A 113,450-nucleotide genomic window follows, 5' to 3' on the forward strand; every position below is an offset into this window, starting at 1 on the left:
AACACCGCCGTGCCCGCCGCCAGCGCCGCGAAGCCCCTGTCCGACTCGTCCACCTCGGCCACGAAGGGACCGCTGCCGGTGCGGGCGTTGCTGCCGAACTCCGGCACGATCCCGCCCACGAACGCCGACGGGTCCAGGTCCGCCCCGGCCAGCGCCACGGCGATCATGCTGGTCGTGGTCGTCTTGCCGTGCGTGCCGATCACGCCGATGCTCGTCCCGGCCCGCAGCAGCGCGTCCAGCAGGGCCATGCGCGGCCGGATCTCCACGCCCGCCGCGCGCGCCGCCACCAGCTCCGGATGGTCCTTCGGAACCGCTTCCGACGCGACCAGCACGTCGATACGGCCGAAGGGCTCGTCGGTCACGTGCGCCGCCGAGTGCTCCGGCGCGACCGGAATGCCCTCCTGCGACAGGCGCGCCGTGAGGTCCGTGACGTGCTCGTCACAGCCGCTCACACGGTGCCCCTGCGCCGACAGCAGCCGCGCGAAGGCACTCATGCCAATGCCGCCCGCCCCCATCAGGTGATAGTGCAGGGCCTCGGGACGGGAAGAATCGATTGAGGACGCCGCGGCCACGCCGGGCGGGAAAACAGCTTCAGGAAGGTCAGTCATGATCGGGTGGGGGCCCATTAACGCAGGTGCCGTTCGATCAGGTCCGCAAAACGCCCCGCCGCACCCGTCTGGGCCCGCCCGAGCGCCGCCTCTGCCATCGAGGCGCGCGTCCCCGCTGCCGCACACTCTAACACCGCCCGCCCCAGCGCTTCCGAGGCGTTCTTCTGCTCCACCACGAGCCCCGCCCCCGCCGACTGCACCGCCTGCGCGTTATGGAACTGATGGTTCTCCGCCGACTCCGGCAGCGGCACCATGATCAGCGGCACCCCGTGATACGCCGCCTCCGCCAGCGTGCTCGTGCCCGCGCGCGTGACCGCGAGGTCCGCCACGGACCACGCTGCTACGGCGTCCACGAAGCCCGCCGCCTCGTACCACTCCAGGTCCTGCACGCCCGGCGCGACCTCCGAGAGCCAGCGCGGCCCGGTCGAGTGCAGCACCTGCACCCCACCCCCCGCGCCCCCCGCACCCGTGAAGTCCAGATCCACCAGCCCGCGCGACGGCGCGCTCCCCGGCGGCAGCAGCCCCTCCGGGCCGAACACGTGCCGCAGTACGTCCGGCACCGTCTGGTTCAGGAACAGCGACCCCTGCGACCCGCCCATCACGAAGATCGTCAGCGGCCCCTCCTGCAAGCCCAGGCGCGCCAGCGCCTCCGCGCGCGGCAGGCGCTCCTCACGCACCGGCATGCCCACCATCGTCGCCAGCGCCGGGTCCAGGCCGATCACGCGCTCGTACGCCGTGCCCACCGCCCGCGCCTTGCGGACCGCCAGCCGCTGCGTCAGGCCCAGCCGGGCATTCTGCTCGTGCAGCACCGTCGGCACACCCAGACTCTGTGCGGCCAGCACCCCCGGCAGGCTCGCGAAGCCGCCGTACCCCACCACCACGCCCGGCTTCAGGCGCCCCAGCAGCGAGCGGGCCTGCAGCACGCCCTGACCGGCCCGCAGCAGCTCCCGCGGGTCCGGGCGGCCCTGCCCGCTGCGCGCCAGTTTCCCGGCGTCCACGCCCTCGAACGGCAGGCCCTGCTCGCGCGCCACGCGCTCCTCCATGCCCCCACGCTGCCCCAGCAGCAGCACCTTATGCCCTCGGCGCGACAGCTCCCGCGCCGTCGCCACCGCCGGATAGATGTGCCCCCCCGTGCCCCCCGTCGCCATCACAACCAGACTCATCGCGGGCGAGTCTAGCCCGTCAGGGGTGTGGGTTGTAGGCAGTGGGAAGTGGTGAGTGGTGAGTGGGCAGTGGAACCCGAGCCGCTCAGTCGGGAGCGGTCATGGGGCAACGACAGGAAGGGGAGACGACCACACCGCGTCGCCTCCCCCCAGGACACGGGGCGGGTCATCCAGCCGACCCACTCCCCACTGCCCACTCCCTACTGCCCCAAGCTCAGTCGAACAGGTCACCCAGCGCGCGGCCCACGCCGCCGCTGCTGTGGCTGTCGCCGCCGACCATCCCGGCGTCGAACTCCTCGTACGGCTGCACGACCACGAAGCCGTCGCCCTGGAAGACCATCTGGTACGTCTCGCCGCCGCCGCGGCCGAACATGCTGCGCAGGCTGGGATCCATCCGCAGCTGCGGCTGCAGGTTCCCGCTCCAGGCGATCGTGGCGTTCGGATCGGTGAAGATCGGCTCGTTATGCGTCACGCGCAGCGTCAGCGGCTTGCCGTGGCTGAGGATCGCGACCATGCCGTGCCCGTGCACGCGCACGCTGAACAGCCCGCCGGCCGCCATGCCCGCGATGCGGCGCTGCATGGTGATGTCGTACTGCACGGTGTCCTCGAAGGCCAGCAGGTCGTTGCCGTTCACGTTCAGCGCGTCGCCCTGCAGGCGCAGGATCTGCACCTCCTTGCCCTGATCGGCGAGGTACGCCACGCCGCGCCCCTCGATCTTCGCCAGGGGGCTCATCTCCTGCGACACGGCGCGCTTCAGGGCCTTCATCAGGCCGCCTTCGAGCATGCCTTCACGCGTGAACGAGAGGTTGCCCTTGTAGGCGACCATGGCGCCCAGCTTGCTCCAGATGCGGCCGTTGACCTTGACCTCCAGCATCTTGCTGCTTTCCAGCTCGAACACCTCGCCGGGGTTGTCCCGCTCGGCGGTCTGCGCGATGAAGTCACGGAGGCTGTACGTGCCGTCACTGCCGGGATGCATGTTCGTCATGACACCACAGTACGACGGCCCACGCGCCCGGGTTCCCGGAGGCACCCGGATCAGAGGTAGCGCGCCGTGACCGACCGCTCCACGCCACGCAGTCCGGCGGGGGGGCCGCTGTACAGCACCTCGCCGCCCGCTCGTCCGCCCTCGGGGCCCAGGTCGATCAGCCAGTCCGCCTGCCGGATCACGTCCAGCTGATGCTCGATCAGGATGACGGTGTTCCCGCCGTCCACCAGCCGGTCGATGATGCCCAGCAGCAGCCCGATGTCGCTCAGGTGCAGGCCCGTGGTGGGTTCGTCCATGACGTACACGCTGCCCTTCTTGTGCAGTTCGGTGGCGAGCTTCAGTCGCTGCGCCTCGCCGCCCGACACGGTGCTCAGCGGCTGCCCCAGCGTCAGGTACCCCAGGCCCACGTCGTTCATGGCCTGCAGCACCGCGCGGACGGGTTTCTCGGTGAAGAACGCCAGCGCCGCCTCGGCGGTCATGTTCAGCACGTCGCTGATCGACTGCCCCCGCAACTGCCAGCGCAGCACGTCCGGGCGGAAGCGCTGGCCCTCGCAGACCTCGCATGTGGTCGAGAGGCCCTCCATGAACGCCAGGTCCGTGTACACGACGCCCAGCCCGGCGCAGTTCGGGCAGCTGCCCTCGGAGTTGAAGCTGAACAGCGCGGGGCTCTGACCGCTGGCCTTCGCGAACGCCTTGCGGATCGGGTCCATGATCCCGGTGTACGTGGCGGGCGCCGAGCGGCTGTTCGTGGTCACCCGCGACTGATCCACGACCACGGCGTCCGGGTGCAGCGGCAGGAACACGTCGTGAATCAGGGTGCTCTTGCCCGACCCGGCCACACCCGTCACGACCGTCAGGACGCCCGTGGGGATGTCCACGGTCACGTTCCTGAGGTTGTGCAGGCGCGCGCCCTCCACGTGCAGCCAGCCGACCGGGGCGCGCAACTGCTCCTTCAGCGGCAGGGGGCGACCGAGGTGCCGCCCGGTCAGGGTGCCCGCCTCCAGCAGGGCCGCGACCGGCCCCTGGAACACCACCTCGCCCCCCCGCGTGCCCGGCCCGGGGCCGATGTCCACCACGTGATCCGCCGCGAGAATCACGTCCGGGTCGTGCTCGACGACCAGCACGGTGTTGCCCTTGTCGCGCAGCGCGCCCAGCAGCCCGGTCAGGCGCGACACGTCGCGCGCGTGCAGGCCCACGCTGGGCTCGTCGAGGACGTACAGCATGTCGGTCAGGCTGTTGCCCAGGTGGCGCACCAGCTTCAGCCGCTGGCCCTCACCGCCCGACAGCGTGGCCGTCTCGCGGCTCAGGCTCAGGTACCCCAGCCCGATCTCCACGAGGTGCGACAGGCGCTGCGCGAGGTGCCCTGCCACGCGCGCCGCCGCCGGGTCGCTCAGGCCCCGCAGGAACGCCAGCAGCTCGGTCGCCTCCAGATCCGACAGGTCCGCGATGTTCCGCCCCTCGATCCGCGACGCCAGGGCCGCCGCGTTCAGGCGCGCGCCGCTGCACGCCGGGCAGGTGCCGCCGGTCACGAACTGCTCGAACACCGCGCGGCTGCGGTCGGACATGGCCGCCGCGTCCTTTTTCAGGTACATCCGCTCGAAGCGCTCCACCAGCCCCTCGTACGTCATGTTGATCTCGCCCAGCGACACCTTCAGGTCCCGCCCGTGCAGCAGCAGGTGCAGGTCGTGCTCGGAGTACTCCTGCACCGGGCGGTCCAGGTCGAACAGGCCACTCAGCGCGTATGTCTTCCACAGCCACTTGCCGGGTCTGAAATCCGGGTGCTGGATGGCGCCCTCGTTCAGGGAGAGGGTGCGGTCCAGGAGGCGGTCCAGGTCGAGCTGGGTGGTGCGGCCGATGCCCTCGCAGTCCGGGCACATGCCCTGCGGCGTGTTGAACGAGTACGCGAACGCCGGGCCCGCCGACGGCTGCCCCGCGCGGGAGAACAGCAGCCGCAGCGGCGCGGCGATGTCCGTGTACGTACCGACCGTGGAGCGCGCCCCGCCCCCCACCCGTTTCTGGTTGATGACGACCGGGGCGTTCAGGTTCGCCACGCCGTCCACGTCCGGCTGCCCGTAGTGCGGCAGGAAGCCCTGCACGAACGCGGTGAAGGTCTCGTTCAGCTGCCGCTGCGCCTCGGCGGCCAGCGTGTCGAACACCAGCGACGACTTGCCGGAGCCCGACACGCCGGTGAAGACCGTCAGTTTCTGCTTGGGAATGTCCAGCGAGACGTTCTTCAGGTTGTGTTCGCGCGCGCCGCGCACCTCGATGAAAGCCCGGTCGGTCATGGGTGTGCCTCCTTGATCTCCAGCGTCTCTGAGCAACATGTGAAAACCCCCCACGACAGAGCTTCATGGAAGCTTCACGCAGGGGGCCGTTCGAGACTGTGTTCAGTCGGTCAGCTCAGCAGCCCGCCGATGCGGCGCAGCACCTCCTCGATGTTCGCCATGCTCGTCGCGTAACTCAGGCGCACCTGCCCCGGCGCGGCGAAATCCGTGCCCGGCACGACCGCCACCCGCGCGTCGTCCAGGATGCGCCGCGCGGCCTCCAGCTCGTCGGGGTGGATGGGCGTCGTGTCGGCCATCACGTAGAACGCGCCCTGCGGCGTGGGCGTGCGCAGGCCCAGCGCGTTCAGGCCCGAGACGATCCGGTCGCGCCGCTCGCGGTACGCCGCGCGGGCCATGTCCACGAACGCCGCCGTGTGCGCCTGATCCGACAGGGCCGAAAGGGTTGCGTACTGCGACACGCTGCTCGCGTTGCTCGTGCTCTGCGACTGCAGCGCGTTCATCGCGGCGATCACGCCCTTCGGGCCGCCCGCGTACCCGATGCGCCACCCGGTCATCGCGTACGCCTTGCTGGCCCCGTTGATCGTCAGCGTGTGCTCGGGCGCGTACAGGCCAATACTGACCTGCTCGGCGTCGTACACTAGATGCTCGTACATCTCGTCCGTCACGATCACGAGGTTATGCTTCTGTGCCAACGCCGCCACCGCGCGCAGCACCTCCGGCGGGAACACCGCGCCCGTCGGGTTGCCGGGGCTGTTCAGCACGATCATCCGCGTCCTGGGCGTCACGCGCGCCTCCAGCTCGTCGGGATCGAGCAGGAACCCCGACTCCGGGGTGGTCGGCACCGCCACCGGCACCGCGCCCGTCAGGGCCACCATCTCCGGGTAACTCACCCAGTACGGCGCGGGGATCAGCACCTCGTCGCCCGGGTTCAGCAGTGCGAAGAACGCGTTGAACAGCGCCTGCTTCCCGCCACTCGTGACCGTCACCGCGTCCGGCGCGTACTCCAGGCCGTTCTCGCGGGCGAACTTCGCGCTGATCGCCTCCCTCAACTCCGGAATGCCGTTCACGGCCGTGTACTTCGTCTTGCCGCTCTCGATCGCGGCGATGGCCGCTGCCTTCACGTGATCCGGCGTGTCGAAATCCGGCTCGCCGACACTCATGCTGATCACGTCCACGCCCTGCCGCCGCAACTCCAGCGCGCGGCTCGTCACCGCGACCGTCGCGGAAGGCTTCAGGCTCAGGGCACGCTCGGACAGCAGAAAAGGGCCGCTCATGCCCCGCAGGGTACAGGCGGCCCGAATGGCGCGGGGCGAGAGGTTTAGAAGCGGTACGTCACGCCCAGATTCACGCCGGGTGCGAACACGCCCTGCCCGGGCACCACCAGGTACCGTGCCTTGACCTCCCCGAAGTAGCCCCAGTTGCCCTGTCCCAGCGGCCCCTGCACGCCCACCACGCCGCCCAGCAGCCACGCCGCGCCCAGGATGGTCCCCACGCTCGGGCCGCCGTACACGTTCAGGCCTGCGCGGTTGCCCCGGAACAGCAGGTCGGCGCCCACCACCGGGATCGGGCCGGTCACGTCCGGCAGCGGAATCAGGGTCGCACTGGCGGTTCCCCGCACGGAGAGCGTGCCGGACGGCAGCTGCGCCACGTCCGCACTCAGGCCGAGGCTCAGGGTCGGCAGGAGGTACACCTCCGTGCCCACCCCACCCCACACCTGCACGCCACCGGAAGGGGTCGGGGTGTCGGACTGGGCAGCGGCGGAACCGGCCAGGAGCAGCCCGGCGAAGATCAGGGTCAAGCGTTTCACCCCGCGAGTGTAGACACGACGCGCCGCGCCCGGTGCCTCACCTGACGCGCGCCGCCCCGTGCCCCCGGCGGGGGAGAGGCGGCGCACGTCAGGCGCTCACAGCGGTTTCCAGTTCCGTTGAGGGGCCAACACCACGCCCCAGGGCTGCACCTCCAACCGCTGTCCTTCTCCGGTGCTCGCTCTGCGGCGCAGCTCTTCGAGTCCGCTCGGTTCAGAGAGATTTGAGAAACCCCTTCAAGACCTCTGAACTCCGCTGTCAGTGCAGCAGGCCGATGCTGCGGGCGCGGCTGACGGCCTCGGTGCGGTCCCCGGCGTCCAGCTTCGCGTACAGCCGCGCGAGGTGATCCTTGACGGTGTCCGGGCTGACCCCCAGGTTCTTCGCGATCTCCTTGTTGCTGTACCCCTGCGCCAGCAGGGGCAGCACCTCGGACTCGCGGGGCGTCAGGCGCGGCACGTCCACGTGCGGCAGGCGGTCAATCTCGGGGTTCGCGACGATGTCCCGCAGCTGCCGCGCGAGGCTCTCCGGGTCGGTTTCCTTGCTCACGTACCCGCGCGCCCCGGCCGCCCGGGCCGCCTGCACGATCGCCGGCTCCGCGAAGGTGGTGATCAGGACGCTCACCACGCGGGGGTTGCTCTGCCGCAGGCGCTCGCACACCTCGATGCCGGTCATGCCGGGCATCTTCACGTCCAGCAGCGCCGCGTCGGGTTGCAGGGTCCGGCAGGCCTCCAGCGCGGCCAGACCGTCGCTGGCCTCGGCGACCACGTCGAACCCCTGGTGAATCAGGGCGTACTTCAGGCCCATGCGGAAGAGGGGGTGGTCGTCGGCGATGACTAATCTCATGGGTGAACCTCCGGGAGGGACAGGGTGAAGCGGGTCAGGGTGGGCACGGCGGAATCGGCAGGACGGTCAGGTTCAGGAGGAGGTTCGGGCGGCTGAGGATGAACGCGGTCGTAGTGCAGTTCCCCACCGTGCGCCTGCGCGATGCGCCGCACGATGAACAGCCCCAGGCCCGCCGTGCCGGACGTGTACTGCTGACCGGCAATGGTGGTGGGCTGGGCGTTGAACGGCTGGGCCAGCTCATCCAGCGGGGCGGGCAGGCCCGGGCCGTCGTCGGTGACGGTCAGGCCCGCCGGGGAGACCGCCAGCGTGACGCGGGTGCGGGCATACCGCAGGGCGTTCACGGTCAGGTTGGTGACCGCGCGGTCCAGCACGCCCGCGTCAACCGCCGCCACACCGTGACCCTCCACGCTCAGCTGAAGGCCCCGTTCCTGCACCTGGGTGGCCACGCGCGCCGCGACCTCGTCCAGCAGCGTGCGCAGATCGGCGGGCGCCAGGCGGACCTGCACGTGCTCCTGCTCGAAGCGGTGCGCGTCGGCCATCTGCTGCACCAGGGCCAGCAGCCGCGCCGTCTCCGCCTGGATCTGCTCGCCCATCATGCGGCGCTCGGCGTCCGGAACCGGCATGGTCGTGATGATCTTCGTGAGGTGACCGGTGGCGATCAGCGGGGTTTTCAGGTCGTGCACCAGGGTCGCCATGAACGCGTTGCGGCGCGCCTGCTCGGTACTCAGGCGGCCCAGCAGGTCCGTGAACGCCGAGCGCAGCGACAGGATCTCACTCGGGTCGTCCGGATGAGGCGCCTGCAGGTGACCGGTCCGGATCTCGGTGCGCAGCCGACTGACGGAGGTGAGCAGCGCGCCGCTCAGGATGAACCCCACCAGGGCGCAGGTCGCCCCGACCAGCACCATCCACGCGAGGATCGCGCCACTGGGCAGTTCCGGCTGGGCCATGAGGGTCATGACGACGTTCGGCAGGAACGCCAGCAGGAAGATCACCAGGGTGAACTGGGCGCGCAGGGTCGTGCGGACCCGGAGCCCCCCGCTGGGGCGGGCGACCGCGGGATGTGACCCTGTGCTCATGGAACTCAGCGTACGGGGGCTGCTCTGACAGAACCCTCACGTACCTGTCAATCCCCCCACCCCCATTGCATGGGGGAACGGGTGTCCCCCCCGGGTGGGGCCTGCAGCTCACGGACAGCGCCAGGTGCGGGGTGGGATGCCGGGTGCCGGGCTCCATGAGCACAGGCCCGGCGGGTTCAGCCGGGCCTGTCGGGTGCTTCTGCCTTACTCGTCGGTGCTGAGCACCGCCAGGAACGCCTCCTGCGGCACCTCGACCGTCCCGAACTGCTTCATGCGGGCGCGGCCCTTCTTCTGCTTCTCCAGCAGCTTCTTCTTACGGGAGATGTCGCCGCCGTAGCACTTGGCGAGCACGTCCTTGCGGAAGGCCTTCACGGTGGCGCGCGCGATGATCTTCCCGCCGATCACGGCCTGCACCGGTACGGGGAACATCTGCCGGGGGATCACGTCGGCCATCTTGTCCACGATCTTGCGGCCCAGCCCGTAGGTCTTGGTCTCGTGCACGATCACGGCGAGCGCGTCGATGATCTCGTTGTTCACCATGATGTCGACCTTGCGCAGGTCGCCGTCGCGGTACCCGAGCTGCTCGTAGTCCATGCTGGCGTAGCCGCGGCTGATGCTCTTGAGGCGGTCGTGGAAGTCGTACAGGATCTCCGCGAACGGCACCTCGTACAGCAGCTCCACGCGCTTCCCGACGTAGTTCATGGTGATCATCGAGCCGCGCCGCTCCTGCAGCAGCTGCATGACCGGCCCCACGTAGTCCTCGGGGAGCATGATGCTCAGCTTGATGTACGGTTCCTCCACGGTCGTGATGCGGTCCCGGGTGGGGAACTCGGCCGGGTTCTGCGTCTCGAACACCTCGCCGTTCGTGAGGGTCACGCGGTACACCACGGCGGGCGCCGTGGCGATCAGGTCTAGGTCGTACTCGCGTTCCAGGCGCTCCTGGATGATCTCGGCGTGCAGCAGGCCCAGGAAGCCGCAGCGGAACCCGAAGCCCAGCGCTTCACTGGTTTCCGGCTCGAAGGAGAACGCCGCGTCGTTCAGCTTCAGCTTCTCCAGCGCGTCACGCAGCTTGCGGTAATCCTCGGTGTCGGTGGGGTAGAGACCGGAGAACACCACGGGCTGCGCGGGCTTGAAGCCGGGGAACGGCTCGGTCGTCTGCCGCTCGCGCCCGGTCAGGGTGTCGCCCACCTGCGCGTCCTGGATGTCCTTGATCCCCGCCGCGACCCAGCCGACCGCGCCCGCCGGGAGGGACTGCCCCACGACCAGCCCGGGGCTGAACGTGCCGACCTTATCCACCTCGAAGTTCTTCCCGGCGTTCATCAGGCGGATCTGATCTTTCGGGTTCAGGGTGCCTTCCAGCACCCGCACGAACAGGATCACGCCCTGGTACGCGTCGAAGAACGAGTCGAAGATCAGCGCCTTCAGGGGCGCCTCGGGGTCGCCGCTGGGCGCGGGGATGCGCTCCACGATGGCTTCCAGGATCTCGGGAATGCCGATCCCGGCCTTGCCGGACGCGAACACGGCGTCCGACGCGGGAATCCCGATGACTTCCTCGAGTTCCTGCGCGGCGCCCTCCGGGTCGGCGGCCGGGAGGTCGATCTTGTTGATGACCGGCACGATCTCGAGGTTGCTGTCGATCGCGAGGTATGCGTTCACGATGGTCTGCGCCTCGACGCCCTGCGAGGCGTCCACGAGCAGCAGCACGCCCTCGCACGCCGCCAGGGACCGCGAGACCTCGTAGTTGAAGTCCACGTGGCCAGGCGTGTCGATCAGGTTGAAGGTGTACTCCTCCCCGTTCTCACGCGTGTAGGTGAGGCGCACCGGGGTGGACTTGATGGTGATGCCGCGTTCGCGTTCGAGTTCCAGCGTGTCGAGCGTCTGGTCGCGCTTGTCCCGTTCGGACATGGCGCCCAGCCGCTCCAGAATGCGGTCCGCGAGGGTGGATTTCCCGTGGTCCACATGGGCGATGATCGAGAAGTTCCTGACGTTCACACAGAGCAGTCTAGCGCGGCGCATGGTAACCATGCCGTGACCCGCGCCCCCACCCGGGCACATGCGGCAACCCGGCCCGCCCGGGCGGCGTATCAAGGGATCAGTATGTTTCCCCGCATCCGCGCCCTGCCCACCCGGCCCGCCGTTCCCGCCTGGAAGATCCTCCTGCCGGTCCTCGGCGCCGCCGCGCTCGGCTGGTGGGGGTACAGCTGGGTCACGCGGCCCGTGAACCCACCGCTGGACCCCGCCGCGCGCCAGGGCAGCGTCGCGGGCGACTGGGCGACCCTGAAGACGTTCGGGCCGCGCACGCCCGGCACGCCCGGACACGACCGCACGCTGGACTGGGCGCAGGCGCAGCTCAGCGCCCTCGGGTACCACGTGACCCGCGACGCTTTCCCGGTCGACGTCTGGACGGACGGCGGCGCGACCGTCACCGGACCCGGCGGACTGAACGTCACGGGCCGCGCCCTGTACGGCTCGCAGGGCTTCGACCAGCAGGGAACGCTGGTGCCGGTGCCCGGAAACGCCAGCGACGAGCAACTGGAGGCGATGAACCTCCAGATGAACCTGGCGGTCGCCCATTGCCCCGCGCGGCCCTGGGGGCAGTTCGCCACGGCCCTGATCGACCAGGGTGCGTTCGGCGTGGCGATCATCGACGACTGCCCGGTCACGCCCGCGCTGTCCCGCGCGCCCGCCACGCCCCTGCCGATGCTCGTGCTGGACCGGGAGGCCGGGGCTGCGCTGGAGGAGCGCCTGGGGCAGACCGTCACGTTCACCACCCGCACTGGGCAGCAGACCGTGCAGGCCGCGAACCTCGTCGCCCGGCGCGCCAACGGGCAGGCGCAGGTCATCTACGGCGCGCACCTGGACAGCGTCCCCGGCGCCAGCGGCGCGAACGACAACGCCAGCGGCGTCCTAGCCGTGCTGGACCTCGCGCGGCGCGCGGCGGGCACCCCGGAGGCCGAGCGGGCGTGGTTCGCGCTGTTCGACGCGGAGGAACTCGGCCTGATCGGCAGCCGGCAGTTCGTCCGCACGTACGCGTACCCCATGGAACAGACCCGCGCCATGATCAACCTCGACATGGTCGGCGTGAACGCCGAGCCGCTGGGCGTGGCCGCCACCGAGGACCTGCTGCCCCTGATCCGCGCCGCCCGCCCCGGCCTGCGCGAATTCGACGACGCGGCGCAGTCCACCCGGGAAACCTTCGGCCGCAGCCCCGCCACCACCGGCCTGAGCGACCACGCCGCGTTCAAGGCAGTCCGCATTCCCGCCGCGTTCCTGCACCGCGGGCTGGACGGGCACTACCACACACCCCAGGACACCACCCTGGACCCCGCCCTCGTGCAGGACGCCGCCGACAGCGCCTGGAAGATCGGGCAGGAGGTCCTCGCCGCGCCCTTCACGCCGCGCCCCGAGTGCGGCCTGACCGGACGCGACTGCCACTGACCACCCCCAGTGACCGCGCCGGACCCGCCATCTGGCCGACGCGCCGCCCCCGGTTCAGCCCCTAACGTGATCGGCATGACCCGGTCCCTCGGTTACTTCACGGACGTCGCCCTGAGGCGGCAGGAGGGCAGCGACGTGCAGGTCCGCGCCGACTGCACCGTCGTGCGCTCGCCCGCCAATCCCACCTTCTGGTGGGGCAATTTCCTGCTGATGCCTGCCCTGCCCGCCCCCGGCGACCTTGAGGCCTGGGAGGCCACCTTCCAGCGCGAGTTCCCAGGCGCCGCGCACCGCGTGTACGGGGTGGACGCGCCCGGACTCGCCCTGAGCGGCCCGCCCGCCGAGGAGTTCCGCGCCGCCGGGTACGACGTGCGGGCCGACACGGTCCTGACCGCCGCCCGCACCCACGAACCCCGCCGGATCAATCGGGACGCCCAGCTGCGCGTCCTGACCGGAGACACCGACTGGGCGGCGGCCCTGGCGATGCGTGAAGCGGTGAATGCCGCCGACCCCCACCCCCACGAGGCGCAGGGATACCGGGCGTTCGCCGCCCGGAAACTGGCCGCGTACCGCGCCGCGCAGGCCGCCGGGCACGGCGCGCTCCTGGGGGCCTTCGATGACCACGGGCGGATGCTCTCGGGCCTGGGGATCTTCGACGCGGGTGACGGCGTGGCCCGCTACCAGAACGTCGAGACGCACCCCGACGCCCGCTCACGCGGACTGGCGGGAACGCTGGTTCCCCACGCGGGCGAGTGGGCCCGCGAGCACCTGCACGCGCGCACGCTGGTCATCGTGGCCGACCCGGACTACCACGCTCAGCGCCTGTACGAGAGCGTGGGTTTCACCCCCACCGAGCTGCAGATCGCCCTGGAAAAACGCCCGCTGGAGTAACGCGGACTCCGAATGAACGGCCAACCTGACCACCGCTCCACGCCCGGAACCCGCCCCTCTCCCACGCGCATCCGCTCGGAGTGAATGGTCTGCACAAACCGTTCACTCCGAGTCGGGGGGGGGGTGTGCGCCGATCGGAGTTCTTCCCGAACGGGGTGACTACTCGACCCGTTCGCCGCGCTGCAACTTCACGGCCCGCACGAGGTTCTGGTACATCAGGGCACTCGTCAGCGGGCCCACGCCCCCGGGCACCGGCGTCTGCGCCCGCACGGGCAGGTTCGCCTCGGCGTCGCCCACCACGCCGCTGCCGTCCGGCGGCACGTTGATCCCGGCGTCCACCACCACGTGGTGCGGCTGCACGTGCGCGGGGCGCAGCAGCCCGGCGCGGCCCACGGCGATCACCACGGCGTCCTGCGCGGCCAGCACGCCCGGCAGGTCGCGGGTGTGCTCGTTGCACAGCGTGACGGTCACGCCGCGGTTGTTCAGCATGAAGGTCAGCGGGCGGCCCACCGTGCGGCCCGGGCCGATCACGGCGACGCGCGCGCCGCGCAGGTCGTCGCCCAGCGCCTCGCGCAGCAGGAAACGGATCGAGCGGGGCGTGGGGGGCAGCAGCGCCTCGCTCTCGCGCCCGGCGGCGATCAGCGCGAGGTTCGCGGGGCTCAGGCCCTCAATGTCCTTGCGGGCCGTCAGGTGCAGCAGCGCGGCGTCGGCGTCCAGCGGGGCGGCCAGCGGCAGTTCCAGCATGATGCCGTGCACGTCCGGGTCGCTGGACAGGGCGTGCAGCGTGGCGTGCAGCTTGTCCTGCGTGGTGGCGGCGCCCAGGTCGCGCACCGTGAAGCGCACGCCCAGCCGCTTGGCCTGCCGGGCCTTGCTGTCCACGTACACGCGGCTGGCCGGGTCGCCCGACGCCAGGACGCTCACGAGGTGCGGCTGGAAGTCCCAGCTGCTCAGGTCCGCGCGGACCTGCCGGGTGACCTGATCCGCGCGCGGTTTGCCCGGCAGCGCCAGGGGGGAGGGGAGAGAATCAGTCATGGTGAAGTCCAGATGGGGGCAAGAGGGCGGTGGGGCCGGAATGGGACCGCTTCCCGCAGCGGGAACGGCATCCGGCCCAGCATACCTGCCCGCCGCGTGGCGGGGGCATCTGGGGGTGTTCCTGATCCCCTGGGGGGGGGTACCGTGAAGTGCTTCACAGCGTCGGAAAAGTCACATGGCTATGGTCTAGCCTAATGCCATCTGACACCAGCCGACCCGCCCGCGCCCGCAGCGCCGAAGAGAAGAACCAACGCCGCGACGACATCCTGCGCGCCGCCGAGCGCCTGTGGACGACCACCACCTACGCCGAACTCAGCATGAACCAGGTCGCGCGCGAGGCCAAACTCGCCAAGGGCACCCTGTACCTGTACTTCGACACGAAAGAAGAACTGTTCCTGGCGCTGCTCAGCGAACACCTTCAGGGCTGGATCACGCGCACCAGCGACCTGCTGATCGACCGTCAGCCCCGCACGCCGCAGCAGGTCACCGAGGTCCTCATGGACTCCGCCGACGCGCTCGTCCCGCTGCGCCGCCTGCTGGTCCTGCTGGGCACCGTGCTGGAACGCAACGTCCGCCCCGAACTGGGCCTGGAATTCCGCCGTGAACTGGACAGCCAGCTGCACCGCCTCGTGCAGCACATGCCCTACAGCGCCCCCACCACCCTGCGCCTGCTGCGGCACCTGTACGCCCTGGCGATCGGCTGGCAGCAGTACCGCGAGTCCCTGCCCGGCCTGGATCCCAAGACCGGCCAGCCCCGCGCGGAGACGCCCGGCGAGTACCGCGCCGAGTTCGAACTCGCGCTGCGCGGCATCGTCGAGCAGCTCGCCGCGCAGGACGCCCGCGCCGCCGCTGTCTGACAGCAGCATTCAGGAGTCTTGAAGGTGACCCTCAATACTCCTGAACGAGCGGAGCGAGCACCTGACAACACCAGTGGTTGGAGGTGGAATTGAAGGGCGTGCTGTTGGCCCTTCAATGGAACTGGAGACCGCTGTGATCCCTGCTGATCTCGCCCCCCGGCCGCGTGCGCGGCCGGGGGGCTGCGCCGTTCACCAGCGGAACTTCCCGGCGGCCGCCACCCAGTTCAGTCTCAGCGCCCGCAGGGCTGACGTCAGGTGGACCCCGGTGCTCTCGCAGGCGCGGCGCGCGGCGTCGGGCACGACCGGCAGGACCGTCAGCGACGTGCCCTGCCGCGATGGGACGTACTGCACCCCCAGCGTCACGCCCCGCAGGCACGCGGGCGGCGGGCCCACCAGGAAGTCCGCGTCGCGGATCAGCTGGATGACCTCCGCCTCCGGCACGGCGCGCAGCACCTGCCCGTCCGTCCAGCCGAACGTGGACCGCTGCTGACACGCCCCGGCCCGGCACCACTCGCGGTTCAGCACCAGCAGCGCCCGTTTCCCCTGCACGTAGGTGGCCGCGCGCAGCGTGGTGAAGACCCGCCCCCCGTCCTCCTGACTGCCGCGCCAGTCCAGGAAATGATTCGACTCGTCCGTCACCTGCAGGTGGAACAGGTTCTGCGTGGCGGTCCAGTCCAGCCGCTCGCGCCGCGCGGTGGCCAGCAGCGACCCCTCGGTCGCCGGAGGCTGAAAGCTCGCCAGGAACAGCTGCACGGCCCGTACTGGACTCAGCGGCCCGGCCTGCGCTCCGGTACCGGTGGCCAGGATCAGCAGGGTGGCGGGCAGGGCGCGGCTCACGGCTCGTGGGGACACCCGTTCAGTCTGCCGTACGGACGCGCCGCGCGCGAGCCGTGACACCCGGCTGCACAGCCCGCGCCGCGCCCGGCGGGGCCGCCCGTATGCTGGGACGCGTGCGTGTCGTTCTGAAACTCGGTACCAGCGTTCTCACGGCAGGGACGGACCGCCTGCACCGCCCCCGCCTGGTGGACCTGATCCGCACCCTGGCCGCCGCCCGCGAGGCCGGGCACGAGGTCGTCCTGGTCACCAGCGGCGCGGTGCTAGCCGGGTGGGAGGCGCTGGGCTTCCCCCCACGCGACCGGACCCTGGCGGAAAAGCAGCTGCTGGCCGCCGTCGGTCAGGGCCGCCTGATGCACACCTACGCGCAGCTGGCCGACCTGTACGGCCTGCCCGTCGCGCAGGTGCTGCTGACCGCCGACGACTTCCGGGACCGCACGCGGTACCTGAACGCCCGCACCACCCTGGACACCTGCCTCGCGCGCGGCGTGATGCCGATCATCAACGAGAACGACGCCGTCGCGCTGGAACAGCTCAAGGTTGGGGACAACGACACCCTCTCGGCGTTCGTCGCGAACCTCGTCGAGGCGGACCTGCTGGTCATCCTGACCGACGCGCCCGGCCTGTACACCGCCGACCCGCGCCGCGACCCGACCGCCACCCTGATTCCCATTGTGGACCGCGTGACCCCCGAGGTCTGGGCGCGCGCCGGGGGCGCCGGATCACACCGGGGCACCGGCGGCATGCACACCAAGATCCAGGCGGCCGAGATCGCCACCCGCGCGGGCACCCCGGTCGTGATCGCTCCCGGCGACGCCCGCGACGCCCTGACCCGCCTGCTGACCGGCGAGAGCATCGGCACCCGCTTCCTGGCCGCCGGGTCCCGCCTGGAGGCCCGTAAACGCTGGATCCTCGCGGAAATCGCCGCCGGAAGCGTCACCCTGGACGCCGGAGCCGCCCGCGCGGTCGCCGAACGCGGTGCGAGCCTGCTGCCCGCCGGGATCACCGGCGTGCAGGGGCGCTTCGACCGCGGCCACACCATCCGCCTGCTGGCGCCGGACGGCACGGAACTCGCGCGGGGCCTGACCCGCTACGCGTCGGCGGACCTGCTGAAACTCGCCGGGCAGCACTCCAGCGCTGCCGAGGGTCTGCTGGGCTACACCTACGGCCCGGAAGCCGTGCACCGCGACGACCTCGTGCGGCTGTAGAGGCCCCTCTATACTGCCGGGCGTGCTGGCCCTGCTCGCCTCCCAGACCCAACTCACCGACCCTGCCGCGGACGCCCGGGGTGACGGGGGCTACATCCTGCCCACCCGCCCCGCCTTCACGACCGACATGCTGGACCTGCGCGCCCTGGACGCCCGCCCCACCCCGCAGGGCATGCAGTTCACCGTCACGTACGGCCAGATGGGCAACCCCTGGAACAGCCCCGCGGGCTTCAGCGCGGGCGTGACCGACATCTTCGTGAAGGGCGCGCTGGGCGGGCAGGCGAAACTGGGCGACCTGGGCCTGCGCACCAGCAGCGGCGGCTGGCAGTACCACCTGCGCGTCTCGCCCGGCGGCAGCACCCTGACCGAGGTGGACGCCCAGGGCCAGGAACGCCCCCTGGCCACCCCGACCGTGCAGGTGTCCGGCACCAGCCTGACCGTGCAGACCGCGCTGCCCGACGGTCGCTACGGGTACTGGGTGACGAACAGCGTCTACTCCCCCCTGACCCCGGACGGCGTGCTGCGCCCCGGCACCGCGCAGAACCCCACGGCCCTGCAGGCGGGTCGCGCTGACGCGCCCGTCCCGGTGGACGTCCTGGCCGCCCCGGGGGACACGCGGGCGTACACGCGCGGCACCCTTGCCCCGGTCGGCGAGACCCGCGACCTCGTGGGCATCGGGCTGCTCACGCTGGGCGGCGCGGGCCTGCTCGTCACGATCATCGCCACCGTGTTCGTCTGGAAGCGCCTGAACAGCGGCGCCGCGTGACCCGCCCTGCCCGGCCCACCGCGCTGCCCGCCCCGCTGCTGATCCTGATCGCTGCGGTCCTGTGGGGCCTGCTGGGCATCCTCGGCAAGCAGGCGCAGGCTGCCGGACTGGACCCGCTGGAGGTCGCCTTCTGGCGCGCCGCCCTGGCCGGGGCACTATACGCCGCGCACGCGGCCCTGACCCGCGCCCGCCTGCCACGCGGCCGGGACCTGCTGATCACGGCCGCGTTCGGCGTGGCGGGCGTCAGCATCTTCTACGGGTCGTACCAGCTGGCCGTCCGCGCGGGCGGCGCCAGCCTCGCCAGCGTGCTGCTGTACACCGCCCCGGCCTTCGTGGCCATGATGGGCTGGGCGTTCCTGCGCGAACGCCTGGGCAGCCGGGAACTGCTCGCGGTGGCGGGCACGCTGGGCGGCATCGCCCTGATCAGCCTGGGCGGCGGGCAGGGCGTGACCGTCACGCCCGCCGCGCTCGCCTGGGGCCTGACCGCCGGATTCACGTACAGCCTGTACTACCTGTACGGCAAGGCGTTCTTCACCCGCTACGACCCGCCCGCCCTGCTCGCCGTGGCGCTGCCGGTCGGGGCCGCCGTGCTGCTGCCCTTCGTGACCTTCACCGGGAAGACCCCCGGTGCGTGGGGCAGCCTGGGCGCCATCGCCGTGTTCAGCACGTACCTCGCGTACCTCGCGTACTCCTGGGGCCTGAAGCGCCTGCCCGCCACGCGCGCCAGCGTGATCGCCAGCCTGGAACCCGTGGTGGCCGCCACCCTGGCCGCGCTGCTGTTCGGCGAGCGGCTCTCCGCACTGGCACTGCTGGGCGCCGCCCTGGTGATCGGCGCGGCCCTGCTGCTCAGCATCGGCCCCAGCGACACCGAACGGCACCCCCCAACCGAATGACCAGGGAACCGAATGATCAGGCCAGGCGGATGATCAGGGCTGCCGGTCCAGCGTGAAGTCCCACTCGAACGACCGGCCCCACGGCAGGTCCGCGCTGCCCAGCGTGTACGTGTCGCCCACGCGCAGCGGGAAGAATGCCCCGGCCAGCCGCATCAGGGTCGCCTGCGCCTGCGGGGTGTTCAGTTGCGCCTCGGGGATCAGGGTGCGCAGCTGGGCGCGGACCTCGCTGCTGTAGATCACGTCGTTCGCGAACTCGCGGGCCAGCAGCGCGTCCTGCCGGACCGGATCGGCGCCGCGCGCCAGTTTCGCGTGCGCCAGCGCCGTCCCGAGGTTGTTCCCTGGCGTGCCCCACGCCGCCAGCGCCTGCAGGTTCGCGTGCTGCCGCAGGGTGCGCAGGTCCGCCCAGAAGCGCGGATTCCCGAGGTTCACCTGAGCCACGTCCGCCACGGCCACTTTCCCGGCGCGCAGCAGTGTGCTGACCCGCAGCGCCGCGCGGCGCGGGTCGCCGCCATTGAACACGAACAGCGTCAGGTCCGCCTTCCCGTCCACGACCTGAAAGCCGCTGCCCTGCGCGTGGTTCTCGGCACTCTGCGTCAGGGGAATCCCCTCGTACTTCATGACCTCCCGCGCGGCGGCCGGGTCGCTGTACTCCACCCGCACGGTGGCCGCCCCGGGCGCCAGGGCGCGGGCGGTCAGCATGGACAGCACCTCGTCCGCACCGGGGTACACCCGCACGTTCGCGGGGGCCTCTGCCGCCAGGGCCGCGCCCTCCTGCGGGGCGGGACTGCCGGGCAGCGCGTCGTCCCAGGTGACGTCCAGTTCCTTCAGGCGGCCCTCGCGTGCCCAGCCGATCACGGCGCGCACCACCTCCAGGTTCCGCGCGCGGTCGGTCGCGTCCGGTTCGCGCGGCAGTGTGATGAACGCGAACACCGGCTGCCCCGTCCGCTCGGTCCAGGTGCGCAGCGGTTCCAGTCGTGCCAGGGCCTCCTGGGCCGTCAGGGGGCTCGTGCGGGACTGCACCAGTCCCCCGTAAGCCAGGGCGTCCAGCGACACGATCAGCGGTCCCGTGCGCGGCTGGTCGGCCAGCCACGCGGTCAGCGCCGCCGGGTTCGCGCCGCGCATCGCCGTGCCCAGCAGCGCCGCCTCTGGCACGTGCAGGATGTCGCCGCGCAGGCCGCCGATCAGCGCGGGCAGTACCCGCGTCGCCGGGCGGGAATCCAGCGGCAGCAGCGTCTGGGCGCCCGCTGCGCCGAGCAGGAGGGGCATCAGGGCGGTCAGGGCAGAGGTGCGGCGCATCGTGCCCCCGACCCTACGGGCCGCGCGTGAGGAACCGCTGGGAGTTCCGTGGGAACACGGTCTGTACGCGGGCATGCCACCTGTCCCGCCCCCGCGCGGGTAGCCTGAACCTCATGAAAGCCAGTGACCTGTGGCGACTCGCGTGGCGCGGACTGACCCGCCGCCGGGTCCGCACCCTCCTGACCGCGCTGGGCATCACAGTGGCGGTCGCCAGCATGGTGATCTTCCTGTCCCTGGGCGAGGGCATCCGCAAGGTCTTCACCAGCGAACTCGGCGGCATCGGCCCGGACATCCAGGTGAGCCTCACGCCGCTGTCGCAGGGCATGGCGCTGCACCCCAACCTCCCGCAGAGCACCGTCACGCAGTTGCAGGCCCTGGCGCCCGAACTGGGCATCGAGACGGTCACGCCCGTCATCATGGCCGTGCGCGGCGGCCTGGACCCCACCCAGAGCGTCGTACTGTACGGCCTCCCGGCCAGCGGCGGGATCGGCGCGGTGTTCCCCAGCACCGCGCTGGCGCAGGGCCGCCTGCTGACAGCCGCGGACGAGCAGACCGGCGCGGCCGTCGTCGGTGCCAAGGCCGCGCAGAACCTCCGACTCAGCATCGGCAGCACCCTGAACCTCAACCGCCGCGCCAGCGTGAAGGTCGTCGGCGTCCTCGCCCCGCAGTCCGGACTGGTGGACAACTTCATCTTCATGCCGCTGACGCCCCTGCAGCGCAGCGAGGGCGCCGAGGACCGCGTGTCCCTCGTCGCCGTGAAACTCAAGGACCCCCGGCAGGCCCGCGCGGTCGCCACGGGCATCAGCGACCGCCTGAACCTGGAGGCCGCCACGCAGTCGGACTTCCTGAGCTTCATCGAGCGGGCCCTGCGTATCAGCGACGCCGTGCGGTTCGGCATCTCCCTGATCGCGCTGATCGTGGGCGGGCTGGCCGTCGCGAACACCGTCATGATGGGCGTCTATGAACGCACCCGCGAGTTCGGCACGCTGCGCGCCATCGGGGCGCGGCCCGCGTTCGTCCGCGCCCTGGTCCTGACCGAGTCGCTGCTGCTGTCGCTGGTGGGTGGTGTGGGCGGCGTCCTGCTGGGCCTCGTGGGCATCGTGGTCGTGAACCTGTACACGCAGCAGCTCGCCGGGATCGACGCGGCGGCCCTCACGCCCCGCCTGACGCTGCTTGCACTCGGCATCAGCTTCCTGCTGGGGCTGCTCTCTGGGCTGCTCCCGGCCCGCAACGCCAGCCGCCTGAGCATCACCGACGCCCTGGGGAGGGTCTGACATGACCGCCACCGAACCGACCGCCCGGACCACCACACCGGCCCTGACCCTCAGCGTCCACGACCTGTCGCGCGTGTACCCCAGCGGCGACGGGCAGGTGCAGGCCCTCGCGCCCTTCACGCACACGTTCCCGCCCGGCCTGACCGCCGTCGTCGGCCCCTCGGGCAGCGGCAAGAGCACCCTGCTGAACCTCCTGGCGGGCTTCGACACGCCCACCACCGGGCACGTGCAGGTGGGGGACACCAACCTCACCGCGCTCGACGAAACCCGCCGCGCCGACCTGCGACTGCGGCACTACGGGTTCGTGTTCCAGAACCACAACCTCGTCAGCATTCTCAGCGCGCAGGAGAACGTCGAGTTCCCCCTGACCCTCGCGGGCCTGCCCCCCCGCGAGCGGCAGGCGCGCGCCCGCGACCTGCTGGCCCTGGTGGGCCTGGACCGCCGCGCGGACCACCTGCCCAGTCAGCTGTCCGGCGGGGAAGCGCAGCGCGTCGCCATCGCCCGCGCGCTGGCCGGGAACCCCGGCGTGCTGCTGGCCGACGAACCCACCGGGAACCTCGACACCCGCACCGGCGAGCGCATCCTGGCGCTGCTGCGCGGCGCGGCCGACGCGGGCCGCACCGTCGTGCTGATCACCCACGACCGCGACATCGCCGCGCAGGCCGACCACCACCTCAGCGTCCGCGACGGGGTCGTCACGCCCGGCTGAACCCCCACAGGAACGCGGCCCGGACACTCGTGCCGGGCCGCGCCGCATTCACTGGTCAGGGGGCTGTGCCCACGCGCGTCTCGCCGTCCCGCAGCCACAACACGCGCCCCTGCGCATCCCGCAGGCGCACGACCACCTGCACCGTCTCGCCCGGCTGCGCGCCCGCACCCGCGCGGCCATACGCGCTGGCCACGCCGCCCGCCGACTGCAGCGGCGACTTCCACAGGTCCGTGCCGCTCACGACGAACACGCCGTCCAGCCGCAGGGCAGGCAGCGCGTCGCGGGAATTCAGGCGGACCTTCACCCCGAACCCGCCCGAGCCGCTGGCCGACGCGGAATCCAGCGTCACGACCTGCCCGCCCACGTTCAGCGCCGTCGGCGCGCCCAGCAGGTCCCCCACCGACGGCGGTACCCGTGGTGAGAACCCGCAGGCCGCCAGCAGCAGCGGCAGGCACAGCACGAAACGCTTCATGAGAACGAGTGTACCTGAGAACGTCCGGCAGAGGGTGAAGAGCTGACTCACCCAGCGTTCACCAGCTCAGATCCGGCGCTGTCACCACGCGGTCCCCCGGCTGATCCGAGAACAGCGTGTACGTGAGGGTGTACGTACCGGGGATGACGCGCGTCAGCACGATCGCGTCCCCATCCAGCCGTGGATTCAGGTTCGCGAGACTCGGCCCCTGCACCTGCAGCGGCCCCCGCACCGCCGGCTGAGCACCCGCCGCGGGCAGCGGGTCGATCAGGCGGACGTTCTCCAGCGTGCTGTCCACCGTGAACACCAGCGTCACCACGTACCCCTGCCCCTGCGCCGCAGCGTCCACACTCTTGTTCAGGCTGGCCCGCGCGCCGCCCTGCACGGTCCGCGTGACATTCGCGCCGCCCGGGTTCCGCACGCGAGCCTGCCCGGTCGTCCGCAGCCCGGCCGGGTCCAACACCGCCTCCGCCGTATCGCTGCGGCACACCCGGACCGGCACCTTCAGCCGCAGCGGCGCCCCCTGCCCGAACTCGCCGGTCACGTCCAGCGGGTAATCGGTGGACCAGCCGGCCGGCAGGTTCAGGTTCACCTTGCCCGTCAGGCGGTACGGGAACTCGGTCTTCGCCACGGCGGTCAGCTGCGTCACGTCACACAGGTTCAGCACGTCCGGCGACGTGATCAGCGTCAGGTCCACCAGCGGCCGGTACTCGATGGTCACGCGCTCCGTGCCGCTGTCCGTCACGCGGCCCGCCGCTGGCGGCGTGACCGAACTGCCCGGCACGGCGGTGGGCGTCACCGGGTACTCGCCTGGCGCGAGCGGGACCGTGGCGGGCGTCGCCAGGGTCTGCCCACCCACCTGGAACGGCACGCCCGTCAGCGGGATGCGCTGCCCGGCGAACACCGCCACCGCCTCGATCAGCAGCTGCCCCTGCGGCGGCCGCGCCACGAACCGGATCTTCGTGAAGCCCGGCTGGTAGCGGATCTCGGTCGAGGACACGATGTTCCCCGTTCCCTGAATCAAGGTGCCGCTGACCGGTAGGTACCCGGGCGGCAGGACCGGGCGCACCACCGCGTCCCCCACCAGCTGATACGACGCGCCGGGAATCGGGCGGCCCTGCGGGTCCACCACGTCCACCAGCAGCTGATTGGCGATCTTCACGCCACCCGGCACCTCGAACCCGCCCACGCTGCCCGTGATGGGCTGATCGCCCCGGCGGAACGAGAAGCGAATCGCGTTGCTGTACTGCTTCGTGGTGCCCAGCACCCGGATGTACAGCCGCCACTCGCCCACCAGATCCGGCGTGATCCGGAACGCGTCGGTGGCCGTCTTGCCGTTCTCGCTGGGCGTGAGGTTCACGCGCCTTCCGCCCGGCTGCTCGGCCCAGAGTTCCGCCTCCAGCGGGCCGTCCACGTCGTAGTTCAGCAGATTCAGCGTCTGACCCACCCAGTCCGCCGTGACATTCACCCGCGCGGCCAGCAGCGGCTCGGCGTCCGTGGAGCGGGCATTCACGCTGAAGTCACTCGTCTCCAGCCGGAACGGCTCGGCCACCCGCAGCGCGAACGAGTTCTTCCCGTTGCCCTTGCTCGTGACCTTCAGGGTGTACGTCCCGGCCCCCAGCCCGCCGCTGAACAGGCTCTCCCAGGTATGCTCGCGGTTCAGGCTGAAGCGCCGCTCCAGCACCGTGCCGCCCGCGCCGCTCAGGGTGAAGGTCGTCTCGAACGGCTCGTTCTTCGCGTACAGCTCATCCCCGAAGTACCCGTCAGCCCGGCGGCCATCCACGTAATCCGCCAGGTTGAACGTCGGCGAGTAGACCTCCAGCCCCAGCGGCTTCCCGGCGTCCTGCGCGGACACGCGGATCACGTACGTCTCCTGCGCCTGCGGCCACTTGTCCCCCACCGACACCAGCGGCAGGGTACCGCCCGCCTGCGCAGCGGCAGGCGCCGCAAGCCCCAGGAACGCGGTCAGGACAACAACATGAACAGGCACACCACGGCGATTGACAGGCATCACGCGGAGCATACACGCGCCCCGCCGCCCGTGGATGACGCCCTGCTGGACACACCCATCCGCACGCCCACGCGCGGGGAGTAGGATCGCCCGTGATGACGCTCGCCGCCCGCGCCCACGCCTGCCTCTCCGACGCTGCCCTGCACGGCAACCTCACCCAGCTGTCCCGCCGCGCCGGCGTGCCCCTGCTGTTGCCCGTGAAAGCCAACGCGTACGGGCACGGCCTGCGCCAGATCGTCACGCTGGCCGCCGCGCATCCCGACGTGTGGGGCTTCGCGGTCGCCACGCCCCGCGAAGCCGCGCAGGTGGCGGCCCTGATCCCCGGCCGTCCCGTGGTGCTCCTGACCCCACCCACACCCGCCGAGGTGCCCCTCCTGGCCGACCTGGGCGTGCGGCTCCCGGTCGCCTCGCTGCAGGAGGCCGACGCGCTCCCCGCCCACGCCCGCGCGCACCTGAAGGTCGACACCGGCATGAACCGCCTGGGCGCCCGCCCGGAAGACGCCGTGCAGGTGGGCACCCGACTCGCCGAGCGCGGCCTGCTGGAAGGAGCGTACACGCACTTCGCCACGGCCGACGAACCCGACCTGAGTTTCGCGCACGAGCAGCTGCGCCGCTTCCAGAGTGTGCTGGGCGCCCTGCCCGCCACGCCCCAACCCCTGCTCGCCCACGCCTCGAACGGCGGCGGCATCCTCTCCTTCGGCGCGCTGCCCGGCATGCGCCTCGCCCGGCCCGGCCTCGCCAGTTACGGCTTCGCGCCCCCGCACCTGCGCAGCACGCTTCCCCTGCGCCCGGTCATGACCCTCACGGCGCAGGTCACGCACCTGCACACCGCCCAAGCGGGCGAAACCGTGAGTTACAACGGTCTGTGGCGCGCCCCGAGCGACACGCGCGTCGCCACCGTCGGCATCGGCTACGCCGACGGCTACCCCCGGAACGCCACCGGCCGCGCCCACGTGCTCATTGGCGGCGAGCGACGCCCCGTGCTGGGCCGCATCTGCATGGACCAGCTCATGGTGGACGTCACCGGCCTGGATGTTCAGCTGGGCGACCCCGTCACCCTCTGGACCGACCACGACCTGACCGTCACCGACGTCGCCACCTGGGGCGACACCATCGAATACGAAGTGCTGACCGGCCTGGGCGAACGGGTGGAGAGGGTTGTGGGGAGCGGGGAGTAGGGAGTGGGCACAGCAGGGAGAGTGGGGCGCCGGATGAGTCCAGGCGCCCCACTCTTTTCCACTTCCCACCACCCACTCCCCACTTCCCTCAGAAGAAGCGGCTGACGTCCCGGACGACCACGAACGCCATGAGGAGCATCACGAACGCGAAGCCTGCGAAGTTGATCGCCTGCTCCTGCTGGAAGGTCAGCGGGCGGCCCCGCAGCGCCCCCACGAAGGCCAGGACGATGCGGCCGCCGTCCAGGCCGGGGATGGGGATCAGGTTGAAGAACGCCAGCGAGAGGTTCAGCAGGATGGCGACCTGCAGCAAGGCCCAGGGGCTGACGGCGGCGGCGCGGGAGACGATCTCGGCGGTGCCGATGGGGCCACTGACGTTCTCGTCGCGGCTGAGGTCCAGCGTAAAGAACCGCTGGAACAGGCCCGCGAAGGACTGGATGACCTGCGGGACGGCCTGCCCGGTCACCTGCCACGCGCGCACGAACGCCGCGCCGACGCTGACGGGTTGCACGTCCGGCGCGTAGCGGATGCCGAGCAGCTGCCGCTCGCCGTTCACGGTGGGCGTCCAGTCGAAGCGCACGTCGCGGGTCTGCCCGTCCCGCAGGACGGTGAAGGTGTGCGGCCCGGCCTTCGTCAGGACGTCGCGGACGCCCTCCCAGCCCGCGACCGTCTTGCCGTTCACCGTCGCGGAGTCCGGGATGTCCTGCCCGTCGATTCCGGTGATGACGTCCCCCACGCGCAGGTCGAGCGTCTGCGCGCGGCTGCCCGGCACGACCTCCTCGATGCGGGCGCGGTCCGGCACCGCCACCCCCTGCGAACTGAACGCCACGGTCATCAACCCGATCGCCAGCAGCAGGTTCGTCAGCGGCCCGGCCAGCAGGATCGCCACCTTCCCCCACACTGTCAGCGCCGCGAAGCCGCGCGTGGGCTGGCGGTACCCGCCCTGCCCGTCCTCCTCGGGGGCCATGCCGTCGATCTCCACGTACCCGCCGATGGGCAGCAGGCTCAGGCGCCACTCGGTGCCGCGCCACATGCGCCGCAGCAGCACCGGCCCCATGCCGACGCTGAACGAGTGCACCGCCACACCCTGCCGCCGCGCCAGCGCGTAGTGCGCCAGTTCGTGCAGGAACGTCGCCACGCCGATGATCAGCACCGTCCACAGCAGACCCAGCGGGGTCAGGGCCGCCGCGATGCCCTGAACTACATTCATATGGCCTCCGATGGGACGGCGGGGTTCAGCCGTGCCATCCGAGCGGATGCGAGTGGGAGCAGGACGGGGACCGGACGTGGAGTTCGTCCTTCGGCGACCTCCCGGAGGGCGAACGCAACAGACGGTGCCCGACTCACGCCATCACCCCGTTCGCTGCGAGTTCCTGCGCGCGGGTGCGGGCCCAGGCGTCCACCTCGGCCAGCGTGTCCCAGGTCAGGGTCCCGGCGGGCGTGTCGTCCAGCACCCGTTCCAGCAGACGTGGAAGGTCCGTGAAGCCGATCTGCCCGGCCAGGAACGCGTCCACGGCCACCTCGTCGGCGGCGTTCAGCGCGACCGGCAGCAGCCCCCCGGCCTCTCCGGCGCGGTACGCGAGGCCCAGGCAGGGGAAGCGCGCGTGGTCCGGCTCGCGGAACTCCCAGGTGCCGCGCATCGGCCAGCCCAGGTGCGTGCCCACCTCGCGCCCGCGCCGCGCGCCGCGCACGTCACCGGGCCGCTGCATGCCGGTCGGCGCGGCGTCGATCGCGTACGCGATGGGCAGCCGCATGTCGGTCGGCCCGAACTGCGCCTTCAGGCTCCCGTCCCGGAAACGCACCGCCGCGTGAATCAGGCTCTGCGGGTGCACCACCACGCCCACCTGCGACAGCGGCAGGCCGTACAGGCTGGCGCACTCCATGACCTCCAGCCCCTTGTTCATCAGCGTGGCGCTGTCGATCGTCACCTTCGGGCCCATGCTCCACGACGGGTGCCGCAGCGCCTGCTCGGGCGTCACGCCGCTCAGGTCGGTGGGCCCCTCACGGAACGGCCCGCCGGACGCCGTGAGGATCACCTCGGCCACGTCCGCCATGTCCTCGCCCGTCAGGCACTGGAACACCCCGGTGTGCTCGGAGTCGATCGGCACCACGCGCCCGCCGCCCAGCGAGGCTGCCTCCCACATCAGGTGCGCGGCCGTGACCATCGCCTCCTTGGTCGCCAGCGCCACCGCCTGCCCCGCCTCCAGCGCCGCGCGGGTGGGCGACAGGCCGATTAGCCCGCTCATGGCGTTCACGACCACTCCGGTCGCCACGGCTGCCACCTCGGCCGGGTCGGCGATCACGCGTACGCCCGGCAGCGCCTCACGTGCCTGCGCCAGCACCCCGGCGTCCACGCTGACCAGTTCAGGCCGGAACTCCCGCACCTGCGCGGCCAGCAACTCTAGGTTGCGCCCGGCGGCCAGCGCCGTCACCCGCCAGCCGCGCTCGCGCGCCACGTCCAGCGTCTGCGTGCCGATGCTGCCCGTACTGCCCAGCACCGCGATCCCGCGCCCTGCACCCTCGGAAAGACTCATCCCCCGCATGCTAGTGGACGCAGGGGATGAGGGCCGCACGGCGGCGCACGATTGACCGTCCGACCTCCCGCTCAGCGGGTGAACACACTGATATGCAGGAACAGGTACGTGGCGGGCACCGCGAACAGCAGGCTGTCCATGCGGTCCAGGAACCCTCCGTGCCCCGGCAGGCTGCTGCCGCTATCCTTGGTCTTCAGGGACCGCTTGATCAGGCTCTCGGACAGGTCGCCCAGCTGACTGGCACTGGCGACCAGAATCGAGTACAGCAGCGCCTCGAACGGCGTCCACACGTGCGTGAACGTCGTCAGCGCCAGCACCATCAGGAAACTGAACGCCAGGCCACCCACGGCCCCCTCGACGGTCTTGCCGGGACTGACCTCCGGGGCCAGCTTGCGCTTCCCGAAGAAGTACCCCACGAAGTACCCGCCGATGTCCGCCGCGAACGTCGCCATCAGCGGCAGCGCGAAGTACAGCAGCCCGTCCCCGGCGTCCGGGCTGTAGCGCAGCATCAGGAAGTACCCCAGCAGCCACGGGATGTACAGCAGCCCGAACATCGAGTACACGATCCGCTCCAGGGGCCGCTCGCCGGGCCGGATGACCTCCACGACCAGCAGGTACCCCAGCGCGACCGTCAGGACCGCCTCGCGCCACGACCCGCCCGGCCACGGCGCCTGCGGCCACAGCGGCAGGCTGGCGATCATCAGCGCCGCCGCGAACACCGCGAGGCTCACGCGGCGCACGTCGATGTCGTTGCGGTCCAGCATGCGGATGTACTCGTACAGCCCCATGATCGCCACGACGATCAGCGCCGGGAGCATCGCCCACCAGCCGATCCACACGATCACGCTGAGAATCGCGAAGCCCACCACGCTCGTCAGGACGCGGCTGCTCAGCGACTCCACGCGGCCCCCAGGGAACGGCCCATAGGAAAGTGCCGCCGGGGAGACCGGCGGTCACGGGCAGAGGAGGCGGGACGCCTTCTACAGACTCCGGTTGAACGGTTGGCACAATCGTTCAACCCGAGCGGAGCGAGCAGGAGAGCAACGGGTTCCGGGCGTGGAGTTAACAGATCGGCGGTGTCCCGATCTGTTAACGAAACAGACGGAGTCCGTATCACCCGAGGATTTCCTGCTCCTTCTTCTGGAAGGTCTGGTCCACCCTGGCGATGAACTCGTCGGTGATCTTCTGCACGTCGGCCTCGCCGCGCTTGATCTCGTCGTCACCGATGCCCTCGACCTTCTTGACCTCGTCCAGCGCGTGCTTGCGGATGTTCCGCACGGCGATGCGGGCGTCTTCCGAGTAGCTCTTGGCGTTCTTCACGAGGTCCTTGCGGCGCTCCTCGGTCAGCATGGGCAGGCTGATGAAGATCGTGTCGCCCTTGTTGTTCGGGTTCAGGCCCAGGTCGCTGTCGCGGATGGCCTTCTCGATCGGGTTCAGCGCGCCGCGGTCCCAGGGCGTGATGACCAGCGTGCGGGCGTCGGGTGTGGTGATGCTCGCCACCTGATCGATCGGCATGGTGCTGCCGTAGTAGTCCACGACGATCTTCTTCAGGATGCCGGGGTTGGCGCGGCCGGTGCGCAGCACCGAGAGGTTGTTCTCCAGCGACTCGATGGCCTTGCCCATCTTCTCGCGGGTGTCGGCCTGGATGGTTTTCATGTCAGCCATGGGAGGGTCTCCTTGTGGGAAAGTGCCGCCAGTCTAAAGGATGGGACGGGACCGGCGGGAACGTCAGCTCTGGATGAGGGTGCCGACCCGCTCACCCCGGAACAGGCGCGGCAGGTTGTCCTCCTGGAACAGGTCGAACACCACGATGGGCAGGCCCTTGTCCATGCACAGCGTCAGCGCAGTGGCGTCCATGACCTCCAGGCGTTGCTCGACGACCTGCAGGTGCGTCGCCTGCGCGATGAACTTCGCGTCCGGGTTCTTGCGGGGGTCGCTGTCGTACACGCCGTCCACCTTGTTCTTCGCCATCAGCACGACGTCCGCACCGACTTCCAGGGCGCGCAGGGTGCTGGTCGTGTCGGTCGTGAAGAACGGCGCGCCGTTCCCCCCGCCGAAGATCACGACCCGGCCCTTTTCCAGGTGGCGGATCGCGCGGCGGCGGATGTACGGTTCGGCCACGGCCGCCATCTGGATGGCACTCATGACGCGGGTGGGCCGCCCGGCGCTCTCCATGGCGTCCTGCAGCGCCATGGCGTTCATGACGGTGCCCAGCATCCCGATGTAGTCGGCGGTGGCGGGGTCCATGCCCTGCCCGTTGCGCGCGCCGCGCCACAGGTTCCCGCCGCCGATCACGATCGACAGTTCGATGTCGGTGCCGTCCAGCGCGTCCGTGATGCGCCGGGCCAGCGCGGCGGTCGTCTCGGGGCTGATCCCGAAGCCCGACTCGCCAGCCAGGAACTCACCAGAAAGTTTCAACAGGACACGCTTGAACATGATTCACCTCTACGAATGGGGGGGCGGGGGGCAGGAGAAACCGGCAACCGCGCGGGGCGGCTGCCGGGTGGACGGTGGCCGCGCAAAGGCCCCCGCTGCGGGGGGCCCAGGCGGGTCTTTAAGCGCCGATCTCGAAACGGACGAAGCGCTTGACGGTCGCGCCGCCCAGGTACTTGGCGACGGTCAGGCTGTTGTCCTTCACGAACGACTGCTCAGGCAGGACCTTCTCGGAGTAGAACTTGCCGATCTGGCCCTCGACGATCTTCTCGACGATCTGCTGGGGTTTGCCTTCGTTCAGCGCCTTGTTCGTGAGGATCTCGCGCTCTTTCTCGATGTCGCTGGAGTCCACTTCGTCACGGGTGAGGAACTGGGGGCGCTCGGCGGCGACGTGCAGGGCCACGTCCTTCGCCTGGGCTTCGCTGCCACCCTCGACGTCCACGAGCACGCCGATCTTGCCGTTGCTGTGCACGTACCCGGCGACAGTGCTGCCTTCGAGGTACGCGACCTTGTTCAGGACGATGTTCTCACCGATCTTGCCGGCGGTCGCGGCGACCAGGTCGGCGACGGTCTCGCCGTCCACGGTGTACGCCTTGAAGGTGTCGAGGTCGCTGGTCTTGGCGGCCAGCGCGGCCTGCGCGAGCTTCTCGACGACGGCCTGGAAGTCGCTGTTGCGGGCGACGAAGTCGGTCTCGCTGTTCACTTCGACGATGGCGGCGCGGTTGCCGTCCACGGCGAAGCGCACGATGCCTTCCTTGGCTTCACGGTCGCCCTTCTTGACGGCCTTGGCGATGCCGCGCTCGCGCAGCAGCGCGATGGCCTTCTCTTCGTTGTTGTCGGCGTCGGCGAGGGCCTTCTTGACGTCCATCATGCCCGCGCCGGTCAGTTCGCGGAGTTTCTTGATCGATTCCAGCATGTGTTGCCTCCTGTGGGCGTGAAGCCTGCATCTCGGGCTTCGGAGTCGGGGTCAGTCAACCTGGGCGGGAAAAGGGGGGCGCGCCCTTGATCGGCCTGCGCCGGGACGCGTCCCCCCCGTGTCCCGTGCTTAGGCTTCGGCCTGTTCGGTCGCTTCGGTCTGCTCGGCTTCGGCCGCGCCGACGTCTTCGCCGCCGCCACGAGCCTCGACCAGCAGGTCACCGATGCGGTGGGTGATCAGCTGGATGCTGCGGATCGCGTCGTCGTTACCGGGCACGATGTAGTCGATGACATCGGGATCGCTGTCGGTGTCGGCCAGGGCGATCACGGGGATGCCCAGCTTGTTCGCTTCCTGCACGGCGATGACTTCCTTGGTGGGGTCCACCACGAAGATCGCGTCGGGCAGGCGGGTCATCTTGCGGATGCCACCCACGAAGCGCTGGAGGCGCTCGCGCTCGGCGGCCAGCTTGATGCGCTCGGCCTTGGTGCGGTCGTTGACGCGCTCGGACTCGAACAGGTCGTCGAGTTCGTTCAGGCGGTCAATGCGGGTGCGCATGGTCTTGAAGTTCGTGAGCATGCCGCCCAGCCAGCGGCTGGTGACGAAGGGCATGCCGGTGCGGCGCGCCTCCAGCTCCACGATTTCCTGGGCCTGCTTCTTCGTGCCGACGAACAGGATGACGCCGCCGCGCTCGGAGAGTTCCTTGATGAAGTCGAAGCTGCGGTCGACCTGCTTGAGGGTCTTCTGCAGGTCGATGATGAAGATGCCGTTCCGCTCGGCGAAGATGAAACGCTTGAACCGGGGGTTCCAGCGCTTGGTTTCGTGACCGAAGTGAACTCCGGCTTCCAGCAGCTGCTTCATGCTGATGTACGACATGGTGACTCCTGAGCGTTGTGATCGGGAAAGAGTTTGCCGTCCTCGTGCCAGCCCCGCGTCAGGTGGTTCACCTTCCGCATGTGGGGCCAGGCCGCAGCGCGACGCTCGAGCGCGCAGGGCAGGATCACGGGGGCACCCAAACGAAAATTATACGACATGAGAGCCCCCGGTGGGAGGGGGAGGTGGGGCGGATGCCTGATGGCCGAAAGCTGGGGGCTCAGAGGAGGCTGTGGGCCAGCGCCGAGACCGCCAGCGACTGCCGGGCCTGCTCCTCCTGAGCGTCCTCCAGATGCCACGCCCCCGACAGGGCCGCGTACGCGCCCACCCACGCCAGCAGCCGCGCGCGGTCCAGCCCGGCCTGCCGCGCGATCAGCGCCGACTGCCGATCCAGACGCCCCGGCATCAGCGCGTGCTCCAGCGTCGGATTGCACAGGATGTTCGCGAAATCGAAAGTCCGCTCGCCGATCAATCCCTTCGGGTCAATGACCAGCCACCCCCGCTCCGGGCTGTGCAGGACGTTCCCGTGATGCAGGTCACCGTGCAGCGGGCGCACGTCCCGCGGATCGGTCAGCAGACGCTGCGCCGTGCCCCAGGCCCGCGCGAAGACCTCCCCCTGTCCCTGCGCGGCCTCCAGCGCCCGGAACCAGCGGGGGAGACCCGGCAGGTCCGGCCAGGGCGGCACCCGCGCGGCATGCACGCCCGCCGCCGCGCCGCACAGCACCCGCGTCGCCGCGTCATCCTGCCCAGACAGCGCCCAGTCGGTCAGTGACGGGGTCGGCTCCAGTCGTTCCAGCAGCGCCTCGCCCTCATGCCGGAACACCTGCGCCGTGCCCTGCCCGCCCAGCCACACCATCAGGTCATGGCCCCGCACCTCCTCCGCGCTGCGGGCCACCTTCAGCATCGCCGCCTGTCCTTGCCAGCGCACGGGCATCAGGTCGCTGCCCGGCGTGCGGTGCGGATCGCCGCGGCGTCCGGCATCAGCTCCCAGCGGCTCAGGCAGGACTCCAGACTCACGCTTCCAGTCTGCACCGAATGGAGGACGCGCCATCCCCCGTGACAGGGCTTACACTTGGCCCTTATGGACTGGTTCTACGCCATCGTTTACGGGATCGTCGAGGGGATCACCGAGTTCCTGCCGATCAGCTCCACCGGGCACCTGATCCTCACCGGCAACCTGATGGGCGTGCCCTGGTCGAAGGAAGTCAAGGACACCTTCGAGGTCGTCATTCAGGGCGGCGCGATCCTCGCCGTGCTCGCCTACTACTGGAAGGACTTCCTGCAAATTCGCCACATTGGCCGGGACAAGACCCAGCAGAACCTGTGGCTGGGCGTGGTCGTGGCCTGCATTCCCGCCGTGATCCTGGGGCTGCTGTTCGGGGACACCATCAAGGCGTACCTGTTCCGTCCCAGCGTGGTCGCCTGGGCACTGATCGTGGGCGGCATCCTGATGTGGCTGATCGAATCGCGCCGCGTCACGCCCAGTGTGGACGCCATCGAGAAGATCGGCGTGCGCCGCTCGCTGCTGATCGGCACGCTGCAGTGCCTCGCGCTGCTGTGGCCCGGCTTCTCCCGCTCCGCGAGTTCCATCCTGGGCGGCATGGTGCTGGGCCTGGACCGGCCCACCGCCACGAAGTTCAGCTTCTACCTGGGCGTGCCCACCCTGGGCGGCGCCGCGCTGCTGGACTTCATCAAGAGCCGCGACATCCTCGCGGAGATCGGCGTGCTGAACGTGCTGCTGGGCGCCGCCGTGAGCTTCGTCGTGGCGTATCTGTCCATCGGGTGGCTGCTGCGCTTCGTGTCCACCAACAACTTCAAACCCTTCGCGGTCTACCGCGTCGTGGTCGGCGTGCTGATCCTCGCGCTGATCGCAGCGGGCTTGCTGAACAACGGCAACCTCGCCTGAAGCCCACATGAAAGGGGCGGCCCGGAGCGAGTCCTGGGCCGCCCCTTCCCACGCAGTCCTGCCAGAATGGTGCGCGTGGCTCCACCCACCCTCTACCGCCCGTTCCTGAACGGGACGTACGCCGTCTCCGCCGGACTGTACCGGATGGGCCAGCAGGCCATTCCCTGGCTGGACGACCCTCGCCCCGAAGGGCACACCTTCACGCTGGACGACACGTACCCCGCGTTCATTGCCAGCAAGGTCGCCGCGCACGCCCGCGCCCCGCACGAGTACATGGGCGAGGCGGCACTGACCCCAGACCTGCGCGAGGCGGCCCTGACGCACGTCGCCGCGACCCTCGCCCGCGACAGTGGCGGGGCGATCACGTGGGACGGCGCGACCCTCCGGAACGACCTTCTGGGCTGGCGGTCCACCCTCGATCCGCGCTGGAACGCCGTACATGACCTCAGGCACTTTCAGGCCCCACACGCCGGGCTGATCGCCAGAGTGCAGCCGCTCCACGCACTGGACTTCCTGGGCCTGAACACCCAGGAGGACCTCGCCCTTATCGCCCGTGACCCCCACACGGGTGCGGACTGGCTGGCCGCCACGCACGTCCTCCTGCCACAGCACTGGGACCCGCGCGACAAACTCGGCCGGGACTTCCGTGCCGTCCACGAACCCGTCGCGGGCAGTGGCCCCATGAACGTCACGGCACCCCGCCTCGTAGAAGCGGCCATCACGCGCGGGCCGTTCATCCGCTTCGCGTGGGGCCTCAGCATGACAGGGCGCCTCGACCATCACCCCGCCGCCCCGCCCGACGAGGACCGCGCCCACGACACCCGCTTCCACCCCGACTGGGCGTACCTGCGCGTCGAACGCCAGACCCTCACCGGTTTCCCTGACGCGCACGGCGCACTGTTCACCATTCGGCCGCTCGTTCACCCCCTGACGAAAGCCGTGCAGACGCCCACGCACGCTCAGGCCCTCGCCGCCGCCATCCAGTCCATGACGCCCGAACAGACCGAGTACAAGGGATTAACCCACCTGCAAGGCGACCTACTGCGGTGGCTCAGGGACCGCAGCCTAGACTGACCGGGTGAATCCCGCCCGCCCCACCCTGCTGCTCATCCCCCTGCTGCTGGCTGCCTGCGCCGCGCCACCGGACGACACTACGGTGATCAGGGGCGACAGCACCCAGGTCACCACCCGCACCACCGTCACGACGGATAACGCCACGACCGGCAAGACGACCACCCAGCGCCAGTCCACCGCCGCCACCGTCCCCATCAGCGCCCTCCCACGCGAAGGACAGCAGGTCCTGCGCCAGATCGACCAGGGCGGCCCCTTCCGCTACGCCAAGGACGGCAGCACCTTCGGCAACCGCGAACGCCGCCTCCCCACCCGGCCCAGCGGCTACTACCGCGAATACACCGTCCCCACCCCCGGCGAGAATGACCGCGGCGCCCGCCGCATCGTCTGCGGCGGCCAACCCCCCACCCGCACCGACGACTGCCACTACACCCCCGACCACTACCGCACCTTCCGGAGCATCCAATGATCCAGATCTTCAACGCCCCCCCGGACGGCCTCCAGGCCGCTCCACACGAGCCCCGCATCATCGCCGCCGGGTACCAGATCACCGTCCGTGAAATCGACTTCGGCGCCGTCCACGATAAGGACACCCTGATGCTCGCATTCCTCAAGGGCCTCGCCCTGCGCGACACCTTCGGCCGCAACTGGGACGCCCTCTACGACATCCTCACCGACCCCGACCAGATCAGCGCCCGCTACGCCCTGATCCTCTGCGACTACGCCCACTTCCGCCGCCGCCACCCCCACCTCGCCACCGAACTCGAACAGGTCCTCCTCGACGCCCAGACCAACGCCGCCCAGCAGGAACGGCACCTCTGGCTACTCATCGAAGAACCCGACCACGACCCCAACGGCTGGTGAGCTCAAGCGGCAGCGCCCTCCACCCGGAGGGCGCTGCCGTGTGTTAGCAGATTAAGGGTTACGAACGACCGAAACCGTGCTGCCCGCAACGGACGTCACGATGCCCGTTGTCATGTCTTCGATCAGCCAGACCACCTGATAGGTGCCCGGGTCTCCGAAGGCAACGGTGGACGAGACACTTCCGGTCACGTCGTTGGTGAAGCTGACACTCTTCTGAACGCCGTTCATGTACAGCACGGCGGCGACACGGCTCCGGTTGGTCATCCCCGACAGAGTCCAGGTGCCCGTGGTGTAGTTCAACTGACCACTTATGGTGCTCGGGGGTGTCGGGGAGGTCGCGGTAGAGGTGAAGTATGCGGGCCGGGCGGCACGGATGGCCGCGCGGTTGATCGTCACGGGAATGCACTGAATGTTCCGGTTCCCCTCCGTGTCCTGCACAGTTACGCGGAGGTCATACCGCTCGTTGACGTTGTTGTCCGGCACGTAGGCTGAGCCGTCAATGTCGAGATTGTTGAGCACGACGTCCCCAATGGCAATGGCAGGACTGTACCCGTAGTTCAACATGAGGACATCAACGGGTGAACGGCCCGCAACGGGAACGCTCGCGTCGCATTGCGTCGTGCCATTGAGCGTGAGGGGTCTGGTGGCATCGAACGGCCCCACCACTCGCGCCTCGACCACGGCCACTCCGGTGTTGTCGCTCACGCTGATGAGCAGTCCGGAGGAACTGTCAAGCTGACCAGGCTTCTGCGCATCCGTGATAGCCGGGAAGCGGATGGTGGACGCCGGCGGCAGCACACTGACAGTGTTGTGCGTGAAGCGGCTGCTGGTCTCCAGGGGGCGGGTGATGTTCGCGCCCGCCGGGTCAACCTGAACCTTGGTCCGCGCCCTGATGAGATACGTGTCAGCAGGAAGGGCTGCCACGTCAAACGAGGTGTTGCAGGTCAGGGAATCGACGCTGCCACTGCAGACTGTCGGGTCCGTCGGGCTGAGCGTCTGGGTGGCCACTACGATGCCACGGTAGTCCAGCAGGTCAACCTTGAAGGGCTGCGTGATGGTGTAATCGGCGCTGCGCTTGGTCAGAGTGATCTGCACGGGAACCGTTGGCGTGTTCACCGTCGCTCCGTCGCTGGGGGAAGCCACCTTGAAGTCCGGGCTGGTCAGGTTCTGGACCTGTACGTTCTTCTCACCACTGATGCCCCGCAGTCCTGATTTCGTGTAGGCGATCACCTGAAGTTTCAGGGGGCCGTTCGCGAAGCGGGTGGTGTCCACACTGAAGGTCGCTCGGGCCTGGGTCGTCACGTAGGTGCTGTTGTCCACCACGCCTTTCGCGTCGGTGATCTGCAGGATCATCCGGTCGACCTGACTGGCCGCGTCGAAGTTCCCGGACACGTTGACGCTCATGTTGCCGGCGTATGGAGCCGTGCCGACGACTTCCAGAACGGGAGTGGGGGCCTGCTCGGCAGGTGCTGTAGTCACGTTGAACGTGAAGCTCCGAGTGGTCGGAGCTGAGGTGTTGTTCGCTGCATCGGTCGCCGTGAAGGTCACGGTGTAGGTGCCCGAAACGGTGGGACTGAAAGGCGTGGAGAAGGTCGATCCAGTCTGCGTATCCAGAGCCACTGGAGCGGCGTCGTTCGGACCCTGAATGGAGGCAGAGATGCTCCTGACCGATGACAGGCTGTCGGCCGCGGTCGCGCTGATGGTGACAGGCGCGGTCGTGAAGACCTGACCCATGGTGGGGCTCGTGATCTGGATGGTGGGTGCGGTCTTGTCGATGGTCACGGTTCGACTGAGGGTCGTGGCGTTTCCGGCGGCGTCAGTGGCCGTGGCGGTCACGGTCGCTGCGCCGTCCGGGCAGGCGCTGTAATTCCAGACGCTACCGGTCAGGGTGCCGCAGGACACGGTGTAGGAGATCTGCCCGTCATTGGTGCTGGCACCCAGGGTCAGAGAACCGCTGGCGCCGACCGTGGTGGGCGGTTGCCACACAATGATGGGCGCCGTGTTGTCGACGGTCAGGGTCCTGGTGACCTCGCTGCTGTTTCCGGCGCGGTCCAGGGCAACGGCGCGCAGATTGTGGACGCCGTCCGACAGGGTGGTCGTGTCGAGGGTGAAGGTGTACGCGCCATTGACTCCGGCCGTCTGGCTGGCAAGGATCGTGCCGCCGTCGAACAGATCCACTTTGACAATGCCACTGGCGGCGCCGTCCGTTCCCTGAGGGTCGGTGGCTGTTGTCACGACGGTGATCGTGCCACGCTGAGGCGTGCTGGGCAGACCACTGAAGGTGACGCTCGGTGCCGTGCGGTCACTGGTGGTCAGATTGACACTGATGTCGGCCAGGGTGGTGCTGGTGCTCCGTCCCGTCCGGTCTGTGGCTGTAGCGCGCAGGGTGTATTTCCCATTCATCGGTGCCCAGATGACGTCGCCGGCGGCCCCTGTCACCACGCCGACCTGGGTGTAGGTCTTCCCACCGTCGCTGCTGGCCTCGACAAGGATCCGGTCCACGCCGCTGACTGCGTCGGTTCCGTTGACTCCGATCGTGATGGGGTTCTGCGTGAAGACCTGCCCCTGCTGCACCTTCGTGATCTGCACGGTGGGATTGCTGGCATCCACCGTGATCAGACGGGCAGGACTGCTGAAGCTGCGTCCGCCATCGGTGATGGTCGCCGTCACGCTCTGCTTGCTGCCATCCGTGCAGCTGCTGTCCAGAGTCCAAGTGCTGCCCTCGATCTTGCCGCAGGTGACCGTGTACACGATCTGGCTGGAGAGGTCCTGTCCGTTCCTCGTTGCTGTGGCGCGCAGGGTCACCGTGCCGCCCCCGGATACGAAATCACTGGAAGGACTCAGCCACGTGAATGTCGGTGCCGTGACCGTGCCGCCGGTCCCTCCACCTTCCGTGCTCGTGGTGGACGTGAACGTGAAGGGCAGAACGTTCTGCACACTGCCGAACTGCACGTTGACGGGCAGATTGGTGGCGCTGGGGTTCTGGCTGAGGACCTTGCTGAACAGGTCCGCCTGATTGAAGGTGGTGGTGACGCTGCGATCCGCGAAGGTGGTCCCTGGATCATTGAAATTGCAGATGGCGTTGGGATTCGCCTGTGCGGCCGCGCAGGTCAGTCCGGCGGGAAGGCTGACGGCGGGGATGGTTACGGTTTCGGTCTTTACCGTCTTGCTGGCCGGGTCGGTCCAGGTGACCGTGGCGGTATTGACGGTGACGGCCTTGCTGCCGGCCTTGTTGGTGAAAGTCACGGCGAGGGTGTCTGACAGAGCGCCGTTGGTGGCTGTGATGCTGGTGACCGTGCTTGCGGCGGTCACGGAGGAAGAACTGGGTGCGTTGCTGCCGCCACAGCCGGCAATCAGGAGCGGGAGGGTAAGAAGGGCGAGTTTCTTCATGTGGGGTCCTCCGGGGTGGGGGCGTCTTTGAGGTGGGGGTTGAGGATGTAAAAGGCGAGGCGTTTCATGCCGGCGAGGAAGTCGACGTTTTCGACGATTACGCCGCGCCACTCGTCGCTGAGGTCGGTGTGGCCCGGTCGGTCGGTGGTGCGGGGTTGGATGACGGTGGGGGCGAAGTTCAGGATACCTTTCACGCCAGCGTCTGCAAGCGATTGTGCGGCGTCCTGCGCGCGGTCGGGTGGGACGGCCAGGAAGCCCATGTCGACGGTCTGGGTCTGGGTGAAGTCACGCAGGGTGTCGAGGTGCTGGACGCGTAGCCCGCGGACCTGCGTGCCGATCAGGTCGGGGTTCACGTCGAACAGGCCGACGTACTGGAACTGGTAGTCGCTGGCGCCGGGGTAGTTGGCGATGGCCTGCCCGAGGCGGCCGACGCCGACGATGACGACGTTCCAGGTTCGGTTGAGGCCGAGGACGCGGACGAGTTCGCGTTTGAGGATGGGGACGGTGTAGCCCATGCCGCGCGTGCCGAAACGGCCGAAGTACGCGAGGTCCTTGCGGACCTGGAAGGCGGTGACACCTGCCCGTTCGGCGAGGTCGGTGCTGCTGGTGCGGCTGACGTCCTGCAACTCAAGCTGCTCAAGGATGCGCAGGTAGGTCACGAGGCGGCTGATGGCGGCGGTGGGGATTTCAGCCACGTTCAGCGGACCCGGAAGCTGTCGAGACCGTTCTCTTGGAGTCGGGTCTCAGTGCGGGTGAGGGGATCGCCGGTGTACGGGCCGACCAGCACGGTCACCTTCTTGCCAGCGGGGGCGTTCACGGTGGGGTTGTAGCCCAGGTCGCGCAGTTGCTGCACGAGGTTCTGCGCGCTGTCCAGGCGGTCGAACGCGCCGACCTGCAGGTAGGTGGGGGTGTTGCTGGTGGGCGCCGCGGCGGGTGTGGTTGCCTCGGTGGGGGGCGTATCCGTGGTGGGGGTGGCCGCAGGTGCAGCTGCCGGGCTGCCCAGGCTGGTGCCGCGCGGGGGGTACAGCACGGCGCCCGGTGCGGCGCGCTGCACGTCGGTGAGGGCTTGGCGCGCGGTGGTCTCGTCGGTGAAGGGACCAACCTGCGCGACCACCTGCGTCCCGAGGTCGATGGGGTAGACGGTGTAGCCGAGGGCGCTGACACCCTGCGCGGCCTGCTGGGCCGCTTCCACGCTGCTGAAGGTGCCCAGGGTGATGCGGTAGTCGCTGCGCAGCGGCGTCCGCTGCTCGCTGGTGGGAACTGCGCCGCCGGTGCGGGCGGCCGGGGTGGCCGGTGCAGCGTCGGCTGGGGTGGCGGGGTCGGTCGTGGCCGACTCGTCTGCCGTGCTGGTGGCGCTCTCCGCAGGGCTGGTCAGTGTGGGGTCGGGCGTGCCGATGGGGGCGGCGGCGATCACGGGGGCCGCTTCACTGTCCGGGGTGGTGGGCTCGGCCGCCGCTGATGCGGTGTCGGCCGGAGTGGTGCTGGCCACCGGGTCGCTGGGCGCCGGGGTGATCGGGGTGGTACTGACGGTCTCGGTGCCAGTCACTTCGGACGTGCCGGGGGCGCCGGGAATGGCGGGGGTGGTCGTGGTGGCGGCCTCGCTGGGCGTACTGACGGGAGTGGTGGCCTGGGGGCGCAGCAGCAGGGTGCCGAAGCCGCCGAGCAGCAGCAGCACCAGCGTGCCGATCATGATGTCCGGCCAGCGGCGGGGTGTGGCCGCCCGGCTCACTTCAGGGCCTCCAGGGCGCGCGTGCTGCCCAGGGCCGCGGCGGCTTTCAGCGACGTGCGCGCCTCGGTTTCCCGGGCCTGGGCGCGCTGGGCAAGGCCCAGCAGGTACCACGCCTCGGCGTTTCTGGGGTTTTCGCTGACCAGTCCGCGCAGGACCGCCTCGGCCTCGGGGTAGCGGGCCGTGGCGAGCAGGGCGCTGCCGAGGTTCACGCGGGCGGTGGGGGTGGGGTTCAGCTTGACGCTGTCTCCCAGTGCGGTGGCGGCGGCGGCGTAGTCCTTGGCCGCGTAGGCGCTCAGGCCCAGCCACAGAGCGGTGTCGGCACTGGGCGCGCGGGTCTGACTGGAGGTGAGCGCCGTGCGGGCCAGCGCGTACTGCCCCTGGCGGTAGGCGGCGACGCCCTGCACGAACAGCGCGCGCGCGAGGGTCGCGTCGTCGGGACGCAGGGTGAGGGCGCGGGCGGCGTCGGCCTGCGCCTGCGCGTTCTGCCCGAGGGTCAGGCGCACCCCGGCCAGACCGGCACGGTACGTCGCGTTCTGCGGGTCGAGTTTCACGGCGTTCTGGTAGGCGGTCAGTGCGCCGGGGCGGTCGTTTCGCCCGGCGCGCAGCTCGCCTTCGCGGGCGAACGCGGCGGCGTTCTTGGGGTCTTCGCGGGTGGCGGCCTGCGCGGCGAAGACGGCCGCGCGGGTGTCGCCGGTCTGGGTGAGGATGGCGGCCTTGCGCAGCAGCAGCGTGGCGCGTTCCTCGCCGGTCTTCACGCGGGGCGCGGCGGCGTCGAGTTCACGCAGCGCGCGGTCCGGGAGGCCCTGCGCGACGTAGATGTCGGCGAGCAGCAGCGCGGCGTCGGTTCGTTCGGGCGCGGCCTGCAGCAGGGCGTACACGCCGGGCAGCGCGGCGGCGCCCTGACCGCTGAGGGTCCGGGCCTGCGCGAGGCGGTACTGGACGTTCAGGTCCTGCGGATCGATCGTGGCGATGCCGGCCAGGGTGGTGGTCAGTCCGGTGAAGTCCGCCTTCCGCGTCTGCTCGGCCGCCAGGGCTTCAAGCACCTGGCGCTGTTCGGCCGGGCCGGCCTGGTCTTTCATCAGGTCGGCTGCTTGTGTGTAGAACTTCAGTGCCTCGTCGTGACGGCCGCCGCGGGTGGCAAGGACCCCCAGGTTGTACGGGCCCTCGAAACGGTCCGGGGCGAGAACCGTGAACTGCTGCAGTTCGAACGCGGCGCCCCGGTCGTCGTTCTGCGCGAACAGGGTGAGGGCCAGGCCGAAGTGCGGGGCGGGGTTGGTGTAGTTCTGCGTGACCAGCTGTTCGTACAGGCGGCGGGCGGTGGGCAGGTTGCCCGCCTGGTACGCCGCGCGGGCCTGGTCCAGCAGGGCCTGCTGGTCGGCCGTGAGGGGCGTGACGACCGGTGCGGGGGCCGACGTGGTCGTGCCGGCCGGCTGGGTGGGGAGATTGATGGTCGGCAGGCTGGGCGTTCCGGCGGACTGCAGGGTGTTCTGCACGCCGATGGTGGTGGCCGTTTCGAGCATGGTCTGTGCCGCACCATGGGAAACGAGGGCCAGGGTGAGTCCCAGCAGAACGGTACGTGTATGTGTCACCTTATTGGCCTCCTGATGTTTCGGAAACGCCTGTAGCGTAGCATTAACCTGTCTCCTAACCCTTACTCATCTGACTGCCCGAACGGTCGCCGTTCAGCCCCCGACAGCGTGCGTCAGGCGGCGCCGCTGGCTGCCCCTGGCCGCTTCAGGGCCAGCTGTCCGCAGGCCGCTCCGGCGTCCCGTCCGCGCGACCGGCGCACGCTGACGTCCACACCCCGAGCTTCCAGCAGGTCGTAGAACGCCTGGATCTGCTCCTCGGTGCTGCTCTCGAAATTCGATCCGGGCCACGGGTTCATGGGAATCAGGTTCACGTGACTGACCAGCCCGCGCAACAGCTCGGCCAGCAGTTCCGCCTGCCAGAGGTGGTCGTTGATGTCGCGCAGCATGGTGTACTCCATGGTGATGCGCCGACCCGTGACGTCCTGGTACTCGCGGGCGGCGGTCATGATCTCCTCGATGGAGTTCACCTGACCGGTCGGGATGATCTTCCGGCGGGTCTCCTCGTCCGGGGCGTGCAGGCTGATGGCCAGCTTGATGCCCAGGTCGTCCTCGGCCGCCAGTCGCTTGATGCCCCTGGCGATGCCCACGGTGGACAGTGTCACGCGGCGTTTGCTCATGCCCAGCGCGTCCGGGTGCAGCAGGATGCGCGCGGCGAGCATGGTGTGGTCGTAGTTCAGCATGGCCTCGCCCATGCCCATGAACACCAGATTGCGGATCTCGCGCGGGGCGATGCCCTCGCCGCCCGCGACGGCCAGCACCTGCCCGACGATCTCACCGGGCGTCAGGTTCCGGCCGAAGCCCATCGCGCCCGTCGCGCAGAACGCGCAGCGGGCCGGGCAGCCCACCATGGTGGACACGCAGATGGTCTTGCGGTCCAGGTACGGCATGTACACCGCTTCCATCTGGCGGCCGTCCTGCAGGGTAAAGAGGTACTTGACGCTGCCATCGGTGCTGCGAACCGTCTCGATCAGCTTGAAGGGGTTCAGCAGATAGGTGTCCTCCAGCTGCTGCCGGGTGGGGGCAGGCAGGTTGGTCATCGCGCCGAAGGTGCCGACGCCCTGCCCGTACACCCAGTCGAGCAGCTGCCGACGCCGGAAGCCCTCCAGGGGGTAGGCGTCGGGGTGAAGGTCGAGTAACAGCTCCATGTGCCCAGTCTAAAGGCCGGCCCCCCTCCGCACCGTGAGCGTCTTCATGCGGTGCTCAGTCACCCGTGGCGGTGATCACGGCGTTTCCCCCCACCCAGACCTCCACTCCGCCGTGCAGCGGTGCGAACTGCGCGGTCAGTCGGGCAGGCTGACCGGGGCGGCGCTGCGCCGCGCGGAGCAGGTTCACGTCCTCCGGGAGCTGCCCGCGCCCGCCCAGCACGCCCACAAGGCAGGCGAGCATGTTGCTGCTCGCGGCGTCCTCGGTGAAACCCTTCAGAGGGCCGAACGCACGGAAGCTCACGTCCACGCGGCCCGGTCCGCCCAGGGTGTACAGCACCAGCCCGGTCGTGACGGTCGCGCGGTTCACGGCACTGATCGCCGCGTCGTCCGGCGTGAAGGCCTCCAGCGCGGCAAGGGTCGGCACCTCCACGATCAGGTTCGGGCGGCCTGTGCTGCCCACCCACGCGGCCCGCCCCGCCAGCCCGACGGGGGAGAGGTCCGCCTGCACCTCGCGCGCCGTCGCGAGGCCCTGGCGCAGCACCCACTCGCCGCCGCACAGCTGAGCACTCTGGACCTCGCCTCCGGCTTCCGGGTCGCCCTGCGTGACCTCCACGACGTCCAGCAGGCCCACCTGCGCCTGCACGGCACTCAGCGCGGCAATGGCGGCGCTGTCGCTGCTGCCCTTCTCCCGCGAGGGCGTGAACACCCGCAGCCGCAGCCCGGTCGGGTCGGCGCCCTGCACGAACACGTTCAGCGGCGCACCGGACGCGGCGGCCCGCGCCTGCTCGTCGCCGCCCTGCAGGAACACCGCCACGCGCTTGCCGCCCGACCCGCCGTCGGACAGGGCGCGGAACAGGAGGGGAACGGCCAGGGGGTCGGGCGTGTTCATTCAGGCATTCTGCGCGACCGCCGAGCGCGCGATGGCCCGCAGGTATTGACGGGTCGCCCGTCCCTGCAGCCACGCCAGCGCCGGACGCACCAGCCGCAGCGGGGGCCACCCCGGCTGGCTGACCGCCCGAACCGTGAACGTCACGCGGTCGTCGGCGTGCCACTCGATCAGGAAGGTCTCTGCGCCCCGCTCGGGGTGGCCGGGCAGCGTGGCGTACGTGAAGCCCTGGCGGCGCGGCCCGTCGATCACGTCCGTCACGCGGTCGCAGAACGCCAGCGCCAGTGGACTGAAGCGCCCCGCCTGCACCTGAATCACGACCGTCTGCCCCGGCGCGGGCGGCTCGTCCGCCGGGTGCACCCGCAGCCACCATGAGCGGTGCGTGTCCCAGCGGCGCAGGGCGGCCGCCGCGCGCCGGAAGGCCCCCTCGCCCCGACCGACCTCCACGACCTCGTGACTGAGGTCGCCGGACGTCACGGCGTTCGTGGACAGCGGCTGATACCGCGTCCGCAGGCGCTCCAGGTTCCGGACGGTCGGCACGATCAGCGGCATCCCCGTCACGGTATGCCCCCCAGATCCGTCTCGGCAGGTCAGATGACCACCCAGCGCTCACAGCCCAGCGCTCAGGTCCCCCTTACGCGCTGACCCACTCGCGCAGCACCTGTTCCAGGTGGGCGTCGTCCAGTTCGTCCTGCTCGGCCAGCGCCTTGATGTGGTCCGTGACGCGCCGCAGGGCGTCCTCACCGTAGTGGAGGCCGAGTTCGCGGGCCTTGTACGCGATGGCGTGCTTGCCCGTGACCTTGCTCGCCGCCTGGATGCGGCGGCCCACGCCGAACACGCCGGGGGGGATGGCCTCGTACGCGCCGGGGTTCAGGTAGATGGCCTTCAGGTGCATGCCAGCCTTGTGGTTGTATGCGAACTCGCCTGTCAGGTAGTTGTTCCAGGGAATCGGGAGGTCCACCATGCGGGCGATCATGCGGTCCAGTTCCGGCAGCAGGTCGAGGTTGTACTTGTCGATCAGGCCCTGCGGGTCGAAGGTGAACATGCGGGCCAGGAAGCCGCCGAGCGGCGTGATGCCGTTACGTTCCCCGATCCCGAGGATGGTCGTGTCGATGTGGGTGGCGCCCGCCTCGATGGCCTCGTAGGCGTTGCTGACGGCGCAGCCCGTGTCGTTGTGCCCGTGGAATTCGATGCCGCACTCGGCGTGGATGACCTTGCGGACCTCGCGAACCAGCGTGTATACCTGCCGGGGCGTGGCGACGCCCACGGTGTCGGCCAGGCCCACGCGGTGCACGCCCAGATCCGAGACGGCCTTGTAGACGGCCATCAGGTCGGCTTCCTCGCTGCGGAAGGTGTCCTCGGCGCTGAAGCGGATCTGGAGGTCCGGGTGGTTGGTCTTGATCCAGCTGATGACCTGCTGCGCCGTGTCGATGATCTGCCCGATGTTCTTCCCGTGGCTGAATTCCCGCAGGAACGAACTCGTGCCGAACAGCAGGTCCAGGCCGTCCACGCCGGTGTCCACGGCGCGCTGCACGTCGTCCATGTGGCAGCGGACGTGCGTGAGGAACTTGGCCTTCAGGCCCAGGCCCGTCAGGCGGCGGATGTCCGCGTGCGTCTGCGCGCTGACCATCGGGGTGGTGACCTCGATGAATTCCACGCCGAAGGCGTCCAGCGCGCGGGCGATCTCGATCTTGTCGCCCTGTTTGAAGTTCCCGCGTGCGAACTGCTCGCCCTCCCGCAGGGTGGAGTCGATGATCGCCCACGAGGTCGCGGGGATCAGGGGGGCGGGGTGGTCGGTGGTCACGCTGGGGTCCTGGGTCATGGGGGCTGCCTCTTGAGGGGCATTCTGCCTGCCCTGATTGATGAATGTCAAGAAAAATCGCAGATTGATTCACAAATGAAAAGGATGCGCCGTGGTGTCCGGACTGCGCCACCTGGCGGATGCCCCGCTGACCCGCGCCGTGTAGGGTGGGGGCATGTCAGCCGTCACGGCCCCCACCCCCCCACCAACTGAATCGATCAAGAGCCCGGCGCGCGAGATCGCCAGCATTGCCGTCCCCGTCAGCCTCGAGATGGTCATCCAGCTCGTCCTGACCTTCATCAACCAGATCATCGTCGGTACGCTCGGTGCGGTCGCCGTCGCCGCCGTCGGCCTCAGCGGCAGCCTAGGCTTCCTGTTCTTCGTCACCCTGGGCGCCCTGGGCAGCGGCACCAGCATCCTCGTCGCCCGCCGCCACGGCGCCGCCGACCGGCCCGGCGTGAACCAGACCCTCACCGTCAGTGTCGTCACCAGCGTGCTCGCCGCGGCCCTGCTGACCGTCCCGGTCGTCCTGCTCGCCGGACCCCTCCTGAGCCTCGCGGGCGGCGAGGACGCCGTCACCCGCACCGCCACCCCATACATGCAGGTCACCATGCTCGCCCTGATCCCCGGCAGCCTCGCCTGGATCCTCAGCGGCGCCCTGCGCTCCCTCGGGCACGCCCGCACCCCGCTGGTCGCCACCGTCATCACCGTGATCATCGAGAGTCTCCTCGCGTACGGTCTCGTGTTCGGCGTCGGGCCCCTCCCGCAACTCGGCGTGGTCGGCGCCGCCTGGGCCATCGTCATCGCCAACACCCTGAAAGTCGCGCTCCTCGGCTACCAGATTTACGGCCCCCGCCACCTCGCCGCGCTGACCCTCCCTGCCCAGGGCGCGTGGCGGTCCATCGCCGCGCCCCTGCTGACCATCAGCGCCCCCATCGCCTTCACCGAATTCGCCTGGAGCCTCGGCGGCTTCATGTACGCCGCCGTGTACGCCCGCGTCGGCACCGCCGCCCTGGCCGCCAGCCAGATCGTCGGCACCCTCGAAGGCATCTTCATCGTCGGCTCGTTCGGCCTGATGAGCGCCGCCACCGTCTTCATCGGCCGCGCCCTGGGCGCCGGGGACGCCGCCGCCGCGCAGGTGTGGCTGCGGCGCATCAGCCGCGCCGGACTCGCCACCGGACTGGGCTTCGGCCTGCTGTTCGCCCTGAGCGCCCTGATCGTCCCCGCGCTGTTCCCGCGGGTCGGCAGCGACGTGCACCACATCGCATTGATCGGCATCCTGATCAGCGCCGTCTTCCAGATCTTCAAGGTCCGGAACATGATCATCGGCGGTGGCGTCCTCCCCGGCGCCGCCGACGGCAAGGGCGTCATCATCGGCGACGTCATCGGCGCGTTCGTCGTCGGCCTGCCCCTCGCCATCGGCCTGGGCCTCTACTCCCCGCTGGGCGTCTGGGGTGTATTCCTCGCGCGCGGCGCGGAAGAAGTCGTGAAGGTCCTGATCTTCGAATGGCGGCGCCGCCGCATCGACTGGGAAAAACTCGCCCGCGACCAGCAGGGCCAGGACATCGCCGCCCACTGAATCTGGCTCAATCTGCGCCGCGCCGCCGTGTCCTGAACGCGCGGCGCGGTCCGTCTGTCCCGCACGCGCGGCGTAGCATGGCGCGCATGACCCAAATCGACCCGCACACGCCCCGCCTGCTCACCTGCGACGTGCTGTACACCGGCATGGGCGGCGCGCAGAGTCCCGGCGGGGTGGTCGTGGTGGGCGGGACGGTGGCGGCGACCGGGCATCCGGACGCGCTGCGCGCCGCGTACCCCCACGCGCGCGAGGAACGCGCCGGGCCGGTGATCGCGCCGCCGCCCGTGAACGCCCACACGCACCTGGACATGAGCACGTACGAGTTCACGGCCCTGCCGTACTTCCGCTGGATTCCCGAGGTGGTCGTGCCGCAGCGCGAGAAACGCAGCGCCGAGGCCGCCCGGCATGGTGCGGACACCCTGGCCGGGCTGGGTGCGGGGGGCGTGGGCGACATCGTGTACATGCACGCCCCGGACGTGATGGACACCCTGCTGCCCCGCGAGGACCTGAGCGGCGTCCTGTACTCCGAGGTGCTTGGTACCTTCCCCGAGAAGGCCGACGAGATCTTCCGCACCGTGCGCGAGCGGATCGAAGGCTGGCGTGCGCAGGAGCGTCCCGGCGGGCCGCGCGTGGGCCTGTCCCCGCACACGCCGCACACCGTCAGCCACCGCCTGATGCGCCTGCTGTGCGACTACGCCGCCGGGGAGGGCATCCCCCTCCAGATTCACGTGGCCGAGCACCCCGCCGAGCACGACCTGTACACGCGAGGCGGCGGCCCGATCTGGGAGAACCGGCTGGCGCCCTTCTACCCCGAGACCTTCGCGGACGTGATCGGGCGGGCACCGGAGGAGGGGCTGACCCCGGTGCGGTACCTGGACGAACTGGGCGTCCTGAACGCGAAGCCCACCCTGATTCACATGGTGAACGTCACCCCGGACGACATCGCACGCGTCGCGCGGGCCGGGAGTGCCGTCGTGACCTGCCCTCGCAGCAACCACCATCTGGAGTGCGGCGTGTTCCCCTGGGCGGCGTTCGCGGCGGCCGGGGTGGAGGTCGCGCTGGGCACCGATTCCGTCGCCAGCGGCGGCAGTCTCGACGTGCGCGAGGACGTCACCTTCGCGCAGCAGGTCCATGCCGGGCTTGACCCGCGCGTGATCGTCCGAGCCGCCGTGAAGGGCGGGCACCGCGTCCTGGGCACCCGTGCGCCCTTCATCCGCCGGGGCGAGGCCTGGGACGACCGCTACCGCTGGTGACCGGACAGGGGAGGAGGCGACCGGCTGAGTACACGGTCGCCCCCTCCTGAATGGTCAGTTACTGACGGCGGAGCACGTGCCGGTCGCGGTGCGGCCCCCGGTCTTCAGGGTCAGCTCTCCCTGGTACGGCTGAGCGAGAAGTGAGGAGATCCGGCAGGAGTACGTCGCGCCGTTCTCCGCGATCCAGTCGAAGCGGACGGTGCGGCGGTTGCCGTCATACGTGGCAACCGTGAACCCCGCACGGCCCGTGCTGAACGCGTCGGCCTGGTCGCGGCCGTTCACGCTGGCGGTGCCGTCCGCGACGTCCAGCAGATCCGTGATGTTCACGGCCTGCGTCACGGTGCGGCCGTCGACCGGTCCGCTGATGGTCCAGGTCTGGCCCACGATCAGCGGACCGGCCGAGCGGGGCTTGGGCCCGTCACTCTCCGAGTTGGCGAGGAGGGAAGCCAGAGGCGCGCAGGCTCCCAGCAGCGGCAGGGTCAGCAGCGCGGGCAGGACTTTCAGATTCATGCGCGCAGCATACGGGCCGCGCATGAGCGCTCTGCGCCGACCCTTCACCCGGTGTGGAGCGGACGTTCATGCTCCCTGAGTGAAAACCGCTCAAGTTGCTTATGTGCCCCTCACTGAAATCACGCCGCGCCCGGCCCGGCCCGCGCGTTATACTCGCTTGTCATGTTCCGTGTCCTGAACAAAATGTTCGATAACAACCAGCGCGACGTTGCGCAGATCATCAAGACGATCGTGCAACCCGTGAACGCGCTGGAAGAAGAGACCCAGAAGGTCGAAGATCTCGCCGCTGCTTTCATGGATCTGCGCCGCCGCGTCACCGAAGGCGGCGAGAGCCTCGACGACGTGGTCATCCCCGCCTTCGCCCTGATCCGCGAAGCGGGCCGCCGCTCCATCGGCAAGCGCCACTACGACGTGCAGCTCATCGGCGGTTACGCCCTGCACAAGGGCCGCATCGCCGAGATGCGCACCGGCGAAGGCAAGACCCTCGTCGCCACCCTCGCTCTGGCCCTGAACGCCCTCCAGGGCCGCGGCTGCCACCTCGTCACCGTGAACGATTACCTCGCCCGCGTCGGCATGGAGGAAATGAGCCTGCTGTACCGCACGCTCGGCCTCACCGTGGGCCTCGCCAGCCGCGAGATGCAACCCCACCAGAAGCAGGCCGCGTACGCCTGCGACATCACCTACGTCACCAATAGCGAACTCGGCTTCGACTACCTGCGCGACAACATGGCCCAGAGCCGCGAGGCCCTCGCCCTGCGCGCCGATCACCCCCTGAACTTCGCCATCGTGGACGAGGTCGACTCCATCCTCATCGACGAAGCCCGCACGCCCCTGATCATCAGCGGCGCGGCCGAGAAAGCCACCGACCTCTACTACGTGTACGCCAAACTCATCCGCCGCCTCCAGAAGGGCGAACCCGCCGAGCCCGGCGTCCGCACCGAACCCACCGGCGACTACACCATCGACGAGAAGGGCAAACAGGTGCACATCACGGAAGGCGGCATCAGCAAGATCGAACGTCTGCTGTCCCTGAGCGACCTGTACAGCCCCGACAACATGGACAAGGCGCACATGATCACCCAGGCGATCCGCGCGCGCGAACTGTACCACCGCGAGAAGGACTACATCGTCAACGCCGAGGGCGAAGTCATCATCATCGACGAATTCACCGGGCGCAGCATGCCCGGCCGCCGCTACGGCGAGGGCCTCCACCAGGCCATCGAAGCCAAGGAAGGCGTGAAGATCGAGAACGAGAACCAGACGCTCGCCACGATCACCTACCAGAACTTCTTCCGCCTGTACAACAAGTTCGCGGGCATGACCGGCACCGCCAAGACCGAGGAGAAGGAATTCCTCGACATCTACGGCAGCGACGTCCTCGTGATCCCCACCAACCGCGGCGTGCAGCGCAAGGACAGCGAGGACCTCGTCTACCGCAGCAAGATGGGCAAGTACAACGCCGTCGTGCAGGAAGTCAAGGAAATGCACGCCACCGGCCGCCCCGTCCTGATCGGCACCGCCAGCATCGTCACCAGCGAACAGCTCAGCGACCTCCTGACGCAGGCGGGCATCCAGCACAGCGTCCTGAACGCCAAGTTCGAGGCGCAGGAAGCCAGCATCGTCGCGCAGGCCGGCCGCAGCAGCACCGTCACCATCGCCACCAACATGGCCGGCCGCGGCACCGACATCATGCTCGGCGGGAACGCCGAATTCATCCTCGGCGAGGCCATCGAGCAGCAGCTGGGCCTGAGCCGCTACGCCCCGGAAGTCGAGAACTTCATCAAGGCCATCAGCCGCCAGGACCCGGACGCCATGCAGATCGGCCTGCAGATCCCCGGTATGAACGCCGACTTCATCGGGCAGGCCATCCAACTCCAGGCGGACACCCTCACGGATCGTCAGCGCGTCAAGGACCTCGGCGGACTGCACATCATCGGCACTGAACGCCACGAGAGCCGCCGCATCGACAACCAGCTGCGCGGCCGCGCCGGACGCCAGGGCGACCCCGGCAGCAGCCGTTTCTACGTCAGCTTCGAAGACGACCTGATGCGCCTCTTCGCCAACGACCGCGTCGTCGCCATGATGGACCGCCTCGGCATGGACGACACCCAACCCATCGAAGCCAAGATGGTCACCGGCGCCATCGAAAAAGCCCAGGCCCGCGTCGAAGACCGCAACTTCAGCACCCGCAAACAACTCCTCGAATTCGACAATGTCATGAGCAAACAACGCGACACCGTCTACGCCCAGCGCCGCGAAGTGCTCCTCGGACCAGACGCCGACGTCGAAGAAAGCACCGAAGGCATGATCGCCGACTTCGTCGACCACCAGCTCGCCACGCACCTCCCCATCGACCAGAACCACGAAAGCTGGGACATCGACGGCCTGCGCGCCGCCGTCACCGACGCCGTCCCCCCCCTCGAAGGCTTCGACTTCGAAAGCCTGCGCAGCAAAACCCCAGCCGAAGCGCAGGACACCCTCCTCGCCGCCGTCGCCGACGCCTTCGACACCCGCAAAGAAGAACTCAGCCCCACCATGATGAACAGCCTGTCACGCTACGTCATCCTGCAGGTCGTCGACCAGCTCTGGAAGGAACACCTCCACGGCATGGACGTCCTCCGCCAGGGCATCGGCCTGCGCGGCTACGGCCAGCGCGACCCCTTCACCGAATACAAATTCGAAGCCACCACCATGTTCAACGACATGATCGACACACTCAAAGCCGACGTCACTAAATTCGTCTTCAGAATGCAGTTCGGACAGGCCGGATAAGACAGAGAACAAAACGAGGCGCGCACTCCTGGGAACGGGAGTGCGCGTTTTGACCGTGTCGCCATTACTTGGTCAGGTCGAAATCCAGGATGATCTGGTCATCCATGTACGCTAGGACCAGTCGAAGCAGGGTGGCCTGCTGAAATGCGGCGCGTGTGCGCGCGTCAGGCCCCCGATCGATGAGGTAAAAGTGGGCTTCAAGAGGCCAGTACCGTTCCTTGTTCGGGGTGTCCCAGGTGGGCTGGGCCATGTTCAGCCCGGAGAACGTCTTGATCCAGAGTTCGTCGCCCGAGTCGTTCATGAGCCGCGCGCTGAGTGATGCGAGGGCGTAGGTGGTGTCATCCGGGCCGGGTCCATGCACCTCAAGGAGCAAGGGCGCGCTGGTCAGTGGTCCGAAGCGGTGAATGGCCGGATCGAATCGGCCCTCGGTCTGAAGTTTCTGTAGGCGCAGAGCCTCCATGTAGCAACTGACCAGTATCTGCTCCGGCGCGCCGTGCAGACGGATGGTGTAACGACTGTCCTCATAGACCTTGGGCAGGACCCATTTCGTCTGGCTGAGCTGGGGCCAGGTCTGTGCTGTTGTCAGGTTCGGTTGGAGGGCGATCTGGACACCCTCATTACAGAGGGCGTCCAGCTGGGGTTGATCTGTGGGCAGTTGTAGGATCTGTCGGGAGAGAGTGAAGACGGATTGACCGATGAAGCCGCTCGGCGCGGCTTGAGCTGCGGTCGTAAGCAGGACACACAGGAGGATGGTTCGGCGCATCATGGGATGTTCAGGATGTATCACAGCTGATCATCGGCATGCGGCGCAGTTGCTCTGTTGGAAGAGGAAATGAGAAAGTCAGCGCCCCAGTCCATGTCGACTGGGGCGCTGCGGTGTTGCGTGTTTAGCGGCGGCGTTTGGGGCGTTGGGGGCCGACGCGGCCGGCGCCGGTGCCGGGTGTGTCCTGGCGTTGCTGGGGGCGGGCGTCGCTGCGGCTGCCCTGCTGGCCCTGGCGGGGGGCGCCCTGGCGCTGTCCCTGTCCCTGGCTGCTGCTCTGGGCGCTGCGGGGTTGCTGTCCGCCGCGTCCGGGCTGGCTGCTGCGTCCCTGGTTCTGGCCCTGGCCGCGTCCCTGGCCGCGTTTTTCCTGCACTTCGGGGTCGATCTGGCGTTCCTCGGGCGTGGCGGGGGGTTGCAGCGCGGCGGGGAGTTTGCGGCGGATGCCCTGCCACAGCGCGCGTTGTTCGGGCGCGAGGAGGATCAGGTTGATGCCGTCGCGTCCGGCGCGGGCGGTGCGGCCCGAGCGGTGCACGTGGTCCTCGGCGGTGGCGGCGACGTCCAGGTGAATGACGAGGCGCACTTCCGGGAGGTCGATGCCGCGCCCGGCGATGTCGGTGGCGATCAGGATGCGGGACTGCCCGTCGCGGAGGGCCTGCATGGTCCGTTCGCGTTTTTTCTGGTCCATGTTCCCTTCGAGGGGGCTGACCTGTTCGCCGGGGAGGAGGTCGCCGAGGTGCTGGGCGCGGCGTTTGACGAGGTGTTTGGTGCGGCTGAACAGCACGACGCACCCGCCGGGTTCCTTCAGGGCGGCGCGGGTGTGGTGGGCCGCGTCGGTCAGGAGGGTGTCCTTGGTGGTGTGCTGCAGGAGGTGCGTGGCGGTGCTGACGCCGCCCAGGATGTCGCCGGTGGTGTCGGCGCTCTGGGTGGGGGCCACGTCGATGCGGGCGGGGTTGTGCATGAAGCGCTGCGCGACGTCGCGGATCTCGGCGGGGAACGTCGCGGAGGCCATGGCGAGCTGCAGGGTGCGGCCCTGGGGCTGCTGGTCGCGGGCGTGGCGGAGGATGTCGCCCACGTCTCGCAGGAAGCCCAGCGAGAGGAGTTCGTCGGCTTCGTCCAGCACGACGTAGCGCAGGTTGTTCAGGCGCAGTTCGCCGCGTCCGATCAGGTCCTTCAGGCGGCCGGGCGTGCCGGTGATCAGGCCCTTGCCGGTCGCCTCGCGGGTCGTCTGGCCGGGGGTGATGCCGCCGGTGATGCGTCCGGCGGTCATGCCGAGTTCGGTGGCGACGTCGCGGATCTGCACGGCGAGTTCGCGGGTGGGCGTGATGACCAGCGCCTCGGGCTGCATGCCGCGCGTGGGGCGCATGCCGATGCCGCGCGCGGCGGCGGGGATCAGGAACGCGAGGGTCTTGCCGCTGCCGGTGCGGGCGGTCGTGATGACGTCCCGGCCGTCCATCAGCGCGGGGATTGCCTGGGCCTGCACGGGGGTGGGGGTGCGGTCGCCCAAGAGGGTCTGCCAGTCGCGCACGGTGGGCGCGGGGGCGGCGTGGGTGCTGGCGGTGGAGGTGCTGCTGTTGGTGCGGCGGGGCGCGCGGGTCTGCTGGGTCATGGGTGATCCTGTCGGCCTGCTCGCCGCACAGGTGGGGGCGGGGCCGTGTTGAGGTGAGGCTGAGGCGGGTGTGCCCGGTGGGCCGACCTGGCCCGGTCGCGCTAGAGCGCGTGACCCGTCATCCTGCCACGCGCGGGGCCCTGAGGGCAAATGCCGACGTAACGATTCAGCGCTGGCCACCGTCTGAGGGCAGATGCGAGGGGCAGCCGGACCTCGCATTGACGAGGTGTATCTACCTCCATTCCAGCAGGAGACCGGTGGGGGCCAGGGCATGGCCCCAGGTATCTCGTTCGGGTGCTCGTTCAGTTCAGGATGCGGTCGTCGGCGCGGGCCGGGGGCGTCCAGTCGGCGCGGAACAGGTGGGTCGCGTCGCCCCGCGCGGGGGCGTACCACACGCGCACGCCGTGATCGCTGTCCTGCACGGGCAGCAGCGCTTCCTGCCCGGCGGCCAGTTCACGGACGGCCTCGCCGCCCTCGGTGCGGACGGGCAGCCAGGCGTTCAGTCCGGCGGGGGACCAGCCGGCCATGCGCAGCGCGTGCCCGGACACGTTGCGCAGGTGCGCGCCCCGGTCACTGAGCGTGACGGTCAGTTCGGGCCAGTCGGGGGTGGTGACGGTCTTCCAGCGGGTGGCGAAAGTCAGGGTGGGCGTGGTCGGCCACGGGCGGAACGCGGCGGCGGCCAGCAGCCCGGCCAGACCCGCCAGGAGCAGCGCGGCGCTGATGGCCGTGATCCACGGGTCCGTGTCGCCGCGCAGCACGTTCACGCCCAGCCCGGCGCCCAGCAGCGCCACCACGAACGGCCAGCTGGGGCTGGGACGGGTGCGGCTGGGCTGGAACGCGGCGGGCCAGTACTCGGCCAGCAGCAGCAGGCCCGCGCCGACGCCGAACAGCGCGGGGACGTCCAGCAGGGGCGCGAGCAGCATCGCGCCCAGCCCGGGCGCCGCCCAGTACGTCAGGCGTGGGGCCAGGCGGTCACGCGCGGCCTGCGCCACCCGGCCCAGCCAGTACAGCGCCAGCAGGGCCAGCGTCACGGCCAGCGGCAGACTCAGGTCGCTCATGAGGTCCGCCTCATTCGCCGGCCTTGCGGTGGCGGCCCAGCCCGGCGGCCACCCCGCCCCCCGCGCCGGGGCGCGGCGGGAGGCGCTGCGCCTCTCCGTCGGCCGGGTGGGGCGCGGTGAGCACGCCGGGCTGCCCGTGGCGTTCCACCTCGAACGCCAGGTGCCCGATCTCGTCTCTCAGCAGGCCCTCCCAGGCGGTCTGCACGGCGTTCAGGCTGCCGGGCATGGCGAACACCACCGCGCCGCGCACGAGGCCCGCCACGGCGCGTGACAGCATGGCCGCGCCGCCCACCTGCTGGTAGCTGAGCATCCGGAACAGCTCCCCGAACCCGGGGATGGGTTTGGTGATCAAACTCTCCACGACGGGCACGGTCACGTCCCGCCCGGTGATGCCGGTGCCGCCGCTGGAGATCACCACGGTCGCCTCGCGCGTGAATGCCACCAGGGAACTGCGGATCTCGACGGCGTCGTCCTTCACCACGCGGTAGGCGACGACCTCATGCCCCTGCGCCTCCAGCTGCGCGCGCAGGTACTGGCCGCTGGTGTCCGTCTCGGGCGTGCGGGTGTCGCTGATCGTCAGGATCGCCACGCGCACCCGCCGGGGCGACGCGTCCCGGTGCGGTCCGGCGGACCCTTCCGGCGCGGGGTGAACGGGGGAGAGGGGGGGGGTGCCGTCCGGCGCGTGCGTCATGCTCTTCAGGATAGTGGCCCCCGCGTGACCTGCACAGGCACCTGCACCCACATTCCGCCCGGTGCGGAGGTTCAGCTCGCGGCGTTCAGGACGTGCCGGACCCGTTCAGGCAGGTACGCGCGGTCGCTGCGCTTGAGCGCCGAGCGGGGGCGGCTGAGGAACAGCGTCAGGTACAGCGCCGCCTGCTCCGCCAGGAAGCCCTGGTACCCGCCGCCCTCGCCGCTGCGGACGCATTCCAGTGCCAGCAGGTCCAGCTGTTCTTCCAGCTGCCGCAGCGCCAGGAACCGCGCGGCCTGCACGCCACTGTTGCCCAGCGTGTCGCGCAGGCCCTCCAGCCGCTCGGGGTGGCGCATCAGCGCCTTGGCGGCGCGGCGCACGTTCGGGTCCTCCAGCGTCAGGGTGCAGGCGCGGCAGGGCTGCTCGCGGCTGGCCTCGCCGCACACCGGACAGGGCCGGAAGCCCTGTTCCTCCCGCCACTTGCGCGCGCGGGTGATGGCCTCGGCGGCGCGCAGCGCGGCACTCTTCAGGTCGTCCGGGACGTCCTGCACGAGTTCCCGCGCGCGGGCGCGGTCCGGTGCGGGCAGCGGCGCCACCGCGACCGGCGCGGTGGGTTCCCGCACGCTGCCCACACCGAAACGCAGTTCGGTCAGGGGAGCGTCGGGCAGCAGGGCGTTCAGGGCCTTCAGGAAATGGTGCCGCTGCATGCTGAGGTGATGCGCGGTGGCGCTATCGCGGACCTCCACGAAGAGCGTGCCGCCCTGCTGAGTGCGGGGCCGCGTGATCCGCGCGATCTCCGGCCCGACCGCCTGCGGCCACAGCAGGATCGCCCGCGCCCGCTGGATGCCCCCCGTGAGTTTCGCGCTGCCCAGCGTGGCACCCATCAGGTCGCCCAGCCGCAGCGGGCCGCTCATGCGCCGCCCGCGCCGCGTCATGCGCTGACCTCCTCGGGCAGGGGTTCAGGGGTGACCTCTGGCGTGAAGCGGCCCCCGTGCGCCCGCAGGGTCAGCGCCGCGCCGGGCGCCCGCTCGGTCCCGGTCACGATCGCCTGCGGCACGCTGGCCGCCAGATCCAGCAGGAACGCCCGCCGCCCCGGGTCGAGTTCCGCCGAGAAATCGTCGATCAGCAGCACCGGCCGCTCGCCGAAACGTTCCGCCAGCAGCTCAAGTTCCGCGCGGCGCAGCGCCAGCGCCACCGTGCGCCCCTCGCCGCGACTGGCGTACTCCCCGGCCGGGAAGTCCCCCAGCGTCAGGACCAGATCGTCGCGGTGCGGGCCGGTCGCGGTGCTGCCCCGCGCGAGTTCCTCCGCGCGGCGCGACGCCAGATCGTGCGCGTACGTGTCGGGCGTGGTGGACTCCGCGAGGCTCAGCGTCAGGCTCTTGCGGCTGCCCAGCGCGGCGTTCGCCTCGGCCGCCAGTTCGTTCAGGCGGATCAGCGCGCGGCGGCGCACCGTCATGATCTCGGTCCCCAGGCGCACCAGGGACTCGTCCCAGACGTGCATGGCCCATTCCTCACCGCCGCGCAGGGCCGCGTTCCGCTGCGACACCGTCCGCTCGTAGCGGGACAGGACCTCCGCGTAGCGGGCGCTCAGGCGCGACAGCAGCGAATCCAGGAACGCCCGCCGACCCGACGGCGACCCGAACACCAGTTCGCTGTCCTCTGGGCGGATCCACACGGCGCTTCCACGTGGCAGGTCGCCGGTGCGCACGCGCACGCCGTCCACCTTCAGCTGCCGCCGCCCGCGTCCCAGCCCGACCTCCTGCACGCTCAGGCTGCCGCTGCTCTCCAGGTCCGCCCGCACGTACGCTTCCGTCTCGCCCTGCTGCACCAGCTGCTCCAGGCGCGTCACGTCCGTCAGGCCGGTCAGCGCCAGGAACGCCGCCTCCAGCAGGTTCGTCTTGCCCGCGCCGTTCTCCCCGAACACACCGGTCACGCCCGCCGGGAACAGCAAGGTACACGGGGCGAGATTCCGGTAATTCAGGGTGGACAGCGAATCCAGACGCACCCTCCCATTCTAGGCGACGCGGACTAAAGCATTTGTCATGAAGGCAAGGTCTTCATGACCGAGCGAAGCGAGTGAATTTGGCAGAGCAGGATGAAGAATGGAGGCGTCAGGTGTCCTTTTTCCTGACGCCGTAATTCGGAGAACTGCTCTAAACCACGCGGAAGCCTCCCCCCCAATTCGCGCCGCGCCGCAGGGTACGCTGGGCCGCATGACCACCACCGCCCGTCCCGTCCCCAGCCCGGACGACCTGACCGCGTTCGGCGCCGGGCACCTGCCCGGCCTGATCGGCATCCGCTTCACGCACGCCGAGCCGGGGCTGCTGCGCAGTGAACTGACCGTGCGGCCGGAACTGCTCGCCCCGAACGGCTTCCTGCACGCCGCGAGCGTCGTCGCGCTGGCCGACACCACCTGCGGGTACGGCACCCGCATCCTCCTGCCCGAGGGCGCGCAGTCGTTCACGACCATCGAACTGAAAAGCAATCACCTCGGCACCGCCCGCGACGGCACCGTCACCTGCGAGGCCCGGAGCGTCCACGCCGGGCGCACCACCCAGGTCTGGGACGCCGAGGTCCGCGCGCCGGACGGCAAACTCATGGCCCTGTTCCGTTGCACGCAGGCCGTGCTGTACCCCCGCTGAGGTGCCCGCCGCGCAGCCCTGGCTGACCCACCCCGACCCCCTGACCCGGCAGGTCGCCCGCGCCTACGCGCAGGGGGCGTTCCTGATGGACAACGGCGACGGCGTGCAGTTCTACAGCGTCGACGACCGCGCCATCGTGCCCCTGACCGAGGAGGGCGGCCTGCACGTCGCCCGCCGCCTCCGGCGCGACCTGCCGCACTTCACGTACCGCGTCGATACCAACTTCGATGCCGTCCTCGCCGGGTGCCGTGGCCTGCTTCCCGGCAGTCCCCCCCGCGACGGCGAGTGGATCAGCGACGACCTCACTGCCATCTACGGCCACCTGCACGACACCGGCCTCGCGCACTCCTTCGAGGCGTACCGGGACGGAGAACTGGCGGGCGGCGTCCTCGGCCTCGCCCTCGGCGGCGCGTTCATCGCCGAGAGCAAATTCCACCGCGTCACCAACGGCAGCAAGGCCGCCCTCATCGGCCTCGCGGGCCACCTGCACGCCCGGGGCTTCACCCTCCTCGACGCGCAGATCCAGAACCCGCACCTCCAGACCCTCGGCGTGTACGAGATCGGCGCCGACGACTACGCCCGGCGACTCCAGACCGCCCTGAGCACCGACGCCACCCTCGACTAACGGGGCCCCGCGCCGCGCACCAGCCGCATCTCCGACCGGAACCGCCCCGACAGCACCACCGTCCACACGAAGATCAGGACGTCCACCACCGCAGGTCGCGGCCGCGCCCCGAAAATCCGCGCGAACAGCTCAGGCGTGCGCCGGGCGGGCGACACCGTCCAGTCCACGACCGCCCGCTCCGGCCCGGCATTCCGCATCGCGTGCGGCGTGCCGGGCCGCACCGTGAACGACTCGCCCGCCCCGTATACCCGCTCCCCGTCCGGCCACCAGACCGTCAACTGCCCCGACCGGACGGTGAACACCTCCGTCTGCGCCGGATGCAGATGCACCGGAGGAAACCTCCGCTGAGGCGCGTAATCCGCCCGGACCGTCAGCTGATCCGCCCCAGGGTGCGTCTCCAGCCGCTCGATGCGGGTGCCCAGCCCGAAGCGCGACTCGCCTACGCGCAGCGAACCCGCCCCGGGCCCATGCTCGACTCCGGCTGATCCGCGCCCCGCGCGGCGCGCTCCCAGCCGTGTCATGGCAGCCTCAGGGCGTCCGGCAGGGTCACCGCGATCCGCACGGGGAAGCCCGGCACATCGCCCCGCTGTTCAGGAGAGCCCGGCAGGGAACGCACGCCAGGCCCACCGGACCAGCCGGACCGGGGGGCAGCTTCGGCCCGCGAGACCACCGAACGAACGCCGATCAGGGCTGAGGACAAGTGGGACAGGGGGATGTGGATGGGGGTGACTGACAGCATGGATGGGGTTCCTCCCGAGCTTGAGGCTCCAGTGATGACCGCATGGTGCCCGAGGGGTCGTGATTGAGCCGTGATTGCCCCGCAGTCCCCTTGCCGGAGGGGCAGTTCAGGCCCCACTGGGGCGACGAAGTCTGCCGGTCAATCCCATGAACACGAGCGCAGGCCCCTGTACCCGATGCGCTCAACAGACGCCCGGCCGCGATGTCGCCCACCTGCCCACCCCCTGCAGAGGCCACACGAGGCGAAAACGTGAATCACCAGGGAATCAGCACCCCATGGCTGAGGTCAGGTCACATCCGGAAAGGAAGTCCTGCCGACCACACCATCGGAACAAGGAGACCCCCAGGAAACGCATCTCCATCAGCCTGATCCTCCTCACCGCCACGCAGGCCGCCCCTGCCCTCCCGACCGGACTGGCCGGCAGCTGGTGGGAACAGCGCGTACCAGGACGTCCAGACGCGCGAGTGGCAGAACGCCTCGTCCGCCGGTGAACTCGTGGAGATCAAATCCGACGGCACGGACCAGCGCACCCGGGTGCTCGTGATGACCACCTCCTCCCGCACGTCCCGGCTGCGCATCACCGAGAAGGGCCGCGTGAGCATGACCGGCGACCAGCTTCGCTACCAGCCGCCCTCCGGCGTGAACGAGGGCTACACCTGCACGCCCAGCAACGACTGGCGCAGCACCTGGATCAACCCCGAAACGTACACCCTGACCCTCAGCCGGGACGGGCAGGGCCGCAGCATGACCCTGCACGGCAAGGAATCCGAATACCAGTGTCAACCCTTCCAGGCGAGCAGATGAACGCCGCCCTTAACTGCCTGACCAGCCTGTCGCTCCTCACCGCCAGTGCCGCCCACGCCGCACCCTGACCGGGACCACCCTGTGCATCAGCCCTCTGATCACCGTCATCACACCGGGCCTGACCCCGACCCAACTGCCAGACAGCCTGTAAGGCGAACTGAAGCGGGCCCTCCAGCAGGGCGCCATTCCGTTCAGGGAGAACAATGTGTGCAGCCGCTCGTCCGCCGAGATCGACCTGACCGCGGAGTACAGAGCACGCGTCAATCCCGAAGTCAGGGTCGCGATCAGCGTGCTCGACCGTTCCAGCGGGCCGCGAATCTACCGCTGGTCCAAGGTCACCTACCAGGGCGCCGCCGGCGGAGCGACCCAGGCCACCGCCGCCGCCCGGGCCGGAGTGGCACGCATGTCGACCGAGCTGGTCCGCGCTTACCGCGCCGCCAACCCGCCCATGACACCACAAGGAGACAACAAGAACCCCCGTCTGGGACGGGGGTTTTCCTGGTGGGTCGTGTAGGACTTGAACCTACAACCCGCTGATTAAAAGTCAGCTGCTCTACCGATTGAGCTAACGACCCAGGTGGTCTTGTGTCGCTGCGTGCCGTGTGAGCGCGTTCTCAGCGGGAGTGAGTATATGTGGCCCGTGCCGGGGTGTCAACACCCGCCCCGGCTGCTGCGCGGAAGCGGGTGCTGGAGGCTGGAACTTCAGCGTTTGAGGCTGGGGGGCACGTTGGGCATGCGGGGTGGTTTCATGCCCTTGCTGCCGGGGCCGCTCATGCGCTGGAGCATCTTCATCATGTCCTTCATCTGCTCGTGCATCTTCAGGAGTTTGTTGATGTCCTGCACGCTGTGCCCGCTGCCCGCGGCGATGCGTTTGCGGCGGCGCCCGTCGATGATCTTGGGGTTGCGGCGTTCCTTGACGGTCATGGAGCTGATCATCGCGTCGATTCGCTGCAGTTGCGTCTCGTCGATGTTGAAGCCCTCGGGCAGTGCGCGGCTCATGCCGGGAATGAGCTTGAGCAGGTCGCCCAGGGGGCCCATCTTGCGGATCTGCCGCAGTTGCAGCAGCAGGTCCTCCAGGTCGAAGTCGCCGGGCTTCTTGACCTCCATGGCTTTCAGGTCGGCCTGCTGCGCGCGTTCGATCAGGCCGAGCACGTCGCCCATGCCGAGGATGCGCCCCGCGACCCGGTCGGGGTGGAAGGCGTCCAGTCCGGCGAGTTTCTCGCTGGTCCCCGCGAAGTAGATGGGTTTCCCGGTCACGCTGCGCGCCGAGAGGGCCGCGCCGCCGCGCGCGTCGCCGTCCATCTTCGTGATGATCAGGCCCGTGACGTTCACGCGCTGATCGAAGGTCTGCGCGACGTTCAGCGCCTCCTGGCCGGTCATGGCGTCCACGACGAGCAGACTCTCGGTGGGCTGCATGACGCGCTGCAGGTCGGCCAGCTGGTCCATCAGCGCCTCGTCGATCTGGAGGCGTCCGGCGGTGTCCACGATCACGAGGTCGCGGAAGTCGGTTTTCAGGTGCTCGTCCACGCGGCGTTTCGTCTCGGCGGGGCTCTCGCCGTCCGCGACCTTCAGGACGGGTACACCCACCTGTTTCGCGAGGACTTCGAGCTGGTCGCGCGCGGCGGGACGCTGCGTGTCGGCGGCGACCAGCAGGACGCGGCGGCCCTTGCTTTTGTACAGCTGCGCGAGCTTGCCGGTGCTGGTGGTCTTCCCGGCCCCCTGCAGACCGACCATGAACCAGACGTTGCCCTCGGTCTTCAGTTCCGGCTGGATGGTCTTGCCGCCCAGCGTCTCGATCAGCTCGTCGTGCACGAGTTTCACGACGGTCTGCCCGGCGGTCAGGCTCCCCTCAACCTGCTGCCCGACGGCCTTCTCGCTGACCCGCGCCACGAAGTCCTTCGCGACGCCGAAGTTCACGTCGGCTTCCAGCAGCGCCATGCGGATCTCGCGCATCGCGGCCTTGACCTGCGCCTCGGTCAGCTGGCGTTCCTTACCCACCCGGTCCAGGATGTCCTGCAACTTGTTGCCCAGGGACTCAAACATGCTGTCACGCTACCACGCAGCCCCATCCGCATCTGTGCCGTGGGTGCCGACTGCTACGCTGCCCGGCATGGCCAAACTCGTCCGCGACCGCATTCCCGAGCTGTTTGGCGGCACCGCCCGTCTGCTGAATGAAGAGGAGTACCGCGCCGCGCTGCGCGCCAAGCTGGAGGAGGAGGTCACGGAGTACCTCGACTCCGGCGAGCCTGAGGAACTGGCCGACGTGCTGGAGGTCCTGCGTGCCCTGGCGGCCCTGCACGACCTGACCCCGGAGGATCTGGAGGCCCTGCGCCGCGCGAAGGCGGACGCGCGGGGAGGCTTCACGGGCCGGGTGTGGTGGACGCCAACCTAACGCCCGTTAGGCAGGGCGCGCTATGCTGCGCGCATGCAAAGAGCAGTGATCGTCGCGGCCAGCCGCACGCCCACCGGGAAATTCCTCGGCAGCCTCGAGAGCGTCAGCGCCGTCGACCTGGGTGCCACCACCCTCCGCGAGACGCTGCGCCGCAGCGGCCTGGACGCCGCCCTGATCGAGGAAGTCGTCATGGGCCAGGTCGTGCAGGCGGGCAGCGGACAGAACCCCGCCCGACAGGCCGCCCTGAAAGCCGGACTGACCAACGAGGTCGGCGCGCTGACCATCAACAAGGTGTGCGGCAGCGGCCTGAAAGCCGTGATCCTCGCCGCGCAGAGCATCCGCGCCGGGGACCAGCACGCCGTCCTCGCCGGGGGCATGGAAAGCATGAGCAACGCCCCGCACCTGCTGCCCGGCGCGCGCAAGGGCTACCGCCTGGGCCACGCGCAGGTCCTCGACGCGAACACCCACGACGGCCTGTGGTGCTCCATCAACGACGAGGGCATGGGCCTGACCGGCGAACGCGTCGCCGAGAAGTACGCGATCACGCGCGAGGAACAGGATGCCTACGCCACGCAGAGCCACCGCCGCGCCATCGCCGCGCAGCAGGAGGGCCGTTTCACCGACGAGATCGTCCCCGTGACGGTCAAGGGCCGCAAGGGCGACACCGTTGTCGACACCGACGAAGGCCCCCGCGCCGACACCAGCGAGGAGACCCTGGGCCGCCTGAAGCCCGCCTTCAAGAAAGACGGCTCGGTCACTGCCGGGAACGCCCCCGGCCTGAACGACGGCGCGGCCAGCCTGATGGTCGTCAGCGCCGACTTCGCCCAGGCGCACGGCCTGACCCCCCTGGCCGAGATCGTCGACTACGCCACGGGCGGCCTCGCGCCCGAATGGGTCATGATGACGCCCGTCCCCGCCACGCAGAAACTCCTGAACAAACTCGGCTGGCAGCCCAGTGACGTGGACCTGTGGGAACTCAACGAGGCGTTCAGCGTGCAGAGCCTCGCCGTCGCCCGCGAACTCGGCCTCGACCCCACCCGCGTCAACGTGAACGGCGGCGCCGTCGCCCTCGGCCACCCCATCGGCGCCAGCGGCGCACGCATCCTCGTCACCCTCCTGCACGCCCTGAAACAGCAGGACAAGGAAACGGGCATCGCCACCCTGTGCATGGGCGGCGGCAACGGCCTCGCCCTCGCCGTCAAGCGGGTAGGCTGAGCACCATGACGACCCTGTGGATCATCGAGAGTACCTACCTCAAACCCACCGACGAGATCGCCAAGGTCACCCCCGCCCACCGCGAATGGCTCGACCAGCACTACAGAAGCGGCGTGTTCCTCACCAGCGGCCGCAAGGTCGACAACACCGGCGGCGTGATCGTCGCGCAGGCCGACACCCTCCAGGACCTCGTGGACCTGTTCGACCACGACCCCTTCGTCCAGGCCGGATGCTCGCGCTACAAGTACACCGCCTTCAACCCCGTCAAACGCGGTCGGGCCGTGGAACTGGAAGGCGTGCCGCTCGTCGAGTAATGGCGGTCTTCATTGCCGGAACAGGCGAAAGTGACCTCAGCCTGTCCAATGCGGTGTTTTCAGCCCTCCGCGATGAGCTTGATACAGCGGGCCGTGACGCTGAGCTGGACCAGATCATGGAATCAGCGGAACTGACCTACCTGCTGGAACTGGAGCCCCTGACAGCCGAGCAACGGCTGGAAATCGCCCAGGGTGTGACCCGGTTGAGAGACCGTGCGGCGGAGAGGCAGGCTGCACCGGAACTGTTGGACTATCTGACACGCGTCAAGGAATTCATCCTGACGCAGGGAGTAAATCAATGAAATTCGGAGTGATTGGAGCTGGACAGATGGGCGGCGGCATCGCGCAGGTCGCCGCGCAGAGTGGATTCGATGTGGTCGTGCAGGACGTGAAGCAGGAGTTTCTGGACCGGGGCCGCGCCGTGATCGAGAAGTCTGTCGCGAAACTGCACGAGAAGGGACGCCTGACGGACGCGCCGGACGTGATCCTGGGCCGCATGGAGTTCACGACGGACCTGAACGCGTTCGCGGACTGCGATCTGGTCGTGGAGGCCATCGTGGAGAACGAGCAGGTGAAGGGCGACCTGTTCCGGCAGCTGGGACAGATCGTGAAGCCGGAAGGCGTCCTGGCGAGCAACACGAGCAGCATTCCGATCACGGCGCTGGCGAGCGCGTCGGGCCGACCGGAGAAGTTCATCGGGATGCACTTCATGAACCCCGTGCCACTCATGCAACTCGTGGAGGTCATCCGGGGCTACAGCACCAGCGATGAGACCGCGCAGTTCGTCACGCAGACCGCCGAGCGGATGGGGAAGACCCCGCTCGCCTGCAACGACTTCCCCGGGTTCGTCAGCAACCGCATCCTGATGCCCATGCTGAACGAGGCCATCCAGTGCGTCATGGAAGGCGTCGCGGAATCCGAAGCGATCGACGGGATCATGAAGCTCGGCATGAATCACCCCATGGGCCCGCTGACCCTGGCGGACTTCATCGGGCTGGACACCTGCCTCGCCATCATGGAAGTGCTGCACAAGGGTCTGGGGGACGACAAGTACCGCCCCAGCCCCCTGCTGCGCAAGATGGTGCAGGCGGGCCTGCTGGGCCGCAAGAGCGGGCAGGGGTTCTACACGTACTGATCCTCACATCCACTTCACCCATCCGGGGCGGTCCACGCAGACGGCCCCGGGTTCGTGTTAGAACGCAGCATGCTCACAACCCGCTGGTTGACTGCCCTGACCGCCACCGCCGCTCTCACTGCCCTTGCCCTGCCAGCGCAGGCTGCCGACCTCCGACTGAGCGCCACCAGCAGCCTGGGCCTGTCGTGCGGCGTTGTCGGCGCCCGCGCTGGCCTTCAGGAGAGCCGTTTCGGTGGATTTTTCGAGGGCGCCTACTGCACCAGTAACGTGCAGGGCGAGTCGGGTCGGGGCGCGTTCGGCGCAGGGTTGACGTTCGACGTGTTCGACGCGGGTCTGATCAGTGGGTACGTGCTGGCCGGTGGGGGCGTGCAGGGCGGTTCCTCGGTGTTGTTCGCGGGGGTGGGTGCCCGCGCTGGATTGGATCTCGTGCCGGTCGAGGGCTTCGTGGAGGCTGGGGTGCAGCGAGTGAATACCATTCTGCAACCCATCTACGGGCCGCGCTTGACGGTGGGCGTGACGTACCGCGTCAATGTTGGCGACCTGAGTCAGTACGCCTCGCCTGTGACCGAGACGGGCAGTGCGGTGCCCGCATCGGCAGGTGTGCCGGTTCAGTGCAGCCTCACGCCGCAGGAGGATGCGGCGGCGGCCAGTGCGGCAACGGTGGCCGCCGCCCGGGAGGCGCTGTCGGCCGCGGCCAGTTCCTACGCTGCAGGCTTCAGCGATTTCGCCTACGACGTCAACGTCGGTGGAGTCAGCATTAACGGCAACAGCGCCACGGTCAGTGGCAGTGTCACAGTCAGCCTCACGAGCCGCGCGTCCGGTCAGCGCACCGCCGAGACGTACCCGGGCACGGTGACCCTCGTGCGGGAAGGGTGCGGCTGGCGGCCTACCGGGTACTCGCGCGGCTGAGGCGGGTCAGCGCCCCTTGCTGTTGTATTCGGCGTTGGGGGTGAAGCCCAGGGCGCTGCTGACGCGGTTGGTCATGTTGAACATCCCGATGACCTGCGTGGCTTCCAGGATGGCGTGGTCGTTCAGGCATGCCGCGCGGAGGTCGTGCAGGTCCTGTTCGGTCATGTGGGCTGGTGTCACGGTGAGTTTCTCCGCGTAGGCGCACAGGGCCGCCTGCTGGGCACTGAGGGTGGCGTGCCGCCAGTTCATGGCGACCGTGTCGGCCAGTGCGGGGTCGCCGCTGGACTCGTGCAGGGCCGCGCCATGGGAGACGGCGCAGTACGTGCAGCGGTTCAGGCCGCTGACGACCACGGCCAGGAGTTCCCGGTCGATGGTGCTGAGGTGCCCGTCGCGGTTGACCAGGGTGTTGAAGTCGTTCCACCATGCCAGTAACGTGTCGGGGTTCAGGGCCTGCGCGCGGAACACGTTGGGTACGAAGCCGAGGTTGGCCCTGGCTTTCGCGTGGAGTTTCTGCACGCCTTCGGGCGCGGTCGTGTCGTCGGGGACGGCCAGCCAGGAAATGCGGTTCATGGGACGTCCAGCGTACGCCGCGTGGCATCATCGGGCGCGTGAATGTGGAAGTCCGTCCCCTGTACGCGAACGTGTTCCTGCTGAGTGGTCCGGAGGGGCGCCTGCTGGTGGACAGTGGAGCGCTGTCGCATGTGCCCCGGTTCGCGGCGTTGCTGCGGGCCTTCCGGCCGGACGCGCTGCTGCTCACGCACGCGCATGTGGATCACGCGGGGAACGCGTTTCTGGCCGCGCGGGCGGGCGTTCCGGTGCTGGCGCACCCGCTAGAGCACCCGGCGCTGCTGGGGCAGTTGCACGACCTGCCGTACCCGGCGGGCTTTCCGGCCCTGGGCCGCGTGATCTCCCGCGCGCACCCGAAACTGCGCTCCGTGCAGGCTGCACTGCCGGGGCGGGACGTGCTGGGCTGGAGGGTGGTGCACCTGCCGGGGCACACGCCGGGGCAGGTCGGGATGCTGCGGGACGGGGTGCTGATCGCCGGGGACGCCGTGGTGGGTGGCCCGGACGGCGCGCACCTGCCCCGCGCGGCGTACAACCACGACCACGCGCAGGCGCTGGATACGCTCAGAGGCCTGCTGGACCTCGACCTGCGGGAGGTCTGGCCCGGACATGGCGGTCGCCTCATGCCCGAGCAGATCCGCGCCCGTGCCGAACGGGATGGTTGATGGTGAACAGTTGATGGTTGACGGAAGGGACCACGCCCCCTCCATCAACCATCGACTTTCAACCTTCTACCGCTTCACTTCTTGGGTTCGTCGGCGACCTGTCCGGTGACGCCCTGGGCGACCCAGGCCATGTTGTTCAGGTCGGCGATGCTGGCGACCTTCCCGGCGGGGACGCGCAGGATGCCGTTGCGGTCTTTGAGGGGGCCGGTGAAGGGGTCGAACTTGCCGCCCTTCTCCATGTCGGTCTTGAGGGCCATGACGCGGTCGTACACGGTGGTTTTCTTGCCGGCGACGGTGATGGTCTTGGCTTTCAGCGCGGGGACCCATTTGGGGTTGATGGCCATGCCGTCCTGCGCGCCGAGTTCGACGCTGCCGCCGCGCAGCAGGTTCCAGTAGTCGACCTTCTGGAGGTTCTTGGTAGTGTACGTGCCGGTGCGGACCTTGGTCAGGAAGTCGATGTAGATGCGCTCCCAGTGGACGAGCTGGCCGCTGACGACGTAGTCGGGCGCGAACTTGTACATGGGGGAGTAGTGGGCGAAGGACGGGATCTTGCGCGCGGCGGCGGTCTGCACGACGGTCGCGGTGTCTTCCGTGAAGGCCAGGGCGCCTGCCCCCTCGCTGATGAGGGCCTCGGCGGCTTCGCGGGCCTTGTTGGGGTCGAACCACGCGTTGATCCACTTGACGCTGACGGTCGCCTTGGGGTTCACGGCGCGGGCGCCGAGCGCGAAGGCGCTGATGTGCCGCTTGAGTTCGGGAACGGGGAACGCGGCGACGTACCCGAGCTTGTCGCTCTTGCTGACGGCGGCGGCCATCATGCCGTTCAGGTAGTAGATCTGGTAGAAGTCCGCCATGTACGTGGCCATGTTCGGGGCGCGTTTGAAGCCGCTGGCGTGCGCGAAGATCACGTTCGGGTACTTCTTCGCGGCGTCCAGCGTCTGGTCCATGAACCCGAAGGAGGTGGTGAAGATCACCTTGCAGTTGTCCTTGACCAGACGGTCGATGACGGGCGTCGCCTGACCTTCGGGCACGCTTTCCACGTACTTCGTTTCCAGCCAGGGGAGGGCCTTCTCGGTCTTCTTGCGGGCCTCGTCGTGGGCGTAGCTCCAGCCGATGTCGCCGACCGGGCCGACGTAGATGAAGCAGGCCTTGAGTTTGCCGGTCTGCTGGGCCTGCGCGGCGGGGCTGGCGGCGGTGCTCAGGAGTGCCAGGGACAGGGGCAGGACAGCGAGGAGTGCTTTCTTCATGGTGAACCTCCGGGGAAGGGGGTGAAGCCTGACTTCATTGTGCCTTCATTCTGTCGCGAAGGATAGGGACAGGATGACCAGATGCCCCGGCCTGCCCCGGAGAGGACTGGCCCGGATGTGCATTTTGTCGCGCTGACCGACGCTACCGTGCGCCGCGTGACAGTGCACTGAACCGAAACCGCTCAGGCTGCGTACACCTGTTCAGGAGGTTCACCCATGAGCGATCACCCCACCCCGCCCGACCACGCCGACCCGGACTCCGGCGAGCGCCGCATCCTGACGCCCGGCACCCCCAACCCCCGCCGGGAATTCCTGCGCAGCGCCGCCCTGTTCACCGCCACCGCGGGCGCGCTGGGCGGCGGCCTGGAACTCCTCACGCGCCGCCCCGGCGGTCCCGGCAGCGCCGAGGCGCAGGTCGCCGCCTTCACCCGCCCCGCCCGTCCGCTCGGGCCGTACGACACCAGCGAGGCCGTCACGCCCTACGCGCAGGCGACCTCCTACAACAACTTCTACGAGTTCGGGCTGGACAAGAGCGACCCCGCCCGCATGGCCGCCAGTCTGAAGACCCGCCCCTGGACCGTCCGCATCGACGGCGAGGTCCGCAAGCCCATGACCGTGGACATCGACACGCTGCAGGGCTGGTTCCCGCTGGAGGACCGCGTGTACCGCATGCGCTGCGTGGAGGGCTGGAGCATGGTCATGCCCTGGCTGGGCTTCCCGCTGGCCGCCCTGATCCGCCGCATGGAACCCACCAGCAAGGCGAAGTACGTGCAGTTCACGGCCCTGCTGGACCCCAAGCAGTTCCCCGGTCAGCGCCAGCCGGTCCTGAAATGGCCGTACGTGGAGGGCCTGCGCCTGGACGAGGCGCTGCACCCCCTGGCGTTCATGGCGGTCGGCCTGGACGGCCGGGTGCTGCCCGGTCAGAACGGCGCGCCGCTGCGACTGGCCGTCCCGTGGAAGTACGGCTTCAAGAGCATCAAGAGCGTCGTGCGCATCACCCTGACCGAGAAGCAGCCGCAGACCACCTGGGCGCTGGCGGCCCCGCAGGAGTACGGCTTCTACGCGAACGTGAACCCGGCCGTGCCACACCCCCGCTGGAGTCAGGCGACCGAACGCCGCATCGGTGAACTGGGCCGCCGCAAGACCCTCCCGTTCAACGGGTACGCCGAGCAGGTCGCGGGGCTGTACAAGGGCATGGACCTGCGGCGGTTCTTCTGACGACCTCAGGGGCGCCCCGCCGCCGCTCGCCCCTGGGCTGGCTGGTCCCGGCGGTCACGGTGGGCGGGCTGCTCCCGGCCGCCGTCCTGATCGCCGACGCCCTGAGCGGGCAGCTGGGCGCGAACCCCATTCAGCGTGCCACCCTGCAGACCGGACTGCTCACGCTGGCGCTGCTGGTGCTGTCGCTGGCCTGCACGCCGCTGCGCCTGCTGACCGGCTGGACGTGGCCCGCCCGCATCCGCAAGGCACTGGGCCTGCTCGCCTTTGCGTACGGCGTGCTGCACTTCCTGATCTACCTGCTGGACCACTCCTTCGACCTGACCCTGATGACCGAGGACGTCCTGAAACGTCCGTTCATCACCGCCGGATTCACCGCGCTGCTGCTGCTCGTCCCACTGGCGCTGACCAGCACGCCCCGCGCCGTGAAACGCCTCGGCTTCCAGCGCTGGACGCGCCTGCACCAGCTGGCGTACGTGGCCGTCAGCCTGGGCGCCCTGCACTACTACTGGGGCGTGAAGAAGGACCACACCCAGCCGCTGATCTACGCCGCCGTGATCGCCGCGCTGTTCGCCGTGCGCCTGCTCCGCCGGTCCCCCGCCCGGCGGGCCGCGTCCGCGCGGACGCGCTGACAGCGTTCTTCAGTTTCGTTGAAGGGCCAAGGACACGCCCTTCAACTCCACTTCCAACCGCTGTTGTTTGCGGCTTCTCGCTCTGCTCCGCAGCTCTGAGAGTCCGCTCGTTTCAGGTGTGCTCAGGGAACCCCTCAGTTCACCTGAAAACCGCTGTGAGGGCGGCACAACCAGAGAATGCGGCGCTTCAGGGCCACACCTCGTCCTGCATTCAGAGGTCCAGCAGGTCCGGGCGGCTCAGGTCCAGGGTCATCACGACCTGCGTGGCGGCCCGCCCCAGCCACGGGGTCCACAGGGGCGTGGCACGCCTGTGGGCCACCTGAAACCCCACCTTGCGGTACAGGCCCAGCGCCGCCGCGTTCTCGGTGGTGGTGGACAGCTGCACGCCGGGAACCCCCGCGCCCGCCAGGGTCCGCAGGTGCGCCCGCAGAAGGCGCTCGCCCAGCCGGTGGCCCCGCGCGTCCGGCAGGAGGTTCAGGTGCAGGTGCGCCGGGAACCGGACCGGGTCTGCCTGCGGCGCGTGCCACAGCGCCGCGCGGCCCAGGTACGGCAGGCAGCCCAGCAGGCCCCACGTGGGCAGGGCCGCCAAGATCTCCGGCGCGGCCCGGCGTAGCCCCTGCTGATACAGGTTCCCGTCCGGGGCGCCCAGGACATACCCGACGATCTGCCCGTCCACCTCGGCGACGAATCCCGCGAACCCCGCCCCACGGAAGTACGCGGCCACCCACAGCGCCCGGAACAGCCCCGGAGCGGGAAAGTACACCCGGGCACTCTGCCCGAAGAAACCCGTCCCGAACGCGATGTCGCCCACGGCCCGCTGATCGGACGGCTGCACGGGACGCACGATTGCGGTCATGACCCCAACTGTACGCGGCAGAGACGCAGGCCCGGTCGAGGAGTGACCGGGCCTCCACGCTGAAGCTGGGGTCAGCGTTCGCCGCGCACGTACGCGCGGCCCAGCGCGGCGGGGGCGTCCCCGGCCTGCCCACGCACGCCCGCCAGGGCCAGCACGACGAGCACGAGGATGAACGGCATGGCGCTGAACACCTCGGTGGGGACGTTGCTGTTCCCCTGCAGGCGGAACTGCAGGTAGTACAGGAACCCGAAGAACAGCGCCCCGGCGATGGCACGCAGGGGCCGCCAGCCGACGAAGATCACGAGTGCCACGGCGATCCAGCCCAGGCCGTTCGTCATGTTGTCCGCCCACGAGGACCGGTACGACAGGGCCAGGAACGCGCCCGCCAGTCCGGCCAGCGCGCCGCCGCCCAGCACGGCCAGCACGCGCGTCAGGCCGACATTCACGCCCAGCACGTCCGCTGCCGCCGGGTTCTCCCCGACCGAGCGCAGGGTCAGGCCGCTCCGCGTGGCGTTCAGCCAGAAGGCCAGCAGGCCCGCGAGGATCAGCGCGGCGACCGTGAACGGACTGATCGTGAAGCTGCCCAGCGTCCAGTCGGGCACCTTGTTGAAGAGTGGCAGCCCCTCGAACTTCTTGCCGAGTAGGCCCGCCGCGCCCGTCCCGATCAGGGCCAGAGCGAGGCCGCTGACGAACTGGTTGGCGCGCAGCGTAACAGTAGCGAACGCGTGCAGCAGCGACAGGGCCGCGCCCGCCAGCATGGCCGCCCCGACCGCCACCCACAGGTTCGCGTCCGGGCTTTTCGAGGCCACGGCGAACGCGGCGAGCGCGCCGACGGCCATCAGGCCCTCCACGCCCAGGTTCACGACCCCGGCGCGTTCGTTCAGGATCGCGCCCAGGCACGCGAGCAGCAGCGGCGTTCCGACCGCCAGGGCGCGCACCAGCGCCTCGATGACAATGCTATCCATGCAGGACCTCGGTGGGGGAGAGAGGGCGGCTCACGCGCGGCCCCACTGGACGCGGTGGCGGACGAACACCTCGGAGGCAATCAGGCACAGCAGGATCACGCCGCTGAAGATGTCCACCACGCGGAACGGGAGGTTCAGGTCGATCTTCAGCAGGTCCCCGCCCGCCAGGATCACGCCCATCAGCGGCGCGGTGATCAGGCACAGCGCCGGGTTCCCGCGCGCCAGCCACGCGACGATCACGGCCGTGAAGCCGTACCCGAGGCTGATCTGACTGGCTTCCAGGAGGCGGTGGTGGATGCCCGCCACCTCGCCCGCGCCCGCCAGTCCGGCCAGCCCCCCGGTGAGCAGGGCGACCAGCGTGGCGACCCGCGTGCTGCTCAGGCCCGCGTAGTGCGCCGCGCCGGGGTTCTCGCCCACGACGCGCAGCGCGTACCCGAACGTCGAGCGGGTCAGGAGCCACTGCAGGCCCAGCGCCAGCGCGACGCCCAGCAGCAGCGTCGGCCAGTGCACCTGCGTGCCGCTGAACGTGGGCAGCCACGCGCCCTGCGGGAAGTTGTCGGTGTAGATGTACCCGCGCACGTCCTTGCCCTTCCACGGCCCGGTGATCAGGTACGTGACCAGCGCCACCGCGATGTAATTCAGCATCAGGGTAGAGAGGATCTCGTTCACGTTCACGCGCCGCAGCGCCGCCGCCACGAGCGCCCACAGGCCCCCGCCGACGAAGCCCGCCACGAACACCGCCGGGATCAGCAGCGCGCCCGGAACGGGCAGGAACAGCGCCGTGCCCGCCGCGAACACCGCGCCCAGCAGCAATTGCCCCTCCGCGCCGATGTTGAAGAACTGCGCGCGGAACGCCAGCGCCAGCCCCGCCCCGATCAGGAGCAGCGGAATGGTGCGCCGCCCCACCTCGGCCAGACCGGTCGGGTCGCCCAGCGTGCCGCGCAGCATCGTGCCGTACACCGCCGCCGGGGACTGCCCGGCGAACACGAAGATCAGCGCGCAGATCAGCAGCGCCACCACCACCGACGCCACCGTGACGAGCGCCGTGCGCGCCGCCGATGGGGCCGTCATCGCCATGAACCTCACGCGACCACCCCATTCTGAGTCGGTCCCTGATCTGCGCCCGGAATGCTGTGCGGGTGCGCGCCGCCCATCAGCAGGCCCAGGGACTCGCGCGTCACCTCGGCCACCGGCAACGGCCCCAGCAGCGAGCCGCCCACCATGACCGCCACGCGGTCCGACAGGCTCAGCAGCTCGTCCAGATCCTCACTGACCAGCAGCACGCCCGCGCCGTCGCCCGTGCGGTCCAGCAGCACGCGGTGCACCTGATCGGTCGCGCCGATATCCAGCCCGTACGTGGGATGCACCGCCAGGATCAGCTTCGGCTGCCCGGCCAGTTCCCGCGCCAGGATCAGCTTCTGGATGTTCCCGCCCGACAGCAGCCGCGTGGGCGTGTGAATGCCCGGCGTCGCCACCGCGTACGCCTCGACCTCGCGCCGCGCCCGCTCGTCCGTCGCCGCAAGGTCGCGCGCCAGTCCCCGCGCCAGCGGGGGCCGCTCGAAGTCCCGCAGCGCAAGGTTCTCCGCGACCGTCATGCTCGGCACCGTGCCGCTGTGAATGCGGTCCTCGGGAATGTGCGCCACGCCCGACCGGAAGCGCGCCGCCGCGTCCCCCGTCAGCGCCTGACCGTCCAGCGTGACCGACCCGGTCGCCGCGTGCAGCCCGGCCAGGACCTCCACCAGTTCACTCTGCCCGTTCCCGGCGATCCCGGCCACGCCGAGTACCTCGCCCCGGCGCAGCTCGAAGCTCACGCCGCGCAGCGCGGGCAGGCCACGCGCACCCTGCGCACTCAGGTCCCGCACGCTCAGCAGCGCGCCGGCGTCCGGACCGGGACCGCCCGCGCGCTTGCGGGTGAAGTCCACGCTGCGGCCCACCATCAGCTCCGCGAGGCTCTCACGGGTCGCGCCCTGCGTCGGCACGCCCCCGACGACCTTGCCGCGGCGCAGGACCGTCACGCGGTCCGCGACGGCCAGCACCTCGTCCAGCTTGTGCGAGATGAAGATCAGGCTGCGCCCGTCCGCCTTCAGTTCGCGCATCACACGGAACAGGCCCTCGGCCTCCTGCGGTGTCAGCACGCTGGTTGGCTCGTCGAGGATCAGCACCCGCGCGCCGCCCAGCAGCGCCCGCACGATCTCCACGCGCTGCTTCTCGCCCGGCGACAGGTCCGACACGCGTGCGTCCGGGTTCACCTCCAGCCCGTACCGCGCGGACAGCTCACGCACCTGCCCCGCCACGCGCCGCGCCGGGAACAGCCCGCCCACGCGGCCCAGCGCCAGATTCTCCGCGACCGAGTGCCGCGAGACCAGCAGCGGATGCTGCGGCACCAGCCCGATCCCGAGCCGCCGCGCCTGCGCCGGACTGCCGATCCGCACCGGCTGCCCCGCCAGTTCCACCGCGCCCTCGTCCGGCTGGTACAGGCCGTACAGGATCGAGATCAGGGTGCTCTTGCCCGCGCCGTTCTCGCCCAGCAGGGCCAGCACTTCACCCGCGTGAACAGTCAGGTCCACCGCGTCGTTCGCGACCACACCGGGAAAACGTTTCGTGATGCCGCTCAGCCGCAACGCGGGCGGCCCGGCAGATTCATGGGTTCGGTCCACAGTCCATCCTTTCACCGGGGCGGGCACCTGCCCAGCCGGTCCCATCACGGGACCTTCAACCGGCGTGCCGCCAGCCTACCGGACCCCGACCGCCCGGCCCCCCAGACCCCCACACAGGACCGCCCGACACGGCGGCCGGGCGGAGACGAAAACTCAGCGCTCACCGCGGCTTCCAGTTCCACCCCAGGGCCAACACCACGGCCCTGGGTGCCACTTCCAACCGCTGGTGTTGTCAGGTGCTCGCTCTGCGGCGCTGCTCTTCGAGTCCGCTCGTTCAGGAGTATCGAAGGGCACCTTCAATACTCCCGAATTCTGCGGTCAGTACACCGGGCCGCCGTTCGGGAACGACACGACCTCCGCGATGCCCTGCGGATTCAGCCGCGCGATGAACCCGGCGTCCTCGCGGTACGCCATGCCGCTGTCCATCGCCACGCACAGGCGGTTCGCGTACGGAATCGGCGCGCCGGCCCCCAGCGTCGGGCCGTGCAGCGCCTCGTCCAGCAGCACGTACACCGGCGTGTGCCCATGCACGATCCGCTCCCCGCCGAACATCGACAGGGTCCGCCGGGCCTTCACCTCACCCTCGCCCAGCGAGAACGCCATGCGCTCCGTGAACCAGTTCAGGAACAGCCCCCACTCGTCCGCGTCCGGATTCGCCAGGATGCGCGACACCTCCGAGTTCACCTCGTCCAGCGTGGTGCCCATCCGCAGGTACATCAGACTGTCCGCGTGCACCATCAACCACCCGTGCGACGCCGCCATCGCCGGACGTGACGACAGCCAGCCCAGGTCGCTGGGTTCCAGCAGGTCCGCGTCCCGCGTCTGCCCGCCGTTGTCCAGCCAGTACTCCCGGAAGCCCATGCGGTCATGCGGGTCCTGATTCCGGAACACCAGCGCCGCCAGGAACATCACCTCGTGATTGCCGAGCAGGGCCGTGACCTGCCCGCCGACCTCCTGCGCCTGCACCTCCAGGCTGCGGATCAATCGGATGACTTCCAGCCCGTTCGGCCCGCGGTCCAGGTAATCCCCCAGGAACACCAAGTGCGTGTCCCCGGCCGTCCAGGCGCCGTCGAAGTCGATCAGGCCCGCGCGCAGCAGCAGGGCGCGCAGCTTGTCATACGCACCGTGAATGTCCCCCACCACCCACAGGGGCCTCATGGGAACACCAGATCAGAACCGGAACCGACGCGCACGCCCAGCAGAATACGGCGCCGGGCGCGGGCGTGCATGGGAGGATGCCGGAATCGCCGGTCAGTCCTGATCCGAATCCTCCCCGTCCCCGTGCAGTCCGTCCACGTCGCCCTGCGGGAGGGTGCGCCACTTCGTCATGCGCTCCGTGATGTCCTCCTGGATGCGCCGCACGTTGCTTTCCAGCCCGGCGCGCGTGGAATCCAGTTGGTGGCGCAGGCGCATGATCTCCTCGACCCCGGCGAGGTTCACGCCGAGTTCCTGCGTCAGGCGGCGGATCTCGCGCAGGTGCTCGATGTCGCGTTCGCTGTACAGGCGGGTCTTGCCGCTGCTGCGCCCCGGGCGGATCAGCTGCTTGCGTTCGTACAGGCGCAGCGTCTGCGGGTGCATGTCCACCAGTTCCGCCGCGATGCTGATCACGTACACCGGCCGGTCACGCGGATCGATGCGGCCGTCCACGCCCGGCAGCGCGTCCGGCCGCTGTGCCTGCTCCCGCAACTCGGACTCGATGCGTTCGATCTCCGCCTCGAACTCGCCCTGCATGTCGTCCAGCTCGTGCTGCAGGCGCATGACCTCCTCGACGCCCGCGAGGTTCACGCCCAGTTCCTGCGTCAGGCGGCGGATCTCCCGCAGGTGCTCGATGTCACGTTCGCTGTACAGGCGGGTCTTGCCGCTGCTGCGCCCCGGACGGATCAGGCCCTTGCGTTCATACAGGCGCAGCGTCTGGGGATGCATGTCCACCAGTTCCGCCGCCACGGAGATCACGTACACGGGCCGGTTTTTCGCGTCGCTGGGCATACCTTCCCTTGAGTATACGGGAAGCAGTGTTTCTGAGACCGTGCCGCGAAGAGGTTCTGGGCCGCGCGAGGCAGAAGGCGTGAGAACCCAGTGCGCCGCACCCGACCCGCAGCCGTCCATCCCGGACGCCCCCAGCCCGGCAGCCCGTATCATCCCCCCATGACCACGCCTGATCTGAGTGCCCTGCTCGACCGTGACCGCGCCAACGCGGAGCTGTTCGACCTGCTGCGCATCCCCTCCGTCAGTGCCGACCCCACCCGCAAGGCCGACATGGCCGCCACCGCCGAGTTCCTGCGCGACAAACTGGCGGACCTGGGCTTCACGGCCCGCATCGACCCGACCGCCGGGCACCCCGTCGTGTACGCCGAGCGCCTGAACGCCCCCGGCAAACCCACCGTGCTGATCTACGGCCACTACGACGTGCAACCCGAGGCCCCCCTGGAGGAGTGGGTCACGCCGCCCTTCGAACCCACCGTCCGCGACGGGCGCATCTACGCGCGCGGCAGCACCGACGACAAGGGCCAGGCGTACGCGCACGTCAAGGGCGTCGAACTGCTGCTCACGCAGGGCGAACTGCCCGTCAACGTGAAGTTCCTGCTGGAAGGCGAGGAGGAGATCGGCAGCCCCAACCTCGAACCGTACCTGCGTGACCACGCCGAGGAACTCAGGGCCGACGTGATCGTCATCAGCGACGGGAGCCGCTTCGCGCCCGACGTGCCCACCATCACCTACGGCGTGCGCGGCCTCAGCTACGTCGAGATTCACGTCCAGGGCGCCAACCGCGACCTGCACAGCGGCAGCTACGGCGGCGCCGCTCCCAACCCCATCAATGCCCTGGCGGAGATCATCACGCGCCTCAAGGACGACCAGGGCCGCGTCACCATCCCCGGTTTCTACGACGGCATCGACGACCTGACCGACACCGAACGCCAGATGTGGGCCGACCTGCCCCACGACGACGCCGAATTCGCCGCCAGCATCGGCGTGCCCGCCCTGCCCGGCGAACACGGTTACACCACCCTGGAACGCCTGTGGGGCCGCCCCACCCTCGACGTGAACGGCATCTGGGGCGGCTACCAGGGCGAAGGCAGCAAGACCGTCATCGCCGCCAAGGCCGGCGCGAAGGTCAGCATGCGCCTCGTCCCCGGACAGGACCCCGAACGCATCACGGGGCTGATCAGCGAGTACGTGCCCACCCTCGCGCCCGCAGGAACCACCGCCGTCGTTCACCCCCACCACGGCGGCCGACCCTTCAAGTTCGACCTGAACAGCCCCTACAACCTCGCCGCGAACCGCGCCCTGAAACGCGTCTTCGGCCGTGAAGCCGTGTTCGCCCGCACCGGCGGGAGCATCCCGATCGTCGCCGCGTTCAACGACCTGCTGCACGCCCCGGTCCTGTTCGTGGATCTCGGCCTGAACGAGGACGCCCCCCACAGCCCCAACGAGAGCTTCGCCGTCAGCGACTACCACAACGGCATCCTCACCAGCGCGTACCTGCTGCAGGAACTCGGCGCGAATACCGCCGAATGAAGCTCGGCTTCCTCGCCTCGCACGGCGGCAGCGCCGCGCGGCACCTCGTCGAGGCGTGCCGCGCAGGCCACCTGAACGCCACGCCCGTCGCGCTGGTCAGCAACAACAGCCGCTCCCCGGCCCTCGCCTGGGCACGCGACGCAGGCCTCACGACCGCGCACCTCAGCAGCGCCAAGTACCCCGACCCGGACGCCCTGGACGCCGCCATCCTCGACGTCTTCGTCAGCGCGGGCGCGGACACACTCGTCCTCAGCGGCTACATGCGTGAGATCGGCCCGCGCGTCCTGAACCACTTCGCGGGCCGCCTCGTGAACATCCACCCCAGCCTCCTGCCCCGCCACGGCGGACGCGGCATGTACGGCGACCGCGTCCACGAGAGCGTCCTCGCCAGCGGCGACACCGAGAGCGGAGCCACCGTTCACCTCGTCACTGCCGGCATCGACGAAGGCCCCATCCTCGCGCAGGCCCGCGTGCCCGTCCTGCCCGGCGACGACCTCGCCAGCCTCAAGGCCCGCGTGCAGGCCACCGAAGGCGACCTCATGCTGCGCGCCGTCCGGAGCCTCGGGTAGGACGGGGGAGGGGCATGAAACGGAAAGTCTTCGACCTGAGCGGCTGGGCGCGCGTCACCCGGCACACCCAGACCGTCCTGCACGTCCCCGGACACGTGATCGTGGATTTCGTCGCGCACGAGGTCATCCGGCCCCTCGACGTGCCCATCCCCGGAGGGGACGGCCTGCGCCGAGTCCTAGACAGCGGGTACCGCTGGGTCCGCGCCCACCCCACCACCGGGGAGGGCACGCCCGGCAGCGCCCTGACCGTGCAACTCGACGCAGCCGGGCGACCCGTGCAGTACTACATCGACCTGCACGGCGGCGAAGGCTGGCACGACAGCGGGCCCCCCTGGCACGACGACCTGTACCTCGACGTGATCGGCCACCCCGCCGAACACGACCCCTGGGTGATCGACGCGACCGGCATCATTGACGGGGACGAACTCGACGACGCCGTCAACCAGGGCCTCGTCACACCCGCCCAGGCCGACGCCACCTGGACGCACGCCCGGCAGGTCGAAGCTCAACTCCAGGCGGGCACCTACCCACCCGTACACGTCCTCAAGCGCTACCTGGAAGACCCGTACACCTGACCCCGCACCCCGCAACTGCCGCGCCCGCCAAACCTGCGGAGCGCGGCAGTTCTTTCCCTGGGTATTTGTGTCGCCAGCCTCGTGACACCTGTGCGGGCTGGACACGCTCCTGCTGGGGCGCGCTAGGCTGGGCGCATGAGTGATTCGGTGCAGGTTCCGGTGGTGGGGGAGGAGTTCCCGGCGTTCACGTTGATGGACGCGGCGGGGCAGGCGCATTCGCTGCCTGATTTCGCGGGGCGGTACGTGGTGCTGTACGTGTACCCGAAGGACGACACGCCGGGGTGCACGCAGGAGGCGTGTGATTTCCGGGATAACGCGCTGCTGCGCGAGCATGGCGCGGCGATTCTGGGTGTGAGTGCGGATGACGCGGACAGTCACGCGCGGTTCGCGGAGAAGTTCAGCCTGCCGTTCCCGCTGCTGAGTGATCCGGGCGCGGCGTTCCTGCGGTCCATCGGGTCGTATGGCACGAAGAACATGTACGGGAAGGTCACGGAGGGCATCAAGCGGCAGACGTTCCTGATCGGCCCGGATGGTCGGCTGGTGAAGTCGTGGCTGGCAGTGAAGGTGGACGGGCACGCGGACCACGTGGCGGCCGCCATCGAGAAGGATCGCGCGGCGAAGGGCGTGAAGTGATGGATCTGGAGGCGTTGAAGCGCGAGGCGGCCCTGCGCGCCGTGGCCCTCGTGAAAAGTGGGGACCGGGTGGGCCTGGGGACGGGCAGCACTGCGAAGTACGCCATCGAGGAGATCGGCCGGAAACTCGCGGCGGGTGAGCTGACGGGCGTGGTGGGCGTGGCGACCAGCGAGGCGAGTGACGTGCTGGCCCGGCAGGTGGGCATTCCCGTGGAGCCGCTCGATCCGCGTCCGCTGGATATCGCGATTGACGGTGCGGACGAGATCGCGCCGAACCTCGACCTGATCAAGGGTCTGGGCGGGGCGCTGCTGCGCGAGAAACTGACGGAGGTGCAGGCGCGGCGGTTCATCGTGATCGCCGACCACACGAAACTGGTGGAGCACATCGGCGAGAAGTCGGCGCTGCCTATCGAGATCGCCCGCTTCGGGTTCCTGAGCACCATCGAGCGCCTGCGCGCCATCCTCCCGTCGGGGCGGTTGCGGCAGCCCGGCGCGCAGCCGTACGTGACGGACAACGGGAATTACATCTTCGATGCGCAGATTCCCGCCGGGACGGACATCGCGGCGCTGGAACGCCAGTTGAAGGGCACGCTGGGCGTCGTGGACACCGGACTGTTCCTGGGCATGGCCGAGCGGGCCTTCGTGGCCGCCCCGGACGGCGTGACCGAACTGACGCCCCGCTGAAAGCCACGTCGCCTCCTTACGCTCCTCCCCCTTGAGTGGGGAGGCCGGGAGGGGGTGCTTCCCTGACCACCCGTTACGCGTTCTGGCGTAGCGGGTGGCGTGCGTTTGGCTGCTGGCGTACCCTGGGTGATCATGACGGGTGATCGGGGTGGGGCGGGGGACGCGGCGGTGCGGGTGCGGGACCTGCGCAAGGGGTACGTGGTACACGAGAAGGAACCGGGGTTCCTGGGGAGCCTGCGGTCGTTCGTGAGCCGTAGGTCGCACGTGGTGGAGGCGGTGCGCGGCGTGTCGTTCGATCTCGCGCCGGGCGAGGTGGTGGGGTTCCTGGGGCCGAACGGGGCGGGGAAGACCACGACGCTGAAGATGCTGTCGGGCCTGCTGCACCCGTCTGGCGGGGAGGTGCGCGTGGCGGGCTTCGAGCCGGGGCGGCGGGAGAACGCGTTCCTGCGGCAGATCACGCTGGTGATGGGGCAGAAGCAGCAGCTGATCTGGGACCTGCCGGCGCTGGATTCGTTCCTGGTGAATCAGGCGATCTACGAGATCCCGGACGCGCAGTTCCGGGCGACGATGGCGGAGTTCACGGAGGTGCTGGGTCTGGAGGGCATCCTGAAGAAGCAGGTGCGGAAGCTGTCGCTGGGCGAACGCATGAAGTGTGAGCTCGCGGCGGCGCTGCTGCACCGCCCGAAGGTGCTGTTCCTGGATGAGCCGACGATCGGGCTGGACGTGAACATGCAGGAGTCGGTGCGGGCGTTCGTGCAGGACTACAACGCTCGGTACGGGGCGACGGTGATGCTCACGAGTCATTACATGGCGGATGTGACGGCCCTGGCCCGCCGCATCCTGGTGATCGACCGGGGCGAGGTGGTGTTCGACGGGGATCTGGCGCGGCTGGCCGAGCAGGGCGGCGGCGGGAAGACCGTGCGCCTGCAACTGCGCCGCCCCGCGACCGCCGAGGAGCTGGGCCGCTTCGGGTCGGAGGTGCGCGTGGACGGCCTGAGCGCCGAATTGACGGTGCCGCGCGCGCTGGTCAGCGAGCGGGCGGCGGCGCTGCTGGCGGAACTGGACGTGGCGGACCTGACGGTGGAGGACCCGAGCATCGAGAGCGTGATGGCGTCCCTGTTCGGCGCGCGGGCCGGTCAGCCGGAACGCACCCCGGAGCCCGCGTGAGGGCGCTGGCGTTCAAGGCGCGGGTGCTGTTCGCCACGCGCTTCGCGGAGATGGCCGAGTACCGCGCCGAGGTCGTCATCTGGATGCTGTCGGGCACGCTGTCCCTGGTCATGATGCTCGTGTGGATGGCGCAGGCCGCCGCCGCGCCCGGCGGGCAGATCCGCGGGTACAGCGCGCCGGAGTTCGCCACGTACTTCCTGTCCACATGGCTGGTCTCGCAGCTGCTGGTCGTGTGGGTGTCGCACGAACTGGACTTCCAGATCCGGCAGGGGACCCTCTCGCCGCAGCTGCTGCGCCCGGTGGACCCCATGTGGCTGCACGTCGCGTCGCACGTTGCGGAGCGGCTGGTGCGGATCGTGCCGCTGCTGGCCCTGGTGGGCGTGTTCACGTGGCTGTCCGGCGCTTCGTTCACCCGCGAGTGGTGGGCGTACCCGGCGGCCCTGGGACTGGCGGCTCTGGGCTTCAGCGTGCGGTTCCTGTACGAGTACGCCATCGGCCTGCTGGCCTTCTGGACCGAGAGCAGCGCGTCCTTCCAGGAGGTCGTGTGGCTGGTGTACGCCGCGCTGGGCGGCATGTTCGCGCCCCTGGCCTTCTACCCCGAATGGGTGCAGCGCGTGGCCGTCTGGACGCCGTTCCCGTACATGCTGGGCCTCCCCGCACAACTCCTGGCCGGAAAGGCGACGCTGGCCCAGGCCGGGCGCGGCGCGCTGGTGCTCCTCGTGTGGCTCGCAGTGTTCTGGGTGGTCCGCCTGATCGTCTGGCGCGTCGGCCTCCGCAAATACGGCGCGGTCGGCGCATGAGGGGGGACGTTGAAGGTCGAACGTTGATGGTTGAAAGAGTACCTCTGCGGTTTATCCATCAACTATCTACCATCAACCATCACCCTACCCAGAGGGCTCCGTGAGGCGGTACCTGCGCCTGGTGCGCATCTTCGTGGGGGCGACCCTGTCGGCGCAGCTGGAGTACCGTGCGAATTTCCTGGGTGCGGTGCTGGCGAGTCTGGGTGAGGTGGGGGTGGCGCTGCTGGGGATCAGCATCCTGTTCGGGCAGCCGGGCGTGACGGAGGTGGGGGGCTGGTCGTTCCGGGAGGCGCTGCTGGTGACGGGCTTCTTCATGCTGACCGAGGGGGTGATCAGCGTGTTCATCCAGCCGAACATGTCGAAGATCGCCGAGGCCGTGCGGACCGGGAACATGGATTTCACCCTGCTGAAGCCGATTGACGCGCAGTTCAACGTGAGTACCCGGAACCTGAACGTGCTGCGCTTCCCGGACCTGCTGATCGGGCTGGGCCTGATCGGGTACGCGGCGTCCGGGCTGGTGGTCACGCCGGGCGGGGTGCTGGCGGCGCTGGTGTTGTACGGGTCGGCGGTGGTGATCGTGTACTGCATCTACCTGGGCCTGAGCACGACGGCGTTCTGGTTCGTGAAGACGCAGAACGTCACGGAACTGTTCAGCGGGGTGTTCGGCGCGGCGCGATTCCCGGTGGCGGCGTTCCCGGTGCCGGTGCGGTTCGTGCTGACGTTCGTGCTGCCCGTGGCGTTCATCACGACGGTGCCCGCGCAGGCGCTGACGGGCGCGCTGGGTGGGGGGCTGGCGCTGGCGTCCCCGCTGATCGCGGCGGCGCTGTTCCTGGCCACCCGCTGGTTCTGGCGGTACGCGGTGGCGAGCTACACGAGCGCGAGCAGCTGATGGCGGACCTGTCGGCCCGCTGGGCGGCGCTGGGCCTGCTGAGTCCCCGCTCGCAGCCCCTGCCGGAGGGCGCGCGGGCGCGGCTGGTGCACCTGGCGGAACTGCGGGATATCGGTGGTCCCAGCGAGGCCGCGCGGGCCGGGGCGGAGTTCGCGGGGGAACGCTGGTTCAGGGGGGACCTGCTGGGCGTGCGCCCCTGGCTGGTCCCCGACACCCCCGCGCGGGAGGTCGTCGCGTCGGTGCTGCCCGCCGAGTGGACGGGCTTCCTGGCCCTGCTGGGCGAATACGGCCCGTGGGTGTACGCGCCGGACGTCCGGGCGTTACAGGAGCTCTCCGGGTCGTACTCGGCCCTCGTAACGGCGGCCCGCAGCGCGTCCGAGGCGGAGGTGCTGCTCGCCGCAGAGCGCAGCCTCACCCTCGGGGCGCACCGGACGCTGCTGGTGCGGCTGGAGGCGACCCCCTACCGGCAGCCCACCCGTAGCGGGGTGACTGCCGACGGGCTGCACGACCTCGAAACCGCCTTCTGGACGCTCGCCGGGACACTGGCGGCGCAGGCGCACGCGCGCTGGCAGGCGCGGCACTGAACGCAACTGTCTCAGGGTCGGGTGAACAGCGCGGGACTGGCAGGACCCGGGCCGTCAGGCCTAGATTCGTCGTATGCCTGACGGCCCCCTCCTGTTCCAGCCGCTGAAACTCCGCAGCGTGACCCTGCCCAACCGCGTGGTGGTGTCCCCCATGTGCATGTACTCCGCTCAGGGTGGCCTGGCGAACGACTTCCACCTCGTGCACCTGGGCCAGTACGCGCTGGCCGGGACGGGCCTGATCATCGCCGAGGCGACCGCCGTCAGCCCGGAGGGCCGCATCAGCCCCGAGGACCTGGGCCTGTGGGAGGACCGGCAGATCACTCCGCTGGGCCGCGTGACGGACTTCGTGCACGCGCAGGGCGGATTGATCGGCGTGCAGCTGGCGCACGCGGGCCGCAAGGCCAGCACCTACGCTCCCTGGCGTGGCCGGGGCGCCGTCCCGATCGAGCGGGGCGGCTGGGACGTGATCGGCCCGGACGCCACCCCCTACAGCGACGCCTTCCCCCAGCCGCACGCCATGACGGAAGAGGACATCGAGAGGGTGACCGAGGATTTCCGCCAGGCCGCGCGCCGCGCCGAGATCGCGGGCTTCGACGTGGTCGAGATCCACGCTGCGCACGGGTACCTGCTGCACCAGTTCCTGTCACCTCTGGCGAACACCCGCACCGACGGGTACGGCGGCACCTTCGAGAACCGCACCCGCTTCGTGCTGGAGGTCACCCGGGCCGTGCGCGAGGTCTGGCCCCGCCACAAGCCCCTGTTCGTGCGCCTGAGTGCCACCGACTGGGCGCCCGGCGGCTGGGACGAATCGCAGACGGTCGTCCTGGCTGGCCTGCTCGCCCGTGAGGGTGTGGACGTCCTGGACCTCAGCAGTGGCGGCCTGACCGCGGCGCAGCAGATCACGCTCGCACCCGCCTATCAGGCGCCGTTTGCCGCGCAGGTCAGAGCGGCCGTGCCGGACCTGACCGTCATGACGGTCGGCATGATCGACACGCCGGAGCGCGCCGAGGGACTCCTGCAGAACGGCGACGCCGACCTGATCGCCCTGGCCCGCCCGGTGCTGGGTGACCCGCACTGGGTGCAGGCCGCTGCGCGCGACCTGGGCGGCACGCTGGAGGTCGCCGCCCCGTACCAGCGTGGTACCCGCACCACCTGACCGTCAATCCTCGCCGCAGGCATCAGCGGCCCTGAGAGATTCCCTCCAGGCCGCTGACGTGAAGGGCACAGCGGAGTGCTCCAGGGGCCAAGCCGTGCGGTCGAGGGGCGTGCCGTGTGCCCTTCGGCGCAACGGAGCCTCGCGATCAGGCGGACTTCGGCAGGCGCCGCTCGAACACCAGGCCGCGCGGCGTGCCGGCCAGCACCACCGGACTGAACACCCGCGTCCCCTGCAGCGAGAGACGCACGTGTCCGGGCGCATCGGTCCGTTCGACCGCCGCAGCGACCGCCGCCATCACCCACCCCTGCTGCGCCCCCAGAATGCTGGCCGCCAGTTCCGCCTCGCCGGACGTGAGTTCCAGACTGATGATCGCCGCGTGAATCTGTGGCCGTGCGGGCTGAATCGCACCTGGCTCGTGAAGCGCCCGTCCGACCAGCGTCCAGTGGCCCGCCATGCGCATCAGCGTCACCGACGGAATGCCGCGCAACTCACCCAGGTCGTGGCTCAGCGCCTCCGCGCCGGGCGTGGCGACCAGCATGTCCACCTCCGACAGGACGCTGCTGAAGAACTCCGCGACACTCAGACGGTCACGGTTCGACAGAACCGACAGGCGGGCCCGAACAGCCTCGGCACTGGGGAGAATGTCGGCAATGGCGGTGCGGAACTGATCGGGCATGCGGTACTCCTCCGGCCAGACACCACGCCAGCGACGGGCCCCTGTGGGTCCAGCGTACCGGCGGCAGTCTGACAACCCTGGCACATCGCAGGACCGGGCCGTTCACGATTCGTTCAGGCTCCGGGGGCAGACCGGCCCGCACCCTGGGACGGAGCAGACCGCCCACCGGGGATCACGGCGTAGGGTGGCAGGGTATGCAGGCCACCCTGAGCACCACCCGCCACGCCGCCGCGATTGCGGTGGCCGTGACCGCCGGGCACTTCATCAACGACGCGTACAGCGCCATGCTCACGCCCCTCACGCCCGCGCTACAGGCCAAGTACGGGGTCAGCATCGCTGCCGTGACCTTCCTGGGCAGCGTGTATTCCCTGACGAGCAGCGTCCTGCAGCCTGTGCTGGGCATCCTCGGCGAGCGCCTCGACCGCCGATACGCCGCCGCGCTCGGCCCGCTGATGACTGGCATCGGCCTGACCCTCATGGGTTTCGTGCCGTGGTTCGGGGCGCTCGTGCTGCTTGTGGCCGTGGCGGGCTTCGGCAGCGGCTTCTTCCACCCCGCAGGGGCCGCGTACGTCGCGCAGCACAGCCCCCCCGACAAACGGGGCCTGTGGGCCAGCCTGTTCAGCGCGGGCGGCACGGCGGGCATGGCCCTCGGCCCCGTGTTCGCGGGCGTGGGCCTCACGCACCTGCCGTGGTTCGCGCTGATCGGCGTCGTCATCGCCGCCATCACGTTCGCCGTCACGCCCAGCGGCGTGCAGAAAGCCAAACGTATCCCCCTGCGCGACTACGCGGGCATCTTCCGGGGGCCCCTCGTGTGGCTGTGGGCCATGGCGGTCCTGCGCTCGCTGGCCAGCATGGGCTACAACGCCATGCTGCCGTTCATGCTCATCGCCCGCGGTTACGGCACGCGTGAGGTCGCCCTCACCCTCGCCGTGTACTCCGTCGCCAGTGCCATCGGCGGCATCGTCGGCGGCCGCCTCAGCGACCGCGTGGGCCGCGTGACCGTCCTGCGCGGTGCGATCCTCACCACCATCCCCTTCTTCGCACTGCTGATCCTCTCCAGCCCCGCCAACTGGTGGTTCTACCCCCTGACATTCATCGTCGGCGCCGCCGTGAACGCCAGCATCCCCGTCGGCGTCGTCACCGCGCAGGAATACGCCCCCGGACACGTCGCCGTCGCCAGTTCCATCATGATGGGCTTCTCGTGGGGTTTCGCGGGCCTCCTCGTGTTCCTCGTCGGTGCGCTGGCCGACGCCACCAGCCCCACCACCGCCGCCCTCGCCGCGCTGAGCCTCCTGATCCCCAGCGCGATCATCGCCGCGCGCCTCCCGGAACCGCAGAAGGTGCAGTTCAGCTGACCGGCGGCCGGGCCTGATATGGACTTCATCTGACAGAAGGGTGGATTCTGAGATATTTCTCAGGACCCACCCTTCTCCGTCCCCGCCTTGTCAGGCGGGCGCGACTTCCCGAGCTTCCTGCGCGCGGACGGCTTCCATGACGAGCTTCAGGGACGCGCGGCGCTGGGCGGGGTCGGGGATGTTCAGGCTGATGATGAGTTCGTCGGCGGCGGTGTCGCGGGCCAGGGCGTGCAGGCGAGCGGCGACGGTGGCGGGGTCGCCGATGATGGCGCGCCGCCGCATGGAGTCGGCCAGCGCGCGTTCCTGCGGGGTGTACGGGTAGGCTTTGGCTTCGGCGACGGTGGGGTAGGGGGCGCTCTCGCCGCGCGTGAGGCGCAGGAACATCAGGCCGAGCGGGAGGCTGAGTTCCTCGGCTTCCTCGGCGGTGGGGGCGGTGACGACGCTCGCAGCGACGATCACGCGTGCCTCGGGGAACGCTTCGGAGGGTTCGAAGGCGCGGCGGTACGCGTCGGCGGCGGCGCGGGCCTGCGCGGTGTCCGGGTTGATGTGCCACGCGAACGCCAGCCCCGCCCCGGCCCTGGCGGCGACGTGCGCGCCGTAGCCGCTGCTGCTCAGGATCCACAGCGGCGGGAACAGGCCCTCGCCCGCCGGGGCCGCCACCGTGCCTGCGAAGGGGTGCCCGGCCGGGTACTGCCCGGTGCCGAAGGCGATCAGGTCCGCGAGTTGCCGCTCGAAGGACTCCTCCATCAGCCCCTGTGCTCCTCGCAGGGCGCGGGCGGTGCGGCCATCCGTGCCCGGGGCGCGGCCAAGGCCCAGGTCCACCCGGTCGGGCGCGAGGGCCGACAGCAGCCGGTAGCCTTCCGCGACGGCCAGCGGCGCGTGGTTGGGGAGCATCACGCCGCCCGAACCCAGGCGGATGCGACTGGTGCGCTGCGACGCGGCGGCCAGCACCGCCAGTGGCACGCTGGACGCCAGCGCGCCCATGTTGTGGTGTTCCGCTACCCAGTAGCGCGCGAACCCGGCGTCCTCGGCGGCCTTCGCGTACGCCAGCGCCGCCTCGACCGACTCGGCGGCGCTGGACCCCAGCGGCACGGGGACAAGGTCGAGCACGGACAGCGGCAGGGGAGAGGACACACTCATGCCCGGCAGTGTGCGCCCCTCCGCGCGGGAAAAAGCTGCGCGTGCTCACGAACCCCGCGCCGTGTTTCCCGGCGGGGAACAGCTTCATCTGGCTAGTCGTCTGCGCCGCCGCGTTCCGCCTGTCCCGGCCACCCGCCTCTATCCTGTGCCCCATGAGCGTGGCTGCATGAACAACGACATTCCCGTGCAGGCCCTGGGCGGCCAGGGCGAGGTGATGGCGCACGCCGTGGACGCCTGCGTGCACTGCGGCTTCTGCCTGCCCGCCTGCCCCACGTACGCGCTGCTGGGCGACGAGATGGACAGCCCCCGCGGCCGCATCGTGCTGATGAAGGAGGTGCTCGAAGGTGGCCTGCCGCTGGCGGACGCCGCGCCGCACCTCGACCGCTGCCTGGGCTGTCAGGCGTGCGTGACCGCCTGCCCCAGCGGCGTCCCGTACGGCGAACTGATCACGGCGTTCCGCGGCTGGAGTGAACCTCAGCGTCAGCGCAGTGCGTTCGCCCGCTCGAAACGCTGGGCGATCCTCAAGGCCCTGCCCGCACCGAAGCTGTTCAGCGTGGCGGCGCGCGTGGGGCAGTTCGCCAAGCCGCTCGCGCCGGTGCTGCCCGCCGCGCTGCGCGGCCCGCTGGACCTGCTGCCGGAATCCGTGCCCGCCATGCAACCCAGCGCGAAGGTCACACCCGCGCGCGGCGTGCAGCGGGGCCGGGTGGCGTTCCTGGTCGGGTGCGCGCAGCAGGCGCTCGCGCCGAACTTCAACGCGGCGACCCTGCGCGTCCTGGCCCGCAACGGCATCGAGGTCGTCATTCCCGACGGGCAGGGCTGCTGCGGCGCCGCCGCGCTGCACACCGGCGCGCGGGACGAGGCGCTGAAACTGGTGCGCGCGAACCTCGACGCCTTCAACCCCGACGATTTCGACGCGATCCTCTCGAACGCCGCCGGGTGCGGCGCGGGCCTCAAGGAATACCCGATGGTCCTGCACGGCGAACCCGACGAGACCCGCGCGAAAGCCTTCGCGGCGAAGGTCATGGACATCAGCGAGTACCTCAACACGCTGCTCCAGAACGGCGAACTCGAACCCCCGGTCCCGGCCAGCCGCCCGCTGACCGTCGCGTACCACGACGCCTGCCACCTCGCCCACGCGCAGGGCGTCCGCGCCGCCCCCCGCGCCCTGCTGCGCGCCATCCCCGGCGTGAGCGTGCTGGAAGTCCCGGAAGGCGACCTCTGCTGCGGCTCGGCCGGCACGTACAACCTCGAACAGCCCGAACTCGCCGGGCAACTTGGCGCGCGCAAGGCGAAGAACATCCTCTCCACCACGGCCGACCTGATCGCCAGCGGGAACATCGGCTGTCACACCCAGATCCAGAGTCACGTGCGCCGCCAGGGCAGCCCCACGCCCGTCCTGCACACCATCGAGATCCTCGACCGGGCGTACCGGGGGGAACTGTGAGGGTCGATGGGGGATGGTTGATGGGTGATGGAGGGGGGGACTCGTGAGCACCGAGAAACTGGCGTTGACCACGAATTCCTCTGCTCGTAAACCTGCGTCGGCTGGGGGTGCATCCAACGCCCTCGCGGCAGACCTGACCCGCGCGCTGGGGCCGCGCAAGGTGCTGTCGAACCTCTCAGAGCGGCTGAACTACCGCTACGACGCCATCCAGTTCGGGGCGACGCCGCTGGCGGTCGTGCTGCCCGAGAGCACCGAGGACGTCGTGGCGGCGGTGCGGGCGTCGCGGGCGGCGGGCGTGCCCATCGTGGGGCGCGGCGCGGCCAGCGGTCTGTCGGGCGGCGCGGCCCCACTGGAGCCCGGGCTGGTGATCTCGTTCACGCGCATGACCCGCCTGACCATTCACCCCGAGCGGCGCGAGGCGACCGCGCAGGCGGGCGTGGTCACGCTGGCCGTGACCGAGGCGGCGAAGCCCCATGGGCTGATCTACCCGCCGGACCCGGCGAGTTTCCGCACGAGTACCATCGGCGGGAACCTCGCGGAGAACGCGGGCGGCCCGATGTGCTTCAAGTACGGCGTGAGCGGCGATTACGTCCGCGCGCTGGAATTCGTGGACGCGGACGGCGAGGTGCACCGCCTGACCCGCGACGTGTTCGACCTGGCAGGGCTGCTGATCGGCTCGGAGGGCACGCTGGGTCTGATCACCGAGGCGACGCTGCGCCTGATCCCCCCGCCGAAATTCACGCGGACGCTGATGGCGCACTTCCCGGAGGTCGGCGCGTGCGCCGAGGCGGTCAGCCGCGCCATCGCAGCGGGCGCGGTGCCCAGCAAACTGGAATTCATGGACCGTGCCTGCACGAACGCCGTCGAGGACTATCTCCACCTCGGCCTGCCCCGGGACGCGGAGGCGGTGCTGCTGGTGGACACCGACGGCGAGGACCTGGACACCGTGCAGGACGAGCTGCGGCTGGTCGAGGATGCCTGCGTCGCGTCGGGCGGCACGGTGCGCCGCGCCGCGACGGACGACGAGGGCGCGCAGCTGTGGCGGGCGCGGCGGTCGGTGTCACCGGCGCTGGGCCGCATCCGCCCGCAGCGCATGAACGAGGACATCGTCGTGCCCAGATCGGCCCTGCCGGACGTGGTCCGCGAGATCCGCGCGCTGGGCGACGCGAGCCCCTTCCGGCTGGTGCAGTTCGGGCACATCGGGGACGGGAACCTGCACCCGAACATCCTGTTCGACCCCCGCACCGAGGACGCGCACGCCGTGCACGACCTGGCGCACCGCATCGCGCTGGTCGCCATCCGCCACGGCGGGGTCCTCAGCGGCGAGCACGGCATCGGCAGCATGAAACGCGACTTCATGACGGACGCCGTGGACCCCGCCACCATGCAGGCCCTGCGCGGCGTGAAACGCGCCCTCGACCCGAGCGGCGCGCTGAACCCCGGGAAGATTCTTCCTGCGGAAGAGGTGATGGTTGATGGTTGATCGTGGATGGAGGTCCTTCGCCTTTCTCTCGACCATCGACCATCTCCCATTTTCTGCGCCGGAGGCGCCTCATGCCCATCCTTGACCTGTCTCCCGACGACCAGACGATCACCCTGACCGGCGAGGTGACGCTGCCCGAGGTGTACGCCGCGCTGCCAGCGGGGTTATTCCCGCCGTTCCCGAACGTGAACCTGCCGGGTGGCGTGGGCGGCCTGATCGGGCGGGGTGGTTTCGGGCAGACCTTCCCGTTCGCGTCGGACGTGCTGGGCGTGACCTTCCGCGCCGCGAGTGGCCGGGTGGTGCGCGCGGGGGGGCGCACCGTGAAGAACGTGCAGGGCTACGACCTGACCCGCCCGTTCGTGGGCAGTTTCGGCGTGCTGGGCGAGCTGCTGGAGGTCACGCTGCGCCTGCGCCCCGGCCTGAGCGTGGGGCACGTGGTGCATCCGGGGCCGCTGGTGCCCACCACGGCGCGCTTCACCTGGGCGGCGCCGGACGGCACGCACGTCGTGCATTTCGGTCATGAACGCGAGGTGCGTGCGGCGCTGGACCTGCCCGGCGCGGTTCCTGTCGTCACCACACCCGATTACGCCCCGCTTTTCCCGCATGGCATGGGCGTGGGGGAGAGCGGCCCTCTGCGTGACCTGCGACTGGGCTGGCAGGACGGCGCGGCCGCGCCCGAGGCCCCGGCGCTGTTCAGAACGCTGGCCGCGAGTCTGTAGAAGAGGTCAAGACCACACTCACCACTGACCCGCCGAATACCTGTTTCAGGCAGATACATTCCTGACACTTTTCGCTATTCTGTCGGGCGTGCTGAAACACATCTCCCTGATGACCGCGCTCATGCTCGGCGCTGCCAGCGCGCAGACCGTCGAGCTGCGCATCCTCGAAACCACCGACCTTCACACCGCCGCCAAGGGCTACGACTACTACCAGGACAAGCCCACCGGCGAGTTCGGCCTGGAGTACACCGCCACGCTGATCGCCAAGGCCCGCACCGAAAAGATCAACACCCTGCTGTTCGACAACGGCGACCTGATCCAGGGCAACCCGCTCGGCGACTACGCCGCGCGCGTCGCGCCCATCAAGGACGGCGAACTGCACCCCATGCACCAGGCCATGCGCTCCCTGAAGTACGACGGCGCCACCCTGGGCAACCACGAGTTCAACTACGGCCTGGACTACCTCGACCGCGTGCTGCAGTCCGCGCCCATGCCGTACGTGAACGCCAACGTCCTGAACATGGACGGCAGCAACAAGTACACCCCCTACGTCATCCAGCGCAAACTGGTCCGTGACACCCAGGGCCGCCCGTACTACATCAACGTCGGCGTGATCGGCTTCACGCCCCCCCAGATCGTCAACTGGGACAAGGCCCACCTGGACGGCAAGGTGCAGGTCATGGACATCGTCCAGAGCGCCCAGAAGTTTGTCCCTGAGATGAAAGCCAAGGGCGCGGACATCATCGTCGCGCTGGCCCACACCGGCATCAACAGCGGCGCGTACACCCCCGGCCAGGAACAGGCCGGTGCGGAACTCACCAAGGTCCCCGGCCTGGACGTCGTCCTGACTGGCCACAGCCACCTGGAATTCCCCAGCGCGGCCTACAAGGACGTCCCCGGCGTGAACCTCGCCAAGGGCACCATCAACGGCAAGGTCGTCCTGATGCCCGGCTTCTGGGGCAACAACCTCGGCGTCGCCGACCTGAAACTGAACTTCGACCGCAAGACCCAGAAGTGGACCATCCTGGACGCGCAGGGCGGCATCCGACCCATCTGGGACAAGGCCGCCAAGAAGAGCCTCGTGACCGCCGACACGACCGTCGCCGCGGCCGTCGAGGGCGCGCACCAGGGCACCCTGGGCTACGTGCGCGGCAAGGTCGCCGACCTGAGCGCCCCCATCAACTCCTACTGGGCGCTGACGCAGGACGACCCCAGCGTGCAGCTGGTCAGCAACGCGCAGATCGCGTACGTGAAGGCCGCGCTGAGCAGCACCCAGTACAAGGACCTGCCGGTCCTGTCCGCCGCCGCGCCCTTCAAGGCCGGGGGCCGCGCGGGCGTCAGCTACTACACCGACATTCCCGCCGGGACGCTGGCGATCAAGAACGTCGCCGACCTGTACGTGTACCCGAACACCGTGCAGGCCGTGCTGGTCACCGGCGCGCAGGTGCAGGAGTGGCTGGAGCGCAGCGCCGGGCAGTTCAAGCAGATCGACCCCAGCAAGGCCGAGCCGCAGGCGCTGGTGGACGAGACCTTCCCCACCTACAACTTCGACGTGATCGACGGCGTGAGCTACGAGATCGACGTGACCCAGCCCAACCGCTACAACAGCAAGGGCGAGGTCGTGAACGCCGGCGCCCGCCGCATCAAGAACCTGACCTATATGGGCAAGCCCATCGATCCCGCTCAGCAGTTCGTGGTGGCCACGAACAACTACCGCGCCTCGGGCGGCGGGTCGTTCCCCGGCCTGAATGGCAAGAACATCATCCTGCAGGCCCCTGACGAGACCCGCGAGGCGCTCGTGAAGTACTTCAACGAGCAGAAGACCGTCAACCCCACCGCCGACGGCAACTGGAAGCTGACGCCCATCCCCGGCGCGACCCTGCTGTACGCCAGCAGCCCCACCGCGCAGAAGTTCATGCCCGCCAACGCCACGCTGGTCAAGACCCGCGAGGACGGCTTCGCCGAGTACTACATCAAGTATTAAGAGTGAACACACCGGCCCCCAGCTTCGGCTGGGGGTTTTGCCTGTCATTGCACGGCTTCTGAATCGTTTTCGAAGGCAGATGAGAGCCTGTCGGAAGCCGTCCCCTGCTGCCAACTCCAGGGGAGATGGGAGTGACTCGATGTCGCTCCAGATGGCATAAACCCCGTGTTGCGAATTATGGTCCGGAAGTGTTGGAACTGTTTCCATTGACAGTTCGGATGAGGCGGTGTACGCTTGCCTCATCAAGAACGAAAGACGTGGAACCGCTTCACAGAAGCGGGCCGGGCCTGTCCGGCACCCACCCAAGGGGGATGCATGAAGAAAGTCATCGCACTCGTCAGCCTCAGCGCCGCTATCGCCTTCAGCAGCAACGCCAGCGCCGTCACCGTCACCCTCGCCTGCGGTGCCGTCGGCCAGGAACTCGAACTCTGCAAGGCCGGCGCCGCCCGCTGGGCCAAGAAGACCGGCAACGAAGTCAAGATCTTCGAGAGCCCCAACCTCACCAACGACCGCCTCGGCCTGTACCAGCAGCAGCTCGCCGCCAAGAGCAGCGACATCGACGTCTACCAGCTCGACGTCGTCTGGCCCGGCCTGCTCGCCCAGCACTTCGTCGACCTGAAAGGCAAGGTGCCTGCCGCTGAAGTCAACGCGCACTTCAAGGGCATCATCGACGCCAACACCGTCAACGGCAAACTCGTCGCCATGCCCTGGTTCACCGACGCGGGCCTGCTGTACTACCGCACCGACCTCCTGAAGAAATACGGCTTCAAGAGCGCCCCCAAGACCTGGACCGAGATGGCCCTGATGGCCAAGAAGATCCAGACCGGCGAACAGAAGACCAACAAGGCCTTCAGCGGCTTCGTCTGGCAGGGCAAGAACTACGAAGGCCTGACCTGCGACGCCCTGGAATGGGTCGTCAGCTTCGGCGGCGGCACCATCGTCGACGCGAGCGGCAAGGTCACCATCAACAACGCCCAGGCCGCCAAGGCCCTGGACACCGCCGCCAGCTGGATCAAGAGCATCAGCCCCGCCGGCGTCACCACCTACGCCGAGGAAGAAGCCCGCGGCATCTTCCAGTCCGGCAACGCCGCCTTCATGCGCAACTGGCCCTACGCCTGGGCCCTCGGCCAGGGTGACGACAGCAAAGTCAAGGGCAAGATCGGCGTGGCGCCCCTGCCCAGCGGCGGCAGCCGCAACGCCGCCACCCTCGGCGGCTGGCAGCTCGGCGTGAGCCAGTACAGCAAGAACCAGGCCGCCGCCATCGACCTCGTGCGCTACCTCGCCGGCCCCGCCGAGCAGAAGATCCGCGCCATCGAGGGTGCCTACAACCCCACCATCCAGAGCCTCTACAAGGACAAGGACGTGCTCGCCAAGAACCCCTTCTTCGGCAGCCTGTACAGCGTCTTCACCAGCGCCGTCGCCCGTCCCTCCGGCCCCACCAAGAGCAAGTACAACCAGGTCTCCCAGGCCTTCAGCACCGCCGTCAGCGACGTCCTGAACGGCAAGATGAAAGGTCAGGCCGCCGTCGCCAAACTCGCCGGCGACCTGAACCGCATCAAGGGCCGCGGCTGGTAAGCCCACACCGCAGCGGAGGGGGGACGCCCACCACCAGGGGCGTCCCCCCTTTCCGTTCCTGCCTTACGAAAGTGTTCATTCGGGCTCCCCGCCACCCCGCCCCCATACACTGAACCCAAGCCCAACACAGGAGGTACACCCGGCATGACCGTGAACCCCACCGCGCCCACCCGGCCCATCCGCACCCGCGGCATCGAGGCCGCCCGCGCCCGGCAGGCCATCTGGCTCCTGCTGCCCACCCTGATCGCCATTGCCCTGGTCGCCGGTTACCCGCTGTACCGCACGATCTATTTCTCGCTGTTCGAGGCGAGCCTCACCACCCCCGACCAGCGGACCTTCATCGGCATGGGGAACTTCTGGTTCACCACCGAGGACGGCGTCGCCCTGGGCTTCCTGCAGGACCCCAAATGGTGGGGCGCCGTGAAGAACACCCTGCTGTTCACCGTCGTGTCCGTCACGCTGGAAACCATCTTCGGCATGATCATCGCCCTGGTCGTGAACAGCGCCTTCAAGGGCCGCGGAATTCTCCGCACCGCCATGCTCGTCCCCTGGGCGATCCCCACGGTCGTGTCCGCGCAGATGTGGTCGTACCTGTACAACGACACCTTCGGCCTGATCGGCCGCGGCCTGCTCGGCGGACAGGCGCTGCTCGCCAACACCGACAGCGCCATCTGGGCCCTGATCGCCGTGGACGTCTGGAAGACCACCTCCTTCATGGCGCTGCTTATCCTCGCGGGCCTGCAGAGCCTCCCCAGCGACATGTACGAGGCGGCCGACATGGACGGCGCGAGCAAATGGACGCAGTTCTGGCGCCTGACCCTGCCGCTGCTGCGCCCCGCGCTGCTCGTCGCGCTGGTGTTCCGCAGCCTGGACGCCCTGCGCGTGTTCGACATCATGTCCGTGATGCTCGGGAACGTGAACGCCGCCGCGACCAGCATGACCGGCTACGCCCGGCAGGCGCTGATCGACAACTCGCTGCTCGGCTACGGCAGCGCCGTCAGCGTGGCGATCTTCGTGATCATCATGGTCATCGTCGTCATCTACGTCACCGCGTTCCGCGTGAAATTCGACTGAGGGGGCCGACATGAACCTGAAGACCAAGAACCCGGCCCTGTACTACCTGCAACGCGCGGCCTTCTACCTGCTCGTGCTGGTCATCGCCTTCTACCTGCTCGCCCCGTTCTTCTGGGCGGTCCTGACCAGCCTGCGCTCCCCCGGCGACCTGTTCCTGCAACCCGCGCAGTTCATCGCCGCCGAGACCACCTTCCAGAACTACACCCAGGTGTTCGCCAACCCGAACTTCCAGCGCGGCCTGCTGTACTCCCTGGTCGTCGCCGTCGGCTCGGTCCTGATCAGCCTGCTGATCGGCTCGTTCGCCGCGTACGCCCTGGGCCGCTTCCGCTTCAAGGGCAAGCAGATCATCATGTACGTCATCCTGGCCGTCAGCGTCTTCCCGCAGATCGCCGTGCTGTCGGGCCTGTACACCCTGATCAGCGCCCTGGGCCTGTACAACAACCCCGTCGGCCTGATCCTCACGTACCTGATCTTCACCATCCCCTTCACGGTGTGGGTGCTGACCAGCTTCGTGCGCGACATCCCCGGTGAACTGGAAGAGGCGGCCCTGGTGGACGGCGCCAGTCCCCTCCAGACGCTGTTCCTCGTGCTGTTCCCCGTCATGATGCCCGCCCTGGTCACCACCGGCCTGCTGGCGTTCATCAACGCCTGGAACGAGTACCTGTTCGCCCTGACCTTCACCAGCACCAACCGCACCGTGCCGGTCGTGATCGCCAACTACTCCGGCGCCACGCAGTTCGACCAGCCGTGGGGCCAGATCATGGCCGCCAGCATCGTCGTGACCATCCCCCTGATCATCCTGGTGCTCGTGTTCCAGCGCAACATCGTGTCCGGCCTGACCGCCGGAGCCGTCAAAGGCTGACCCACTCCAGTCGCACGGTCAGGAACCCACCGAACGCAGACGGCAGAGGCCCCAGGGACCATCCCTCGGGGCCTCTGCCTGCGAATCCGCAACCTCCCGCCCTGAGGTCACGCCTCGGGATCGGCCTCCGCCTCCAAGTCGCCCCGCGCGATCGCCTGGGCCAGCACGGCATGGTCCCGCTCGGCCTGATCGGCGTACGCCACCGCGAAGGCCGCCACCGCCTGATCGAACGTCTCACGCCGGCCCAGGTACGCGCCCAGCGCCACCGCGTCCCCCGTGCGGGCGTGCGCGCGGGCCAGCGCCCAGCCGCACAGCTCGGCAATCTCCTCCAGCGTGCGCGGCGAGACCGCCTGCAGGTCGAAGCGGCCCTTCTGATCCCGCAGCTGCCGCACGTACCCGCAGAATCCCTCGCCAGCCGACCAGCCCAGGAACGGATCGGCCGCCGCCTGCATCAGCTGCTGCCCCCGCACGATCCGGTGCGCCGCGTTGCGCGCCACGGTCGGACCGGCGAACGGCTCCAGCACGCTCGGCCGCGCCTCCTTCACCTGCAGGAACAGCACGTCGTCCCCATCGGCAACCAGCAGCAGGACCAACACCCGCCGCCCGCAACTGCCGACACCCGTGACCTTCAGTGCCCAGTCCGCCAGGTGGTAGCGCGACAGCAACTCCCGGCGGTCCGGCGCGACACTGTCCAGGTAGTTCGCCCGCACGCCCTCCAGCATGACCTCCGCCTGCGGGTCCGACGTGTGCACCAGCAGCGGCGGATCGTCCCGCAGGCGCCAGCCGGCCGGCGTCTGCACCGCCAGTTTCTTCAGGGTGTGCAGGTGCGTGCGGGTGCTGGCCTTCGCGAACATCGCTCGGCCATGCTCCCGCGCGTCGGACGCCATGTCCGCCAGCGCCTCGGACGCATCGATGCGGTCATACCAGACGTCCAGGTGATGCTGCCTCGCGTACGCACGGACATGCAGGCGGTAGGCCCGCGCCGCGCTGCGCGCCGCATACACGGCGTCCGCCTCGCTGTGCCCCGCCTCACGCCCGGCCAGCACCAGACTGGCCGCCAGCCGCCGCACGTCCCACTCCCACGGCGCCCGCAGCGTCTCGTCGAAATCGTTCAGGTCGAACACCAGATTCCGCTCGCCGGTCGCGAACGCCCCGAAGTTCGCGCAGTGGGCGTCCCCGCTGGCCTGCACCCGCTCGCCCGTCACAGGCGTGCCCGCCAGATCGGCCGCCATCAGCGCCGCCGTCCCCCGGAAGAACGCGAATGGACTCGCCACCATCCGCCCGAACCGCAGGGGCAGCAGATGAGTCATGCAGCCGTCCGTCCCCGCGTGCAGGGTGTTCAGGACCTGCTGGGGCCGCTCACCGGGCGCCTCGAACAGCGCGTGGTCCCGCCGGGGCAGCGTGCTGCGCAACGCACGGCCCCGCGCCCGCCGCTCGTCCCGGCCCGGCAACGGCACTTCAGAAAAAGGATCATGCATGACCGTATCGTGTCACGCCAGGGCAGGGCGACCCTTCATACGGATTCCGTCTGTTTCGTTGACAGATCGGAACACCACCGATCTGCCAACTCCACGCCCGGAACCCGCTTCTCTCCTTCTCGCATCCGCTCGGGTTGAACGGTTTTTGCAAACCATTCAACCGGAGTCCGTATCACATGTGCCGCCCACCAGTCCACCCGGACGGCATCTCGGCGGCCGCTCGCGCGGGGGACGCTCAGTTCAGGTGCGAGGGGTCCTCCGGCGCGCCCCCGTACGTGCGGATCACATCGCTCAGCAACTGCCGCGCCAGCCGCAGCACGCTGTCCTCGGTCAGGTCGTCCACGCGGAACCCCTCGCCCAGGCCGTACTCACCGCGGAACTGCCCGTCCACCCGGCGCACCCGCACGAGCACCTCGCACAGGCCCAGCCGGTAGCGCGCCGCGTGCCACGAGCCCAGCGGCGCGGGCCGCAGCGTCACCTGCGGGTCCGGCACCGGGTCCATGCTGACGTTGTTCAGCGGCAGGCCCGGCCCGCTTGCCGCGCGCAGAGCGTGGTAGAGCAGGTTCAGGAATCCCTCGCAGGCCTGCACCTCGGCCTGCCGGGCCTGAGCGCCGCGCCGGATCACCGCCTGCAACTCGTCGAAGGAACTCACGGGACCGACTGTACCGCCCAATCAGCTGAGCAGTTCGTACGCGGCGTCGCGCGTGCCGGTCCCCAGCTTGCGCAGCAGGCCGTCCTGCACCAGTCGCCGCAGGGTCCGCCATGCCTGCTGCGTGGTGATGCCGCACGCCCCGCGCAGGTCCACGTTCCGCACCCGCCCGTGCTCGCGTGCCAGGGCCAGCGCGATCGCGCGGACCTCCGCCGCGTTCGGGCCGCTGCTGTCCGCCGGGCGGCGCGGCGCCCGCGTGACCTTCGGCGCGGCAGGCTGAACGGGTTCCGACGCAGGCACGGGCGTCGCCGGGACCGCCACAGGGGCGACCACGGCAGCAGATGCGGGCGGCGCATCCTCGACGACAGGCAGCGCCGGGCGGCCCAGCGCGCCCCGGACCTCGTCACTCAGGACGTACGCGATGCCGCGGCCCACCCCGGCGCGGCGGATCAGGCCGTGCTCCTCCATGCCGCGCAGCAGCCGGGGCGTACGGTCCTCCGGGAGTTGCAGCGCGCGGGCCAGCGTCGCGCGGGTCGCCTCACCCTCGCGCGCCAGGAGGCTCAGGACGATCAGGACGTCCAGCGACAGCGTCTGCATGTCCTCCTGCTTGCGCGCCACGAACCGCACGAACTCCGCGTCGAACCCCGGCGAGTGCAGCGCCAGCGTCACCGAATCCGGGTACGTGGTGTACTCCGGCGGTTCCTTGCCGTGCCGCAGCATCAGCGAGTACATCTTGTCCACGCCCACCCCGGCCCGCTCGACCAGCCCCAGGCGCGCCAGGGACTCCGCCAGCAGCGGATTGCGGCGCTTGGGCTGGTGCCGCAGGATGTTCCCCGGCGTGATCCCTCCCGGCAGCCCACCGGGGTTCATGATCTCCAGCCGGTCCGGGAAGTGATGCACGTGCACCGCGTCCCGCAGCGTGTAATCCCGGTGCGTCAGCGCATTCAGCAGCGCCTCGCGGTACACGACCTCGTCCTGATCCCACACCTCGATGCGGAACAGTCCCACCTGCACCGGCGTGAAGCGGTTCCTGGCCTGGATCAGTTCCGCCAGCCGCGTCAGCAGCGCCGGAATGGGCCGCAACAGGTCCTCACGGAACTGGAACTCCACGTCCGTCGTCTGGTGGTGATAGAAGCACACCTCCGACTGCGGGACGTGCGCCCGCAGCGCCGCCGGAGTGCCCGCCAGCAGGATCGCCGCCAGCGTGGGCCGCAGCGCCCCGCCACTGGGAATCAGCAGGCCCAGTTCCCGCAGGAAATCCAGGTCCGGGAGGTTCGCCGCGCTCGCCCGGCGGCCCAGCCCGCGCAGGCGCGCGACCTCCGCCGGGTCCAGGTCCGCCAGGGACGCGTCCGGCGGGACGGTCGCCGTGAAATCCTGATCCGCGACGGGTTCCGACTCGCCCGGCGTGACCGGCACGAGGTGCGCGCCGTCCCAGGTGATCACCGAGCCGTCCGGCGCGGCCAGCACGTACGGCGCGTGCGGCACGAACACCGCCAGCACCCGCGCCCCACCCGGCAGGCGGTGATGCTGCACGTTCACGGTCAGGCGCCCGCCGGACAGTTCGAAGATCGCGTGCGTGATCATCAGCGGATGCAGTTCCCCCGCGTCCCGCGCGCTGCCCGACACGGCGTCCACGCCGACCAGGACCGTGCCGCCCCGCGCGTTCGCCAGGCCCACCGCGTGCCGCGCCAGTCCCTCGGGCGTCACGTCCAGCGGCAGGTGAATGCAGGTGGGGCCCGGTGGGGGCAGCACCCCCAGCGGCGAGATGGCGTCTGTCGCGTCCAGCGTCACAATCCGGCAGTATAGCCGCAATCCGCTGTACCGGGTGAATCTGCCGCCCGGCGCAGCCAGCACCGCTCCGGCCGCACCGGGCCGTCCAGCCACACCAGCGCCGCACGGCCACCCACGCCCCATACGACCGCCGCCTGCCCGAACCGACGGCCCAGCCGCGCCGCCTCGCGCAGCGGCACGTCCCGCAGGATCAGCGTCTCCTCGCGCCAGGGGCCCTCGCCGTTCCAGCCGGGCAGGGGAGACCACGCCCACACCAGCCGCGCCAGCGCCGCCTGCCGCTCATCGTTCAGGTCCGGCGCTGCCCGCTGGCCCGACGGGTTCCACGCGGTCACGATCGCCCAGCGCTGCCCCGCCTCACACCAGTGCGGCACGATCCCCGGCCCGGCGGGGGTGAGGGACACGCGCTCACCCGCCCGACCGTACGTGCTCCCGAGAAAGGCGGCCCGCAGGTCGGACATTCAGCGCGTGACGACCGCCTGCACACTCACGATCTGAGCGTTCTTCAGGCGGAACACCAGCCCCACCCGCTGCCCCACCTTGAACGAACCGCCCAGCACCACCCGCGCCCGGCCCGCCGGCCCCAGGCTCAACGTGCCGGGCACAGGCAGACTCTGCACCACCTTGCAGCGCGGCTCGCAGCGCAGCAGTCGGGTGCGGCCCGCGCTACTCCAGACCCCCAGCAGCTCATCCGTCCGCGCGAGCTTCAACGTGCCCACCAGCATCACGCCCTCGTGCATCAGTTTCAGTGTCAGGGGCTGCGGCGTGCTGGCCTGCGCCCACGGAGTCACCGCCAGCAGCGCCGCACACACCAGGATCTTCAGCCTCACTCTGCTCCCTCCTCGTCTGCCCCACCGGCGTCACCCAGGTCAGGGGCCGACGCGTCCACGCTGGTCTTCATCACCTCACGCAGCACGCTGGTCGCAAAACTGCCCTTCGGCAGCGTGAACGACAGCGTGAACCCATCCTCCTCCGGCGTGACCTGCGTGTCCTGCGGGTACACCCGCGTCAGGCGGCGGTCCCCCTTGCGACTGCCGAACATCTCGGGCGTGAGGCCCAGTTCATCCAGAACCTCCCGCTCCAGCATGCCCGCCTCCAGCGTCAACGGCTTGACCTTCCGGCCGAACAGCGTGCCCGTGGCACTCACCTCGCCCCGCTGCGCGCGCGGCGAATCGGCCGCCGCGTCCTGCACGCTGAACACGCCGCCCGTGTCGTGCTTCTTCGCCATGTCCCCGTTCAGCAGGGCATCGAACACGCCCCGCTCCAGGCGGCGGCTGACGAACCCGTTGAAGACCACGCTCTGCAGGGCGCTCGTCAGGAAGCGGCGCACCCGGGGATCACGCACGCGCGACTCGCCCCGCACGACGCGCAGGCCCTCCTCGGCATTCAGGCCGCCCAGCCCGAAGCGCTGAGGCCCGAAGTAGTTCGGGACGCCCCGCGCCACCAGCTGCGCCAGCGTCTCGGACGCCACGTCGGCCTGCCCGGCCGCCTCACGCACCCGCACCTGGAACCGGTTGCCGCTCAGGTGCCCCATCGCCAGCTTGTTCCCGTGCCGCGTGGCGGTCAGAACCCTCACGCCGTCCATCGCGAACGCCGACAGACGCCCCTCGTACTTCGCGGGAAGACTGAGCCACTGGCTCGTCACCGCATGCCGGTCCTTCAGGCCCGCCACGCCCACGTCCCGGTCGCGCACGCCCAGCTGGGCGCTCAGCTCACGCAGCACGTGCGCGGTCGTGTGACCGGTTTTCTCCAGCTGCACGAACAGAAAGTCACCCTCGCCACTCAGGGGGTAGGCGGGCAGTTCCTCCACCCGGAAATCCGAGGGCTGATGCCGCAGGACGCCACCGGTACCCGGCCCGTCCGTGAGGGCACGCAGCGCCGACCAGTCAAACACCAGACTCACGATCAGCCCACCATACCCCTCAGCAGTGGAATTGGTGTGAAATTTTCGTCATCAAGATGAGTGCGTGCCGTCGTTGGCAGGTACAGCACCCGTATGCCTGGCAGTCACATTCTGTCGGTCTCGGCCCAAATCAGCACGAGTGCACGACGAGTGCCGAGACAGGAAGCGCGCGACCTCCTCGTCTGTGGAAGATGTCTGCCGGCTCAATCTGATGACCTTTGTCTTCAGGTCTCTGCGATGGGAACCAGCGATTCCCCTGACAACCCACCCCTTTGCTGTTCGAGACCACCACCAGGGTGTGCGGCCCACGTGCACTTGATCCGCAGTCGCTGAGGGTGCGTTCCGGGCTGTCTGGCTGAATGTAAAAGGATGTTCAGATGGGAGGGATGTCACCCAACGGTAGTGGGCGACGGTGCCCTACTGGTCCGCAATGCCTGGAAGCACGCCCGCCGGATGTCGCTCGCGGGCAGCATATGGAACGTGACGGGCAGGCCCGGCTCCAGCCACAGCGGAGCGAGGTTCAGCGGTGTTATGCGGCTCAGCTTGGCTACATTGAGGATCATCACGCAGCCCGCCGCGTCATGAGGCGCGCCGAGAACGTCCACGGTGTCACGTACAACACGATCCATACCAGCTCACGCATTTTCAGACCATACTTGTGGGGAACACGCAGGTACTCGCCCGAGACAAGCGCGGCCGCCTCAGGGCACCACCTGACTGGGCTCGCCGAGTCGTTCAGGCGCGGTGCAGCTCAGTGATTGACTTTCCTAAATCCAGCGTCATCAGGAGCGCAGTTCAGACTGCACGCTTGGCCGTCTACCTGGCGTCTCTATCCACAGGGCTCACTCCGTCGCACCGATCGCCTGCCGGGGATTCTCTGTGAAGAAGTCCTCCACTCCACCGATCCGCTGCCGTTGCCAGGATGAAACACGGAAGACCTGCGCCTCAGGGCGTGCCACTGACTGGTGTGGGAGGCGCAGGACTGGCTCACGGGGGGAGGTAAGGGATGGATGATGTGAGGTCAAGGAAAGGCAGTGGCAGGTCTGCGGCTCAGACGGCTCCCACCCCTTCCTCATCCCAGTTCTGGTTCTCCGGACCTACCGGCGCCGCGCGGCGCTACGGCGCCACCCGACCCACCCGGCCGCGTGGGCCGGGTGGGTCGGGTGTACTGGGGAACAGATCTGCTGGTCAGGTGCGGTGGTGGACCGTCCGGACGCTCAGGGCGTCCACTTATTCAGGGTGTAGACATTCCCCGTGAACTTGTCGACCGTCCAGGTGGCCAGGTTGCCTTCCGAGTGGCAGGCGTAGCAGTTGCGGTCAAAGGAATCCACGACCTGACCGTCGATCAGCAGGTCCACGTGCATCTTCCAGCGGAAGTTCTCGTACCACGACGGGGCGCGGCCGATCACGCCCACGCGGATCTGCGCGTCGGAATCCAGCAGTTCCGGTGAGAGGGTCACTGTGCCGGGGTTGCCGCTATACCCCAGGCGCTGGAACGTGGACGTCCCCGTGCGTTTCACCTCGATCACGGCGTTGTCGTAGACCTCCCGGAAACGCAGCTCGACTTTCTTGCTGGGAATCGCCGTGCAGTCCCGCTTGGTGTAGGTGTACGTGCGGTTGACCCGCATGCGGTTGTCGTCCCAGTAGTTCACGCTGTACGCCATGGGCTTGAGGCTGCTGATGGCGATGTTGGTGGTGTCGAAGTAACTCTGGTAGTTGCCGCTCTTGATCACGGCGATCTGCGGCTCTGCCGGGCCGCCCACAGCGTACACCGTCATGGCGCTGCTGCTGATGATCTCCTTCTGCGTCGCGGTCAGTGCGGCTGAACCCTGCTTGAACGACACCTTCACGGCCGCTTCCAGGTCGCTGGAACTCGCGTTGGCACTGACCCGGACGATCAGCATGCGGCCCAGGGTCGCGCCGGTCACGTAGGTGGGTGGGTTGGCGCTGTCAATCTCGCCGGTGTTCCCCAGCGTGCGGATCTCGTTCAGGCCGAACGAGGAGTTGAACAGGCCGTTGACTGGGTAGTTACCCGACAGGTCCACCTGCACGTTGTACAGATTCTGGTAGAACACCGCGTACACGCTGTTCTGCGAGCTGGACGAATTCGTGTCCAGTTTGGTCTTCACGTCCGCCCCGTACGCCTTGAAGTCCAGGTTGAACTTCGTGGAGGCTTCCTCGACCGTGGACGCCGTCTTCACGTCAAACATGATGTTCGACTGGGCGAAGTCCCGGTTCGAGTTCGCCTGCACCAGCATCTGCCGCAGGGCCTGAGCGTAATCCGTGTAGGTGCTCGTGGACATGGTCGCCGTGTTCAGGTAGCTGTCCACCAGCCGCACCTGCGCCCGTTGCCCGGCCGGAACGTGGATCGGCGTGGGTGCCAGACCCTGCACCGCCAGGAACCGGCCCTGCAAGATCGCGCTCGGGAACAGGCTCGACGCCGAGTTCTGCTCGGCCAGCAGCTGGTCCGGCGTGGTGGTGGCGGTGACCTCCTGCAGGGTGCAGCGGCCGTCGACGATGGGCGTCTGGGTCGTCGTGTTGGGTGCCGTGACGTTCTGGTTGACCCGGGTGAACAGCTGCCGCACGTAATCCTCGCGGTCGGTGGCCGTGGTCGGCACCCACTGACTGCGCAGTCCGGCCGTGCCGCCCGCCGGGGCAATTGCGGCGTTGCTCCAGGGGACGAGCTGAGGAGTGCCGGGCATGGAGATGTACTCCGGATCCGTCGGTTCGGGATCGGGGTCACCGCACGCCTGGGCACTCAGGCCAGTGCCGCCACTCTGAATGACGTACGGGTCACACGGCTCGATGAACTGCGGTTTGGTGCCGGCAGATGCGCCCGGGGTCGGCGTGGAGGAGCAGGCGGCCAGGGCGAGGCTCAGGGTGACGGTCAGGGACAGCAGGACAGGACGCTTGGTCATAAGGACTCCAGGAAGGAACAGGGGGCGGATGGGGACGGGCATGGGCACTGGCACGGGGCGTGGACACTCTGGGACGGGATGGGGCCTCCGGATGGGCAGGACAGGGAGCGGAGCAGGCGGCCACAGGCCACCCGGCGGATCAGTCGGGATGATGGACACCGGGCGGACTTGCGCCTACCGGCTGGGTTCGTGGGGCTGACCCGCTCGAACTGAGCAGAGTCTGCGTGGCCGTCAGGGAACGGTTCGGGAACGGATGGGCGTTCCCACCGCGTTCCCGGATGCCAGGCAGCGCGCAGACGGTCTCTGGTCGGCCGGATGTCTCCCGAACAGTCCACACGGCACTGTTTCTGTGGAGCCACGGTGCGGGCGCGGCCCGCGCGGGCCGAACCCTGTCCCCGTCACGCTGCGCGCAGGTTGCGTGTTCTACACTGCGCGCACCCCATGACGTCTTCTTCTTTTCCGCGCCCCGGCCGGTTCGAGGTCACGCGGCCCGCCCTGCTCACCCGTCTGGCCGACGCCCTCAACGCGCAGGTGATCCTGCTTGCCGCCCCGTCCGGGTACGGTAAATCCAGCCTGCTGGCCCAGTACGCCCGCAGCACTCCCCGAGCCGCCGTGTGGTGCCGCCTCACCGAGGCGCACGTCGATCCCCTGAACGTCGCCACGCTCATCGCGCGCGCCGCGCACACCTACATCGGCGCTGCCGAGCACCTCACCTCGCCCGATCCCCGCACGCCCGAATCCGCCCTGATTGACGCTCTGGCGCAGGCCCTGCTGGACGCGAACGTGAACCTCGATCTGATTGTCGACCCGGTCGAGGACGACCACGTGGCCCGCTGGCTGATCCAGCTGGCCCTGGCCCTCGGCGAAGGTCACCGCGTCCTGATCAGCCGCTACAGCGCCGACGGCCTGCGCCTGGCCCGCGCGGTTGCTGACGGCCGGGCCGTGATCCTCGACGCGGCTGACCTGAGTTTCACCCCTCCCGAGACCGCCAGCCTGCTTGAGGCGCGTGGCGTGACCCTCACGGGCGAGACTCTCGAGCGTCTGCAGGGCTGGCCGGCCGGTCTGGCGCTGGCCGCGGCCGGCAGCCAGCGGCACGTCAGCACAGACGATCTGGTCCGCGACTGCCTGGACAGCCTGCCGGCCGAACTTCGCCGCGCGCTGCCTGAGGCGGCCGCACTGGACATCTGGTGTGAAGACGACGCCCGCCAGATCGGCGCGCAACTGCCCCCCGGCTGGCTGACCCACGTGCAGCGCGCCGGTCTGCCCCTGCAGCCCCTGGGGGCCCAGCAGTTTCAGCCCCACCGTCTGCTGCGCGACCTGCTCGACCAGGACCTGCGGCGCACCCCGCACCGCTGGCAGCAGTTGACCCTGGCGGCCGCCGCGCTGGCCGAAGAACGCGGCGAGACGCGCCGCGCCGCCCGCCTGTACGCCGAAGCGCAGGCTCCGGAGGACTTTCTGCGCCTGGCCGCGCCACTGGCCAGCCAGTTCCGCGGACGCGGCGAGCACCAGTTGACCCGGCAACTGCTGGAACTCGTCCCGGCCGAGCAGCTCCCGCCCGAACAGCAGGCGCGGCTGGCCTGGGCGCAGATCGAGACGGGTGATTCCACACGGGGCGAGGCGTCCCTGCACGCCCTGCGCCGCGCCGGGCAGCTGCCCCCGGCCGGCCTGGCGTCCCTGGCCATGCTGGCTGGCCGCCGCGGCGACACCGAAGACCAGTACCGCTACGCCCGCGAGGGCCTGAACCGCCTGACACCGGGTGAGATCGAACCGGCCCTGCTGTGGCCCCTGGTGTACGCCGCGCTGAAACGTGGCGAGCCCGACGACGCGCAGGGCGCCGCCGAAATGTTCATGACCTGGGCGCGCGCGCAGGGGGATCAGGTGCGCCTGGCAGAAGCGTGGCAGTTGCAGGCCGTGTGCTGCCGCGCCGCGCGGGACGTCGCTGGTCTGGCCGCCGCCCTGCGTGAAGCGCGCCGCATCTACGATCACCTGGGCTGGGCGATCCGGGCGGCCATGATCTCCCTGGAAGAAGCGGAACTGGCTGCACAGTCCGGAGATCTGCCCGGCACGCGCCGCGCCCTCGAGCGGGTGCCCGCCGGGCTGGATCACGGCCTGCACCTCCTGCATGCCCGCGCGGGGCTGCTGCGCGCCGCGCTGGCGTGGTGGGACGCAGATTACGACGCCGCCCTGAGCGCCCTGGACGACGCGGAGGGGCACGCCCTGGCCGGGCAGCTGCGCACGCAGCAGGAGGACGTGCGGCTCAGGCGCGCCGACACCCTGCTCAGTCAGGCGCGCCGGAGCGAAGCGCACCACGTTCTGGACGGTGTGCACCCCACCGACCCGGCCCGGGGCGCGTACCGGGCGCTACTGGCGGCCCTGCTCATGCCCGGCCAGCCCACCCCGGCCCTGCCGGCCGACCCCTGGCCGGACGCCGGCCTCACCCTGCGCCTGCATGCATTGCACGTCCGTCACACCCCGGCCCAGGCCACACCGTTGCAGAGCCACCCCCTGTGGCCTCACCTGCCGTCCGCGGAGCGTCCCCCCCTGAGCGCCCCCCCCACCGTGCCCGCGCCGGTCGCGTCCGCCGCCCCCCGACTCACGATCACGGCGCTGGGTGACCTGAGCGTCCGGCTGGACGGTCACGCTGTGCCCATCGCACTGGCCAAATCCCGCGAACTGCTGGTGTGGCTGGCCCTGCACGGCTCAGGCACCCGCGACGAGATTGTGACTGCCCTGTGGGACGGCTCGGCTGAGGAACGCCACGTGGAGTACTTCCGCGTGGCCGTGCGGCGCCTGCGCGGCGCGCTGAAAGCGGCGCTGAACACGGATCCGGATCCACTGCCCTACCGGGAGGGCCGGTACCGCCTGGGCGACCATCTGGACGTGATCCTGGACGCCCGCCCGGATCAGCCGGTTCCGGAAGACCCGGTGAACCTAGCCCGTCAGGCCCAGCTGTTCTCCCAGCCGTTCATGCCCGGCAGCGAAGGCGACTGGATTCAGGAGTTGCGTGACCGCTGCCAGTTGCGCTCCGCTCAGCTGGGCCTGGCGCTGGCCGCCACGCCCGGCGCGGACGCTCCCGCTGCCTTCCGGCAGGTGCTGCAGGTTGACCCGTGGTCCGACGCCGCCCATCAGGGCCTGATCCGTTCACTACTGCACGCCGAGCGTCGCGCCGAGGCGGAACAGGCCCTGCGGATCTACGCGGCAGTGCTGCGTGACGAGTTCGGTACTACGCCCCCAGCGGACTTTCTGCACGATGTGGGGAGGCGCGGTCTGACATGACCGCGCCTCCCCAGGCGCTCAGTCGATTCCGGGCCGGTCGGAGGCAACGCGGTGCCGACGTATTTTGGTGGGCGGAATTCGTACTGGTGCGACTGCTGCGCGCCGAGAGCGCTCTCACACCAGTCGGAGCGGCTCGGTAGGCCGCTCACCCTGCACAGGTGAAACGCAGATCGCAATCACGCGATGCCTCCCACATCACGCCGCACGGCGAGCGTCAGCAGGACGGAGAGGTGATCTCCCTGTGACTCTCGACAGGATTAGCCGAACAGCTTGAACCTGCTGAAACGAGCGGCGCGAGCCTCTGTAACGAGGAATGGTTGGACGTGCAACAGGGGGGTGTGCTGCTGGCTCCTGGAGTCGCGGGTTGTGCGCCTGGAGGCCGGAATGGGTTGCCTGAACGCAGTGCTGTGCCGCTTACACAGGAGCGGTGACGGTTCGTTCCCTGTCGACTGCCGCACGGTTCCCTGCCGGTTCCCTGCCCCTGCGGCAGACTTCACCCATGACCCGCACCCTGATCCTCCCCGTTCTCGCTGCCCTGTCTCTGTCTGCCTGCGGTTCGGTCGGCACGCCCGAGATGGGCCGCGCGACCCTGCACGCTCAGGAGGACTGCCCCTCGTGCGGCATCATGCCGGTCACGGTCGACCCGCAGGAATTCTGGGCGTGGTCTGACACACTGAGCGCGCCGCAGGTATGGGCGTACGGGGCGGCGCGTGTGAATGGCGGTGTTCGGGAGGTGCTGGTCAATCCCGTCAGTCAGCCTGTGGCCCTGGAACCCGCCGCGGCTCGCATGACCGGCGGGGTGTGGTTCGACCGGCCCCTGGCGTGCCTGAACACCGCCGACGGTGACCTGACCATGGAGCGCTGGGGGCGGCCCACGCTGCGCACCACGGAGGCAGTTGCAGCCGCCGCGCTGACGGGCCGCGGCGCAGCGGAACGCACCTGCCTTGACCAGTTCGGGCCGGGCTGGGCGCCGCTGACGGACAGCCAGCCGAATCTGATCGATTCGGAACTGGTGTGGGCAGCGGGCCGTTGGGTGGTCGACACCCGCAAGGCGCAGGCGGGTGTCGAGTGGTAGTGGACATTGCCGACGCGCACTGGCCGCGGCTGGAGCAGACCGTCACGCGGGCACTGCGGGACATGAACCTGGTGGTGGCGCGCCAACCGATCACGCGCACGTGGACGGCCGTTGAGGCCGCGCAGGCCCGGCGCCTGATTCAGGCGCTGCACGTCGACTGGGACGCGCGCCGCATCCGGCACGAGACGTTCACTCAACTCGATCACCTGAGTGGCCGCATGAGTGTCGCGGGCTGCACGGTCATGCGGGCCAACCTGGAGGCGCTGCGCGAACAGGTGCGTCTGATCCTGCACGACACGGCCACAGCCCTGAGTGTGACACCGGCACCCTGAAGAGGAAACCGGATGAACGAGTCGAGCAGCAGCGGAGCGCCATGTAGTTCGTGGATAGCCCGGTGCAGTGACGGAGTGCGCACGCTACGTCCAACCGCTGTCAGTCCGCCGAGTCCGCCTGGATGTCCTGGTCTCCGCCCACCAGATCGCTGAAGTTCTCGTGTTATGTCCCTATGCTCAGGCGCACCCACAGCGCCACCAGGCCCGCCAGCAGAACCGGCGGGGTCAGGCGCAGCCCGGCGCGCAGGTACTCGCCCCAGCCGACCTCCAGCCCCCGCCCGCGCAGGACGTGCAGCCACAGGAGCGTCGCCAGACTGCCGATCGGCGTGAGCTTCGGCCCGATATCTGCGCCGACCACCGCCCCGAACACCAGCGCCTGACGCGCCGCACCGCTCACGTCACTGCCCTGGATGCCCAGGATCGCCGTGAGCAGCGCCGGGAGGTTGTTCAGCCCCGCGCTGAGCCCCGCCACGCTGAGGCCCGACGCGAACACCGCCGCGCCCGTCCCGTGCGCCGCCCAGCCCGAGAGCCATGCGCCGTACGCACCGGTCACGCCCGCACCGCGCAACCCGTACACCACCGTGTACATCGCCAGA

107 protein-coding genes and 1 tRNA gene (2 of these 108 running past the window's edge) are annotated in these 113,450 nt (G+C 69.6%); 50 read left to right on the forward strand and 58 right to left on the reverse strand.

Going from position 1 to position 113,450, the window contains the following annotated elements; translation table 11 throughout:
• From murC to lepA, 9 genes are all read right to left on the reverse strand, one after another.
• A protein-coding gene (murC, locus tag IEY69_RS02235) for a UDP-N-acetylmuramate--L-alanine ligase (protein ID WP_373290968.1) crosses the window boundary here: on the reverse strand, window positions 1-608 show its 5' end (the start). Its footprint begins 832 nt before the window's first position; only the first 608 of its 1,440 coding nucleotides appear in the window; it begins with the start codon at window positions 606-608; its stop codon lies beyond the left edge, outside the window.
• Window positions 609-625: 17 nt separating this feature from the next.
• Complete coding sequence (gene murG / locus IEY69_RS02240) at window positions 626-1,771, reverse strand: undecaprenyldiphospho-muramoylpentapeptide beta-N-acetylglucosaminyltransferase (protein WP_189071517.1); 1,146 nt, start codon at window positions 1,769-1,771, stop codon at window positions 626-628.
• A gap of 214 nt (window positions 1,772-1,985) precedes the next feature.
• Window positions 1,986-2,756 carry an AIM24 family protein gene (locus IEY69_RS02245; RefSeq protein ID WP_189071518.1) on the reverse strand — a complete coding sequence of 257 codons (771 nt, stop codon included), beginning with the start codon at window positions 2,754-2,756 and terminating at the stop codon, window positions 1,986-1,988.
• Between the two features lie 50 nt (window positions 2,757-2,806).
• Window positions 2,807-5,041 carry an ATP-binding cassette domain-containing protein gene (locus IEY69_RS02250; protein ID WP_189071519.1) on the reverse strand — a complete coding sequence of 745 codons (2,235 nt, stop codon included), beginning with the start codon at window positions 5,039-5,041 and terminating at the stop codon, window positions 2,807-2,809.
• A 110-nt stretch (window positions 5,042-5,151) separates the two neighbouring features.
• Window positions 5,152-6,315, reverse strand: a complete 1,164-nt coding sequence (locus IEY69_RS02255) for a pyridoxal phosphate-dependent aminotransferase (RefSeq protein ID WP_189071520.1) — start codon at window positions 6,313-6,315, stop codon at window positions 5,152-5,154.
• Window positions 6,316-6,359: 44 nt separating this feature from the next.
• Window positions 6,360-6,848 carry a hypothetical protein gene (locus tag IEY69_RS02260; protein ID WP_189071521.1) on the reverse strand — a complete coding sequence of 163 codons (489 nt, stop codon included), beginning with the start codon at window positions 6,846-6,848 and terminating at the stop codon, window positions 6,360-6,362.
• Window positions 6,849-7,104: 256 nt separating this feature from the next.
• Window positions 7,105-7,689, reverse strand: a complete 585-nt coding sequence (locus IEY69_RS02265; protein WP_189071522.1) for a response regulator transcription factor — start codon at window positions 7,687-7,689, stop codon at window positions 7,105-7,107.
• The gene (locus tag IEY69_RS02270; RefSeq protein ID WP_189071523.1) at window positions 7,686-8,765 is read right to left on the reverse strand and encodes a sensor histidine kinase; all 1,080 of its coding nucleotides are present in this window, start codon (window positions 8,763-8,765) and stop codon (window positions 7,686-7,688) included. Before IEY69_RS02270 ends, IEY69_RS02265 begins: the two co-directional genes overlap by 4 nt.
• Before the next feature lie 204 nt (window positions 8,766-8,969).
• The gene (gene lepA / locus IEY69_RS02275) at window positions 8,970-10,790 is read right to left on the reverse strand and encodes a translation elongation factor 4 (RefSeq protein WP_308425427.1); all 1,821 of its coding nucleotides are present in this window, start codon (window positions 10,788-10,790) and stop codon (window positions 8,970-8,972) included.
• A 72-nt stretch (window positions 10,791-10,862) separates the two neighbouring features.
• Here lepA and IEY69_RS02280 point away from each other — a divergent pair, with 72 nt between their 5' ends.
• Window positions 10,863-12,203: a M28 family peptidase gene (locus tag IEY69_RS02280; protein WP_189071525.1), complete on the forward strand. Its 1,341-nt coding sequence runs from the start codon at window positions 10,863-10,865 to the stop codon at window positions 12,201-12,203.
• Between the two features lie 75 nt (window positions 12,204-12,278).
• Complete coding sequence (locus tag IEY69_RS02285; protein ID WP_189071526.1) at window positions 12,279-13,091, forward strand: GNAT family N-acetyltransferase; 813 nt, start codon at window positions 12,279-12,281, stop codon at window positions 13,089-13,091.
• 159 nt (window positions 13,092-13,250) lie between these two features.
• Here IEY69_RS02285 and IEY69_RS02290 read toward each other — a convergent pair whose 3' ends face one another.
• Window positions 13,251-14,123 (reverse strand): bifunctional 5,10-methylenetetrahydrofolate dehydrogenase/5,10-methenyltetrahydrofolate cyclohydrolase, encoded by an 873-nt coding sequence (locus IEY69_RS02290; protein ID WP_189071527.1) that lies wholly within the window; start codon window positions 14,121-14,123, stop codon window positions 13,251-13,253.
• 194 nt (window positions 14,124-14,317) lie between these two features.
• On the opposite strand from IEY69_RS02290, the gene IEY69_RS02295 reads away from it, so the two are divergent.
• Window positions 14,318-14,980: a TetR/AcrR family transcriptional regulator gene (locus IEY69_RS02295; protein ID WP_189071528.1), complete on the forward strand. Its 663-nt coding sequence runs from the start codon at window positions 14,318-14,320 to the stop codon at window positions 14,978-14,980.
• 189 nt (window positions 14,981-15,169) lie between these two features.
• Here IEY69_RS02295 and IEY69_RS02300 read toward each other — a convergent pair whose 3' ends face one another.
• The gene (locus IEY69_RS02300; RefSeq protein ID WP_189071529.1) at window positions 15,170-15,832 is read right to left on the reverse strand and encodes a hypothetical protein; all 663 of its coding nucleotides are present in this window, start codon (window positions 15,830-15,832) and stop codon (window positions 15,170-15,172) included.
• A gap of 98 nt (window positions 15,833-15,930) precedes the next feature.
• Between IEY69_RS02300 and proB the strand changes: the two genes are divergently transcribed.
• From proB to IEY69_RS02315, 3 genes are read left to right on the forward strand one after another with little or no spacing between them, the layout of a single operon-like run.
• Complete coding sequence (gene proB, locus IEY69_RS02305; RefSeq protein WP_189071530.1) at window positions 15,931-17,022, forward strand: glutamate 5-kinase; 1,092 nt, start codon at window positions 15,931-15,933, stop codon at window positions 17,020-17,022.
• A gap of 22 nt (window positions 17,023-17,044) precedes the next feature.
• Window positions 17,045-17,788, forward strand: a complete 744-nt coding sequence (locus tag IEY69_RS02310) for a glucodextranase DOMON-like domain-containing protein (protein WP_229783562.1) — start codon at window positions 17,045-17,047, stop codon at window positions 17,786-17,788.
• Window positions 17,785-18,681: a DMT family transporter gene (locus IEY69_RS02315; RefSeq protein WP_229783563.1), complete on the forward strand. Its 897-nt coding sequence runs from the start codon at window positions 17,785-17,787 to the stop codon at window positions 18,679-18,681. The genes IEY69_RS02310 and IEY69_RS02315 overlap by 4 nt, the downstream gene beginning before the upstream one ends.
• A 33-nt stretch (window positions 18,682-18,714) precedes the next feature.
• On the opposite strand, the gene IEY69_RS02320 is transcribed toward IEY69_RS02315, so the two are convergent.
• Window positions 18,715-19,977: a DUF4127 family protein gene (locus tag IEY69_RS02320; protein WP_189071531.1), complete on the reverse strand. Its 1,263-nt coding sequence runs from the start codon at window positions 19,975-19,977 to the stop codon at window positions 18,715-18,717.
• 113 nt (window positions 19,978-20,090) lie between these two features.
• On the opposite strand from IEY69_RS02320, the gene IEY69_RS02325 reads away from it, so the two are divergent.
• Window positions 20,091-21,251, forward strand: a complete 1,161-nt coding sequence (locus tag IEY69_RS02325) for an ABC transporter permease (protein ID WP_189071532.1) — start codon at window positions 20,091-20,093, stop codon at window positions 21,249-21,251.
• Between the two features lies 1 nt (window position 21,252).
• Entirely contained in the window at window positions 21,253-21,960 is a 708-nt protein-coding gene (locus IEY69_RS02330; RefSeq protein WP_189071533.1) for an ABC transporter ATP-binding protein, read from the forward strand.
• A 55-nt stretch (window positions 21,961-22,015) separates the two neighbouring features.
• On the opposite strand, the gene IEY69_RS02335 is transcribed toward IEY69_RS02330, so the two are convergent.
• Both IEY69_RS02335 and IEY69_RS02340 read right to left on the reverse strand, forming a co-directional pair.
• Complete coding sequence (locus tag IEY69_RS02335; RefSeq protein WP_189071534.1) at window positions 22,016-22,432, reverse strand: immunoglobulin domain-containing protein; 417 nt, start codon at window positions 22,430-22,432, stop codon at window positions 22,016-22,018.
• Window positions 22,433-22,490: 58 nt separating this feature from the next.
• A complete protein-coding gene (locus IEY69_RS02340) occupies window positions 22,491-24,443 on the reverse strand; it encodes a hypothetical protein (RefSeq protein ID WP_229783564.1) in 1,953 nt (650 codons plus the stop codon).
• A gap of 95 nt (window positions 24,444-24,538) precedes the next feature.
• On the opposite strand from IEY69_RS02340, the gene alr reads away from it, so the two are divergent.
• Window positions 24,539-25,621: an alanine racemase gene (alr, locus tag IEY69_RS02345; RefSeq protein WP_189071536.1), complete on the forward strand. Its 1,083-nt coding sequence runs from the start codon at window positions 24,539-24,541 to the stop codon at window positions 25,619-25,621.
• A gap of 88 nt (window positions 25,622-25,709) precedes the next feature.
• Here the strand turns inward: alr and IEY69_RS02350 are convergent, their stop codons facing one another.
• The 8 genes from IEY69_RS02350 to IEY69_RS02385 all read right to left on the reverse strand — a co-directional run bounded on the left by IEY69_RS02350 (window position 25,710) and on the right by IEY69_RS02385 (window position 33,305).
• A complete protein-coding gene (locus tag IEY69_RS02350) occupies window positions 25,710-26,828 on the reverse strand; it encodes a M50 family metallopeptidase (protein WP_189071537.1) in 1,119 nt (372 codons plus the stop codon).
• Between the two features lie 133 nt (window positions 26,829-26,961).
• Window positions 26,962-28,152: a 1-deoxy-D-xylulose-5-phosphate reductoisomerase gene (gene dxr, locus IEY69_RS02355; RefSeq protein ID WP_189071538.1), complete on the reverse strand. Its 1,191-nt coding sequence runs from the start codon at window positions 28,150-28,152 to the stop codon at window positions 26,962-26,964.
• Window positions 28,153-28,223: 71 nt separating this feature from the next.
• On the reverse strand, window positions 28,224-29,054 hold the full coding sequence (locus tag IEY69_RS02360) for a phosphatidate cytidylyltransferase (protein WP_160977804.1): 831 nt from the start codon (window positions 29,052-29,054) through the stop codon (window positions 28,224-28,226).
• A 211-nt stretch (window positions 29,055-29,265) separates the two neighbouring features.
• Complete coding sequence (gene frr / locus IEY69_RS02365; RefSeq protein WP_058976331.1) at window positions 29,266-29,817, reverse strand: ribosome recycling factor; 552 nt, start codon at window positions 29,815-29,817, stop codon at window positions 29,266-29,268.
• Between the two features lie 63 nt (window positions 29,818-29,880).
• Window positions 29,881-30,588 (reverse strand): UMP kinase, encoded by a 708-nt coding sequence (gene pyrH, locus IEY69_RS02370; protein WP_189071539.1) that lies wholly within the window; start codon window positions 30,586-30,588, stop codon window positions 29,881-29,883.
• A gap of 118 nt (window positions 30,589-30,706) precedes the next feature.
• A complete protein-coding gene (gene tsf / locus IEY69_RS02375) occupies window positions 30,707-31,501 on the reverse strand; it encodes a translation elongation factor Ts (protein ID WP_189071540.1) in 795 nt (264 codons plus the stop codon).
• A gap of 129 nt (window positions 31,502-31,630) precedes the next feature.
• Window positions 31,631-32,374, reverse strand: coding sequence for a 30S ribosomal protein S2 (gene rpsB, locus IEY69_RS02380; RefSeq protein WP_046842664.1), 744 nt, complete (start codon window positions 32,372-32,374; stop codon window positions 31,631-31,633).
• Window positions 32,375-32,591: 217 nt separating this feature from the next.
• Window positions 32,592-33,305, reverse strand: a complete 714-nt coding sequence (locus tag IEY69_RS02385) for an aminoglycoside phosphotransferase family protein (RefSeq protein ID WP_229783565.1) — start codon at window positions 33,303-33,305, stop codon at window positions 32,592-32,594.
• 147 nt (window positions 33,306-33,452) lie between these two features.
• On the opposite strand from IEY69_RS02385, the gene IEY69_RS02390 reads away from it, so the two are divergent.
• The 4 genes from IEY69_RS02390 (at window position 33,453) to IEY69_RS02405 (ending at window position 36,212) form a co-directional block, all read left to right on the forward strand.
• On the forward strand, window positions 33,453-34,277 hold the full coding sequence (locus IEY69_RS02390) for an undecaprenyl-diphosphate phosphatase (RefSeq protein WP_189071542.1): 825 nt from the start codon (window positions 33,453-33,455) through the stop codon (window positions 34,275-34,277).
• A gap of 75 nt (window positions 34,278-34,352) precedes the next feature.
• Window positions 34,353-35,351 carry a heme-dependent oxidative N-demethylase subunit alpha family protein gene (locus IEY69_RS02395; protein WP_373290969.1) on the forward strand — a complete coding sequence of 333 codons (999 nt, stop codon included), beginning with the start codon at window positions 34,353-34,355 and terminating at the stop codon, window positions 35,349-35,351.
• A 4-nt stretch (window positions 35,352-35,355) separates the two neighbouring features.
• On the forward strand, window positions 35,356-35,817 hold the full coding sequence (locus IEY69_RS02400) for a guanyl-specific ribonuclease (protein WP_229783566.1): 462 nt from the start codon (window positions 35,356-35,358) through the stop codon (window positions 35,815-35,817).
• Window positions 35,814-36,212 (forward strand): barstar family protein, encoded by a 399-nt coding sequence (locus IEY69_RS02405; protein ID WP_189071544.1) that lies wholly within the window; start codon window positions 35,814-35,816, stop codon window positions 36,210-36,212. Before IEY69_RS02400 ends, IEY69_RS02405 begins: the two co-directional genes overlap by 4 nt.
• Window positions 36,213-36,263: 51 nt before the next feature.
• On the opposite strand, the gene IEY69_RS02410 is transcribed toward IEY69_RS02405, so the two are convergent.
• The 8 genes from IEY69_RS02410 to lysS form a co-directional block, all read right to left on the reverse strand.
• The gene (locus IEY69_RS02410; protein ID WP_189071545.1) at window positions 36,264-39,713 is read right to left on the reverse strand and encodes an Ig-like domain-containing protein; all 3,450 of its coding nucleotides are present in this window, start codon (window positions 39,711-39,713) and stop codon (window positions 36,264-36,266) included.
• Window positions 39,599-40,297, reverse strand: coding sequence for a redox-sensing transcriptional repressor Rex (locus IEY69_RS02415; RefSeq protein WP_189071546.1), 699 nt, complete (start codon window positions 40,295-40,297; stop codon window positions 39,599-39,601). Before IEY69_RS02415 ends, IEY69_RS02410 begins: the two co-directional genes overlap by 115 nt.
• A gap of 2 nt (window positions 40,298-40,299) precedes the next feature.
• A complete protein-coding gene (locus IEY69_RS02420) occupies window positions 40,300-41,331 on the reverse strand; it encodes an SPOR domain-containing protein (protein ID WP_189071547.1) in 1,032 nt (343 codons plus the stop codon).
• Window positions 41,328-42,920: a tetratricopeptide repeat protein gene (locus tag IEY69_RS02425; protein ID WP_229783567.1), complete on the reverse strand. Its 1,593-nt coding sequence runs from the start codon at window positions 42,918-42,920 to the stop codon at window positions 41,328-41,330. Before IEY69_RS02425 ends, IEY69_RS02420 begins: the two co-directional genes overlap by 4 nt.
• A 113-nt stretch (window positions 42,921-43,033) precedes the next feature.
• Window positions 43,034-44,065, reverse strand: a complete 1,032-nt coding sequence (gene rlmN / locus IEY69_RS02430; RefSeq protein ID WP_189071548.1) for a dual-specificity RNA methyltransferase RlmN — start codon at window positions 44,063-44,065, stop codon at window positions 43,034-43,036.
• Between the two features lie 55 nt (window positions 44,066-44,120).
• Entirely contained in the window at window positions 44,121-44,954 is an 834-nt protein-coding gene (locus tag IEY69_RS02435; RefSeq protein ID WP_189071549.1) for a PhzF family phenazine biosynthesis protein, read from the reverse strand.
• Entirely contained in the window at window positions 44,955-45,503 is a 549-nt protein-coding gene (locus IEY69_RS02440) for a DUF1990 domain-containing protein (RefSeq protein WP_189071550.1), read from the reverse strand.
• Between the two features lie 82 nt (window positions 45,504-45,585).
• Window positions 45,586-46,773 (reverse strand): homocitrate synthase, encoded by a 1,188-nt coding sequence (lysS, locus tag IEY69_RS02445; RefSeq protein ID WP_189071551.1) that lies wholly within the window; start codon window positions 46,771-46,773, stop codon window positions 45,586-45,588.
• A gap of 154 nt (window positions 46,774-46,927) precedes the next feature.
• On the opposite strand from lysS, the gene IEY69_RS02450 reads away from it, so the two are divergent.
• Complete coding sequence (locus IEY69_RS02450; RefSeq protein WP_189071552.1) at window positions 46,928-48,331, forward strand: MATE family efflux transporter; 1,404 nt, start codon at window positions 46,928-46,930, stop codon at window positions 48,329-48,331.
• Between the two features lie 86 nt (window positions 48,332-48,417).
• Entirely contained in the window at window positions 48,418-49,584 is a 1,167-nt protein-coding gene (locus IEY69_RS02455) for an amidohydrolase family protein (RefSeq protein WP_189071553.1), read from the forward strand.
• Window positions 49,585-49,638: 54 nt separating this feature from the next.
• Here IEY69_RS02455 and IEY69_RS02460 read toward each other — a convergent pair whose 3' ends face one another.
• On the reverse strand, window positions 49,639-50,094 hold the full coding sequence (locus tag IEY69_RS02460) for a hypothetical protein (RefSeq protein WP_189071554.1): 456 nt from the start codon (window positions 50,092-50,094) through the stop codon (window positions 49,639-49,641).
• Window positions 50,095-50,256: 162 nt separating this feature from the next.
• Between IEY69_RS02460 and secA the strand changes: the two genes are divergently transcribed.
• On the forward strand, window positions 50,257-52,866 hold the full coding sequence (secA, locus tag IEY69_RS02465) for a preprotein translocase subunit SecA (protein ID WP_189071555.1): 2,610 nt from the start codon (window positions 50,257-50,259) through the stop codon (window positions 52,864-52,866).
• Between the two features lie 64 nt (window positions 52,867-52,930).
• On the opposite strand, the gene IEY69_RS02470 is transcribed toward secA, so the two are convergent.
• The 6 genes from IEY69_RS02470 to recF form a co-directional block, all read right to left on the reverse strand.
• The gene (locus IEY69_RS02470) at window positions 52,931-53,632 is read right to left on the reverse strand and encodes a hypothetical protein (protein WP_189071556.1); all 702 of its coding nucleotides are present in this window, start codon (window positions 53,630-53,632) and stop codon (window positions 52,931-52,933) included.
• A 121-nt stretch (window positions 53,633-53,753) separates the two neighbouring features.
• Window positions 53,754-55,232: a DEAD/DEAH box helicase gene (locus tag IEY69_RS02475; RefSeq protein WP_189071557.1), complete on the reverse strand. Its 1,479-nt coding sequence runs from the start codon at window positions 55,230-55,232 to the stop codon at window positions 53,754-53,756.
• Window positions 55,233-55,534: 302 nt separating this feature from the next.
• Window positions 55,535-56,290, reverse strand: a complete 756-nt coding sequence (locus IEY69_RS02480) for a hypothetical protein (protein ID WP_189071558.1) — start codon at window positions 56,288-56,290, stop codon at window positions 55,535-55,537.
• A gap of 10 nt (window positions 56,291-56,300) precedes the next feature.
• Complete coding sequence (locus IEY69_RS02485; RefSeq protein WP_189071559.1) at window positions 56,301-56,981, reverse strand: MogA/MoaB family molybdenum cofactor biosynthesis protein; 681 nt, start codon at window positions 56,979-56,981, stop codon at window positions 56,301-56,303.
• A gap of 71 nt (window positions 56,982-57,052) precedes the next feature.
• Window positions 57,053-57,913 (reverse strand): DciA family protein, encoded by an 861-nt coding sequence (locus IEY69_RS02490; RefSeq protein ID WP_189071560.1) that lies wholly within the window; start codon window positions 57,911-57,913, stop codon window positions 57,053-57,055.
• Window positions 57,910-58,983 carry a DNA replication/repair protein RecF gene (recF, locus tag IEY69_RS02495; protein ID WP_189071561.1) on the reverse strand — a complete coding sequence of 358 codons (1,074 nt, stop codon included), beginning with the start codon at window positions 58,981-58,983 and terminating at the stop codon, window positions 57,910-57,912. Before recF ends, IEY69_RS02490 begins: the two co-directional genes overlap by 4 nt.
• Window positions 58,984-59,191: 208 nt before the next feature.
• Here recF and IEY69_RS02500 point away from each other — a divergent pair, with 208 nt between their 5' ends.
• On the forward strand, window positions 59,192-59,620 hold the full coding sequence (locus IEY69_RS02500) for a PaaI family thioesterase (protein ID WP_189071562.1): 429 nt from the start codon (window positions 59,192-59,194) through the stop codon (window positions 59,618-59,620).
• A 1-nt stretch (window position 59,621) separates the two neighbouring features.
• Complete coding sequence (gene aat, locus IEY69_RS02505) at window positions 59,622-60,245, forward strand: leucyl/phenylalanyl-tRNA--protein transferase (RefSeq protein ID WP_189071563.1); 624 nt, start codon at window positions 59,622-59,624, stop codon at window positions 60,243-60,245.
• On the opposite strand, the gene IEY69_RS02510 is transcribed toward aat, so the two are convergent.
• Window positions 60,242-60,766 carry a cupin domain-containing protein gene (locus IEY69_RS02510; protein WP_189071564.1) on the reverse strand — a complete coding sequence of 175 codons (525 nt, stop codon included), beginning with the start codon at window positions 60,764-60,766 and terminating at the stop codon, window positions 60,242-60,244. The two genes, aat and IEY69_RS02510, sit on opposite strands and share 4 nt — an antisense overlap.
• A gap of 713 nt (window positions 60,767-61,479) precedes the next feature.
• Here IEY69_RS02510 and IEY69_RS02515 point away from each other — a divergent pair.
• Together IEY69_RS02515 and IEY69_RS02520 are read left to right on the forward strand one after the other, a co-directional pair.
• Window positions 61,480-61,788 (forward strand): hypothetical protein, encoded by a 309-nt coding sequence (locus IEY69_RS02515; RefSeq protein ID WP_189071565.1) that lies wholly within the window; start codon window positions 61,480-61,482, stop codon window positions 61,786-61,788.
• A gap of 205 nt (window positions 61,789-61,993) precedes the next feature.
• Window positions 61,994-62,302 carry a hypothetical protein gene (locus IEY69_RS02520; RefSeq protein ID WP_189071566.1) on the forward strand — a complete coding sequence of 103 codons (309 nt, stop codon included), beginning with the start codon at window positions 61,994-61,996 and terminating at the stop codon, window positions 62,300-62,302.
• Here the strand turns inward: IEY69_RS02520 and IEY69_RS02525 are convergent.
• Window positions 62,288-62,363: transfer RNA gene (locus tag IEY69_RS02525), tRNA-Lys, on the reverse strand. The genes IEY69_RS02520 and IEY69_RS02525 overlap by 15 nt on opposite strands.
• 127 nt (window positions 62,364-62,490) lie before the next feature.
• Complete coding sequence (gene ffh, locus IEY69_RS02530) at window positions 62,491-63,831, reverse strand: signal recognition particle protein (protein ID WP_189071567.1); 1,341 nt, start codon at window positions 63,829-63,831, stop codon at window positions 62,491-62,493.
• A gap of 67 nt (window positions 63,832-63,898) precedes the next feature.
• Here ffh and IEY69_RS02535 point away from each other — a divergent pair, with 67 nt between their 5' ends.
• The 6 genes from IEY69_RS02535 (at window position 63,899) to IEY69_RS02560 (ending at window position 67,753) form a co-directional block, all read left to right on the forward strand.
• Entirely contained in the window at window positions 63,899-64,180 is a 282-nt protein-coding gene (locus tag IEY69_RS02535) for a nucleoside triphosphate pyrophosphohydrolase (protein ID WP_229783568.1), read from the forward strand.
• Between the two features lie 33 nt (window positions 64,181-64,213).
• On the forward strand, window positions 64,214-65,395 hold the full coding sequence (locus IEY69_RS02540; protein WP_189071568.1) for a thiolase family protein: 1,182 nt from the start codon (window positions 64,214-64,216) through the stop codon (window positions 65,393-65,395).
• A 5-nt stretch (window positions 65,396-65,400) separates the two neighbouring features.
• On the forward strand, window positions 65,401-65,709 hold the full coding sequence (locus IEY69_RS02545) for a YciI family protein (protein WP_189071569.1): 309 nt from the start codon (window positions 65,401-65,403) through the stop codon (window positions 65,707-65,709).
• Complete coding sequence (locus tag IEY69_RS02550; RefSeq protein WP_189071570.1) at window positions 65,709-66,011, forward strand: hypothetical protein; 303 nt, start codon at window positions 65,709-65,711, stop codon at window positions 66,009-66,011. The genes IEY69_RS02545 and IEY69_RS02550 overlap by 1 nt, the downstream gene beginning before the upstream one ends.
• Entirely contained in the window at window positions 66,008-66,844 is an 837-nt protein-coding gene (locus tag IEY69_RS02555; protein WP_189071571.1) for a 3-hydroxyacyl-CoA dehydrogenase family protein, read from the forward strand. Before IEY69_RS02550 ends, IEY69_RS02555 begins: the two co-directional genes overlap by 4 nt.
• Window positions 66,845-66,913: 69 nt before the next feature.
• On the forward strand, window positions 66,914-67,753 hold the full coding sequence (locus IEY69_RS02560) for a hypothetical protein (RefSeq protein WP_189071572.1): 840 nt from the start codon (window positions 66,914-66,916) through the stop codon (window positions 67,751-67,753).
• Between the two features lie 6 nt (window positions 67,754-67,759).
• Here the strand turns inward: IEY69_RS02560 and IEY69_RS02565 are convergent, their stop codons facing one another.
• Window positions 67,760-68,323 carry a peroxidase-related enzyme gene (locus IEY69_RS02565; RefSeq protein ID WP_189071573.1) on the reverse strand — a complete coding sequence of 188 codons (564 nt, stop codon included), beginning with the start codon at window positions 68,321-68,323 and terminating at the stop codon, window positions 67,760-67,762.
• Window positions 68,324-68,361: 38 nt separating this feature from the next.
• Here IEY69_RS02565 and IEY69_RS02570 point away from each other — a divergent pair, with 38 nt between their 5' ends.
• Window positions 68,362-68,982, forward strand: coding sequence for an MBL fold metallo-hydrolase (locus IEY69_RS02570; protein WP_189071574.1), 621 nt, complete (start codon window positions 68,362-68,364; stop codon window positions 68,980-68,982).
• Window positions 68,983-69,056: 74 nt separating this feature from the next.
• Here IEY69_RS02570 and IEY69_RS02575 read toward each other — a convergent pair whose 3' ends face one another.
• Window positions 69,057-70,226, reverse strand: a complete 1,170-nt coding sequence (locus tag IEY69_RS02575; RefSeq protein ID WP_189071575.1) for a BMP family ABC transporter substrate-binding protein — start codon at window positions 70,224-70,226, stop codon at window positions 69,057-69,059.
• Between the two features lie 216 nt (window positions 70,227-70,442).
• Between IEY69_RS02575 and msrP the strand changes: the two genes are divergently transcribed.
• Together msrP and msrQ are read left to right on the forward strand one after the other, a co-directional pair.
• Window positions 70,443-71,444: a protein-methionine-sulfoxide reductase catalytic subunit MsrP gene (gene msrP / locus IEY69_RS02580; RefSeq protein ID WP_189071576.1), complete on the forward strand. Its 1,002-nt coding sequence runs from the start codon at window positions 70,443-70,445 to the stop codon at window positions 71,442-71,444.
• A 41-nt stretch (window positions 71,445-71,485) separates the two neighbouring features.
• Window positions 71,486-72,073, forward strand: coding sequence for a protein-methionine-sulfoxide reductase heme-binding subunit MsrQ (gene msrQ / locus IEY69_RS02585; RefSeq protein ID WP_505704913.1), 588 nt, complete (start codon window positions 71,486-71,488; stop codon window positions 72,071-72,073).
• 211 nt (window positions 72,074-72,284) lie between these two features.
• Here the strand turns inward: msrQ and IEY69_RS02590 are convergent, their stop codons facing one another.
• The 6 genes from IEY69_RS02590 to hspR all read right to left on the reverse strand — a co-directional run bounded on the left by IEY69_RS02590 (window position 72,285) and on the right by hspR (window position 78,537).
• Window positions 72,285-72,929: a GNAT family N-acetyltransferase gene (locus tag IEY69_RS02590; protein WP_189071578.1), complete on the reverse strand. Its 645-nt coding sequence runs from the start codon at window positions 72,927-72,929 to the stop codon at window positions 72,285-72,287.
• Window positions 72,930-73,000: 71 nt separating this feature from the next.
• The gene (locus tag IEY69_RS02595) at window positions 73,001-73,894 is read right to left on the reverse strand and encodes an ABC transporter permease (RefSeq protein WP_189071579.1); all 894 of its coding nucleotides are present in this window, start codon (window positions 73,892-73,894) and stop codon (window positions 73,001-73,003) included.
• A gap of 30 nt (window positions 73,895-73,924) precedes the next feature.
• Complete coding sequence (locus IEY69_RS02600; protein WP_229783570.1) at window positions 73,925-74,965, reverse strand: ABC transporter permease; 1,041 nt, start codon at window positions 74,963-74,965, stop codon at window positions 73,925-73,927.
• An 11-nt stretch (window positions 74,966-74,976) separates the two neighbouring features.
• A complete protein-coding gene (locus tag IEY69_RS02605; RefSeq protein ID WP_229783571.1) occupies window positions 74,977-76,551 on the reverse strand; it encodes an ABC transporter ATP-binding protein in 1,575 nt (524 codons plus the stop codon).
• 318 nt (window positions 76,552-76,869) lie between these two features.
• The gene (locus IEY69_RS02610; protein ID WP_189071581.1) at window positions 76,870-77,709 is read right to left on the reverse strand and encodes a metallophosphoesterase; all 840 of its coding nucleotides are present in this window, start codon (window positions 77,707-77,709) and stop codon (window positions 76,870-76,872) included.
• Between the two features lie 93 nt (window positions 77,710-77,802).
• Window positions 77,803-78,537 (reverse strand): heat shock protein transcriptional repressor HspR, fused homodimer type, encoded by a 735-nt coding sequence (gene hspR, locus IEY69_RS02615; RefSeq protein ID WP_189071582.1) that lies wholly within the window; start codon window positions 78,535-78,537, stop codon window positions 77,803-77,805.
• Window positions 78,538-78,696: 159 nt separating this feature from the next.
• Here hspR and IEY69_RS02620 point away from each other — a divergent pair, with 159 nt between their 5' ends.
• From IEY69_RS02620 to IEY69_RS02665, 10 genes are all read left to right on the forward strand, one after another.
• The gene (locus IEY69_RS02620) at window positions 78,697-80,067 is read left to right on the forward strand and encodes a dipeptidase (RefSeq protein WP_189071583.1); all 1,371 of its coding nucleotides are present in this window, start codon (window positions 78,697-78,699) and stop codon (window positions 80,065-80,067) included.
• A complete protein-coding gene (purN, locus tag IEY69_RS02625; protein WP_189071584.1) occupies window positions 80,064-80,636 on the forward strand; it encodes a phosphoribosylglycinamide formyltransferase in 573 nt (190 codons plus the stop codon). Before IEY69_RS02620 ends, purN begins: the two co-directional genes overlap by 4 nt.
• Before the next feature lie 14 nt (window positions 80,637-80,650).
• A complete protein-coding gene (locus tag IEY69_RS02630; protein WP_189071585.1) occupies window positions 80,651-81,211 on the forward strand; it encodes a DUF402 domain-containing protein in 561 nt (186 codons plus the stop codon).
• Window positions 81,212-81,346: 135 nt separating this feature from the next.
• Window positions 81,347-81,844: a thioredoxin-dependent peroxiredoxin PrxQ gene (gene prxQ / locus IEY69_RS02635; RefSeq protein WP_189071586.1), complete on the forward strand. Its 498-nt coding sequence runs from the start codon at window positions 81,347-81,349 to the stop codon at window positions 81,842-81,844.
• Entirely contained in the window at window positions 81,844-82,527 is a 684-nt protein-coding gene (rpiA, locus tag IEY69_RS02640; protein ID WP_189072328.1) for a ribose 5-phosphate isomerase A, read from the forward strand. The genes prxQ and rpiA overlap by 1 nt, the downstream gene beginning before the upstream one ends.
• 132 nt (window positions 82,528-82,659) lie before the next feature.
• Window positions 82,660-83,694, forward strand: coding sequence for an ABC transporter ATP-binding protein (locus IEY69_RS02645; RefSeq protein WP_189071587.1), 1,035 nt, complete (start codon window positions 82,660-82,662; stop codon window positions 83,692-83,694).
• Between the two features lie 50 nt (window positions 83,695-83,744).
• A complete protein-coding gene (locus IEY69_RS02650; RefSeq protein WP_189072329.1) occupies window positions 83,745-84,494 on the forward strand; it encodes an ABC transporter permease in 750 nt (249 codons plus the stop codon).
• Window positions 84,495-84,594: 100 nt separating this feature from the next.
• On the forward strand, window positions 84,595-85,383 hold the full coding sequence (locus tag IEY69_RS02655) for an ABC transporter permease (protein ID WP_189071588.1): 789 nt from the start codon (window positions 84,595-84,597) through the stop codon (window positions 85,381-85,383).
• The gene (locus tag IEY69_RS02660; RefSeq protein WP_189071589.1) at window positions 85,383-85,967 is read left to right on the forward strand and encodes a hypothetical protein; all 585 of its coding nucleotides are present in this window, start codon (window positions 85,383-85,385) and stop codon (window positions 85,965-85,967) included. Before IEY69_RS02655 ends, IEY69_RS02660 begins: the two co-directional genes overlap by 1 nt.
• 73 nt (window positions 85,968-86,040) lie before the next feature.
• Entirely contained in the window at window positions 86,041-87,123 is a 1,083-nt protein-coding gene (locus IEY69_RS02665) for an NADH:flavin oxidoreductase/NADH oxidase (protein ID WP_189071590.1), read from the forward strand.
• Between the two features lie 145 nt (window positions 87,124-87,268).
• Here the strand turns inward: IEY69_RS02665 and IEY69_RS02670 are convergent, their stop codons facing one another.
• A complete protein-coding gene (locus IEY69_RS02670; protein WP_189071591.1) occupies window positions 87,269-87,799 on the reverse strand; it encodes a hypothetical protein in 531 nt (176 codons plus the stop codon).
• 194 nt (window positions 87,800-87,993) lie between these two features.
• Between IEY69_RS02670 and IEY69_RS02675 the strand changes: the two genes are divergently transcribed.
• Window positions 87,994-89,154 carry an MFS transporter gene (locus IEY69_RS02675; RefSeq protein ID WP_189071592.1) on the forward strand — a complete coding sequence of 387 codons (1,161 nt, stop codon included), beginning with the start codon at window positions 87,994-87,996 and terminating at the stop codon, window positions 89,152-89,154.
• Between the two features lie 90 nt (window positions 89,155-89,244).
• Here the strand turns inward: IEY69_RS02675 and IEY69_RS02680 are convergent, their stop codons facing one another.
• A complete protein-coding gene (locus IEY69_RS02680; RefSeq protein ID WP_189071593.1) occupies window positions 89,245-90,294 on the reverse strand; it encodes an LLM class flavin-dependent oxidoreductase in 1,050 nt (349 codons plus the stop codon).
• A 166-nt stretch (window positions 90,295-90,460) separates the two neighbouring features.
• On the opposite strand from IEY69_RS02680, the gene glcF reads away from it, so the two are divergent.
• From glcF to IEY69_RS02715, 7 genes are all read left to right on the forward strand, one after another.
• Window positions 90,461-91,738, forward strand: coding sequence for a glycolate oxidase subunit GlcF (glcF, locus tag IEY69_RS02685; protein WP_189071594.1), 1,278 nt, complete (start codon window positions 90,461-90,463; stop codon window positions 91,736-91,738).
• Window positions 91,739-91,781: 43 nt separating this feature from the next.
• The gene (locus tag IEY69_RS02690; RefSeq protein ID WP_189071595.1) at window positions 91,782-93,221 is read left to right on the forward strand and encodes an FAD-binding oxidoreductase; all 1,440 of its coding nucleotides are present in this window, start codon (window positions 91,782-91,784) and stop codon (window positions 93,219-93,221) included.
• 2 nt (window positions 93,222-93,223) lie between these two features.
• Window positions 93,224-93,940: an FAD-binding oxidoreductase gene (locus tag IEY69_RS02695; protein ID WP_373290970.1), complete on the forward strand. Its 717-nt coding sequence runs from the start codon at window positions 93,224-93,226 to the stop codon at window positions 93,938-93,940.
• A 109-nt stretch (window positions 93,941-94,049) separates the two neighbouring features.
• Window positions 94,050-95,924: a 2',3'-cyclic-nucleotide 2'-phosphodiesterase gene (cpdB, locus tag IEY69_RS02700; protein WP_189072330.1), complete on the forward strand. Its 1,875-nt coding sequence runs from the start codon at window positions 94,050-94,052 to the stop codon at window positions 95,922-95,924.
• 315 nt (window positions 95,925-96,239) lie between these two features.
• Window positions 96,240-97,499, forward strand: a complete 1,260-nt coding sequence (locus IEY69_RS02705; protein ID WP_189071597.1) for an ABC transporter substrate-binding protein — start codon at window positions 96,240-96,242, stop codon at window positions 97,497-97,499.
• 144 nt (window positions 97,500-97,643) lie between these two features.
• Window positions 97,644-98,573, forward strand: coding sequence for a carbohydrate ABC transporter permease (locus IEY69_RS02710; protein WP_189071598.1), 930 nt, complete (start codon window positions 97,644-97,646; stop codon window positions 98,571-98,573).
• Between the two features lie 10 nt (window positions 98,574-98,583).
• Window positions 98,584-99,435: a carbohydrate ABC transporter permease gene (locus tag IEY69_RS02715; protein ID WP_189071599.1), complete on the forward strand. Its 852-nt coding sequence runs from the start codon at window positions 98,584-98,586 to the stop codon at window positions 99,433-99,435.
• A gap of 107 nt (window positions 99,436-99,542) precedes the next feature.
• Here the strand turns inward: IEY69_RS02715 and IEY69_RS02720 are convergent, their stop codons facing one another.
• From IEY69_RS02720 to IEY69_RS02750, 7 genes are all read right to left on the reverse strand, one after another.
• Window positions 99,543-100,913 carry a DUF2252 domain-containing protein gene (locus IEY69_RS02720; protein ID WP_189071600.1) on the reverse strand — a complete coding sequence of 457 codons (1,371 nt, stop codon included), beginning with the start codon at window positions 100,911-100,913 and terminating at the stop codon, window positions 99,543-99,545.
• Between the two features lie 235 nt (window positions 100,914-101,148).
• Window positions 101,149-101,565, reverse strand: coding sequence for a hypothetical protein (locus IEY69_RS02725; protein ID WP_189071601.1), 417 nt, complete (start codon window positions 101,563-101,565; stop codon window positions 101,149-101,151).
• Between the two features lie 21 nt (window positions 101,566-101,586).
• Window positions 101,587-103,353 (reverse strand): AlbA family DNA-binding domain-containing protein, encoded by a 1,767-nt coding sequence (locus IEY69_RS02730; RefSeq protein ID WP_189071602.1) that lies wholly within the window; start codon window positions 103,351-103,353, stop codon window positions 101,587-101,589.
• The gene (locus IEY69_RS02735) at window positions 103,350-103,811 is read right to left on the reverse strand and encodes a DUF3293 domain-containing protein (RefSeq protein WP_189071603.1); all 462 of its coding nucleotides are present in this window, start codon (window positions 103,809-103,811) and stop codon (window positions 103,350-103,352) included. Before IEY69_RS02735 ends, IEY69_RS02730 begins: the two co-directional genes overlap by 4 nt.
• Window positions 103,812-104,180 (reverse strand): hypothetical protein, encoded by a 369-nt coding sequence (locus tag IEY69_RS02740; RefSeq protein WP_189071604.1) that lies wholly within the window; start codon window positions 104,178-104,180, stop codon window positions 103,812-103,814. It abuts the gene before it with no gap.
• Window positions 104,177-105,253 (reverse strand): tRNA pseudouridine(13) synthase TruD, encoded by a 1,077-nt coding sequence (gene truD, locus IEY69_RS02745; protein WP_189071605.1) that lies wholly within the window; start codon window positions 105,251-105,253, stop codon window positions 104,177-104,179. The genes IEY69_RS02740 and truD overlap by 4 nt, the downstream gene beginning before the upstream one ends.
• Before the next feature lie 1,217 nt (window positions 105,254-106,470).
• The gene (locus tag IEY69_RS02750; RefSeq protein WP_189071606.1) at window positions 106,471-108,171 is read right to left on the reverse strand and encodes a thiol-activated cytolysin family protein; all 1,701 of its coding nucleotides are present in this window, start codon (window positions 108,169-108,171) and stop codon (window positions 106,471-106,473) included.
• A 441-nt stretch (window positions 108,172-108,612) separates the two neighbouring features.
• On the opposite strand from IEY69_RS02750, the gene IEY69_RS02755 reads away from it, so the two are divergent.
• The 3 genes from IEY69_RS02755 to IEY69_RS02765 all read left to right on the forward strand — a co-directional run bounded on the left by IEY69_RS02755 (window position 108,613) and on the right by IEY69_RS02765 (window position 112,854).
• Complete coding sequence (locus IEY69_RS02755; RefSeq protein ID WP_189071607.1) at window positions 108,613-111,447, forward strand: AfsR/SARP family transcriptional regulator; 2,835 nt, start codon at window positions 108,613-108,615, stop codon at window positions 111,445-111,447.
• Between the two features lie 499 nt (window positions 111,448-111,946).
• Window positions 111,947-112,522: a hypothetical protein gene (locus tag IEY69_RS02760; protein WP_189071608.1), complete on the forward strand. Its 576-nt coding sequence runs from the start codon at window positions 111,947-111,949 to the stop codon at window positions 112,520-112,522.
• Window positions 112,522-112,854, forward strand: a complete 333-nt coding sequence (locus IEY69_RS02765) for a hypothetical protein (protein WP_189071609.1) — start codon at window positions 112,522-112,524, stop codon at window positions 112,852-112,854. Before IEY69_RS02760 ends, IEY69_RS02765 begins: the two co-directional genes overlap by 1 nt.
• A gap of 163 nt (window positions 112,855-113,017) precedes the next feature.
• Here IEY69_RS02765 and arsB read toward each other — a convergent pair whose 3' ends face one another.
• Window positions 113,018-113,450, reverse strand: partial view of an arsenical efflux pump membrane protein ArsB gene (arsB, locus tag IEY69_RS02770; protein WP_189071610.1) — the 3' portion only. It continues 854 nt past the right edge of the window; only the last 433 of its 1,287 coding nucleotides appear in the window; the start codon falls outside the window, past its right edge — the gene reads right to left on this strand; it ends in the stop codon at window positions 113,018-113,020.

Source organism: Deinococcus sedimenti (assembly GCF_014648135.1).
GTDB classification, from domain to species: Bacteria; Deinococcota; Deinococci; order Deinococcales; family Deinococcaceae; genus Deinococcus; species Deinococcus sedimenti.

Excerpts from the sequence above, each read along its gene's own strand:
- murG (WP_189071517.1), bottom strand. The coding sequence starts at position 1,771 with ATGAGTCTGGTTGTGATGGCGACGGGGGGCACGGGGGGGCACATCTAT.
- IEY69_RS02245 (WP_189071518.1), bottom strand. The coding sequence starts at position 2,756 with ATGACGAACATGCATCCCGGCAGTGACGGCACGTACAGCCTCCGTGAC.
- IEY69_RS02250 (WP_189071519.1), bottom strand. The coding sequence starts at position 5,041 with ATGACCGACCGGGCTTTCATCGAGGTGCGCGGCGCGCGCGAACACAAC.
- IEY69_RS02255 (WP_189071520.1), bottom strand. The coding sequence starts at position 6,315 with ATGAGCGGCCCTTTTCTGCTGTCCGAGCGTGCCCTGAGCCTGAAGCCT.
- IEY69_RS02265 (WP_189071522.1), bottom strand. The coding sequence starts at position 7,689 with ATGAGATTAGTCATCGCCGACGACCACCCCCTCTTCCGCATGGGCCTG.
- IEY69_RS02270 (WP_189071523.1), bottom strand. The coding sequence starts at position 8,765 with ATGAGCACAGGGTCACATCCCGCGGTCGCCCGCCCCAGCGGGGGGCTC.
- lepA (WP_308425427.1), bottom strand. The coding sequence starts at position 10,790 with ATGGTTACCATGCGCCGCGCTAGACTGCTCTGTGTGAACGTCAGGAAC.
- IEY69_RS02280 (WP_189071525.1), top strand. The coding sequence starts at position 10,863 with ATGTTTCCCCGCATCCGCGCCCTGCCCACCCGGCCCGCCGTTCCCGCC.
- IEY69_RS02285 (WP_189071526.1), top strand. The coding sequence starts at position 12,279 with ATGACCCGGTCCCTCGGTTACTTCACGGACGTCGCCCTGAGGCGGCAG.
- IEY69_RS02290 (WP_189071527.1), bottom strand. The coding sequence starts at position 14,123 with ATGACTGATTCTCTCCCCTCCCCCCTGGCGCTGCCGGGCAAACCGCGC.
- IEY69_RS02295 (WP_189071528.1), top strand. The coding sequence starts at position 14,318 with ATGCCATCTGACACCAGCCGACCCGCCCGCGCCCGCAGCGCCGAAGAG.
- IEY69_RS02320 (WP_189071531.1), bottom strand. The coding sequence starts at position 19,977 with ATGCGCCGCACCTCTGCCCTGACCGCCCTGATGCCCCTCCTGCTCGGC.
- IEY69_RS02325 (WP_189071532.1), top strand. The coding sequence starts at position 20,091 with ATGAAAGCCAGTGACCTGTGGCGACTCGCGTGGCGCGGACTGACCCGC.
- IEY69_RS02330 (WP_189071533.1), top strand. The coding sequence starts at position 21,253 with ATGACCGCCACCGAACCGACCGCCCGGACCACCACACCGGCCCTGACC.
- IEY69_RS02335 (WP_189071534.1), bottom strand. The coding sequence starts at position 22,432 with ATGAAGCGTTTCGTGCTGTGCCTGCCGCTGCTGCTGGCGGCCTGCGGG.
- IEY69_RS02340 (WP_229783564.1), bottom strand. The coding sequence starts at position 24,443 with ATGCCTGTCAATCGCCGTGGTGTGCCTGTTCATGTTGTTGTCCTGACC.
- alr (WP_189071536.1), top strand. The coding sequence starts at position 24,539 with ATGACGCTCGCCGCCCGCGCCCACGCCTGCCTCTCCGACGCTGCCCTG.
- IEY69_RS02350 (WP_189071537.1), bottom strand. The coding sequence starts at position 26,828 with ATGAATGTAGTTCAGGGCATCGCGGCGGCCCTGACCCCGCTGGGTCTG.
- dxr (WP_189071538.1), bottom strand. The coding sequence starts at position 28,152 with ATGAGTCTTTCCGAGGGTGCAGGGCGCGGGATCGCGGTGCTGGGCAGT.
- frr (WP_058976331.1), bottom strand. The coding sequence starts at position 29,817 with ATGGCTGACATGAAAACCATCCAGGCCGACACCCGCGAGAAGATGGGC.
- pyrH (WP_189071539.1), bottom strand. The coding sequence starts at position 30,588 with ATGTTCAAGCGTGTCCTGTTGAAACTTTCTGGTGAGTTCCTGGCTGGC.
- tsf (WP_189071540.1), bottom strand. The coding sequence starts at position 31,501 with ATGCTGGAATCGATCAAGAAACTCCGCGAACTGACCGGCGCGGGCATG.
- rpsB (WP_046842664.1), bottom strand. The coding sequence starts at position 32,374 with ATGTCGTACATCAGCATGAAGCAGCTGCTGGAAGCCGGAGTTCACTTC.
- IEY69_RS02385 (WP_229783565.1), bottom strand. The coding sequence starts at position 33,305 with ATGCCCGTGCGCTGGCAAGGACAGGCGGCGATGCTGAAGGTGGCCCGC.
- IEY69_RS02390 (WP_189071542.1), top strand. The coding sequence starts at position 33,453 with ATGGACTGGTTCTACGCCATCGTTTACGGGATCGTCGAGGGGATCACC.
- IEY69_RS02405 (WP_189071544.1), top strand. The coding sequence starts at position 35,814 with ATGATCCAGATCTTCAACGCCCCCCCGGACGGCCTCCAGGCCGCTCCA.
- rlmN (WP_189071548.1), bottom strand. The coding sequence starts at position 44,065 with ATGGAGCTGTTACTCGACCTTCACCCCGACGCCTACCCCCTGGAGGGC.
- IEY69_RS02435 (WP_189071549.1), bottom strand. The coding sequence starts at position 44,954 with ATGAACACGCCCGACCCCCTGGCCGTTCCCCTCCTGTTCCGCGCCCTG.
- IEY69_RS02440 (WP_189071550.1), bottom strand. The coding sequence starts at position 45,503 with ATGCCGCTGATCGTGCCGACCGTCCGGAACCTGGAGCGCCTGCGGACG.
- lysS (WP_189071551.1), bottom strand. The coding sequence starts at position 46,773 with ATGACCCAGGACCCCAGCGTGACCACCGACCACCCCGCCCCCCTGATC.
- IEY69_RS02450 (WP_189071552.1), top strand. The coding sequence starts at position 46,928 with ATGTCAGCCGTCACGGCCCCCACCCCCCCACCAACTGAATCGATCAAG.
- IEY69_RS02455 (WP_189071553.1), top strand. The coding sequence starts at position 48,418 with ATGACCCAAATCGACCCGCACACGCCCCGCCTGCTCACCTGCGACGTG.
- IEY69_RS02460 (WP_189071554.1), bottom strand. The coding sequence starts at position 50,094 with ATGAATCTGAAAGTCCTGCCCGCGCTGCTGACCCTGCCGCTGCTGGGA.
- secA (WP_189071555.1), top strand. The coding sequence starts at position 50,257 with ATGTTCCGTGTCCTGAACAAAATGTTCGATAACAACCAGCGCGACGTT.
- IEY69_RS02470 (WP_189071556.1), bottom strand. The coding sequence starts at position 53,632 with ATGATGCGCCGAACCATCCTCCTGTGTGTCCTGCTTACGACCGCAGCT.
- IEY69_RS02475 (WP_189071557.1), bottom strand. The coding sequence starts at position 55,232 with ATGACCCAGCAGACCCGCGCGCCCCGCCGCACCAACAGCAGCACCTCC.
- IEY69_RS02480 (WP_189071558.1), bottom strand. The coding sequence starts at position 56,290 with ATGAGCGACCTGAGTCTGCCGCTGGCCGTGACGCTGGCCCTGCTGGCG.
- IEY69_RS02485 (WP_189071559.1), bottom strand. The coding sequence starts at position 56,981 with ATGACGCACGCGCCGGACGGCACCCCCCCCCTCTCCCCCGTTCACCCC.
- IEY69_RS02490 (WP_189071560.1), bottom strand. The coding sequence starts at position 57,913 with ATGACGCGGCGCGGGCGGCGCATGAGCGGCCCGCTGCGGCTGGGCGAC.
- IEY69_RS02500 (WP_189071562.1), top strand. The coding sequence starts at position 59,192 with ATGACCACCACCGCCCGTCCCGTCCCCAGCCCGGACGACCTGACCGCG.
- IEY69_RS02510 (WP_189071564.1), bottom strand. The coding sequence starts at position 60,766 with ATGACACGGCTGGGAGCGCGCCGCGCGGGGCGCGGATCAGCCGGAGTC.
- ffh (WP_189071567.1), bottom strand. The coding sequence starts at position 63,831 with ATGTTTGAGTCCCTGGGCAACAAGTTGCAGGACATCCTGGACCGGGTG.
- IEY69_RS02535 (WP_229783568.1), top strand. The coding sequence starts at position 63,899 with ATGGCCAAACTCGTCCGCGACCGCATTCCCGAGCTGTTTGGCGGCACC.
- IEY69_RS02540 (WP_189071568.1), top strand. The coding sequence starts at position 64,214 with ATGCAAAGAGCAGTGATCGTCGCGGCCAGCCGCACGCCCACCGGGAAA.
- IEY69_RS02545 (WP_189071569.1), top strand. The coding sequence starts at position 65,401 with ATGACGACCCTGTGGATCATCGAGAGTACCTACCTCAAACCCACCGAC.
- IEY69_RS02550 (WP_189071570.1), top strand. The coding sequence starts at position 65,709 with ATGGCGGTCTTCATTGCCGGAACAGGCGAAAGTGACCTCAGCCTGTCC.
- IEY69_RS02555 (WP_189071571.1), top strand. The coding sequence starts at position 66,008 with ATGAAATTCGGAGTGATTGGAGCTGGACAGATGGGCGGCGGCATCGCG.
- IEY69_RS02560 (WP_189071572.1), top strand. The coding sequence starts at position 66,914 with ATGCTCACAACCCGCTGGTTGACTGCCCTGACCGCCACCGCCGCTCTC.
- IEY69_RS02565 (WP_189071573.1), bottom strand. The coding sequence starts at position 68,323 with ATGAACCGCATTTCCTGGCTGGCCGTCCCCGACGACACGACCGCGCCC.
- IEY69_RS02575 (WP_189071575.1), bottom strand. The coding sequence starts at position 70,226 with ATGAAGAAAGCACTCCTCGCTGTCCTGCCCCTGTCCCTGGCACTCCTG.
- msrP (WP_189071576.1), top strand. The coding sequence starts at position 70,443 with ATGAGCGATCACCCCACCCCGCCCGACCACGCCGACCCGGACTCCGGC.
- IEY69_RS02590 (WP_189071578.1), bottom strand. The coding sequence starts at position 72,929 with ATGACCGCAATCGTGCGTCCCGTGCAGCCGTCCGATCAGCGGGCCGTG.
- IEY69_RS02595 (WP_189071579.1), bottom strand. The coding sequence starts at position 73,894 with ATGGATAGCATTGTCATCGAGGCGCTGGTGCGCGCCCTGGCGGTCGGA.
- IEY69_RS02600 (WP_229783570.1), bottom strand. The coding sequence starts at position 74,965 with ATGACGGCCCCATCGGCGGCGCGCACGGCGCTCGTCACGGTGGCGTCG.
- IEY69_RS02610 (WP_189071581.1), bottom strand. The coding sequence starts at position 77,709 with ATGAGGCCCCTGTGGGTGGTGGGGGACATTCACGGTGCGTATGACAAG.
- hspR (WP_189071582.1), bottom strand. The coding sequence starts at position 78,537 with ATGCCCAGCGACGCGAAAAACCGGCCCGTGTACGTGATCTCCGTGGCG.
- IEY69_RS02620 (WP_189071583.1), top strand. The coding sequence starts at position 78,697 with ATGACCACGCCTGATCTGAGTGCCCTGCTCGACCGTGACCGCGCCAAC.
- purN (WP_189071584.1), top strand. The coding sequence starts at position 80,064 with ATGAAGCTCGGCTTCCTCGCCTCGCACGGCGGCAGCGCCGCGCGGCAC.
- IEY69_RS02630 (WP_189071585.1), top strand. The coding sequence starts at position 80,651 with ATGAAACGGAAAGTCTTCGACCTGAGCGGCTGGGCGCGCGTCACCCGG.
- prxQ (WP_189071586.1), top strand. The coding sequence starts at position 81,347 with ATGAGTGATTCGGTGCAGGTTCCGGTGGTGGGGGAGGAGTTCCCGGCG.
- rpiA (WP_189072328.1), top strand. The coding sequence starts at position 81,844 with ATGGATCTGGAGGCGTTGAAGCGCGAGGCGGCCCTGCGCGCCGTGGCC.
- IEY69_RS02645 (WP_189071587.1), top strand. The coding sequence starts at position 82,660 with ATGACGGGTGATCGGGGTGGGGCGGGGGACGCGGCGGTGCGGGTGCGG.
- IEY69_RS02650 (WP_189072329.1), top strand. The coding sequence starts at position 83,745 with ATGGCCGAGTACCGCGCCGAGGTCGTCATCTGGATGCTGTCGGGCACG.
- IEY69_RS02660 (WP_189071589.1), top strand. The coding sequence starts at position 85,383 with ATGGCGGACCTGTCGGCCCGCTGGGCGGCGCTGGGCCTGCTGAGTCCC.
- IEY69_RS02665 (WP_189071590.1), top strand. The coding sequence starts at position 86,041 with ATGCCTGACGGCCCCCTCCTGTTCCAGCCGCTGAAACTCCGCAGCGTG.
- IEY69_RS02670 (WP_189071591.1), bottom strand. The coding sequence starts at position 87,799 with ATGCCCGATCAGTTCCGCACCGCCATTGCCGACATTCTCCCCAGTGCC.
- IEY69_RS02675 (WP_189071592.1), top strand. The coding sequence starts at position 87,994 with ATGCAGGCCACCCTGAGCACCACCCGCCACGCCGCCGCGATTGCGGTG.
- IEY69_RS02680 (WP_189071593.1), bottom strand. The coding sequence starts at position 90,294 with ATGAGTGTGTCCTCTCCCCTGCCGCTGTCCGTGCTCGACCTTGTCCCC.
- glcF (WP_189071594.1), top strand. The coding sequence starts at position 90,461 with ATGAACAACGACATTCCCGTGCAGGCCCTGGGCGGCCAGGGCGAGGTG.
- cpdB (WP_189072330.1), top strand. The coding sequence starts at position 94,050 with ATGACCGCGCTCATGCTCGGCGCTGCCAGCGCGCAGACCGTCGAGCTG.
- IEY69_RS02705 (WP_189071597.1), top strand. The coding sequence starts at position 96,240 with ATGAAGAAAGTCATCGCACTCGTCAGCCTCAGCGCCGCTATCGCCTTC.
- IEY69_RS02710 (WP_189071598.1), top strand. The coding sequence starts at position 97,644 with ATGACCGTGAACCCCACCGCGCCCACCCGGCCCATCCGCACCCGCGGC.
- IEY69_RS02715 (WP_189071599.1), top strand. The coding sequence starts at position 98,584 with ATGAACCTGAAGACCAAGAACCCGGCCCTGTACTACCTGCAACGCGCG.
- IEY69_RS02720 (WP_189071600.1), bottom strand. The coding sequence starts at position 100,913 with ATGCATGATCCTTTTTCTGAAGTGCCGTTGCCGGGCCGGGACGAGCGG.
- IEY69_RS02735 (WP_189071603.1), bottom strand. The coding sequence starts at position 103,811 with ATGTCCGACCTGCGGGCCGCCTTTCTCGGGAGCACGTACGGTCGGGCG.
- IEY69_RS02750 (WP_189071606.1), bottom strand. The coding sequence starts at position 108,171 with ATGACCAAGCGTCCTGTCCTGCTGTCCCTGACCGTCACCCTGAGCCTC.
- IEY69_RS02755 (WP_189071607.1), top strand. The coding sequence starts at position 108,613 with ATGACGTCTTCTTCTTTTCCGCGCCCCGGCCGGTTCGAGGTCACGCGG.
- IEY69_RS02760 (WP_189071608.1), top strand. The coding sequence starts at position 111,947 with ATGACCCGCACCCTGATCCTCCCCGTTCTCGCTGCCCTGTCTCTGTCT.